This is a genomic window from Rhodohalobacter sp. 614A (assembly GCF_021462415.1).
Taxonomy (GTDB): Bacteria; Bacteroidota; Rhodothermia; order Balneolales; family Balneolaceae; genus Rhodohalobacter.
The window spans coordinates 1-115,343 of the sequence record NZ_JAKEDS010000003.1 but is presented as its reverse complement, the minus strand read 5'-3'; the positions used below and the strand labels follow the sequence as shown (position 1 = coordinate 115,343).

Below are 115,343 nucleotides of genomic sequence, written 5' to 3'. Positions count from 1 at the left end.
ACGGCAGAGAAGACGCAGTTGCCTCTTTTGAAGTTGATGATCATCAGGGCCTGATGGGTAGCGGAAACATGTCTTTTCAATTGATGAATGGTGACTTTTTAAAAGCGTCCAGTCATCTGCCTTATAAGAAAAGCTATGGCGAAGCCGTGTATTCGATATTCATCAAATTGCATTTTGGGTCCTTTGGTGGAGTATTATTAAGGATCATCTATTTTCTGTTAGCGTTGCTTACATGTTTCATGATTATCAGTGGAATTCTTATCTGGCAGGTAGCGCGTGACAAGAATAGCTACACAGAAAAGGAGAAGAGGTTTCACCACCGGATTACAAAATTAAACTTAACGGTTTGCCTCAGCTTGTTTCCTGCTATTGCCATCCTGTTTATCGCTAACAAAGTCATTCCTTTGGATGTTGACGGAAGAGGGATAATGGTTGAGATGATTTTCTTTGTATCGTGGCTGGTTTTATCAACCGTCGGCTGGTTCTGGGATCAATATTCTGAAATGACCCGGAATTATTTTTTGCTTGGCGGAGCACTCTCTTTTTTGATTCCCATCCTGAATGGAGTTATAACCAGCGATTGGATATGGAACAGCTGGAGAGAAGTGCCGGCTGTGGCCGGAATTGACCTTCTCTGGCTGATTTCGGGTATCGCTGCGATTTGGGGAGCCCGTGAAATTAAAACTCAGAATCAAACAGAACCCGAACCTGCACTTGTCAGATAAACACTCTTTTCATAGAGACAACAGGATTTCAAGAATGAAAATTTTGAAAGAGAAAAATCAACTGGTCTTACTTGTTTTTATTCTGTTGGTGATACGGCCAGTCACTGTTCAGGCTCAATCTGTACAAACGGTTCAGGGAAAAATAACGGATGAAACCGGTACTCCGCTTGAGAATGTAAATGTTGGAATTGAAGGCACAAGAAAGGGAAATATCACCGATCAAAACGGAGAATATTCAATCACAGGTTTGGAAACCGGTGATTATACGATTGTAGCCTCATCCGTGGGATATCAAACCCAAAAGAAAAGTGTAACGGTGAGGAGGAATGAAGAAACGGTTGTCAATTTTACGCTGATTGAAGAGATCTCAGCGTTAGGAGATATCACCGTTTCGGCAGAATCGGATGCCACGCGACGATCCAGGGAACCGATAACCATCACCGCGATTGACGCTGCCTCGCTGAATACGCAAGCCATCGGAGCGGAAGATATTTTGAAAAGGGCCACGGGAGTGTTGGTGCGGCAAGAGGGTGGTTTGGGAAGCCGGTCATCCATTAACCTAAATGGACTGACCGGAAACGCCGTGAGAGTCTATTATGACGGAATTCCTATTGATTTATACGGGGAGGGAATTCAACTGAATAATTTGCCGGTGAATAGTATCGAAAGGGTGGAGGTGTACAAAGGAGTGATGCCTATTACGGTAGGAACGGACGCACTCGGAGGCGGAATCAACATTATCCCGAAAACATTTGGATATAATTTTTTACAGGCTTCTTACGAATATGGTTCTTTTAACACACACCGGGCCACAATAGCCGGACGGAAAGAAGTGGGTGAGAACATATCTCTTTCTGGAAATATGTTTCTTAATCACTCAGACAATACATATGGTATGGAGAATATCCCAAATCAGACGATCAGGATTTTTGAGAATGATTTCGGGCGAATGGATACCACTGTTGTGGAAAATCGGACGGATGTAAAACGGTTTAACAGCCAGCATACATCAGCATATTTTGAAGGAGGTTTTTCGGTTTCCAATCAATCATGGGCAGATGAATTAACACTCAGTACGGCATATTCAACACGGTATGATGAATTTCAGCATGGGCAGCGAGTAACGAAACGGCCTGCAGGCGAGGCACATAAGGATGTGCAATCTTTCATAGAAAGAATACGCTATCGGAAAGCCTTTGGTTCACAAATTCAGGTTGAGTATTTCGGAATGGTGTCACTTACAAAAAGCATGGTAGATGATTCGACCTCTAACCTGTATGACTGGAATGGCGATATCATGCCAATTACAAATAACCGCGGTGCCGAAATCCTATCAAGGCCATCCCTTCGGGACGGAGATCAAACAGGAACCGCACACAGGCTTACCTTTCAAATCGACCTTCATCCCCGCCATTCTGTTGCACTAAGTAATTTCTTTGGGTATTCGCGGATTGAAGGAAAAGACCCTGTGGGAAATCGGCTGAATCTCGCTGGAGAAATGTTAGATCCAAATACCATTCCATCTCATTATAAACGGAATATTTCGGGTGCCGAACTCCAATCACTATGGTTGAAAAATGATCGATTGACCACAACAGTTTTTTATAAAAATTACTATTACAACGCCCGGTCAATAGACATCAATCAGGTTTCATCCACCATTATCCCAATTAGAGAAAACAATTCTCTCGATCACGGGTATGGGATGGCGGTAAAGATGGACATTCATTCGAATTTATTTGTACGGAGCAGTTTTGAACGAACCATTCGCATGCCGGATGAAACTGAAATTTATGGGGATTTTCTAAGCATTGTTCCCAATTACACCATTTTACCAGAACGAAGTCAAAACCTGAACATAGGTTTGTTCTATCAAAAAGAGTACTCGGGCGGACGTTTTTATTCGGTTGATGTTAATGGCTTTTTGCGGCGTCAGGAAAACCTGGTTCGTTTACGGCCACGAGGATTTGGGGAAGAGTCTCAGTATATGAATGAAGATGAGGTTTCGGCACGTGGACTCGAACTGGCTGTGAAATCAAATCCGGTTCAAAACCTGTCGGTACAAGCAAATGTAACCTATCAAAAAATAGAGCTGACGTCCGCAAACACCGTCCAGGAGGAAAGTTTCGTCGGTGTTCAGGTACCGAATATCCCTGATTTCTTTTTTAATACATCATGGGCGTATCGGTTTACAGAGCTGTTCAGAAATCAGGGTTTTCTTGAATTGTTTTGGAATTACTATTTCGTTGATCAATTCAGCATCACATATGTGCCGGATAAATCGAATGCCAATCGTGAGAATCTTGTGCCGACCCAACATCAGCATAATTTCGGAATCACGTACGCTCCCCGGCAATCTCTGTCTTTTTCTTTCCAGGCAAATAATGTCTTCGATAACACGGTTTATGATAATTATCGTGTTCCTAAACCCGGTTTAAACGCCTCTTTAAAAATCAACTATTCTATAAATTAAAATCAATAAACAAATACTATGAACCTCTTACATAGATACAGCACAAAAGCAAGTATGTTTATAATCCTGTTAGTTACACTGACAGTGGTTTTGTCTTCATGCAGTGATAACAGCACCGGTGGAGAAGACGAGTCTGAAAATAAAAAGACTGGTTTCCTTATAACCGGAATGACTCCTTCAAATACATATTTGGTGAAATATGAAGAAGAAATGCCAACCGGCACAGTAGACCTTAGTACCGGAACCGATTTCCAATACTTTTATCCGGTTGATGCTATAGGCGGAGCATTTTTTATGGTTCGTCCTGATGAATCAGGCGGTTTTGCGAAAATCGTGGTTAACAGTGAAGGAGAGATTATTGAAGAAGGTGTACTGCCTACGGTAGACGGTTCTTCTTTTGCAATTAAAATTAAGGACGAAAACACAGGTGTATATCATGACCGAAATAATCCTGATGAAATTACGGTTTTTGATCCGTCTGATCTTAGTATAAAAGGAACCATTGATATGAGTGCAGCCACAACTCCGGCTCCATCAAGGTACGAATCGTTCGCGTTCAGAGACGATTTGGTATTTGCTCCTGTACGGCCCAATGCAGGTGGCTCTTTTGATTCTACCATCGTGCATATTGCGGATGTATCAACGGGGACCTACGTAGGAACCACTTCAATGGCCAGTGGACAATCCATTCCTGTATTTGGATTTGGCCAAAACAATATTGACGAGCAGGGAAATATTTATGTAGCTGATACCGGAAATCCTACCGGAACCAATCCAATTTCTACAGTTTTGAGAATCCCGGCAGGTTCCAACGAATTTGATGACAGTTACGATTTTCCTCCGGCATTTACAGCAAATCCTTCAAATCAGTTGCTTTCCGTTACCAATGGCCTCTATTACCATCAAAATAACAAAGCATATGCGGCCGTTGCCACAGATATACCACAGGAGCTTTTGGAACTTGTTGCTTCAGTCGGTGGCGATCCGTCCAATCTCTCGGATGAGCAAATTGTACAGGCGTTTGATATTTTATACAATGCTCAAAATGGACGATGGAGTGAGCTTGATTTACAGGCACAAACCGTAACGCCGCTCCCTGACTTTCCGAATGTTTCTCCTTTTTCAGTAAATATAATTACGGAAATAAATGGGAAACTCTACATTCCGGTTGTTACACCGTCCGAAAATGCCTATTACGAATATGATCCATCCACAGGCCAATCTCAAAAAGCATTTGATGTTACCGGTGGCGAATTGATTGGATTATATGATCTTTCGTATAGTCATTAATTACAGAAAATTTGAGGAGAGCCCATCCACAGGAATGATTGAATTCAAGTGGATTCAGGGCTCTTTCTTTTAAAAGTTTTGCTAAAAAACAATTCTTCTAAAAAATCATAAACAAAAAAAGTATGGCAGATGCCTGGCTTAAGAAATGGGATGACAAATATCGTCAAAACGAATATGCTTTTGGAGAAAAACCCAACTAACCCCTGTATCTGGTATTAAAGCAGATAGTTATCAAGTTTTTAAATCACTTGGCACTACTCCAAACTTCTTTTTAAACGCTGTTGTAAAATGCTGCGGATATTTATAGCCCACCTGTTCAGAAACTTCATACACAGCCAGTCCTTCTTCCAAAAGCATTTTCCTGGCTTGCTGCATTTTAATGTCATGCCAGAAATCAAAAACTGTAGTACCAAAGATCTCTTTAAAACCCTTTTTCAGGGTGAAGGCATTGGTGCCTGCTTTAAGTGCAAGATCATCCAACGTGTATGACTGATCAAGGTTATTTAGAAGAATCTCTTTAACGGCATGCATCTTGTTGATGTCCGTTTTTTTAATTGAATACGGCGTTTGGGAATGGCGTTCATTGATCTGTTCCAGTTGAAGTAAAAGTAATTCAATAACTTTGGCTTTCAGGAATATCTTTTTAAAAATCCCCTCTCTTTTGCATGATGTGATTTCCCGGATGATCATCAACATTTGTGGGGAGATCGGAAAATTTTGGGAGCCCAAACTGGATGTGTTATTCCGGTCGATATTTTTCTTGAAAGACTCAAAAATTTCAGTTCCTTCAGGAAGATATTTTTCAAAAATATGCGGTAACAGGTTGATTTCTAAAAACGCCATGTTATTGTTCAGGCCAGACCATTCTATAATGCCGTTAAAGCCGTCTACATATACAATGTTATGCTGATTAGAACCAAAAATAATCTCTTCTTTAAAATTTGGTGAACGGCTTAAACTCTGGCCCGACAAAGCAAAATGCATTTCTACGGTTTTGATCTCACTTTCAAATCGGAGGCAAGTTTTATGGATGAGGTGAAGGTCGCCATAAGCAATGTGTATACCCTCAAAATAAATTTCATGAACAGTTCCGGTTCCAAAGAAAAAGTCATCTCCATAGGTCTGTTCTACAATATCTGACTGGTCATCCTGAAAGGAGCGGGGATATCGGTTTTTGATGAGTATTTCTGAGAGATCTTGTCCATGTATGTGCAGTTTCATTTTCTACTTGTAGCGTAGGTTTTATTCCGTTTGGCGTAACACTCAAAAGAAAAGAGTGCTGTATATTTGGCTCTTATTTAGACTAAATCTAAACAAATAGCTAAAATGTTCAAACATCTATTAATATTTACTTTTTTAATTATATCTACATCTGTTGGTTTTGCTCAAACATCGATTACCGGAGAGGTGACAGATTCTTCAGGTAAACCACTTCCCGGCGTTAGTATTCAGGTATTAAATTCGACGATTGGAGCCGTCACAAATAGCCAGGGGAGCTATGAATTGTTGCATGTTCCTGCGGGCAACCAAAAAATTCGGGCAAGTTTTATTGGCTTTGCAGCTCAAACAAAAGAGATTGATATCGACGCGGATTCCCGGAAAGTAAACTTTCGTCTCAGCGAAAATGTGCTGGAGTTACAGGAACTGGTTGTTACGGCTCAAAAAAGGGAAGAAGAATTACAGAAAGTACCGATCGCAGTTGCTTCCATCGGTGAGCAGCGAGCTGAAGATCTTCAAATATCAAATCTGAATGAAATCGGCAGAATTTCTCCCAACTTTATGACGTATGACGATGGCGTCGGGATTTTTTCGATGGTGGCCAGCAGAGGGATTTTTACAATCGATGAAAAACCGACAGTGGGTGTGTATGTGGATGATGTCCCGCTATTTAGCACCTATTCGTTTCCGGCAGCTTTGACGAATATTGAACGAATTGAAGTATTAAGAGGTCCGCAGGGAACACTATACGGCAGAAATACATTGGCCGGCGTGATCAATATTGTAACTAAAAAACCGACGAATACTGCCGGAGGATATATAAAGGCAGGATATGGAAGTTTGAATCAGTTTAATGTAAATGCCGGTACACACCTTCCGTTAGTTGATGATAAACTCTTTGCATTAATTGGCGGTGGATTCACCACGAGAGACGGCTATGTTGAGAATGCGGCCATTCCAGATAGTGAGGATCTTTTATCTCATGAGAGAATAAACGGGAATATGAAACTTTCCTGGCTTCCTTCCAATAAGTGGAATGTTACACTTTCATCGGGTTTGGAGTTTCGGGATATGAAAGGATTTGCATTAGCCGGGACGCCGGGTGCCACCAATGCACAACTGGATTCAATAAAAACAAATCACCCGTATGAAGTAAATTATAGCCACGTCGGGAATCATAAGGTTCTGTTATCGAATAATTCGTTGAAAGTTGGATATTACGGAAACAAGGTTTCATTAACATCTATCACATCGTTCCAGCGAACCAAGGATACGGATGAAGAGGAGGAATATGACTTCACTCCTTTAAATATCTCCTACGCAGATGTAGATTCTAAAAAGTACACGCTTTCTGAAGAACTTCGGCTGCGTCCCTCTCAAAGCAATCCTGCGTTCGATTGGCTTGCCGGGGTTTTTGTCTATCATTTTAATGAAGATCTCTACCAGGTATATACGTCGGGACCCGATAATGCCATGTATTATGAAGATCCCGAAACCCAGGCCCAGTTTCCATACAACAGTATTGAAGACAACCTGACGACCGACAACGGCGTTTCATTTTTCGGTAACGTGGATTACAATCTTACGGAGAAGTTAAGCCTCATCGCCGGTCTTCGGTATGAGATATCCAAACAGGAGAGTGAGGTTCAAAATTATTATCGAAAAGACGGAGCCCCCTATACCTATCCGCCATTAGGTGTTATGCCCGGGGAGTTTGAGAAATCAGCTTCTTATGATGCGCTCTCGCCAAAGTTTGGATTATCGTATGAAGCAAATGATCAGCTGTTGATCTATGGAAATGTAGCAAAAGGCTACAGACCTGGCGGGATTAATACGTGGACCTCGGATGAAGATAAAGCCGTATTTGATGAAGAAGTAAGTTGGAATTATGAAGCGGGATTGAAATCAACTCTTTTAAGCAACAGGTTAAAATTGAATCTGACGGGTTTCTACATCGATTATCAGGATCAGCAGCTTTTTACCATTATTGATATGACCACTTTTAATTATGGTCGGGAAAATATAGGAACCAGTATCAGTTATGGATTGGAAATGGAATCTGAGTGGATTCTGTCGAAGTCATTGAATGCTCTTGTGAATCTCGGTTATCTGGATACAGATGTGACGGAGTATACGGTCATAAACAGCCTGGGAGAGACGGTGGATTACAGCGGAAATGAACAAGGCTACTCACCACACTGGAATGGGGGACTGGGACTCATTTTTAATAAAAATTTGAATGATGTGCATTTCAATGCATCCCTGGATTATCAATTCCAGACAGAAATGTATTTTAGTGCAGAAAACAATTATTCACAAGATGGCTACGGCATTTTAAATGGACAAATTTCTGCACAGTTGGAAAATTATAAACTCTCACTTTGGGGTAAAAATCTGACGGATGAAGTGTACTTCAGTTACGCCTATGCTATATCAGGATATGGAGGTTTAGGAAACTACGGCCTTCCTGCTACATTCGGCGCTACATTAACAGCAGAATTTTAAATACCAGTCAGATATATGAAGGTGGTTATCTATATCATTCGATTTCTGTTGGCATTGTTATTTATCTACTCGGGGATAGAAAAATTATTTTTACCCTATCATTCGGAGGTGTTTCAAGCCAATATGCCCCACTCTGGTGAAGCTTTTTTTGAATTCTATGATTTACTTCAGAAAACGGGATATCTCAGTTTTGTTGGGGTTTGCCAACTTCTTTGCGGGGGACTCCTGGTCTTTAAAAAAACATATCTGCTGGGGGCGGTGATGCTGTTTCCGCTCATGTTGTGCCTGGTAATGACACATGTATTCTTTTCAAAAAATGTAGGATACATGGTTTTTGACAGCACCTTGTTAAGCCTGAATTTGGTGATTATTCTTCACCATTTTCGGCTTCTTCAGGCTACTTTTTTGAGGCCGGCCAAAACAGTGTTATAAGCTTCTCTATATATCATCAAACCATTTATTGATTACATCCGGGAAAAATTTTTATTCAAAAATCAGACATTTATGCAACTTACTATAAGTAACCTTTCTAAAACCTATCCCAATGGGGTACAGGCATTAAAGAATGTATCTCTTACAATTGGGAAAGGTATGTTTGGCCTTTTGGGACAGAATGGGGCAGGCAAATCCACACTGATGCGTACCATTGCAACTCTGCAGGAAGCAGATACTGGGCATATATCATTTGGTGATATTGATGTTTTTAATCAACCGGGAGAGCTTCGAAAAATGCTGGGATACCTTCCGCAGGAATTTGGGGTTTATCCCAGTGTTACCGCTGAAGAATTACTGACTCATATTGCGGATATGAAAGGGATTGTGGCAAAAGGAGAACGCAGGGACATGGTAGATTCTCTTCTCGAAAAAGTAAATCTCTGGGATGTTCGAAAGAAAAAACTCAAAGGATATTCTGGTGGTATGAAACAGCGGTTTGGAATTGCTCAGGCTCTGCTGGGTGATCCCAAACTGATTATTGTAGACGAACCTACTGCCGGTTTGGATCCGCTGGAAAGAAACCGTTTTTACAATCTTCTTTCAGAAATTGGAGAGAACACTGTGGTTATTCTTTCAACTCATATTGTTGAAGATGTTTCAACTCTTTGTAATTACATGGCTATCATCGGGAAAGGAGAAGTTTTACTTACCGGTCAGCCTGAAGAGATTCAGAATTCACTCCGTGGAAAACTTTGGGAGAAACAGATCAAAAAAGAAAATCTGGAAATCCACGAACAAGAATATGCTGTTATTTCCTCTCACTTTCATCTTGGAAGATTAATCATCACGGTAATTTCTGATGAGGAACCAGGCAATGGTTTCCGGCAGAAAACACCTTCACTGGAAGATGCTTATTTCAATATTCTGTTCACTCAAAATCAGCCTGTATTATCATGATCAGAACGATCCTTCCCTTTGAATTTACGTACAGATTTTCGAAACCTATCACCTATATTTTTCTATTGATGTTGGTTTTTCAGGGCGTCTGGTACACCATTGGTACCTACAATTTTTACATCAATGACGCCACGTTGATGAATGCTTCGGGCATCTTTTATCAGAACCTGTCAGGTACAGGGATGTTATTATGTATCGTTATTGCAATTATCACCGGAACGGCACTCTTCAAAGATATTGAATACAAATCCGCTGGAATTATTTATACCCTTCCTATCCATGAGAAAAAATATTTTCTGGCAAAATTCAACGCTGCTTTTCTTATCAATGTTGTGATATGTATGGGCTATCCGCTTGGGATGATTCTTTTGCCTTATCTTGGTGTGGCGCCGGCCGAACAGTTTGGGCCTACACCCTGGGGACCGTTAGTTCATGGATTTTTGATATTCACCATTCCCAATATTTTACTGCTAACCACAATCTGTATTGCGGGAGTTGTGTTCTTCAGAAATATGACGGCCGGTTATGTAGGTGTTTTTATGATCATGGTTTGCTTTTTGATTGCTGAAAGCACAAGAGAAAATACAACCTACAAAACGCTGATCTATTTATTGGATCCTATGGGATATACAATTACGAGTGATACGGTTCAGAGCATGTCACTTTCTGCAAAGAATTACAGCTATTTCCCCTTACTTCCACTTATGATTGCGAACCGGTTGTTATGGATAGGAATAAGCGCCCTTCTTGGATATCTCTCATACAGAAAATTCCGGTTCAAAAGCTTTATAACGGCAGCGTCTGAAAAAGTAAAAAAAGATAAGTCCGTCAAAACGTCGATACAAAATCAAGATGGTAAGATTCAGCACAGGATAAGTACGATCCCTATACCTCAGATTAATTTCAGCGGAGTAGAAAATATAAAAAAACTATTTCGTCTGGCATGGCTTGAATTAAAAAACGTGATTCGCCCGGCAGGGTTTAAATTGATTATTGGAATTACAGCTCTCATGTTCTTCCTCTACAATTTGATCTGGAATGCAGAATATTACATCAGTTCCAATACGCTTCCTATTACATCTTTGATGACATTTACCCGGCTCCCAAATGGTGTTTTTATTTTAATTTTGTTGACAATTTGGGCGGGAGAATTACTCTTTAAAGAGAAAACGGTAAGTATCTGGCAGATCACAGATTCATTACCTGTCCCGACTTGGGTGACCTATTTTTCGAAATTTTTTGCGATGGCCGGCGTCGCATTTTTAATGGCTACAACTTTGTTTGTGTGTGGCGTTCTTGCTCAGGCTGTTCAGGGTTTTTTTGATATCGATTGGCTTCTTTATATAGAAGATATATACGGCTTTAAAATGGGCTGGATGACCTACATTTTTATGATTGCACTCGCTTTCTTTTTAGCGGGACTTACCGGCAGTCGTTTTGCGACCCATATTTTGGGAGTCGCTATTCTCCTGTTTCTTCTTATTTCAGAAGATTTGGGACTCATTGAACAGATTCGGTACTATTTTCCATTTGTGCCGGGTTCAGCCGATTATTCAGAAATGAACGGATACGGCATTTTTGGGGTGGCAGCAAACTATTATGCTTTGATGTGGGGCTTGTTGGTTTCAGCGATGCTACTGACCGGTGCCTGGTGGTGGAGCCGCGGTGCCGAAAAAAGTTTCCTGAAACGAATGGACATTCGTAATCCCCAGCTTTCCATTTCTGGAAAAGTAGCAATCCCCATTTTGCTGATTGGCTTTGTGTTTTTGCAGAGTTTTATTGTGGAGAACGTGAATGAAACAGGCAACTTTCAAATCGAGGACCAGGAAGAGATGGAATCTGCTGAGTATGAAAAGCGGTATAAATATCTGGAATCGGCACCGCAGCCAACCATCACCGGACTGGATGTATCGGTTGATATTTTTCCACAGGAGAGAAAGGCCAATTATCGTTTTACGATGCGTCTTCTAAATCCGACGCAAACTTCGATTGATACATTGCATATAAGCCTAAAAGATTTTGTATCTATATATTCATTTTCTTCACAAGGAGAAGCATTACAAAACATTTCTTCTGATGAACGTCATCAGCAGTACGCATATCTGCTTCCGTCTTCTCTGGCACCAAATGAAGAGATGGAAATAGAAGGGGAGTTGAGCCTCCATTATGTTGGTTTCAGCCAAGGTGATCCGCAGTCTGCTTTAACGTTTAACGGTTCTCTGATGGGCAGAGATATCCTTCCGGTGATTGGATACAATTCAGAAAAAGAGCTGACTGAAAATAGAACGAGAAAAGAATATCAACTTTCTGAGTTGTCGTCCCGCATGGCTTCGATTGAAGATTCGTTATCTCTTCGGCAAGATGTTTATTCGGCAGATGCCAATTGGCATAAAGCAACGATTCAAGTAAGTACATCATCTGCTCAAACCGCATTTGCTCCCGGAATTCTTCAGGAGCAGTGGAATGAGAACGGGCGAAATTACTATCGGTTTGAGATGAATCAGCCATCGCCTATGCAATGGTATATCGGCTCGGCAACGTATCAAAAATATGAAGCAGATATTTCAAATACTGATCTGACGATATTGCACGATCCTCGGCATACTTACAATGTAGAATCGATTGAAGACGCTGTTCAACAAGGAATTACATTTATTGAAGATCATTTGGATTCATACCCATATTCTACACTGACGGTTGTGGAAGTTCCTTTTTATGAGGAAGATGATTTTTATGCCTATTCCAATATCATCACAATTTCAGAAAAACAGGGATGGACAGCTGATGGCAGTAAACAGGAAGATCTGGCTGATATCTACTACAATATTGTTCGAGAACTTGCAAAGCAATGGGTGTTCCAAAACATAAAAATTGCTGATGTCCGTGGGGCGGATATGCTGCGTGTGGCTCTGCCCGAGGCCGTTGCTCTTCAATTTATAAAAGAAACATTTGGCGAGCAGGTATTGGGCGATTATATCCGGCGTAAGGAAGATCGCTACAAAAAAGACCGAGGTGGTGAACCCAATTTTGAACCTGCTTTAGTTGATGCTGATGGGACTGATTATCTGGAAGAAAATAAGGGAGCACTGGCCATGTACAACCTTATTAAACAAATCGGTGAAGAAGAATTCTATACAATGCTGACGGACTGGACAGGTTCGGTTAATTCCGAGCAACAAAATGCAGTGTTCAAGGATTTTTATGTAGGGTTAAAATCAGTGTTAAGCTCTGAAGAGCAGGAAAGGGTAACAGCTATATTTGAAACGGTAGAGTGAATTCAAATATGTGCCATTGGAACATGTTTAACAATAAGAATCCAGAATATATACAATAGATCATGCCCAGAATGCCCAAATGGATGGCGGATGCCTCTGAAAAGTTTTTTGGCAAATATGTTCATCCTGTCAAAGTAACGGGTATAACATTTTTGCATAAAGATCTAAAGAAAGTTCGTTTTGAAGGAGATCTGTCTGATACGGACTTTACACCCGGAAATGTCATTGAATTCAGAGTTAATGATAGAGATTTCAGGCATTATACCCCTTCCTTCTATCATTCTGAAGAAGGAGTCTGTGAGGTTGTTTTTTTCCTTCATGGAAAGGGACCGGGAAGCTTGTGGGCAGAAAATCTTAAAGAAGGAGATACGGTTAAGTTGCTGGGACCGGGCGGAAAACTAAATTATAATAAATCCAGTTCAACACATTTTCTGTTTGGCGATGAAGCCTCTTTGGGGATGGCCATGTGTTTACAAAAAACTGCCGAATTATACGGTCAACAATTAAGGATTCTTCTTGAGATGGAATCCCATCATGAAATCTGGATTAATTTGATAGGCGGTAAACATGTGTATGTAGAGCAATCTGTTCAATATCCTGCACAATATGCTATTGAATCCCTTAAGAAAACTGATTTTGAATTATGGAGCTCAGATCATCCCACGGCTATTTACTTAACCGGAAGAGCAAAATCGATACAACAGCTACGTCGGTTTTTATTATCAAAAGGAGTAAGTAAAAAACAAATTCAAACCGAACCTTATTGGGCAGACGGGAAAAGAGGGCTTTGACGATATTCTTTTCTTGATTTTTTGAGCCCAGGCTATCTGAACTCCTAAATCCTAAAAAATCTTTTTTGAGATATTTTAATCTACATTCTCCGGCGAAAGTTCAATGGTTTCTGCGTTTGGCACCGCATCATACAATACGTAGGTTCCGGTATCATCTTTCATCACTTCTGCTTCATTCATAGCATCCCCTTGTCTTACGGAGATTGAACTCCACTCTGTAGGAATATAGGTTTTGAGGGTGAGGGGGTGATTGTATAAGTGCGGGTCAAGGGAATGAGTCAGATTAACCGAAATGCGGTCATTATCATAGTTGGTTTCAACATCTGCGTTCATTCGTTCGCGGATATATTGAGTGACATCTTTAAACGTGGCGACCCAAAGGTCATCAGTTTTATCGGCCATATATCCAAAATATTCTGTTAGTTCTGATTCTGTAAGCGGCTCCCATCCAATGCCTTCCACACCGTGGATTACAAGAACAAGCCAGATATTATCTTTTTCAAGAGAGGTATCCACCCATGATTTCATTGTCTCCATGGGCGTATCAGAAAGTGTACCTCTTTGCCACTGAACGTATTCATTTTGTGATTGAGTTGGATCTTCATCGCTCGAGCGGTTCAACTCATCCAGCCATGAATGCGGCATTCGGTTCCTCAAAGCAGGATACAATTCATAAGCGTATTCCATCACACGTTCATTTTCAGTGCCAAAAGGGCCCTCGGCAGAAAACGTATGCTCCGGACCAAGATGGTTCAAAATATCTTCCCGGCTTTTCACCAGTTCATGATGGATATTGGCCGAATCCAATACGGCAAGGTAGGGATGCAAAATCGTGTGGCTGCCAATTTCATGTCCTTGGTTTGCGACTTCCTGAAGCTCATCCCACGTGATGAGATCCACATTCATATCCTCAATGGCCAGGACGTCATATAATTCCTCATCGTATGTTGTATCCGGGACAAACTCGCCATTTCTAACCCGTTGGTAGCCCTCATCAATAGCACTGATGGCCTCTTCGAGATTGCCTGATTCCATAGCTTGTCCGGCCCGGTTGTGATATTGATAGGTGCCGTCTAATCCTAAAAAGCGAATCGCCGAGGCGCGTTCAAACAGGTTCTCTTTATTTGTTGGAATGTCGGCTGTTTCGGCAATAATTTCATCTACCGGTCGCCCTACAAATGTTGGTTCATATTGCGATCCGGGAATAGCTCCCGTAATCACATAAAATGTGCCAGGCAGATTCAGTTGGTTCATGATGGGAAGAGCAACACGGAATTGGTTGATGGTACTGTCATCATAAGTGAGGGAAGCAGCCGCCCGCTTTCCGTCTTTCCATTTCATGATTTCAGTTTCGCTGACTTGTTCCCGGTCACAGGAAAAGTTGACACAAAGAAATAGAACAAGACATATAGCAGAAATGATTTTCGTGAGCATAGCAAGAAGGAACGTGAATGTTTATTTGAGAGAGTATGACGAATTAGACTTTAAAAAACAAAGAGTAACAAAAATACGATGGTCTGTAATCAAAAAGGTAAGATCAAAATGAATGTCTGAAAATCATGTTTTCATAGAAAATGACTATGAGTCAAAAAAATCAAAACCAAAACAATGAAATCTACGTAAATTGGCAGGGCTAAAAATTCTAACTACTTATTAAACAATAAAAAAGGGGTAACTTTGAAAGCGATCGTATGCACGAAATATGGAGGCCCGGAGGTCTTACAATTAAAGGAAGTAGAGAAACCCATTCCCAAAGAGAACGAGCTTCTTGTCAGGGTTCACTCAGCAAGTGTTACCAGGGCAGACGGGATGATGAGAAAGGGCGAACCATTATACGGACGAATTTTTCTGGGATTCACCAAACCTAAGCATCCAATTCCGGGAACGGGGTTTGCAGGAGTCGTTGAAGCCGTTGGATCTGAAGTCAAACATTTCAAAACAGGGGAGAAGGTTTTTGGAGAATTGGGGGTAAACTTTGGAGGGAATGCCGAGTATGTTTGTATCGCGGAAGACGATTTGGTGATGAATATTCCACCGGATATGGGGTTTGAGGAAGCCGCCCCGATCTGCGACGGAGCTCTTACCGGAATGAACTTTTTGAAGAACATCGGCAAGATTAAAAAAGGACAGCGGGTTCTCGTTAATGGAGCATCCGGTGGATTGGGCACTTCAGGTATACAGCTCGCAAAAGTATTTGGTGCGGAGGTAACGGGAGTCTGCAGTACATCAAATGTGGAGTTTGTAAAAGAGCTCGGTGCCGATCATGTGATTGATTATAAAAAGGAAGATTTTACTAAATACGGTGAGGAGTGGGACATTATTTACGATACCATCGGTAAAAGTTCATTCTCAAGCTGTAAAGGTGTTCTTTCTGAGAATGGAGCCTATATTTGCCCCGTGCTTGGAATGCCATTATTATTCCAGATGATGAGGACATCTTTGGCTGGCAAGAAGAAAGCCAAATTTTCAGCTACCGGTTTGATGCCTGTTCCCGAATTGAAAAAAATGCTGAAAGAACTGATCGTGCTTTTTAAAGAGGGGAAAGTAAAAACAATGATTGACCGCCGATACTCCCTGGAAGAGACAGCCGATGCTCATCGATATATCGACAAAGGGCACAAAAAAGGCAATGCGGTTATCAACATCCATTCATAAACCGGGGAAAGAATATGAATTCATTTAAAAAGAAAGCGAGAATTGCAGGCGCTTTATATCTGGTGATTATTGTGTGTGCCGGTTTTGCTGAAGGTTTCGTCCGCGGAGGATTGATTGTTCCCGGCGATGCTGTCACTACAGCTCAAAACATTTTGGCCTCAGAAGGATTATTCCGGGCCGGATTGGCCGCTGATTTGATTGCTTTTTTGTGTGATGCCGTCGTTGCAATTCTGCTTTATGTGTTATTGAAACCGGTTAGCAAAACCCTCTCATTGATTGCGGCGGCATTTCGGTTAATCGCACATCCTGCAATTGGCAGTTTAAACCTGTTGAATCATTACGGTGCACTCTATGTGTTGAAAGAATCGGTTTTCTCAGGAACTTTCGAAACGATCCAGTTACAATCAACCGCGCTTTTGTTCATGGATTTTCATAACTACGGATACTTAATTGCCGGCGCTTTTTTTGGAATCCATTTATTGATTCTCGGCTATCTTCTCTACCAATCCGAACTGTTTCCAAAAGTGTTGGGTATTTTGATTGTAATTGCCTCATTCGGATACCTCATTGAAAGTTTTGGGTTTACTTTTTATCCGGAATATGAAACTGTTTTTGCCACTTTGGTTGGATTTACGGCCGCTATTGGGGAGGTGGCGCTTTGCTTATGGCTGTTAATTAAGGGAGTTCGTGAGAAGCAATAGTTTTGTCCGGAAATAGTTCGTGTTATTGATGCGCTTTTTTGAGGCCAAGAAGAAGAAGTATTTCTAAAAGAATCAATCTACAGATTCCAATGTATACCACCCATTGTCCAGCGTCCGGGCATTTGAGCTCCCAAAATTTCCTGGTAATCCGTATCAAAAAGGTTGTGAATTTTCATGTAAAGACTGAGCCTGTTATTTGTAAAAGGCATCACTTCCAATTTCAGATGACTTAGAAAATAGTCGGATTTAACACGTCCGTTAATGGCGGATATTGTTTCAGCATTTCGCTTAATCAGATGAGATGCCGAGGTGATTCCAAAGTAGTTGCCCTGATACGAAAGAGTAAAACTCAGGTCATGTTTGGGATGATTGGCGATGTACTTCGAAACCTCACCGGCGGCATTTGTTGTATGCAAGTAGGTGTAATTTATTTCAGGATGGAAAAAACGATTTCCAGAGAGCGCAAAATATTTCCCGATCAGAGATTCAATTCCAAATGTTTGGCTGTCCGATACATTTGTGGCATAATAATAATCGGCATCGGGTTGGAGATTATCGTTATTGGGAATAGAATTTGAGTTGGTTACCGTGTAATCAATCAGGTTATCAGATGTTCGGTAAAAAACTGTGTTGCTTACGGTTAGACCGGAAATAGGATAGATATCTACCCCAAAATCGAGTGTGTAAGACGTTTCGGCTTTCAGATCCGGGTTACCCAAGTTTCTGCCCGGCGAGACGCTTTCGCCTTGTGTGGAAACATATTTTTCTGTGAAATCACCGGCACGGATTGCTTTGCCAAAAGAACTTCGGAAGGTGATATTCTCCAGAGGATAAGCCAGGCTGATTTGGGGAAGAAATTCGGTTCCAAATTTTTCATCGTGTTCTAAACGAACGCTTGCCGTTCCAATAAGATTTTCTGTGAGCTGTTTGGAAATAATACTGTAGAAACCAATAGAGCTGGTTTTGTGGTCTCCACGATCCGTACTTTCGATCGACCGGTGCAATGCCTGCGTTCCGAATGAAAGTTGGAGGCCGGGATTCAAATTCATTTGGTGATTCAAAGAAAAGGCAAACTGACCGCTTGAATGCTCATTCGCAGGTGAATCAGGATTGAACACATAATAGTCGCTTCCGGTTTTATAGCCAAGATTCAGGTTTGTTTGGTGCTTGTCAGAGGTTCGATCCAGCGCCAATTGTGTCCACCAGCTATCGGTTTTTTCGTAAGATTCATCAAAAGTACTTGCTGTGTAAAAATATTTCGAACTGAAATCACGGTTATCATATCCCACCCTCGAATAGAGTCTCCATTTTTGATTGAATTGATAAGCCGCAGAGAGGGTATAGGTTTGCAGGTCAAAATAGTTACGGTATAAACTGTCGGCAGATTCTACCTGGCCAAAATTGGGATTTTGGAAAGTTTCTCCATCAGAAATACTGGTTTTAATTCCTCCTGAAATCTGAAGTTTATCCACTTGGGAATAAAAACCGGCATCCGCAAGAAATAGTGCATTTTCACCATATCCTATTTCACCGGACGTATCCAATTGCCGGCCTGTGCCAGAGTTGTTAACGTATGTTTTTGTTTTGATATGGATGATTCCGCCTACAGCATCAGCTCCAAAGGAAGTGGCTGCGGGTCCCCGAACGATTTCAATTCGCTCAATTTCCGACATTGAAACCGGGATATTATTATTGAAATGAGCCGTTAACGGATCGTTAATCCGAATTCCATCAACCATCACCAACACTTGTGCAAATGTACTGCCCCGCATTCCTATGTCGGCCTGCACGCCAAAAGCATTTCGGCTATTCAGATTCACACCGGGAAGAGATTGCAGCAGTTCATCAACAGAAGAAACCGGCATCACCTGGAGGTCATCCTGGGTAAGGATCGAAACACTTTTACCGCTTTTCTTTATGGATGTAGGAATTCGGGTGGTGGTGACTTCAATAGAGTCTAACTCGGCAGTGATTTGAGCGAAAGTAGGTGAAGTTGTAAGAGCCAGAACAAAAAGCAGTAGTAGTGGGAAAATGCGCCACACGGGAAATATCATTGTATACATTTTTAAAAATCAAAAGACTAAAATACCATATTATCTGAATAATTATAGCAATTGCATGCAGTTGAACGAACTATGCATTAAAAGTCACTTTTTGGGAAATTCGGTTGAAAGATGGAGATGATCAGACTCGTAGGCAGACTTTGTTTTAATCTTTGATAAGGTTTTTTACATCTGAAAAATAAATGTCATCGCAAAGGACAAGCGGCTTTTTTAAACGCCAGTGCTGTTTGGGTTCGCCATAGAAAAAATCATCTTTAGTGAAGTATTCTTTGACTTCTCCGGATATCAAGTCACGTGGATATAAATCCTGGGTTTTTGCGATGGCAAGGGCAGCTGCGATATCCCACAAATGAGCAAGCGTTAATGTAGCTGTAGCCTTTCCGAGGCTCACAAAAAGCATATCTGCGGCAGTACTTCCAAGCAGGCGGATATTGCTTGCAAAAGGATTTTTTCGGTCTACATTTTTCCCAATCACATAATGATTCGGGACAAGCAGAGACGAAATAGATTTTTCCGGATTCCTTTGGATTTTGGTCTCCTTTCCTGAGTGGATATTCCTTAGCCAGGTTGATCCTTCATGCGTAAAATAAACCTCAGAAAATGCAGGAAAACTGATACTGCCCGAAACCGGTTCGTAGCCTTTCTCGGTTCGTTTAAACAAACCTACAGATACCGCAAATAACGGAAGACCGGCAGCAAAGTTCATGGTACCGTCAATGGGATCAACCGACCATAGATATTCGCTTTGGAAACATTTTTCTATTTCTTCGGGATCCTTTGGAGCCGATTCTTCGCCTATGATTGTAGACTCCGGAAGTAATTCCTTTAATCTGGGAATTAAAATATTTTCTACTTCACGATCGGTTTTTGTTACAATACTTTCATCCGGTTTGATGCTGATTTCATGCGCGGAATGGAAATTTTCCACGATCATCTCATTTACATCTTCAAGTATGGCAGCAACCTCTTTTCCAAACATGCGTTTTCTCAGTTCATTTGTTAAGTAAAACTACTGTTGAAAATAGTAAATACTGATCCCCAATGTATTGATTTGGCTGAGGTTTTTTGAGTAAAATGAATAGATAGCGATCATCCCCAAAGCTCAGGAGAGGGTGGATGGACTCCGGCTTCATCAAATTTCAGAGGATTTGTACGGTCTTCAGCTAAAAGCAATGGCCCATCGAGGTCCGTAAAAGCCGATCCCTGGGCCAGTAAAACGGCCGGCGCCATTGCTAATGACGTTCCAACCATACAGCCGGTCATAATTTCATAGCCTTCAGAAAGGGCTTGTTTTTTGAGCGCCAATGCTTCGGTCAGTCCACCGGTTTTATCCAGTTTGATATTGATCATATCATATCTCCCTTTTAAGGTTGGCAGGCTATTACGATCGTGGCAGGATTCATCCGCACAAACGGGTAACGGCCGCTCAATTTCTTCAAGAAGTTCATCCTGACCGGCGGGTAGTGGCTGCTCGACCATCGAAACGCCAAGATCAAGAAGGTGAGGGGCAAGGTCTTTATAAACCTCAGCGGTCCATCCCTCATTGGCATCCACAATAATATGCGAATCGGGCGCGCCAGCTCTCACGGCTTCCAATCGCGGCATGTCATCCGGAGTACCCAGTTTAATTTTTAACAACGGGCGAAATGCATTTTTGGAAGCTGCCGCTTTCATTCGTTCGGGAGTATCCAGCGAAAGAGTGTAGGCAGTAATTTCCGGCCCGGGATCGGGGAGCCCGGCCAGTTCCCAAACTCGTTTATTCTGAGTTTTTGCTTCCACATCCCAAAGAGCACAATCTACTGCATTTCGTGCCGCACCCGCCGGCAGAAGTTCCTGAAGTGTGGTACGGTCAAACTCGTTCGGCAGCGATTGAATTTGGGATGTTACACTTTCCATACTTTCGCCATACCGGGCATAGGGAACACATTCGCCCCGCCCGGTAATTCCGTTTTTGGTGATCTGAACGGTCAGAACCTTCGCTTCCGTACGCGAACCCCGCGATATCGTAAAAACTTCTGCAAGAGGAAAGGATTCCGGTTGAATAGCGATCTCCATCACATTCATGAATTACGTGATTTTTTCAAGTTCATCCACGAGACGGGCAGCTCCCTGGCGGTATGGGTCAACAGTTGGGAGGCCCATTCGGTTCTCTACTTCAGCAAGATATTTCTTTGCTTCTTCTTGATTGAGAGATGCGGTGTTCACTGAAATTCCAACAACTTTGCAGTCGGCATTTACAACCTGTGCAATCTTGAGTGAAAGATCACGCACTTCTTCCAGGGAGGGGAGACCAAAAGTTGGAATCCCGCGCATGTGCGTTCGTGTGGGTTCGTGGCACAGTATAAGTGCATCCGGTTGTCCACCATGAATTAAAGCCATAGTTACACCGGAAAAAGAAACATGAAACAGAGAACCCTGTCCTTCAATCAGATCCCAGTGATCCGGGTCATTATCCGGGGTAAGCCATTCTACAGCACCGGCCATAAAGTCGGCAATAACAGCATCCAGGGGAACGCCGTCACCTGTAATTAAAATTCCGGACTGACCGGTGGCCCGAAAATCTACATTCATGCTGCGCTCTTTCATCTCCTTTTCCAGGGCGAGTGTTGTATACATTTTACCGACAGAGCAATCTGTACCAACTGTGAGACAGCGTTTCCCGGATCGTTTTTCTCCCGTTGCAATTGGGTAGGTCTGATTGGGTATGCGAACATCAAAGAGTTCCTGGCCGTATTTTGCCGCAGTGGCCGCCAGGTGAGGATTGTCACGCAGGCGGTTATGGAGGCCGGAAGCGAGATCAAAACCATTTTCAAGAGCTTCTACCATCACATCTTTCCAGGATTCGGAGATGACTCCGCCGCGGTTGGCTACACCAATAACCATCGTTTGTGCACCGGCTTCGCGGGCTTCATCAAGTGTCATGTCCGGCAATCCCAAATCGGCATTGCATCCAGGCAGGCGTAATTGACCAACGGCATATTCAGGACGCCAATCACAAATTCCTTTGGCTACTTTAGCTGCGAGCTGATCGTGAGCATCCCCTAAAAATAATAAATAAGGTGTTTTGAGCATTGAGCAAATATTACTTTCATTGAATTTAAGAAACGACAATGATAGCAATAAAAGACTGAATCTTCCATTTTCCTTACATGATGGATGCAGTTTTTTGAAGAATGTAAGCAAACATGCATCAACTCTCTGACTGTGCGCTCTTTTGATTTACCCGAAAGCTCTGTTGAGAATTCATGACTCTGCATTTTCTGTGACAGGGAAGTTTCTAAACTTTGGATGTAGAAATAGAGCAAAACCCATACTTATAAAGGCAATATTTCTGAATGTACTCCCCACAATCTGAAAGATTTCAGCAGTTCCAAGTACTCCCACCAACAGGTTAATGCAAAGGCCAAATAAAAGAATAAATCCCGTCATTTGTGGAAATATACGAGCGCGAATAACACTGATACTGAACATCAATCCCCCAACGATCATCAGGATACCATGAGCCGTATATATTAAACCTAATTCTTCCCAAAGCCGGCTGTAATCAGAAGTAGATTGAAACAGGGCAAACAATGTTGTTCCGGTAAAAAAGATAAATGAGAAACCGTATAAGACAGCACCCCAAAAACTGATCCATCCACCTCTTTTTCTCTGGATGGAGTGAAGGCCGAGAATCATATATGGAATGATCAGAAATGCCACGTAATTGATAGACAATTGTGCATCTGAAAACTTCCCACTCCAGACCTCCATGATATCAGAAAGCAGGTGGAGACCCGGCCCGATGATAGCTGCAAATCCGATCAGTTTTCTCATTTTGTGATCAGACATTTTTTTAAATGTTATTCTTTCATGTTAAATGCATCATGAAATACCACTTGTCCCTCCGGTGTTTTGTCCGTAAAAGGTAAGACAAGGAAGGCCTCCTGTGGAACTCCCTCGTATATAAGCTCTGGAATATTTCGGAACCCAAATTGAGGGTAATATTCCGGGTGCCCGACAAGAACACAGCCTTCGGCTCCAATTTCTCTCAGCATTGACAAACCCTGATGAATAAGATTTTTCCCGATTCCCTGGTTTTGATAATCTGGCAAAACAGAAACGGGCCCCAGGCCATACCAGTGCTCGGTGCCATCAGAAATTGTCACGGGTGAAAAAGCGATATGGCCAACAATCCTGCCATCAATTTCTGCAACGAGTGAGATTGTTAAAGCACCTGCATGGCGCAAGGCATTGATGATAAGGTGTTCCGTTTGGTCACTGATTTCGAGATTCTTGAATGCCTCTCTGGTAACCGTTGAAATAGATTTAAAATCTGACTCTCTTTCCTTTCTGATTGTCCATGCTTTCTTCATATTGCTTTGTTCTGTTCGCATTATGATTTGTCTCAGCCCATTTCATCTGGAACACAATATGTAGAACAGTAAACCAGATGAATGTCTACAAATGAAATTTAGCATTTTGTCTTATCGCCACAAAGAATGAGTGGACAAGACCAGATATTATGGGAACCGGATTTGGTTTTTGTTATTACAATAGCTGAGTAGATATACTTTTTCAAAAAGTACTATTCAGTATATAAATTGGTATTTTTTGAAGTGATATAAAAAAAATAGTACCCGAAAAATGGTTAAATGGATCAAATTATTCATCATCCCTATTGCAAGTGTTTTACTTGTAGGTTGTGAAAGTACTCCAAAGGAAAAGGAGACTGATAACACGACTGCATCCAACGATTCAACCGCATATAGAGGCTGTAATAGCATCGTAACAGAAAATCCCTATGATATTCCAGCTCAACGGTTTGATGAAACCGCTCAACAATTAGCACATGCCTCGGGTTGTTTCATAGAGACAGATCTTTCAAAAACGGGAGCCATTTGGGTGAATGCGGTGAAAGGCGAAATGAGTATCCGCGATGCCGTTTTAATGGCTATCAGGAATACTGAACTCGAGATGAAAGAAGAGATTTCTGAAATACTTGTGATTGGATTATTAGACTCCCTGAATACCGATTCTGATTAGTCTTATTACTACGAACATAAATCCGGAATATCATTTATGCTTTTCTAAGAAGCGTGATGCCGCTGACAAAAGCCAGGCCAATCAATCCCATTGCTACGGCTATAGCTAAACCAATATTCCCGCTATAATCCATAACTATTCCTTTGATCAGGTATAATTGTGATATTATTCTGCGTCCTTAAGCTGAGCATAATTCCTGGAACAGATCATTTCTAAGGAATGTGTATCGATGTTATCCGTATCATTAATAGCAAACAGTAAAGTTGGATGATCCTTTCCCCGTAATTTTATTTCCCCAATTTTTTCCAGAGTAAATGGATGTTCGTCTGTCAGAAGTTGTTCAACGTTTTGAGAAATAATCAACGGACGATCCAGTTCATTGCAAAGGCTTTGAATTCTGGAAGCCGTATTAATAGTATCTCCATGATAGGCGATGTCTCGTTTAATATCCCCAACTTCAACGGCAGTAACCAATCCACAGTCCATTCCGGATTTAAATGTTGGGATGATACCAAAGGTTTTCAGGTAAAAATTTCGTCTTTTATAAACCTGGCGGGTACAAGCATAATAAAAATGGATGGCTTGTAAGGTATGGAAAGAGGTTGTATCCCAAATGACCACTACTTCATCACCCACATATTGATAAACTTCTGCATTGAACGAGTCGAGGCATCGATTGATATCAAGAATAAACTCCTGTACGAATTTACTATACTTCTTGTGCCCGAAGATTTCAGCAAGCATGGTGGATGATTTAAGGTCAATAACCATGAATATTTTGTTTGCCAGCCGAGGTTTTCTATAAACTCCCGTAAGCATGGGCAAAACTACATTTATCCCAAATTTCCGCACAACCTGATTGGCAAAAGCAATTAAGATTGATCCTATTGTGTAATGAACCAAGGCCAGGTTAAAAATATACGACCACATGGTGCCATCAAATGAAGCGTCAGGGAGTAGAATCTGGTCTAACAAAAATCTGACGATTGCGAACGTTAGTACAAAAATTAAAAGAGAAAGTAATGATTGAACCGTTAAAGCCTTCCGAACGGATTTTGTGACGAAAAAAAGTTTATTTGTAGCATAATTTGTAATCCCCAGCAGGGTCCCATGAAAGAAAGCCATTCCAAAAGCATACAGAACCAATTCTGTATAGTTCATTTCCACAGAAATCTTGTAGGCTGTAATTATTATCGCATAATTGAGAAATACAAGATTGGCTAAAGAAAAATTATAAATACTCCAGAAGAATATTTGTAATCTCAGATGCTTAAGTAAAGGGGATTTTATAGCGCGTCCTAACAATATGATCTCGTTTATAGAAAATGGACAGTCTCTGTTTATACGGCAGAAACCGTTGCTTTCTGAAAATTGTCAAGCTCTATAAGTTTTGATAAAAATGATCAGGAATCAAATGGAATAAATAACTTTTCTGTTACCCGGATTAATATTCAAAGGGCTTTGTCGAAACATCATCACGGGTGGCCAGTTTGTTATAAAAGGATTTGAATTCCGTCTTATTTTTCAGGTAGGTATCAAAAAACCGAAGTGTAGTTTCAGAAAGAGTTTGATATAAGTTTACCGTCGTCTCCGACACTTTCAAAAGGGAGGGAATACTCAAAAAATCTTCGTGTTTGCTTTCTGAAAAACGGAGATAAAATCTTTCTGAACGGCTCTTTTTGAAATAATTATACTCTCCAGAGGGAATAAACCCATCCAATTTGTTTCCGCTCTCGATATATAAATATGGTGCGGTCATCTTGCCCGGATGAATTAAATCTGAGTTATAGATTTCATTCAAATATGCATTCTCATCTTCACTCTCGCCAAAGTAAAATGTTTCTGTTCCATCGAGAGATACCAATGCATCAATAGTAGGATTTCTGTCCAGGAGCACTGCTGAACTCATGCCGCCCCAACTGGTGCCTAGGACACCGATTTTATCAAAATCAATAGGAAGATCGGTTTGATTCTGTAGTGCTTTTACAGCAAACTCAGCATCATAAACTTGTTCAAGCATGTCCAGTTTATCGTTCGTCATATCTCCAGGATATCGTCCCACTGACCAGATTGATACGACGATATATCCATGCTGAGCAAGATTTTCCAAACTAATATTATTCTCAAATCCCATCCCGTTAAATCCGGCCAAATAGAGAATAAGAGGAAATTTTCCGTCAGCGATTTCAGCATTTGGGTAGCTGTTTGTTTCATAATTCAGCAGAGAATCAGCTTTATCAGGTTCAAGGCCAAGTCCAACGGCAAAAGATTGAGCCAGATTCAATGCCATTCCGGTATAATCATTCTCGTCCTGAAATCGATTTGCCCTGTCTTCAAACGATTCAAGAAAGTCACGAAAGTACATTTTCCCAGTGGAGGAGTTTTCATTTTGAGCCGGGTACCAAACATCTAATTCCAGAGATCGATAATGCAAACGATCGGTAGGTGAAGTATTTGGTTTATAAATGCGGCTTGAATCTGTTAAAGAAATAATTTTAAAACCGGCTTGATAGGAAGGGGCGTCAAGTTCCTGACCATAACCGTTCAATGAAAAAGTAAAAAATACAAGGGCGGGGATTATTGATTTAAGCATTCCACAAAAGTTAAGAAGGGACAGATACTAATAGGAAACATATTCCGGATTATCTTGCGTAATGATTCTTCCAAAAAATTATCGTACCCCGATTCAAGTTTAAAACCAAACATTTCGAAAGAACGGTTTCAACTGGATAATAGTATTAACTTAAATGCTCTCAATTGTTTATAGAGATTTGCTGTAATATGAAAGTCATAAAATTTCCTGACAACTCGTTTTAATTAAAACCGTTAGAACCTCACCTCCGTAACGACTTCAAACCTCGTAAAACCATCTGAATTTAAAAGGGCATTTACATTTTCCCGGCTTACATCAAGCAGTATTTTCGACCGATTTTTAAAAATATACGCCAAGCCGGCAACCCATTGTTGTACAGACAAATGGTTAAGATCTCTATTGTAAAGTTCATCATATCTTAAAGTGACGTGAACGGGAGAATTGAATAGCTTAACATCAGAAAATGCACTCCAACCTTTAAGGCGATAGGGAGAGCCTGAATCAGGATGTACAAATCGGCCTGAACTATCACCTGTACTTTGAAAACCCTGAAATACAAAATTCACTTTTTCCGATTCATACGTAAGTGCTGAACCTATCAACTGAAAGTCCGGACTTTCAGGAATATTTCCTTTTCCAAAAGCTCCCAGGAATGATGTTTGAAAACCGGGAATAGTGCGTGGAAAGAAACGTAAACTCAATCGGGCTTCAAACAATTTATTATTATTCATTTCTAGGCTTGAATAGCCACCGCCATTATATAAACCAACACTAAAACTTCCATACTTAGCGGGGTTTGACTTTAAACCTTTTTGCTGATCAGTTCTTAGTTCATTGCCGATACCGGCCTCAAACTGTAATCCAAAATCGGCCGATGCAAGAATCTCGTTCTGATCGAGCATCATTGGTTTTTGGACACGGAAATCATTCGTGTTTTGTTCAAAATCAATCCACGGACGATGGACTACACCCATTTCAATATTTGGTGAAGTTAAAATTCCAATATCATCCATAGCGTAGTTGAGAAGCGCATATTTTAGACGAAGTTCGATATCACCGGAACCATCTCCCTCTTGGTCAATGGTAATATCCTGGGTAAATCGAATCCCCAGTTTGTCACTCAAATCATTCTCAAAAGTGATGTATCCTCGTTTAACCGTAAATTCATTGGTTTCATAATCTTCATAGAAATCATATTCATAAGAGAGGAAAAATTGTCCGCTCACGCCAATATCCTGAAGCGTTTTTTGGGCCAGAACACGTTCGGAGAATGCAAGAACAAGAAAAAGTTGAGTGATAAAGATGCTGTTTAAAAATGTTTTCATTTTATGTCTGTAAAATCATTTCAGAATTAAAAAAGCCCGCAATGTTTTTGCAGGCTTAGACGATTTCAGAGGATTCTTAAATAGGGCTTAGATGAGGTTGCGGAAATTAATCATCATAAATTTGGCTGATAATTTCTCCGTCTTCACCGATTAAAACATCAATGTCATCCATGCCTTTTGCTTCAAGAGAGAGCAAATATCGGGTTTGTTCTCCTTCTATGATTTTATCAGCATCGTCAATTTTATATCCTTCAAATTCTGTATTAATACGATTGGTAATTTCATCAGGAATTTCCCGGTTTGGAATTTCCTCTTTGTGATAAAGGAGATTTCCATCGCTGTCATATCGTGCCTCATGATCTCTTCCCCAGCGGGTTTCGAATTCAACTTCATAAAAGGAGGGATTTTTCTCCCATTCGATATCACGCGCATTGGAAAAGTCTGAAGAGAATGCGGCCGTCACAGCTTCCGGAACCTGATTTGCAGGCACATCCTGTCCCTTTACTGTTCCGAGCGAAAGAGTAAATAGTGCGAGTAAAAGAATTAAATGTCTCATTGTTCTGTACGTTTATTTGGTTTACTGCCCTGGTTCGTCTGTTTTAGATCTGCCAAATAGAAACTTAAAACAGCATTCCAGGGCTTTATCTTTTGATTACGTACAGAATATATGAGCCAAATTTAGAAACAATTTGGAATCGGAGGGAGCAAAGAAAATTATTTATAAGAAGACCTGGAAACAATGCAATTCATTATAGGAATATTCGATATCGAACTCGTATAAATTGCAGATTGCATGAACAATGGCTAATCCCAAACCCGTACTATTTTTTGTCTCTCTATTTTTTGAAAATCGCTTGAACAATTGCTTTTCATCCAAAGCTTTTGTGTTTGATGTATTACAAATTTTGAATTCTTTTTCTGAGATTTCGATGTCAACTTTTCCTCCTTTTTTATTGTGATGGATAGCATTCACCAGCAAATTTTGGAAAAGAATTTTGGCTAAATACGGATCTGCATACATCGTTGCAGATGAATTTTCTGTGATATTTATAGAAATGTTCTTGTATGATGAAATCTCATCAAGTTCATGTACAATTTGATGAACCATTTCATTGACGGAAGTATATTTATCTTCGGCAAATTGCTTGTTATCAATTCTGCTTAAAAGCAAAAGCGATTTATTTAATTGCGTCAATCGGGATGTGATGTCTAAAACCTCGCCAACCGTTTTTGCATCCTCATCAGCGAGAGTTCCTTTTTCGATTAACAATTCAAGTTTGCTTCTGATGATAGCAATGGGTGTTTGCAGTTCATGAGAAGCATTTTCCGTAAATTGTTTCTGATTGATAAACGTTTGTGTGGTCCGCTCGATTAACTCTTCCGCAACCTTTTTCAACTCCTGGAATTCCCTGGTTCTTGATGAAACATTTGCGAGGTTTGTCTTCTTTTCCAGCCGAAATTGCTTCAGCTCCGTCAATATTTGATAGAAAGGAGACCACAGGCCTCTAAGTACCCAGTTATTCACCACTATGATGGTAAGAATTAGGGCCATGTAAAGCCACACGATAAACCAAAACAGGCTTTCGATCAGATCGTCTTCTTCAACAGTTGAAGAAATGACCTGGTATTTGTAATACTTTCCGTCAACCAGGTAAGCTTCAGAGAGCATTCGAACCTGTTCAAGATCATTGTCATAGGGCAGCGGCATAAGCTCGTCGCTGAAAACTTCTTCCTGATAAACCAAAGCTTCTTGTTCTGTGATAGGAGAGATAGAAAAAACACCGTTCTCAAATGTGGTTGTTTCCAACAGGGAAGGATTTTCTCTGACCCGGGCATTGAGAAGTTCCAATTGGTCTTCCAGGCTGTCATCTACAATATCATAAACTTCATCTCTGAAGTCGAGGTAAAAAATCACAGACCAGATGCCAACAACAACCAGAATGGTAACCGAAAGATATTGTAAAGAACGGTTGAGTAACTTCATTGCAACTCTAATTTATAACCTACTCCGTAAACAGCCTTGATTTCAACATCGGCATCAGCTTTTTCCAGTTTCTTTCGCAGATTTGTAATCTGATAGTAGATGAAATCAAAATTATCAGCCTGATCAATATGATCGCCCCAAACGTGTTCCGCAAGGCCAGTTCGAGTTACGAGTCTTTTCTTATTGGTCAGGAAATATTTAAGTATATCGAATTCTTTTCGGTTGAGATTGATCTCCTGTTCATGAACACGAACTTCCCGGGTGTCTGGGTTGAGACTTACATTGCCAAAATCTATGGTTGATTGTCCATCCAAAGTATTTCGTCTGAGAACAGCTTTTACTCTTGCATTCAACTCCGCCAGGTGAAATGGTTTTGTCAGATAATCGTCGGCTCCTAACTCCAGGCCTTTTAACTTGTCATCCAGCGAATCTTTTGCTGATATGATGATAACGTTTTCACTTTTGCCCTCTCTCTTTAGCTTTTCAAGTAATTGTAGCCCGTTTCCGTTTGACAGCATGATATCGAGCAAAATGCAGTTGTAATCATACACAAAGACTTTCTCGACTGCTGAAGGATAATCATCCGCCGTTTCTACTACATAGTGCTCCTTTTCAAGAGATTCTACAATACTCTTTTGAAGCTGTTTTTCATCTTCAATGACTAAAATTTTCATCGTTTCATAATAAAAGAAGAATCTGGAAAGAATTTGGAATTTGGTGAGTTAAATTAGCTGCCAACGTTGATGCTCATTTAATTCAAAATCCCTGTTGATTTGCACTCCATCAGGATAACAAATATCTAACTGACAATAATGCTAATCGGGCTTATTGTTCGCTGAGTATTCGAACAATGCGGTTGTAAACAATGTTCGACATCATTATTGATTCTCCACCGGTTGTATTCACAAATTGAACAACAACGGTATCCATATCCTTGTGATAACGTGCGATACTCTGGTATCCCGGCAGCCAGCCCGTATGTTCATATTCATAAATTGAAGAGTAAATAGCCTGCTCATCGTCATTCAGTAACGAACCATTATTCAAAGCTCTCAAAAAGATACCCACGTCCTGAGCAGTTGCAATCATCGAGCCGCCGGGAATTAAATAATCAAGACTCCAAAGATCATCTTCATATTGATACCAGTACCCGCTGACAATATTTTCGTTTTCTACATCTTCAGGCAAACTATATGTATTCGTCAGGCCGAGAGGGGCCAGTATTTCTGTCTCGATATATTGATGGTGACTATATCCTAAAATGTTGTCAAGAATACGGCCTATCAACAGATAGTTTGTATTGGAATAACTGTGGCGGGAGTCAGGCGTAAAATCTGCCGGTTTATCTAAGATGATTTCCAGATTTTTGTTTAGGTCTGTCTGGGGAATGAACCAGTCGAATTCTTCCTGGTCAGTGAAATTAGGAATGCCGCTGCGATGCTGTAGTAACATTCTCAAAGTAATCTGATCCGCATATTCAATTCTTCCAACAAGTTCTGGCAAATGATCGGCGAGAGTATCATCCAGCGCCAAGCTTTGGTTATGGGCCAATTTGGTGGCTGCAGCGGCAATATATAATTTGCTGATACTGGCAATTTTGAACAATGCATGTGGATCAGCCAGCGTTCGAGTTCCTTTATTTTTCCAGCCGGCTGAATAAAAAGCCGGCTTTTTACCGGATTGATCTACATAAACAATGATGCCATCCAGACCATGATCAATGGCATCATCAACCTGTTCCTGAACGGTGTCGGGTAATGGCGGTAACCATGCCCATATTCCATCCCAAGGCGGGAATATCACAATAGAGATTATTGCCAGGATTGGCATGATGATTCGAAGAAGCCGGACGATGAGTTTCTTTTTTTCCATGTGCAGTGATTTTTTACAGCCGCTTAATTCCCAAAGTTGAAGCGGTTAGCCTGGTAGTTATTTTAAATTTCTGAACCCGTATTTGCGCCGCCTTAAAAGGTGGATATGTTGATTATTCTGCTGATTATTTGGATATAAAATTATGTAAGGTACTTTTTTAGATCGAAAGCATCCATCTTTGCATTTCATTTTGACGTGAGCCATAATTGAGAAGATGATATAAATAAAATTTTACCTCAATTCTATTTTATATCGGAGTCAGATTTTTAGTATTCTTGGCATGAATTTTAGCAAGAACCAGAACTGCATTTTTATGCTACACATCCATATTCTGTGATCCGATTTTTTTCTGCACTTCTTTTGCTGGTTATTATTTTTGTGGCTTATTTGGCCTTTAACGATATCAAATCGGAGCCAATCGTTGTAGAACCGGAACCCAAAGAAGAATGGGTGATGGATGAATCTTTAGCCATGTACCTGGAAGAATTTGAACAGGGTTTTAAAGATGGCCTGACTGATGAGCAAATACCGGGTGCCGCGGTTGTCTTCGTAAAAGATGGACGGGTTATTTTTCAAAAAGGATTCGGTGTAACAGAGAAAGGAAAGCCTCAAAAAGTTGACGAACACACCGTATTCAGGTTGGGAAGTGTTTCGAAAGGTTTTGCTTCGGTCCTGACGGGAATAATGGTAGAAGAAGGAGTTGTGAACTGGAATGACCCTGTATTCCGTTATTTGGAGGATTTCAAACTGAATGATCCGGAACAAACCAAGCGGATTCAGATCAAGCATCTATTGTCTCATACCACAGGATTGCCACGCCATTCGTATACGAATTTGGTAGAAGACGGACTTTCTTTAGACAGCATCATTCCCCGGCTGCAATACGTGCCTTTAATTTCAAAAGAAGGCAGGCAGGTTTCCTACCAGAATGCAACCTATTCAGCAATTGAAAAAGTGCTGGAATCCCAAACGAATACCAGCTTTCACACACTTCTGGAAGAGAAACTGTTTAAGCCGTTAGCAATGAATCATTCATCGGCAAGTTTTGAGAGCATTCAATCTTCCACGAATAAAGCGTTGCCCCATGTCTATCATTCCAGTTCGAGGGGACGTGTACCCATGTCTATTTCTGAAAAATATTACAATGCAATTTCTTCCGGAGGAATCAATGCTTCGGCCTCAGATATGGGGAAATGGTTGCTATTGTTAACCGGTCATCATCCTGAAATAATTTCCGGGAAAAGGCTGGAAGAAATTTTTGATCCGTTGGCTACCATCCACAACCGACGCTATAGCCGGTATTGGGAAGGAGTGAATGAATCGTATTATGGAATGGGGTGGAGAGTGCTTGATAATCATGGGCAAAGAATCGTATACCACGGAGGATATGTAAACGGCTATCGAAGCGAAATCGCTTTTGCACCAGAAGATGGAGTAGGAATCTGCATTCTTATCAACACTCACTCAAGCTATCCGTTAACTGTTATGCCCGACTTTTTTGATCACTTCAAATCTAATTCTGTGGAAGTTGTTTTAGAGTGAGGTGTAGCAACTTGGCTTTTATATTTGATTCATAAAAGTAGCTGAACTTTTATGGTTAAATTTAAACACGGCATCGTCTCCGGTCATCCCGAAACGTTTGTTAGACGACATCTTTTGGTTTATATTTTGAATACTTAACTACAAACAATCTACTTGCTTTGCTGTCCAAAAAAGCCAAATATGCTATTCATGCAATGTTACGTTTAGCGAAAGAACGTAACCGCGGCCCCATGTCTATTGGAGAGATTGCAGAGAAAGAGAACATCCCACACAAGTTTTTGGAAGCTATATTACTTGAGCTTAAAAGTTCGGGATACATTAGCAGTAAAAAAGGACGAAGCGGAGGATATTATCTGCGTCAACACCCGGATGAAATTAACCTCGCAGATATTCATCGTACGATAGATGGTGCGATTGCTCTGCTTCCCTGTGTTACTTATAACTATTACGAACGGTGTGAAGAGTGCAAGGACGAGAAAACATGTACGATTCGCAAAGCAATAAAAGAAGTGAGAGATGAAACAGTGCATATTTTAAAAAGATATACACTGACCCGTTTGGTAGAACAGGAAGGGTTTTTAGAAGAGTTGTAGTTTTTTTAAAATTAATTCCTATAAACTTGGTAGGTAATTAGGTATTTTGTAGATTCATCCCATTCTTAAAATCCTAACCAATATTTATTCCATGAAATACAAATATGATACAAAAGCTATACTGACATTAACATTGTTTTCAGTCTTTCTAACATTATTCACTTCAACCAGATTGGCAGCGCAAAGCAAGAACATCGATCACGAGACTTTCTACTGGTTGCGCTATAGTCCCTCGTTTGATCTTGGCAGCAGTTGGTCGCTAAAAGGTGAATTAGAGATCCGGAGGTGGGCTTTCCCCGACCGTCAACATCAACTGCTGGTTCCCCGTGTAACATTTGTGAAAAGCCTTTCTAACGGCTGGGAGATAGGAGCAGGCGGTGTATATTTTTTCCAGTCATTGCCCCAGGATGGCGAGGCTGACATTGACTTGACGCGTCCCGAAATAAGGCCTCACCAGGATTTGACGATGAGAGATAAGGTGGGTAACGTGGGGATTACACATCGATATCGGCTGGAGGAACGGTTCATCAGAAAAACGGAAGGAACTGAACTTGCTGATGGATATGATTTCAACTTGCGGTTTCGCTACCGTGTTCAATTCAGGATTCCACTCAATGATAAAAGTGGGGCCGGAGCTCTTGACTTCAAAATTGGTGATGAAATTATGATCAATGCAGGTAAAGATATTGTCCGAAATACCTTTGACCAGAATCGATTGTATGTCGGAATCAGAAGCAAATTCAGTTCTAAAAGCAATCTTGAGGCCGATCTCATCAATTGGTTTCAACAACGAAGTAACGGCGATGATTTCAGAAGCCGATATATTTTACGTGTAACATTCAATCAATCTTTTTAAATTTAAATCCTATTAAATCTATAGATATTATGAATATTAAAACCTTTTTCTTACCTGTCATTATCCTCTCAATCTTAATATTAGGTATTCTGGGTGGTTGCGGCTCTTCCGATAAAAAAGGTCAGCAAACAGAAGGTGAAAATGCAAGGATAGCCATATCCGGTGCCTTTGCTCTCTATCCATTGGTGACCACCTGGGCGGAGGAGTTTAACAAAACTCATCCCAACATTCAGTTCGATATTCAGGCTGGCGGAGCCGGCAAGGGCATGGCCGATGTGATGGCCGGTGCTACCGATTTGGGTATGTTCTCGAGAAATTTCACACAGGCAGAAATAGATCGCGGAGTGTGGTGGGTAGCTGTGACCAAAGATGCGGTAATTCCAACTATAAGCACTGAAAATCCCTACCTGGAAGAGCTGCATAAGCAGGGAGTAACTCAAGAAGATTTAGCCACGATTTGGTTGAATAATGAGTACCCTCATTGGGGAGATGTTATAGATCTGGAAGAAGGCAGGGGAGAGCAAATCACGGTGTTTGCCCGTTCTGATGCAGCCGGCGCCGCCGAAACATTTGCATCCTATTTTGGTGCTCATCAGGAGGATATGAATGGGGTAGGAATAATGGGAGATCCGGGACTTGCTGATGCAGTGCGGAGAGATCCTTTGAGTGTTGGTTTTAACAATACCATTTATGTTTATGATGTGGAATCGGGCCAAAAAAATGAGGGTATTGAGATTATTCCGTTTGATCTGAATACAAATGGCGTGCTTGATGAAGATGAAGATTTTTATGACAACTTCAGTGCCATTTTAAAAGCAGTTGGTTCTGGAAAATATCCATCGCCACCGGCCCGTGAATTATACTTGATAACGAATGGCGAACCTGAACAACAGGCCGTTATTGCATTTCTCGAGTGGGTTTTGACAGAAGGACAGCAATTCGTTCGGCCAAGTGGTTACGTTCCTTTGAATGAGGCTTATATCCGGGATCAGCTTTCGAAACTTCAAAACTGAATATGTTATGATCTCAGCTTTAAAAATCAAACAGGCAGGCAGGCGTTTTTGGGTGGATCGGGTATCTACAATCTGGATGTTTGCCGGACTCTCTTTCATTTTAGTGATTCCACTTGCCATATTCCTCGGCTTGCTGATCAAATCGTTGCCACTGCTCTATGATCAGAGTATTTGGACTATTCTCAGCGGTACCCAGTGGTCGCCGATGAAAGGTAATTTCGGATTTCTTCCATTTATTGTGGGTTCTGTTTTAGTAACCATATTGGCGGTTTGCATAACAGCGCCAACCAGTTTAATGACCTCTATTTACATCACACAATTTGCTCCAAAACGGTTTTTAAAAATGGTGCATCCGGTCATCGATATTCTGGCCGGAATTCCATCAGTGATTTACGGAGTTTGGGGAATTTTGACGATTGTTCCGTTGGTCGCCGGGCTGGCATCGTGGTTTGGCATCCGGTCCACGGGTTACAGTATCCTGGCCGGCGGAATTGTTCTGGCTGTTATGTCCACTCCTTATGTGCTCAATATGTTGATTGAGGTATTTCGAAGCATGCCTGTCGGCCTGAAAGAAGCTTCCCTGTCTCTGGGATCGACCTATTGGGAGTGTATTAAACATGTTCTTTTAAGAAAAGGATTGTCCGGCATTCTGGCAGCTTTCGCACTCGGGGTATCCAATGCTTTGGGGAATACGATTGCTGTATTGATGGTAGTCGGAAACCGGGTACAATTTCCATCCAATGTGTTTGAGGCCGGGTATCCCATTCCTGCTTTAATTGCTAACAATTACGGGGAAATGATGTCAATTCCACTCTATGATTCGGCGTTGATGCTGGCCGCATTGCTGTTATTTGTGATGGTGACGTCCTTCAATTTTGCATCCCGGTACGTTATTCAAAAATCGGAGGTAGGATGAATAAGAAGCTATTTGAAGAAAAGTTTTTCAAATATTTAACAAGGCTTACCACATGGTTACTCTTTGTGGTTTTGGGATGGATTATCGCGACGATTTTATATCGTGGAATTCCGGCTATGTCATGGGATATGATTACCAAAGTACCGCAAGGCGGATTTTATTTTGGGAAGGAGGGCGGGGTACTGAACGCCATTATTGGATCCTTTTATCTGGCAGGTGGCGCCACTTTATGTGCAATTGTTGTCAGCTTGCCTGTGGCGTTGTTTATGAACATTCATATGATTAAACATCGAAAAACACTCATCCGAATCCGGCTTTTGCTGGATATTTTGTGGGGTGTGCCGGCTATCGTGTACGGTGCATTCGGGTTTACTTTGATGTTATTTATAGGTCTTCGTGCCTCATTGCTTGCCGGAATTATCACCGTCGCCATTATGATTTGCCCGATCATGATTCGGGCTATGGATGAAGTCTTGCGAACCATTCCGCGAGGCTTAATGGAGGCTTCGTATTCTCTTGGTTCTACCCAAACGGAAACGGCATTCAAGATTTATGCAAGAAAAGCATTGCCGGGCCTCACCACAGCGATTCTTTTGGCTTTGGGAAAGGGAGTCGGTGATGCCGCCGCTGTTCTATTTACGGCCGGTTTTACCGATTACATTCCAGAAAATTTATTGCAGCCAACGGCTACACTTCCATTATCCATATTCTTTCAGCTTAGCTCACCCATCGAAGCGGTCAGGGAACGGGCGTACGCAGCTGCTATCATTTTAACAATATTAATTCTGTTGTTCAGCCTGACCGGACGCGGAATTTCAACGCTTTACAAAAAATATACTGCAAATGGTACTGACTGAAACACCAATCATTCGAATCCGGGACCTTAATGTTCATGCCCCGGATCATCATATTCTCAAAAATATTCATCTGGATATTCCCAAAAATAAAATTACCGTATTGCTTGGCCCTTCCGGATGTGGGAAAACTACACTTCTGAAAAGCCTGAATCGGTTAACCGATTTATATTCCGAGCTGAAAGTAAAAGGGAATATTTTTATTGATGGCGACGATATTCTTCACCCTGATCGGGACGTAACCCAAATCCGCCAAAAAATGGGATTGCTTTCTCAGCGTCCATATCCACTGCCCATGTCCATTTTTAAAAATGTGGCGTATGGATTAAAACTCAAAGGCATTAAAAATAAAGAGGAGATTCAAAATCGCGTTCAGGAATATCTGGAAAAAGCAGCTTTGTGGGATGAAGTGAAAGATCGCCTGCACAGTTCCGCTGAACAATTATCAATTGGGCAGCAGCAACGATTATGCCTGGCACGTGGACTGGCCGTAAATCCGGAAGTAATTCTTGCCGATGAACCAACGTCCGCCCTTGATCCGGTTTCAACTCAAATGATTGAACAGCAATTTCAGCAGTTGAAGGAAGAATATACCATCGTGCTGGTCACACACATGCTTCGGCAGGCGCGGCGGTTAGCGGATTATGTGGTGTTCATTTACTATGGAGAAATCATCGAACATGGCCCTGTAGAACAGGTGCTAGATCATCCCAAAGAAGAGTTAACAAAAAAATATGTAACAGCAGGAGTGTAGAATTGAGGTTGCCATTGAATGCATGCAAAAGGCTTTCTGCTTAAGTGTCCATGAGTCGGCATTTGCGGTCTGTCTTGAAGGGGGGGTATTTATACCACCGATTTCAATGCTTAAAATGTGATATAAATACTACCCCTCCGGCAACTGAAGTGCAGATAAGCCCGGTATAGGATAGGGTGAACGGTGAACGTGACTAATAGAGTGAGAATCGCTTCCGTTAAAAAAAGATGGTGTACTTTGAACTTAACTGATGAGGTTTAATATGGAAACCTTATCCTGCGGAAATGTTTTCTTCTCGTTTATACAAAATTTTTAAACAGACAGGCATTTATGTCTCCTCTGCAAGCTTTTTGATGGATTCCAGAGAAGACGAATCCAATTTTTCCTCAATATGAGACATCTTGTCTGTTGTTGTCATCGGAAAAGCTACAGATGGATATTGCATTGCCTTGTGAAAAAGCAGAAAGGCTTGTCTATAAAATTTCTTTGATTTTTCTTCATCAATTTCTAATTCTGCTCTTTCATACAAAATATCCCCAACAGCATATGCAAGTTCTACATTGAATAAGCCATCTTTTTTTAAAACTTCGAGCGTTTCTGACAGCGTTAGTGATTGAAAGCTCTTAGAATCATCATCTAAAAAATCATCAAGAGTTTCATCAATCATTATTTGCGCTTCTTGATGCAGACCTTGGCTTTTTTTGAATAAAATTTTCTGCAAGACCTGAACAAGCTGCTGGATTTGCCTCATAATAAAATCTTGCTCAAATATTCCTGACATAGTTCTTATTAATTTTGAGGTATAGCGTTCTTGCGCTTAAGCACTAGATAATTGACTGTTTGTGATTGGAGTTTACTATTTGATACCTGGAAAACAAAACGGGCTGAAAAGACAAATGAATTTGAGTTACAGTACAGGTTATGATAGGAGAGAGAATCGTTCAGATATCATATTAGCAGTAAATTTTTTACACCCTATAACAGATAAAATTGTATGAAATCTCTTATCTTTATGATAAGAGATTTTTTATACCCTTTAACAACAGAGAGAATAGACTCATGGAAAAATTAAAAACCAACTTTCAAAAGAGTATTTCGAGACGGGATTTTGTAAAAGCAGCTTCAGCATTTACGGCCGGAGGCATTATGCTGGGTTCATTGCCTTTAGGAGCAAGTGCATATGCAGGTGCAAGTGACGAATTGAAACTGGCTATTATTGGCTGTGGAAACCGGGGGACCGGAGCCGTTGCCAATGCACTGGATGCAGCCGAAGGCATTAAATTGGTGGCTATGGCAGATATCTACGAAGACCGCCTGAATAGCAGTTACAATATTTTAAGCCAAAGAAACGGCGATAAAGTGGATGTGCCTGATGAAAACAAATTTATTGGCTTCGAAGGCTACAAAGATGCAATGGCGTTAGCTGATGTTGTAATTTTGACAACACCTACATTTTGGCGTCCGTTGCATTACGAGGAAGCCGTTCGCCAGGGCAAACACATTTTCATGGAAAAACCTGTGGCCGTAGATCCGGGAGGAGTACGAAGAGTTCTGGAAGCCGCAAAAGTTGCCAGGCAAAAAAATCTGAATGTGGTTGTAGGCTTGCAGCGCCGTTACTCAAACAAATACCGTGAAATTTACAATCGAATTCAGGACGGACAAATTGGTGATGTGGTCTCAGGAAATATCTACTGGATGGAAGGCGCATTCGGAAACTTACGGCGCGATCCTTCATGGAGCGAACTCGATATGCAGATCCGTAACCAGTTCCAGTTCTTCTGGACATCCGGCGGGCAGGTTCTCGATCAGCTTATTCACAATATCGACGTAGCCAACTGGTATGTGGGAGGTCACCCGGTTTCAGCACAGGCAATGGGCGGCCGGCTTGAAGCAATCACCGGTAAAGACACCGGCCAGGTATACGATCACAATTTCATCGAATATACCTATCCCGGCGGCGTGATTGTTTCTGCACAGGCCCGGCGGCAAAGAGATACAATGACCCGGGTAGCTGAACGCATTGTGGGATCAAAAGGTGTGGCTTATACCCAGGGGTTTGCCGATGACGGCACAATCACAGATTCATCCGGCAACGTGATTTATGATTATCGTGGAAATACGGAGCCAAATCCATATGTACATGAGCATACAGAGCTGTTTGATGCCATCCGCAATGGAAAAGTTCTTGATAATACAGAACGTGCTGCTCAAACAACCATGACAGCGATTTTGGGATATATGGCTGCCTACTCAGGCCAGCTTTTAACTTATGATGAAGCACTCAATTCAAACCTGCGGTTCTATCCGCATCACGAATTGAACCCTGAAGATGTGAACTATGATACACCTGCGCCAATTACGGTTGGCGAAAATGGATATTATTCGGTACCCATGCCGGGTATGACTCCTGTGGTTTAGTCAAGTTGGATCCCGGGTAAACTTTATCCGGGATCTTTTTTATAGCATCAGAGATTTACGGATGAAGTGAAATCTCTTTTTCCATCCCAAAAAATAATCATTCCAATAAGAGCCTTGTGAGCAAGTGCTTTCGGGAAGTAGCGGCAATGTTAACTTCCAGGATTAAAGCTGGCTCATAACCGCTTTATCGAACATCCGGTCGCTTAGGATTCTTCTCATTAAGATCAGCGGTTTTGCCAGTTTTCCTTTGGCATACCTAGTTTTGGGTTTGTTGGATGAAACGGCTTCTGAAATAATTTCAGCTATAACCGAAGGGGGAGAACCTCCACCTTTTTCATAAGAATCTGCAGAAGATTTGCTCACTGCCTTGGCCAGTTTTGCATAAGCTGTATCGCCCGAACGTTCCATCATAGGACCCGACATTACATCTCCAAATTCGGTTTGAATGATTCCGGGTTCAATAATCACAACATCAATTCCAAATTGTTCGAGCTCAAGCCGAAGACAGTCGCTCCATCCCTCCAATGCATGTTTGGTAGCATGATACCATGCACCAAGTGGCGTATAGATTTTTCCACCCATGGATGAAATGTTGATGATTTTTCCGGATTGTTGTTCCCGCATGTATGGCAGAAGAAGCTGGGTTAATCGTGCGAGTCCAAAAATATTGACTTCAAATTGTCGGCGGGCATCATCAATCGTGGTATCTTCTACAGCACCGTAGATAGCATACCCAGCGTTATTAACCAAAATATCTACTCCGCCGTGGTTTTTCTGGATGGTGGAAACTACATGCTGGATATCTTCCTCAACCGTGATATCCATTTTGATGGCTTTCGCTCCGAGATCTTCAAGATCCTGCATTTTCTCGATTCGTCGAGCTGCAACGTAGACGGTATGGTTGTCTTTTAATAACTGTTTGGCCGTCGCTTTTCCAATTCCGGATGAGGCTCCGGTTACGAGTACCACTTTTTTGTTCTTCATTTATTGAGTTTTTAATTTTGATTAGATTGAATGTTCATTCGGTTTTACTAAAAAAAATTTAGCGGCTTGAAAAACTGATCCAGGTCGTATGGATGGCTTCTTCAAGTATTTCGTTCGTTACGGTTCCTTTTTTACTCAATTCCATTTGAATAAGGGTCCTGATATTTCCATAGCAAAGCTGACTGAGCAAATTCAATGGAATTTGTCTGAAGGTGCCATCAGCAATCAATTCCTCCAAAAAGTGAATCATTGATTGATAGAACACCTGGGATTTCTTTTTTACTTCTTCCGAAATGATAGGAGTGAAATCTACCTGCTCAGTAAAAATAAACTTCAGAGGATTGCCGGAATAGAAGTGATAAACGGTTTTAAATGTTTCTGTGAATGTCTGTTCAGGCGACATATTTTTATCCAAAACAGTATCCAGACGTTCTCCGAACTCCTTTTTAATCTCCAGGTAGAGTTCATTCAAAATCTCTTCCTTGCTGCTAAAATGATGATAAATCGTACCGACTGCCACACCCGAATCTTTTGCAATTTTAGACATTGGTGTGTTGTGTACTCCCAATTCAGAGATCAGTTTTAGCGTGCTCTGTAAAACAGCTTCTTTTTTCATTGAAAAACCGAATGAATGTTCGGTTGATAATATAGCCAAGTTTCCCTACCTGTCCAATCGTTTTTTTGATCAATGATGGTGTCAGATTTTGTGATCCTGAAATGATGACATTTGCCTTTTGGAATCTATTTCAACCAATCCTGTTATTTTGGATAATCTCTTTTACTTCCGCTTCATTTAAATCTTTGTTGTAGAGAGGTTGGTCAACATCCATCAGATGACTTTCGGAAAGCTTGCCAACATAAACCGGAGCAAATCCAATTTGCCTGATAAGATCTTCAACCAGTTCAAGCACAACTTTGTCATCGCCAGCATAAGGAATGGTTCTTACGTTATCTGACCGATTCGCCTGGTTCTTTAAATGTTCGTAATAGATTGTGTTAAAGGCTTTTACAACATGCGCTTTTTGGAAATGATCAGCCACAAATGTGGATGCCGCTTTGCTGCTTTCCCTGGCTTTTGTTGCTATTTCACCATCTCGTCCGGGGTAGGGGTTTGTCGTTTCAATGATAATTTTTCCTTCTAATGGACCTGTTTTCTCAGCGACTTCTTCAATGGCCCAAAACGGAATGGACAACACCAACACATCTCCAAAATCAGCGGCTTCTTTAATCGTACAAACGCTCGCATTTTCTCCGGCGTCTTCTGCAAGCTCTTTCAACTGGTCGGGATGTCGGGAGCTGAATTTGACTGAATGTCCTGCATTCGCAAGGTGAATTCCAAGATTTCCGCCGATATGTCCTGATCCAATGATTCCAATCTTCATGATATTAGTCCTTTTTGTTTAACTACCTAAACATGCACTTTTACACAGTCGTTCAACAAAGGACTTTTATCTATCAATAATTGTGCTGACAAGATTATTACTGAAAACGAGATTAAATAGACAAGTAAATCTCAGAGATATCGAAGATAGAATTTGTAAGAAACGACTTTTTGATCTGTTGAATTGATATTTCAATCGTTGAAGAGAAAAAAGCCGAGTCCACCCGGGTCTTTGATAATGATATTATCTACTTCATTATTCGGGTTGAAATAAGTGATTTCTTCCGCAATAGGTATGTTTTGTTGCCGAATATAGTCGATCACTTTCAAATTTTCGGGGCCGTTGAAGTACGTTAATGAAGGGTTAAAAAAGAGATGGGGACAGCTATTTGGTTCATAAAGTGTAATTGTAACCTGGTCGATATTCGTAAACGACGGCCATTTCGGATCATTCCTTTCAAACCCAAGAATGGACCATATTTCTTTTGATTTTTCTACCTCCGGGGTTTCCAGTCCAATACCCATATAATTTCCAAGAACTGAATCAGAGGTTTCTGATATTTGCAGATCAAAAGAGGTATCCGTTTCGATTAAATAGATCCACATACCACTGGTATCAGTAAGCAGAAATCCGTCATTGGTTTTGACCACTTTTGCCAATTTGGAAAGTTCGTTTACCGCTTCCTTCCATTCTGAACGGAACAGCTTGATTCCTGCACGGGCATATCTGTCCGGATTGATTTGTATAAAGGCTTTCCCATCGGATACGAGAACAGGATCCTTATCAGAAATAATATTGAACTTCAATTTTGAATAAAATTCAATACTGTTCTTTAAATCGTTGGTTGGTGTCTGTATGAGGGTTTTCATCAGGATATCCGGTCGTTAATTTTTTGAATGGTGAAGATTGAAGATGATCAATCCGATTTCTGTTTTGTGAATATCGAAAATCAGACCTTAAGAAAACCACGGAATCCACGGGCGCCATAATAAGATTCTGCTCCGTTGTGGTACGTGAAAACTTGATCGTATCGCCGGTCACAAAATATTGCCCCGCCAAGTTCTCGGATTTCTGCAGGAGTTTTCACCCAGCTTGAAGTTTTTGTATCGAAATTGCCAAGACTTTGCAGTTCCCGATATTGTTCTTCAGTCAGCATTTCAATTCCCATTTCGGCAGCCAAATCCATTGCGCTGTTTTTGGGCTTGTGCTTCTTTCGGGATTCAAGAGCTTCACCATCATAACAAACACTTCTTCGGCCTTTGGGACTTTCGGCTGAGCAATCAAAGAAAATGTATTCTCCGGTGGTTTCATCGAACCCAACAACATCGGGCTCACCACCTGTTTGCTCCATTTCGTTAAGCGACCAGAGTTTCTCCGGATGACTCTCCAACTTTGACTGAACATCTGGCCAGTGTAAATCTTTATGTCGGTTCACATTCTTCTCAAATCGGGTCTTCAAGATTTGGAGAAGTTTATCATTTTGCTGTTGAGACAGCTCTTTTTTCGGGTTGCTCATTTTTAAACTGTTTGGAGTTTCTAAGGAATTTTTCTGGAAAAGTTCTGATGTAAATACCTGAATCTAACGGTCATGCAATCCTTTTCCATCAAGAATTTTCGGGATATATTTTTCAACTCTTCGTTTTCTCGTCCGGGATTGCTTGGCATCTGAAAAATAGAGAGTGTAACCCCGCTGGCGACCCGGAGTTAATGCCTCAAAAGCTGTTTTAAGTTGAGGATTTTCATCCAGTTTTTCTTGTAATTCTTCCGGTAGATCGGGTTCTTCATTTTCTCTTTCAGGTACTTTTAAACCCTTTTTTTCTATTTCAACAGCTTCCTGAATGTAGGATTTGATAACGGATTCAACCTCAACAATATCTTCCAGCCTTTTGAAGGAGAGCCTGCGCGCTACCCGTGAATTCTCACCGGGTTTCTCCAGAATATTATTGTTGTCTTTCATCAACACTCCTTTAAAAAACATCAGCGCACAGGAGTCTTTAAAAGGTTGGATGATAGCAATATTATTACCCTGAGATGTGTAGCATGGTTTTCTCCATTTCAACTCTTCAGTGAGTCCACATTCGAGACAGATTTGTCGTAACCGTTCCATCTCTTCTCGCCATTTGTCGGCTTTGCTTAAAAATTTATCAACGTTGGAATTCATGAACTAATCCAAGGGGTTCGCTTCTACGCCATCGAATGTCATCTCAATCGGTTGGATGAAACCATTTTCGTCAAAGTACATTCGGTCAATGCTGACCACCCGGTGGTGAGGATCATCCGTATCAAGAGGCCGGCGATGGTACACCATATAGTAATCTTTATCCGGGGTGATGATGACGGAGTGATGGCCGGCACCTCTTGCAACGGTGGAATCCTGTTCCAGGACTTTTCCGATTCGCTCAAATGGACCGGTTGGGGAGTCCCCGATGGCATAAGCAACGCTGTAATCCGGCCCCATCCAGCCGCCTTCTGACCACATGAAATAATATTTGCCGTTTTTTTTGAATACAAAAGGGCCTTCTACATAACTATCCGGAGTGATTTCCTTGTAGTATTCTCCGTCTTCAAACGGTTCCAGGCTGAGCAGGTCATCACTCAGTTTTACCACATTGCAATGGCGCCAGCCGCCATAAAACATATAAAACTGACCGTCATCATCTTTAAAAACAAACTGATCAATAGGTTGGGCTCCATTATGAAATTCATTGATCAAAGGCTCGCCCAGAGCATCTTTGTACGGGCCTTCCGGCTGATCGGCTACGGCTATCCCGATACCTCCGTATTCTTCATTACTCTGAATATCATTGGCTGAAAAGAACAGATAATACTGATCGTTTGCTTGGATTATAGATGGTGCCCACATCGAGTAAGACGCCCATTTCACATCTTTTATGTCCAGCACGTGCGAATGCTTTTCCCAATTGACCAGGTCTTTGGATGAGAAAGCATCAAAGAAAGTTTGGATCAGGTATTGCTCGTTGATGGCTTTCGAACGGGCCTCAAGCTGTCTTTCTGTAAATACGGAAGAAGTATCCGGTTTTCCGTAATGATCGGAATAGGTGGGGAAAATCCAGTATTCGTTATCAAAAATGATACCTTCGGGATCGGCATACCAGCCTTCAATCACAGGGTTTCCCGCTTGGATTTTTTGTGATTCGGGCTCAACTTGTGAACAGGAAATAAAGAGTACAAAGACGATGCTGAAGAGAGGAAGTTTTCTCAAAATCACTGTATTTTTTTTGGATGAAAGTTAGGTCTTCCGATAAAATATAATTTTGTAATGAATTTTGTTGAGCAGAAGAAATAAGGTCTTCTTCAATCAAATACAGAGTAAATGGATTCACCCGGAGGATAGCATGAAAAGATGAGCAATTTAAAAGACATCAAACACCATTCGTCTGATTCTCCAGCTCCTTCAGATCAGAAGCATCTTTCGCAGGGGATGCACCAAAAAACCTGGAATATTCCCGATTAAATTGAGATGGACTGTTGTATCCCACTTCATACGCTGCATTCCCAACGGTATACCCTTGATATACTAAAAGCTTTCTTGCCTCCAATAATCTTAATTCTTTTTGAAATTGAATGGGGCTCAAGCCTGTCATTTGTTTGAATTTTCGGTGAAATGTAGTTACACCCATTCCGGCTTTGTCTGCCATTTGTTTTACTTCGATGGGTTCTGTATAACTTTCCCGTAGCCATTTTACAGATTGATGAACATTCGGGATGTCACCATCAGTATGGCAGAGCTGTTTGAGACGCCAACCTTGGGGACCAAGAAGTACCCGATAGAGGATTTCCCTTTCATACGCAGGAGCGAGTGCAGGAATATCCTCCGGGTTTTTCAGAAGGCGCAGTAACCGGAGCCATGCATCAATAAACTCTGGTGTAGCATCACAAGCCATAAATTTGTCAGAGCTATTTGATTCAGGAAGGCCATCAGAAATGTCATTCAGTAAATCCATTAATCTGTATAGATTCAAAGAAAGGCCTACTGATAAATATGGTAGTCCCTCAGATCCCTGATGTACTCGCCCCGTTACCGGAATTTCGAGGGGCACAACAAAATAGGAGGGAGCTTTCGCGTAAATCACCTGATCACCAATGGTAATTGTTTTGCTTCCCTGAACTACAAATCCAATCATCGGTTCATAGATTGCCGCAAGTTGATGTTGAGGAACTTCACCCTTTATTATCCATACTCCCGGCAACTCGGTTTTTGTAGGATCCGTGCCGGCGTTACTTGTCAACTGAGCGATTTCACTAATTGCTTCCTTTATCATACAGAATACCTCATGCTATTTTTAGGTTTATTCTGATTGAGTAGTGTAAGGAAAAGGTGCATTGTGTTTTTAGACAGGTAGGATTAGGCAATAAATCGGTATGATCAGATCTTTCCGTGCGGACAGAAATATCCTATACTTTTTTTATTTAAATCACAATAGGAGAAACCAATGAAAATAGCAATCATAACAGGCGGAAGTAACGGAATCGGAAAAAGCACAGCCCTTGAACTGGGAAAACGCGGGGTTAGTGTCATCCTAACCTATCATTCCCATAAAGAAAGTGCAGATGATGTGGTTCGGCAAATTGAACAAAACAATGGAGTCAGGGCCATAGGACTAAAATTAGATCTGAGTCAAAAATCAACCTTTGACGATTTTACACAGCAAATAAGGGAGAGTCTCCATGAGGTTTTTCAGAGAAACAGTTTTGATTATTTAGTGAATAATGGAGGCATTGGCGGTGGAATGATGTTTCCGGAGATGACTGAAGACTATTTCGATTTGATACTCAATACAAACTTTAAAGGACCCGTTTTTTTAACTCAACAGCTTATCCAACTAATGGAAGATGGCGGACGGATTGTAAATACATCAAGCAATTCAGCGTCGCTCACTCCTCCGGGCTATTCAGTTTATGGTTCTTTAAAGGCAGCTCTGTCAACCTGGACACGTTATTTGGCGAAGGAGTTGGCGCCGCGACAAATCCGTGTGAATGCCGTTTCTCCGGGCCCGGTTCACAGTAATTTCGGCGATGGAGTATTTGACAAACACCCCGAATACATCAAACCTTTGGCAGATCAAACGGCACTTGGAAGAATTGCCAACCCGGATGATATTGGCAAGGTAATTGTAAACTTATTGTCTGATGATTTTAGCTGGGTTACTGCACAGGACATTGAAGTTTCAGGTGGCTTTATGTTGTAAATGTTAAAAAAGGTGAAGCATAGTTGTGACAGAAACCAATGAAAAATGTGTTTAATTAATAACCTCTCCGTTATTATTAGCCAATTTTTCGCGCCATTTTTGGATTTGCTCCGGTGTTTGTTTCATCCACTCGGTTACTTCACCGACAATTTTTAGAGGTGACCGGGAGCGATAGGAACGTGTCGGATTTCCAGGGAATTTTTTATCCGTAACATTTGGGTCATTTTCAAAACTCCCGGTTGGTTCAACAATATAAACCCGTTCAGAGCCCTCACCTTTAGCCAATGCTGCTGCAAGTCCCGCTCCATTGACAAGGGCGGTGAAATAGATGTGATTCATTTTGAGTTCAGATTTGTAATTTGATTGGTTACCAGCAATCAGCAAATCCCCGACCTGTAAATCTGCTTTCGTCCCGTGATAGAAGGGACCTTTGTCAGAAGGTTTATTCTTGTACGAAGTTGCCAATTCATGATTCTTTTTTGCCTTGGCAGGTCCACCTAAATCTTCATAGCATTTGGCAATCTTTAAGTAGAGAGAAGGGAAAGCACTCGCAACAGTATCATCATTTAGCTTTAATGCATGCATCAGAGTTGTTTCCAGCCATTTTAATTTATCATGAACATTGGTTTGATGCCGTGACACACAATGAGCTGCAATAAACTTTTCAAAATCGTTCAATGTTTCGTTCCAGGCCTGGAGAAAACATTTGACCGCTTCTTTGGGTTCGCCCTTATCTTCCAGTTCCATCCCCTTAAGACAGAGCTTGACAATATTGTTGTTTGGATTGAATTCCATTTGCTGATTATTCTAACCTGAATATTTTATCCTTTTTCATAATGAAGGATGATAATCCCGCTTTTGCAGGTGATTGATCGAATCAACTTTAGCGGCTGCCATTGTTCCAACATCGAGAAAGCAGATTCACCTTTTCCAATGTAATTTTAATCTTCTCATGAACTGGGTACTATTTATTAGAAAAAATCAGAGTTAATTGATCCAAACAAGCGCTAAAGCCTTCTTTAAAGCCCATTTCTATGATTTTTTCGAGGTCTTCAAGGGATTTATGCTTGATCTCGACATACACCGTAGTAATTCCATCAGATTCGCTGAAATTAACGATCCAATCAGAGTCAGGAAGGGATTCCGTTCTGTTTCCATTACTGTCACAAAAGCCATCACTGTAGGAGAAATTATCTTTTGGGTTGATGGATGTATAATCAGAAAAAGCCCAATGTTCTTCTCCGTTTGGCCCAACCATTGCGTATAAACGTCTTCCGCCTTCACTGAAATCCATGGATTTGGTCACGGATTTCCATGGTTTTGGAGCCCACCATTGGTCCAGAAGTTCGGGGTCGGTCCATGCAGCCCAAACATCCGATTGCGGAGCGTCAAATTCTCTTTTTACGGTGATCGTGTTTGTTTCCTTGTTTACAAGGAAGTCGAATTGTGGATTCATGTTCATTTTTCCTTCTTTTTTATTGTTGATAATACATTGTCAAGTTGATTGAAACGGTCTTCCCAAAGCTGTCTGAATTGTTCCAGCCATTTGTCTACCTCTTTTATTTTCTGTGGACGAATATGACAAAACCGTTGTCTTCCTTTTTTTCGGATGATGATAAGTCCGCTTTCATCCAATATTTTGATATGCTGCGAAATTGCCGGTCGGCTCATTTCAAAATTTTCAGCAATCGAATTCAGGTTTAGCGGTTCTTCAGCAATAAGGCACAGAATATCCCGCCGGGTTGGATCTGCTATAGCCTGAAATACATCTCTGCGTTTTTCCATACAATCTTTTGTGTAAGTAAATGCTTACGTAAATATATAGGTAAGTAAATACTTACGCAATTACTTTTTGAAATTATTTTGGTCTGATAGATTAACTAAGAGAGTCAGGAAAGGAGAGGAGGCTCTCAGAATGAGTTATTTGAAAAGTCACATAACAATCTCTCGTGTGAATTGACTTTCAGGCACTTTTTCTTGAAGTGTAAAAATCAACTTAGCAGGTCATTGTTGTATCGGTTTATAATAGATCAGTACGGCACCGCCACGAAACGTTTTTGTCTTGATGAATGTAAGAATCGTTCTGGCTTCGATATTTTCAAACAATGGCAACCCGCTCCCTGCAACAACCGGGTGAATACAAAGTTGATATTCATCAATCAAATTAAGTTTCATTAGCTGTATAATTAAACTCCGGCTGCCAACAAGAATGTCTCTACCTGATTGTTGCTTAAGTTCTAAAATCTCTTCCTCTAAGGAACGCTTTGCAACGGTTGCACTATTCCATTCAACATGATTCAATGTATGAGAAAAAACGATTTTTGGAATTTTGTCTATGGCTATAGCAAAGTCATTCATCGATTTTTCTTCTGAAGGATTTTCTAACAGTGTCCGCCAAAACTCCATAAGTTGATACGTTATTCTGCCATATAAAATCGCATCTGCCTCGCCTAAAAGTTCTTCATAGTGTTGGTGTATTTCTTCATCTGGCAGTCCTGCCGTATGGTCACAAACTCCGTCAAGTGTCATATTGATTGCTGCAATCAGTTTTCTCATTGAAGTCTATTCTTTAATGTTGTCGATAGTTGTTACTGTCATTTTAAAATGATCGTGAAGTGGTGGTTAGGTGACAAGTTAGTATTCGAGTTCATCCGGGTACACATCGGTATAGTCAGGTTCAGGATTTTTCTTGAATTGTACGGCATCTATAGTATCCCATCCCAGGATATAAGCCTTGCCAACTCTATGCATTCCATCCATCACACGGCCATCTTCGGCGAGTATGATCGGATAATTTAAATCAGCTTCCCGGATTAGAATAGCATGTTTATATATTGATCGGCAAGTGGGCTCGTTACCATGATGAAACCAGTGATTCTCATCAATTTCTCGAATTAAATCCAAACGAATCTGTTTAACTTCTGAGTTTTTTGTCAAGTTTATGAGTCGATCTACATCCCAAGCATAGAATCCATTTTGAGATGGACGAAAATAGTATTGTTTTCTCATAACAAATTAATCAGTTAGAGCAATTGCCACATAACGACATTGCGCATAAGTTACACTCAAATGTATGTGGATTTGTTAAATAAGGAATCGAGAGTTAAAAGCCAGAAAGCCGGGCCCGAGTATTGCGGGCGAAGTATGTTTGCATAATCATACAGATATCAAAATTCGACGATGAGAAGATGTTCCGAATCACGGACCGCTTATTTTTTTAATGGATGGTTTTACTCACTGTTTTAGACCACTCGATTTATTCTTTATTCTACTTAATAACCGTAAGCTTGCGTGTGAGTATCTGCCCGCCGGCCCGCAGTCGATACATATACACTCCGCTCGACAGCTCACTCGCATCGAAGCTCACCGTATGGATGCCCGCACTCATCTGATCGCTCACCAGCTCGGCTACCTGCCGGCCCGCTATATTGTACACCGCCAGACTTACGTGATTCGCCTGCGGAAGGTTGTAGCTAATCTGCGTGGTCGGGTTAAATGGATTCGGGTAGTTCTGCTGCAGCGCCAGGTTGCCCGGCAGCTCTCCATTTGCAATATCATCCTTAATTTGTCCGCTGCTGATCACCAGTTCAAAGCGCGACGGTTGTTCTCCGGTTGCTTTTTGTACCGGGTTCTGTGGGCGTAGATCCTCTTTAGCAGTTTTAGCCGCTACCGTGGCCAGGCTCTCAAAGTGGTACTCCCCGCCGGGGTTTAGCTCTACAATCTCGCCGGTTTTACTGTCGCGCAAGTAATAATTGTAGCCATTCTCCGGCAGGGTCCATGAAAACGTGTATGCTCCGCTCTCGGTGGTGGCAAACCCCACCGGAATCACTCTCTGCTCTCCGGGGTGTTCCGGAAGTGATAGCAGCGCATGCGGACGCCCATGCCTGTCATATGCTGCCAGTTCGGTATAGCGGCTCGCAAGGCCCGTCGAACTCAGCTTCGGTGCATCCAGATCATCCAGCTTCTCGTCAGCATCCTGATGGAACAGCACCCGGGTTCTGCCGCTATAGCCAGGCGTTCTGTCATACTCTACCTGCAGGCTCAGCAATTCAGGCATCGCTTCAGCAGGTGTATTATTGACTTTTGGGGCTGTGCCAAACAAGTCGTCATAGCTTACATAGCTCTCTGTACTGATTCCAAGCTGTGGGGAGGCATCGGTCGTACGTACCCAGAAACCAGCAAACGGGGTCACATACACCGGCGCATCAACGGCACAGCTACGGCTTATATACCCGCCGTTATTATCATTCTCGGTTTGATCCCACACAGTAATGCTGCCGGCCAGGTTGGTGGCTTCATCGATCATCTGGCATACGTCAATAGCTACAGGATGCGGGTTGGCAATCAAATAATAGCTGTTACCCAGCTCGTCTTGGTTTATATCATAATCCAGCTGTCCGTCAAAGCTGAAACTCCCGTCCAGTGGATTCCACGGGCCCTCATCACTCAACGATTTTGGGAAGCTGGTACTGCCTTTCTGGTCGTCAGTGTAAATATACACCAGCACCGTCTGGCCCTGGCTGATCGACTGTCCAGCCGAGGTAGGCACTACCCATTCGAAGGCTTCCTGGTTAAAAAAATACACGTTTGAGTTGCTGTCCGTCGGCCAATCACTACCCGGGAAACCCTGTGTCCACACCGGCGAAAGGAACGCGCCAACGGTCTGCTCGCCGGGGCTGGTTAAAAAGTGCCAGCCTTCCTGTTCAATATCTAATTGTTTGGCTGGCAAATCAATGTTCACCGTCCGCTGATTAATACCGGCGCGGTAGGTAAAGCTATCGTAATTATAGCCATATTTGGTGGGATCGGTTTCTAATGGGGAGTAGGTAAGCCCGTCCTGTTCCACCTGTACGTCATTGACCACCTGCCCTTGGGTAACCGGGTTATCGCCCAAGGTGAGAGTGCCGAATTCCGGAAGGGACACCAGGGTCAATTCATTATCGTCGTCAAATTCAAGGGATGAAGTGGCAAGTACAGTTTCACCTGTTCGGCGGTCCGGATCAAACCCGCCAATTTTAATAAGCCCCGGCACGGGGTTTTCCGCCAGCGAGGCATCAAAGGCGTCGTAGGTAAATGCAGTCAGGTAGGGATAGGAAATGTAGTCGTTATCCTGCTGGTCGGCCAGCTGCCAGACATCCTCACTTCCGTTGTCGGTTTCCCCGGTAAGATCCCAGCCGGCATCGCTAAAGGTACTCAACGTTTTTAGTTCAGTAGAGTTTTTTCCTGTTCCGCCTGCACTTATTGGCTGCCCGGAGGTCTCAGTATCCCAGAATGAGTTCGTGACAGTGGCATCGTTATCTCCAATCAACCCTCCAGCGGAGCTGCTTCCATCAACAAATCCATAAGCGTATGAATGGCTTACCGTTCCGGCACTGTTATATCCAATAAGACCACCAACATTCGAACCTCCATTTACTGAGGCTCCCGAAAATGAACAGCTCACGGTATCACCCGAATGACGGCCGATCAGTCCGCCAACAAACGAATCACCTGTTACAGACCCTGTAACGTAAACCTCCTGAATCAATCCTGAATTTATCCCAACGAGCCCGCCTACACCGGTGTTCCCTTCAACGGAAATATCAATCAAGGCAACCTTTTGGATAGATGCATTTTCGGTATATGAAAACAGGCCGACTTCCGATTCATCGCGATTTATTTCCAGGCCGGAAATAGTATGTCCTGCTCCATCAAAAGACCCCGTAAATTTGTCGGTAGAATTTCCGATCGGCTCCCAGCCTTTTCCGTCATTGGCCAGGGGCCCGCCGTCTTTTACGTACGTGGCATATCCGGCTGTATTCTCATCCAGATTGTTGTTCATTATATAATAAGCCGAAAGTTCGTTGCGTACGTTATTTAAATCCTCCCAGGTGCTTATTTGATGAGGTGATCCTTCTGTTCCGGTCGTAAGGATCTCTGCTGAGAAATTATCAAACGTAGCCGTTGCGCCTTGCAGGTCAGACGTATTACTATCTCCAACAAATAAGCCAACCCCGCCACTCTGGTAAGAGTTATCCGTAAAAGTCACGGTTCCGAGTGGAGTATTCAAATCATCCAGCGAATAGATACTGCCTGTCAATTGGTTGCCAATCCCGGTAAAAACCATCCGGTATCCCGCTTCAGGGTCGAGATCTTCTGCCAAAAAAACGCGGTCATCATTTGGTACAGACGACTCATTTTCCACTTTCTCGATAGCAAGTGCCGTATTGCTGCGGCTTGCCTTGGGGCTGTAACTAAAAAGATAACCATCGGTTGTACCCAGGCCGATATTATTCACCCTGGCTATGATGCCAAACGTCTGCGGCAAATCCGCATCCCAATCAACCAGGTCTACGCTGATACGAAAGTTTGATGCTGTAATCCCCGAAAGTGTACTGCCCACACGTGCGGGCCCGTAATCTGCAACCGGCGGGGCTGTTGTTGAGAGTTCATAAGCCCCACTTGGAAATGCAAAATTTCCGTTTCCCAGCGGATCATATTGATCCCAGCCGGCATCATTCCCGTCATCAAAGTTATCACTCTGAACAGATTCGGGAGGGAAATAGGTAACCGATGATTCAGCATAAACCTGGAGGCTTTGGGCTGCTTTTGTATAACTAGTTGGGATTATCAATAAAAGTAAAATGACCAGGAGCTGTTCTTTCTTCCAATGATAAGGGGAGGCTGACTTTGTTGAGTTCATATGGTATAGTAGATAATTAATGTATCCCGAGAGGAAGTTGTACCGCTGCAAAGATTACCCCTTACATATCCCCGTTCAGACCTGTTTATAAATGCCGTGTTCACGTAGTTAATGGTACACGGCGGTGTATGAGAGTTTTTTAATACGGAGTAAGGTAATCAAATTTTCGAAAGGTGCGAAAAAGGGGGAGTTTACTTTTCTTGCAAAACAATTGGCCGCAATTCATTAGCTCGAATACGTAACAAAAAAACTAAGTACATCCCTGGTTATTCAATATCCTTTGACAGGATTTCACAAAAGCTTGGATTACTTTATCAGTTAAAATAACTACCAGAACCCCATTTGATTTTAATGGCGGATTATTTAATATCCGAAAGTTATATGAGTAGATATTTGTCGATATATATTTTTGTCATTCTGACAATTGCTTCCCTTAGCCAGACTTGCCATGCACAGGAAAGTGCAGGTCGATTTCTGTACTGGCTGAAAGACGATCCGGTTTCCATGTTTTCGGCTATTGGCCACCAGGAGGTTTATACAATGGCATCTGTAGGGGTGGGGCTCACCGCCATTTCCCTCGGCGATGACCTTTCAAGCCTTCATTTCCAACAGAAGTATAGCAAATCTGATGTGCTCCACTTTACAAATGTATGGGGCGATTGGAGAATAGCAGGTGCAGTTTCCGCAGGTCTTTTTTCATCCTCACTGTTTACCAAAAATCAAAAATTCCAAGATGCCGCATTTACTTCCCTGCAGTCGTTAATCATGACCAATCTTACGGTGAATACAGCGAAATTTCTTTTTGCGAGAGAACGGCCTGAAGAGATGGAAGGCCCTTATGATTTTGAATTTGTAGAAACGGGTTCGTCTTCATTTCCTTCCGGTCACACAGCCACTGCATTTGCTGTTTTAACACCGTGGGTCATTTACTACCCCGGGCCGGTAACCTACGCACTGATGACCATTCCTGTAGGCACGGCTATTGCACGAGTGGCTAAAGGCAGGCACTGGCTTAGCGATGTAACCGCCGGTGCAGCAATTGGATTTTCGATGGGGCAATATTTGGCGAAGAAACACCTCAATGTACAAATGGATCGTATTCAATTTATGCCTTCTGTCGGTTCGGACAACCTTTCATTAGCGGTAAATTTTAAATTTTAAAGAATTCGTGACTCAACCAGAGGGTTACTTTTTCCGCATCGATTTTTTAAGATTCTTAAACATTTTTCCAAATTTCTTATCCTTTTGCCGTTTATCCACATATGTCATGTTGTAATAGGCGGCTTCCTTCTGGATTTTTAGATAGTTTTGATATCTGCTTTCTTCGATCAATCCATTCTTAACCGCTTCAATCACGGCACAACCCGGTTCATGAATATGCGTGCAATCCTTAAAACGGCATTGATGGCTTAAAGAATTGATTTCATCGAAGGTCTCTTCCAGCCCGGTATCTACGGAAAAATTACCCAGTTCCCTCATTCCGGGCGTATCAATAAAGATGGGGCCGGAATCAAGCCGGATGAGTTGTCTCCGAACAGTTGTATGGCGACCTTTACTATCTTTCTCCCTCACTTCATGCACATCCAACAAATTTTCACCAAGCAATGTATTAAGCAGCGTGGTTTTACCCACGCCTGAAGATCCAAGTAAACAGTAGGTTTGGGCAATTTGAAGTTCTTGCTTTAAAGCATCAATCCCGTCTTCTGATACACTGCTGATTGCAAAGAACGTGTATTTTTGGATAAGTGGCTGTAGCTGTTCATAAATATCAGTACGTTCTTTTTCTGTCAATAAATCCGTTTTGCTGAGAATAATTATTGGCTGGATGTTACTGTCATTGGCCATAACCAGGTATCGTTCCAGCCGGTTCAGGTTGAAATTTGAATCAGCTGATTGTACGATCAACGCATAATCAATATTGGCTGCTATCAGCTGAAATTCCACTTTTTTACCGGGATCCTTTCGCTTCAGAACCGATTTTCTGGGAAGTAATTGATGAATGATTGCATGTGAATTTTGATCGAAATATTGTACCACTACCCAATCACCCACAGTCGGATAATCAAGGCTGCTCTCTATACTGAAGAGGAATTTTCCTGAAAGTTCAGCCTGGATTTCATTTTTTCCACTGCTGACTTTGTAATTATTCTTATTCACTTCAACAACCCTTGCCACTGCGAATTCATCATTTAACAAATCAAACTCTTTTTGGGTAAACCATTCATCATAGCCCAATTGTTCTACTGATAAATCCGGAAATTCTTGTTTAGGAATGTTTTGCTGGTGTGAGGACATATCTCTTGGAGCTTTAATAAAAATGTATAACAGTATGATACATGTTTATGGTCTATGGAACCTGTTTTTTTAACTGATATTTCTTTAATTAAGTGCTCGTCATCAACTGTATCAAAAAGAGTTATTCAATGTCAGACCAAAACATATCGCGAAGAAAGATGATCCGGAACAGCAGTCTTGCTTTTTTGGGAGCTGCCACCGGGTTTGGATTTTTGAAAAGTAAATCATCAGAAAGAGGATCAAAAAAATCTCATGATTTACCGTTTCGAATCAGTATGAATACATCCACATTGCAAGCCTATGAGTTGCCCGCAGATGAACAAATCAGGATGGTGGCCGATGCCGGGTTTGACGGCATCGAAATGTGGGTTCGTGATATTCGGAGCTATATCGATGCCGGTGGAACCGCCAAAGAACTTGGGGATCTACTTTCTTCAAATAATCTTCTGCTCGAAAATATGATTGGTTTTTCACAATGGATCAGTGATGATGCGGATATACGGAAAGAGGCTATCGAGATACTGAAAAGCGACATGGAAATGATCGCCGCAATGGGAGGGAAGTACATTGCCGCCCCCGTACAGGGAATTGACTCAATCGACCCAACTAAATTTCATGATTATGCGAAGCGATACCGGGCTATCCTGGAACTGGGTGATGAAACTGGTGTAATTCCCATCCTTGAAGTTTGGGGAACCGGTACGCTTCACAAGGTATCAGACTGTACACATATTGCAATTGAATCCGGCCATCCCGATGCTACGGTTTTGTTTGATTTTTACCATGTGTATCGCGGAGGTAATTCCTGGGAGACTATCAATCTGGTTAATGCTGCAAAATTACCCGTGATGCATATGAACGATTATCCTGCAAATCCACCGCGTGAGAAGCTGACCGATGCCGACCGCGTATTTCCTGGCGAGGGAATTTGTCCCTATCGTGAAGTAATCCCAAAACTATATCATGCGGGATTCAGAGGTGGTTTTTCCGTTGAACTCTTCAATCGCGGATATTGGGAGTCGATGGATGCAGAGACCATTTTGAAGGAGAGTTATGATCGAACGCATTCGGTTTTAACCAAAGCGATGGCAGCAGTGGAATGAGGATATTTTCAATCTTACGTTAAGAACGAAAGCCGGAAGGAGACATCCCCACACGTTTTCTGAAAAAATTTGAAAAGTGAGCGACTTCCTCATATCCAAGGCTGAAGGCCACCTCAGAAATGGTCCAGTCGGTTTGTTGTAATAGAATTTTTGCCTCTTTCACAATCCGGTTGGTGATAATGTCCGTTGTGGTTTTTCCCGTATTCTCTTTAAGGACTTTGTTCAGATGGTTTACATGAACGGCTAAGCGTTCGGCATATTCCTTGGCTGATTTAAGATGTAATCGCTGATTGGGAGATTCGATAGGAAATTGCCGTTCCAGTAATTCTACAAAAAGAGTCATAATCCGTTCTGCGGCATTATGTTCGGAATGAAGAGTAGTGGCCGGTTGAAGTTTTTGTCCGTAGTGAATGAGTTCCAATACATAGTTCCGCAGCAAATCATATTTAAACTCATAATCCGATGCTATTTCTTTTTCCATCTTTTGGAAAATGATTGCGAGTTCTTCGGCTTGCTTGTCGGTAATCTCAAACACCGGATATCCGCCTGATCTGAAAATTGGTAATTTATCCAAAACTACGCCGCTTTTGTTTTTATCGAGAAATGAATCTGTAAACACACAAAACGAACCTGCCTGGTTTTCGTCCAGTGGAATCCAGTGGTAAGGTACTTTTGGGGTGGCAAACAATAAGGCATTCTTTTCAACCTGGATCACTTTGTCGGCATATTCAGCACGATTTTTCCCTCTGATGAGACTGATTTTATAATACGCCCTTCGGTTGTAAGGCATTTCACCGTGGCGTTCCATTTTCTTCATAGTTTCAGAAATATCAAAAACATTAAAATGCCCAACCTCTTTATTGATTCCGGGAGGAAGAAGTGTTTCAATATCCCGTCCGGTAAAATCGGCGGCTTCTTTATAAAACTCCTCCAGGGATGTGCTTTTTATCTTTTTCATTGAGGGTAAATGGTTTGTAAAATTCAAAGGTAGGAAAAGGACATGGCAATTGCTTATGTAATAAAAAAGGTATCGCTTTTTGAAGGCGATACCCATGATTTGTTCATCAGAGGTTCATTCCGCCAGAAACCTCAATACGCTGTCCATTAATCCAACGTGCTTCCTCAGTACATAAAAAAGCAACCACGCCGCCAATATCTTCCGGCAAACCGGCCCGGCCTAAGGCAGTCATGTTAGCAACTCTCTCATTCATTTCCTTATTATCGCGAATATGTCCATTGCCAAAGTCAGTTTCAATAGCTCCGGGCGCAACAACATTTGCTGCGATACCACGAGATCCAAGCTCTTGTCCAAGGTATTTTGTAAGCACTTCAATTGCTCCCTTCATTGATGCATAAGCGGAAGATCCCGGTATCGAAAACCTGGCTAATCCCGATGAAATATTGATGATTCGTCCTCCGTCATTTATAAAGGGAAGTGTTTTTTGAGTGAGAAAAAACACGCCTTTAAAATGGATATTCATCGCCTGGTCAAACTGTTCTTCGGTGGTTTCTGCAAATGGAGAATACAGAGCTGTCCCTGCATTATTGATTAAGAAATCAAATGTTTTGGAACCATTTTGTTCTTCCAGATACTCCGTCAATTCTTCTATAAAAGTATCAAAGGAGTTAACATCCGATGTATCTAATTGAAAGGCTGCCGATTGCTGACCGAGAGATTGAATTTCATTCACTACCTCTTCGGCTTTTTCTTTATTGTTGCGATAGGTCAGAATCACATCTATGCCTTTTTGGGCAAGGCTAATGGCCATATTTCTACCAAGGCCGCGACTTCCCCCGGTGACTAAAGCGATTTTACTGTCTGTCGTTTTCATTATTAATTGTTTTTGAATGATTTTTGATTGGATTGAATATCATAAGAAGTGGAGGAAAGCTGTTTGCAATCATCAATCCATCATTTGCAAAAATCAAATAAACAAAGGAGAGTTTGTGAGAAAGGGAAGTAGCTTGATTGAATATGTATAACTAAACGTTTTGTAACGTCCCTTGAAAGGATCAATCACATAACTATAAAATGGAATGGTTCGTCTCGAAAATTTATTACAGTGAAAGTGGGTATTAAGACTTATTTCATAATTCGGTCGCGGTGGTTCTGCCCCCATTTGCTTAATTCCGAGATTACCCCGTCAAGCGTTTTTCCATAATCGGTTATGGAATATTCAACCGTAATTGGTTTCGTGTCCCGGACTTCCCGCTTTACCAATTCATTTATTTCTAATTCGCTCAACTCTTTGGAGAGCATTTTTGCAGAGATGCCGTCAATTTCATCTTTCAGTTCATTAAATCGTCGGGAACCGGTATGGAGAACTACAAGAATCGGGATTTTCCACTTGCCGTTTAATAAATCCATGACATCCCGAACAGGGCGCAGATGAGTGCAGCATTGTTCTTTAGTAACAGACTCAAAAGTTATTTCAGACATAGACAGTTACTTTTCGTTATCGGGTTAATTACGGTCAATTGATAACTTATTTTCAGTAGTAGTAACTTTAAGTAACAATAAATTGAAATACAATAAATATGTTTTCAAAAAAATGAAAAAAACTAAAATACTTTACTGGGTAGCCACCGGAATAGTAAGCTTGATGATGCTTTACAGTGGCTATTTGTATTTGGTCAGTCCGGATATTGCTGAAGGATTTGTGCATCTTGGATTTCCCAATTACTTCAGGGTGGAACTGGGTCTTGCTAAAATCGGCGGGGGTATTCTGTTGCTGGCTCCAATAAAAGGGCGGTTCAACGAATGGCTCTACGCAGGATTTACAATTACCTTCATTTCGGCTTTTGTCGCTCATATTTCAGCGGGAGATCCATTGTCTAAAGCCATTGCACCAATTGTGTTTCTGGCGATATTAGCCGGTTCATATATGGCGTATCATAAGCTTGAAGAACAAAAAATGGCAGAAAATTAAGGCGAGAAAGTTTACTGAGAAGAGTGCTGTATGCAAGCATTCTTCTCAGGTTCTAATAAACTTTGAGCAGAGGTTAAGTGCTATTTTTGATACTGACGAGAATGGAAATTCTTATTCTTTAAGAGCCGACACAATTCCGCTTCTTTCGTCAATTTTAAACGTGAACCTGAAGGTGGTTCCATGATCATTATTCATCACTAAATCTGCTTCCAGTTGTTTAATTAAGGTACTGACCAGTGTAAAACCAAGATTACCAACATCTTCTAACCTGGAAGAACCAAGATTTAGTCCTTTTCCGTTATCTTTTAATTCAATATTGATATGTTCACTACTAGGTTGGCTAACTTTTATCTGGATGGTCCCGCTTTTATTTTCATCAAATGCATGCTTGATTGAGTTTGTGACCAGTTCGTTAATAATGAGGCCAACTGGCAAAGCCTGATTCGCATTCATCTCTATTTTCGGTATCTGGAGATCAAACGTCACTTCACGTCCCCACAGCCGGCTATATTGCTTAAAGTTTTCTACAATACTGGCTATAAATTCTTTGATGTCGATATATTTGAAACTATGAGAAGAATATAAGAGCTCATGGATTTTGGCTATCGTTATAATCCTGGACTCGGTATTGGAGAGGATATTTTTAATTTTTTCATCATGCTCATTACGAAGTCTTTCAAGCAACAAAAAACTGTTTATAATCGCCAGGTTGTTTTTCACCCGGTGGTGGACCTCCTGTAGTAATATCCGGTTTTCTTCGTGGGCCTTATAGAGTTGCTCAATATTTTTTTCCCGATCCGTGATATCGTGAAAAATGCCGACAACAATATTCCGATCGAAGAAGGTGCCCTCAGAAAGTGTAATTTCGAGCGGGAATCTTGAGCTGTTTTTTTTGTGTCCCCAACGGTCTAAAGTAATCACTTCACCTTTCATTGTTTCTTCTAACAATTTTGAAAGAGGCATAATTTTTTGTGATTCAACAGCAATGATATCTTTGGGTTTTTTGCCAATCAGTTCCTCTTCAGTGTAACCAAACATTTCAGTTGCCGCCTTATTCACCTGGATGAATGATCCATTCGGTTCCATCAGAATAATTCCATCCTGAATACTGTTCAGCAAATCACGATATGTTTTTTCACTTTTATTAATTTTTTCAAGATGGTTAACATATTCAGTTACATCCTTAATGACGATGCAGAGCAGTTCCTGATTATCCTCGTCTTTAACGGTAGATGTTGAAAATGCAGCAATAAAATGGGTTCCATCTTTTAGATGAACCGGCAGCGCTTCATTTAAATATTCGTGGTTTCTTGCACGATTTATAAAATCTTCGACGTCTGATTGATCGGACGCGAAAATATCGCCAATTATCTTCCGTTGTAGATTTTGAGTACTTAGCAGTTTATTGGCAGATGGATTGCACTTTAGAATTTTTCCTTTTTCATCGAGAAGCAAAATACCATCCTGACTGCTGGAAAAAATAAGCATCAATTCATTATATCTTCTGAATAACTCATTTTTCCAATGCGACATATTTCTTACGTAGCGTATGGATGCTGTTCCGCCAACTACAATGAGAACAAGGCCGATAGCAACCAAATTATACAGCAGAAAAAGCTTTAATGAGTTAGAAAGGCTATTAATGTTATAAGTGAATTGTTTTGTAAGTGGAATTATCTGATTGGTCAGATCATTTAACTCATTGAAATATATATTTTGTTGATCCTCAGGTATCGGACCATTTTCAAAATCTGCTCTAATTTGTTGTCCAAGTAAATGAAGATTATCCAAATAGTCGAAAATTTCCCCTTTCAAGGAAATAGACTGATTAAATAGTTGAGAATTTGGAAAAAAGAAGGAGTAAAAGTTGGAGGTATAAACTGAATAGACGAGTTCGATATTCTCATAGTTGTTTGAAAAACTATTCTCTAATAAAGGATCTAAGAACTGATTGATGTCAGCCTGGGAATCTTGTGCGAGTTGTTCCCAACCCTTCTTCTCTTCCAACAGTTTGTGCATCTCATTTTCAAAATTTTCAAAATTTTGATCGTTACCCGAATGCACATATACCATCAAATTGATCACGGCATTTTTTTGGGTACGTGACCATACTCCCTGTTCGGTAAGTAAGTCGCGAAGCCCGTCTTCTAAATCTTCGGAAAAGAAATTGAATGCGATTAAGCAGATGGTGAGTGCGGTTATAATAATCGCTGTTAAGGCTAGTTTTCTCTCATTTTTGAAAGAGTGAGAATAATAATTTTGGTCCTCTTTCATCATTTTGAGATACCTTTTAAATAATTATTCCCCATTCTCGTCTGTATTTACACTGTAGACCTGGCAAAGCTACTGTTAGGATAATTTAATGAAAATTATTGTAATAACTGTAAGTAGAAGATTATAGTTCAGATATGCCAAAAGCCGTGTTTTGGCAATAAAAATGAAATCAAAAAAAAGAAAATCTCTTCAACAAGTTCTCTTTTCATCAAACGTCATTTTCGGTAAATAAAACGGATGATTTTAAAATTGTCTCTGACTGCGTTTTATGTAAATGTGGAATTGAATTTGAATCGTTCGTTACGATGATTTTTTCAGCTCCACAAAACGCACAATAACGTATGCAATTAATGCAAAAATAAAGAAACCGAATAACAGCCAGGCAATGCCCTGAAGTGTACTGATAACCGTACGATATACTTCCAATATCCAGCGATCTGAATTCAGGATCACAATTTGAGCTCCGTCGGGATGCAGCGGGGTAATATATTTTTCAAGTTCCCAAATCCGAACACCGGAGGAAATTCCAACCACATAAATCGCAAATTGTAAATAGCGAAGCCAGGCCCGGCTAATTGATTCTTCAATTAATCGATTTAAAATACTCTCAAGTGATTTTTTAAAAACCCTGACGATAATGTAGCATACAATTACAGAAATCAGGAATGTGATAACCAATAGTGTAACAAACATAATTTCCTCCCTTTCTTAGCTTTTGTGTTTACAGAATTTTTTGGTGACAAACGAATGCTTTTCCTTTTGAGAAAGGTAGCAAAAAAAGAATATCAACTACCAGATATCTGTTTTTGTTTCCTTCATGTGATCCATTGAGATTTTTCGAAACTTGAAATCAAGTATAAGGAATCGTTTTTAGGATATGCTTGATTGCCTCAAGCCGGGCGTGGGTTTTTTTGTTGGCATCGACAATAACCCAAGGTGCATGTTCTGTATTTGTTACTTCAAACATCTTTTCCTTGTACCGGGTGTACGAATCCCATAATTCCTGAGCGCGTTCATCCACGGACGTCATTTTCCAGCGTTTGAGTGGACTTTTTTTGATATCGCGAAATCGTCTGGCCTGCTCTTTTTTTGTGATGGAAAAGTAAAATTTAACCAAATACGTGTTGGACTGGATGAGCATTTTCTCAAACTCATTGACTTGAGACATAAAGATGTTGTACTCTTCTTCTGTACAAAAACCGTTGACAGGTTCCACGACAGCCCGGTTGTACCAGCTTCGGTCAAACAAAACGATCTCACCGGGATTTGGCAACTGGTTTATATATCTTTGGAAAAACCATTGCTTTCTTTCGTCATCTGAAGGAATGTTTAATGCAACACTCCGGAAGTGCCGTGGATTAATCCGTTCGGTCAGCCGACGGATTGCACCGCCTTTTCCTGCAGCGTCCCTTCCTTCAAATATTACAACTATTTTCTTGTCATTTTGGATGACCCAATTTTGCAGTTTAATGAGCTCTTCCTGCTTTTTGTTCATCTCATGGGCGTACACGGTCTCTTCGAGGGCTTTTCCCAGGTTTACCTTTCTGCTTTTCAAAAGAGCATACAAACCGTCTTTTGAGTTCAGAAGTTCTAAATCTTTTTCAGTTAAATTCATTCTTTGAGGATCTGCTTTTCAGTAATGGATGCTTGTTGAAATTGGAGCGTTACCCCAGGTAAAGTAACAACCGTTAGGTTTCGCCTCTGCTTTTCGGCGCTCAATCCGATGTGAATAACAATATTCATATCCATTCACACTAAATATCAATTTGGGTTGAACTTCGGTGGTATCTCATTACAATATTTGGGTCGGGCAGAAGAGTTGTTTTCGATTCTCCCTTTCCATCATAATTTAATCGGGACAAGATGTAACGCATACTTTCAATCCTGGCGAGTTCCTTGCTGTTCGCTTTTACAAGAATCCACGGGCAGTAATCGGTGTGGGTTTTGTTGAGCATCTGTTCTTTGTAATAAGTATATCGATCCCATAACTCCTGGCCTCTCATATCCACGGGGCTGTATTTCCAGCGTTTTAGAGGATTTTTTAATCGGGACTCAAACCTTTTTTTCTGCTCATCTTTCGAAATCGAAAACCAAAATTTGATAATGATCAACTCATCTTCATACAGCAGATGTTCAAATTCGGGGACCTGCACCATGAATTGTTCATATTCATCATCTGTACAAAAGCCCATGACCGGTTCAACAACGGCCCGGTTATACCAACTTCGGTCAAAGAAAACGATTTCGCCCGGATTTGGAAGTACTTTAATATATCGGCGGAAATACCATTGCCCTCTTTCAACTTCTGTAGGTTTGGTGAGTGCCACCACCCTTGACGATCGCGGGTTCAGATGCTGTTTAAGTCGTTTAATCGTTCCTCCTTTACCGGCGGCATCGCGTCCTTCAAAAATAATTGCGAGCCTTTTTTTGTGTTTCTCCACCCACTTTTGAAGGTTCATCATCTCAACTTGTAGCTGTTTTAACTCGGCTTCATACCGCAGCTTTTCCAATGTTTTGTCAATAGAAATGCCGTGCTTCTTAGCCATTTTAACGAGGTCGCTTCTGGTCCTGGCATTTTGCAGTTGCTTTGCTGTAAAATTCATGATTTAAAAATGATTAGCCTTCAGTTGAAGAAATATATTTCCGGGGTTCTGTTGATGCTTTTAAAATGGAGAAATCTTACTTGGCATGATTCATTCGACAATAATTTCTAAATATTTAACCCGTCTGTTCCGGGAACGGCTTTTAAATTTCAGTGAATAGAATAAGATCTGCAAAAAAAGTCAAATATTAGTCTGAACTATTCATGATTGATTTCAAACGAAAAACTTTATTCAGTGGGAACATTGCAGTTTGTTTGATTTACAAATTAAAAATGAAGGAAGTTGGGCTTTGATGAACCCAAAGATTTTTATTAGCCATATAAAATGGTTAAAATCGATATTAGAGTCTTACAAATGATCTATTCCCAAAAATAAATGATGACTAAAATGCTTGCCAACTATACCCGTATTGTCACTGTTCTCGTTGTCGTCTTTGGGTTGATTTTATTCGTCGGTTGTTCTTCAAAAACCACCTGGGAAGAAGCCGAAGTGGCCGGTACCTATGAGATGTATCAAAACTACATTGAGAGCAATCCTGACGGACAATACCTTGAGGAAGCACAAATGAAAGCAGATTCGCTGTATTGGGAATCCATTGCCGCCGATACAATTGCGGAGTCCTTTGAAACATACATGGAAAAATTTCCCGAAGGCAGATATCAATCCGAAGCACAGTCTAAAATTGCGCAGATTAATCAGGGACCGCCTGAACCATTAAGTACCACCGCCCGGGTTACGGGATCGGGTGTGATTATCAGAAGCGATCATACAACGGCGTCATCCTCAGCCGGTGTTGTGGCCCGGGAAGGAACGGTTGTTGAAATCCTGGACCGGTACATTGCCGGGAACAGCGTGGAAGCCATTTTAAAAAATGATGTAACCGCTGAGGTACGTGGTCAGCGCATCCGACTTTCTGCGGGAAAAGCAATTCGTATTTTGTCTGATCAGAATGAGTCTGTACGCGCTTCCTTTTCAACACAGCAATTCGGCAGGGTGGAGGCTTCCATTCAAAAATCAGATATTGAAGCAATTGAAGGACAAACATGGTATCAAATCCGAACCAAAGATGGAATTACCGGCTGGATTTTCGGAAAGTTTATTGAAGAATTGTAAAAGATGTATGTGGTTTGTTGTCAGTTGTCTCTTATCCCTTATTTTCAGTACTTAATCAGCAATCCCCAAACCACCAACAACTAACAACTAACAACAAACTAAAACATGCGATTTTTCCTCGTTTTTCTTTGCATTCTGATGTTAAACTGCCAGGCTGAACCTGAGAATTCAGCAGAAATGAATTCGCAGTCGAAAACGGCAAGTCAGGCTCAAGCCGACACCACCCGCCAATACTCCATGCCGGAAAATACCTCGGTTGAGCTTGTGACTGGCCACTTTGAATTTGAGGATCACGAAGATTTTGTACGCGTGGCCGACAGCCTTTCAGACAAGGAAATTTACCTGCAGAAACCAACATATGATTCTTTTCTTGAAATGGCTGAACGTGCTAAGCAAAATGGGGTAGAGCTGATTATCGTTTCCGGAACAAGGAATTTCTGGTATCAGAAATCGATTTGGGATCGCAAATGGCAGAACTCTGGGGAAGCAACGGATTTAGACAAGGCGAAAGAAATTTTACTCTACAGTTCCATGCCGATGACTTCGCGTCATCATTGGGGGACTGATTTAGATCTCAATAATCTGAATAACGAGTGGTTTGAAGAGGGAGAAGGAAAAGAGATTTACGACTGGCTGACAACCCATGCCAACGATTTTGGTTTTTACCAGGTGTATACCGAAAAATCACTGAACAACCGTACCGGTTATGAAGAAGAAAAATGGCATTGGTCTTATATGCCACTTGCCGGACCATACCTGGATTTCTACAATGAACACGTCACAAACGAAGACATTACCGGTTTTGAAGGTTCCGATCTTGCTCCGGAAATTGATATGGTCGGAAATTTTGTGAACGGGGTTTCGGTAAAGATTAAGAATTATTGACGTTTGGCTATAGAGACAATCGCAAACGAAAATCCCCGGCAAAACTATCCACTAAACTAGATAGCGGGCTTGCGGATCCACATCACATTGTTTCTTTTCCCACATCAAAAATTGATCCCGGCGAATAAGCCAAATACAAAGTTTTTTGCATCGAAATCGTCATCATCGGCTAACTTTGTAACGGCTTGAGACAGACGGAGTCCGACTTCAAACTGGTCAATCTGAACCCCGGCTCTTAGAATAACTCCCATCTCAATATCATTCACTCCTTCCACATCGCGTTTGCTGCCATCTTCTCTCTCCAGTTTTGAAGACGTATTAAAGCCGAGATACGGCCCGGCTTTAGCAAATGGAGTGAGAGATTTTTCGGAGGAAAAATAGTACGACACCAAAGCGGCTGCTGCGATATAATCGAATTTATAAGTCCTTTCTCCGCTTGCGCCTTCATACCCTTTTTGAGTATAAAAAAGTTCTGGCTGAAGATATAGGGGGCCGTCGGTCAACTGAAATTTATAATAACCACCCAGCATAAACCCGATGCGGGAAGAAGTGTCAAAGTCGGGATCTCCATTAATATTGGCAAAATTAACGCCGGCTTCAGCGCCCCAGCTTCCCCGGCTTTGAGCCTGGACATGACTGGCGATCAGAGTTACTGCTACGAGAAGGAAAGAAATTGAGAGTTGTTTTTTCATGTTATTCAATTATTTGATTCGCTGTTTTATGCTTTTTTGAAGTTCATTTTGTCATTGCTTTATCCATTCCACTTCACCCGAGAAAGTGAGTTGCAGGTTGCCCGTTATAAGGACGTATTCGAAAGTGAAAAGTACATTTCCGTCTACGAACTCTCCTTCTCCGGTCAGTTCTCCCAAAATCGTATCACCGCTGCCAAATATTGAGATATCGGTATCCTCAAGCTCAAATTCACTTCCCGATACTTCGGCAATGGCATCATCCTCTACAGTAAAAGAAATGACATTTGGGTTATTGACAGCGCCAAAGAAAAAATTCAATCCATCTTCTAAGAAATCTTCGATATCCAGCTCTATTTCATCCATGCTTCCGTTAACAAGCTCGATCTCAATTTCTGAGGTTGTGGGAATGGTAATTGTAGTATCAGCGGTATTTCCATTGGAAATCTGCACTAACATCATGTCATATTCTTCATTCTCAAATTCCCCGGTAAAATTCAGCCGGTTATCTACCGAAAAGACGGGCCCCGTAGCCGATTGGCCATTCACGGAAACCTCAATGGGACCCGAGGTGGCGCCTTCAGGAACGGTTGTTTGCAATTCTTCGGAATCAGCGGAAGTGACCATCGCGGATGTACCATTGAATTCAACCATATTTTCGGAAGACATGGAACTAAACCCCGTACCAGTAATGGTTACTGATGTACCGATACCTCCGGACTCTGGGCTGACAGAGGTGATTTGGGGCGGTGAATCGGAGTTACTGCTGTTACATCCGGCGATTCCAAATAGAACGGCCGCCAGGAGATAAAAGGGATTTGCGATGTATTTTGATCTTTTCATAGTTGGGGTATTTTTTGATGTTTAGTGCTGTGTGATATTTTTGATTGGGATTCGCATCCTTTTTTGCAATGAGATTTTTCAGGATGAACAGACGGTTAATGCTATTCAGAAGGCGTGGATGAAAATGATGATTGGTTTGTTTTTTATTGTTTGCATAGATTTATGATTGTTTCGTTGAACTCATCCACTGGCAATATTTTTACAGAAAGACATCGGCCAGTCAGTGATTCATAAGTAGAGGGATGCCTTTACTCCATAAATCGTAAACCGGCTTCCATACCGGCCATTTGAAAGTCATTTTTCTTTTAAACCTCATGCAATGAATACCTCAATCGATATAACCGGCTATCTTGAGGAAGCCCGGAAAGGGGATGCAGAAGCATTTAACCGGGTATATAGTTTGGTTTATGATGAGCTTCGTTCCATTGCACACCGGCATTTATTTCAACACCAACGGGGAGAGACTTTAAACACAACAGCACTGGTTCATGAGGCATATGAGAGGCTCATCGGGAATTCTAAAATAGAATGGCAGGACCGGAATCACTTTTTTTCGTTAACCTCTCGTGCTATGCGTTTTATTTTGGTTGATTATGCCCGTGCAAGGACAGCGGAAAAAAGAGGAGGGAAATCGGAAGATCTGCCTTTGGATGCGATTCAGCTTGCAGCCGATGAACGTTCCGAGGAACTGGAAGCTCTTGATGAAGCTTTAAAACTTCTCTCAAAACACGATGAGCGACTGGAACAGCTTGTTGAGCTCAAGTTTTTCGGAGGACTGAATTATGAAGAAATTGCAGCGATTATGAATCTCTCAAAAAGAACGGTTCGGAGAGATTGGCAACGCGCACGTACATGGATTTACTCGGCCATGCGTTAGCGAGATAGGATATTTACTTTGGTGGATTCCAACTTCCATTCACGCTTTTTAATCATTTTGTGATCATCCAATCCGCACCCTCATGAAAAATCTGACCCATGATCGCTGGCTGCAAATTGATACTCTTTTTAAAGAGGTTTTAGAATTGCCGTCACACAGCAGGAAAACCTTTCTCCGGGATACATGCGGAGCCGATACTGAACTTATGAATCATGTTGAAAAGCTCCTTCAAATGCATGATGAAGCTGAAGATCTTCTGGGTGAATCTGCCGGTACATTTGCCGCTCCGATCATTCCGGACCTTTTGACCAAAATGGGAGGATACACTGAAGAATCAGAAGCTCCCGGATCAACAGTCGGTCCCTACGAAATACTTGAAAAGATTGGCCGGGGCGGAATGGGAAGTGTATATGTTGCTAAAAAAGCAGATGCTCCATACGACAAAAAAGTGGCTTTGAAACTTGTCCGGCGGGGGATGGACACCCAAGATATACTTCGCCGTTTCCATCACGAAGGTAAAATTCTTGCTTCGTTGGAGCATGCAAACATCGCACAGCTTTATGACGGCGGAGTGCATACGGACGGCCGACCATTTTTTGTGATGGAATACATACAAGGCGAGCCGATTGATAAATATTGTAACAAGCACAAGCTTTCAATCAGGGAGAGATTGGAATTGTTTAAAACCGTTTGCGAAGCCGTTCACTATGCCCATCAAAACCTGGTTGTCCATCGTGACATTAAACCGGCCAATGTCCTCGTGACGGATGACGGGACCATCAAACTTGTGGATTTTGGTATTGCGAAACTGCTGCAGCCGGATGAAATATCGGTGACCCATTATCACACGCAAACAGGAATGAGACTGATGACCCCGGAGTTTGCCGCTCCCGAACAGATCCAGGGTAAACAGATTACCACGGCTTCTGATATTTATGCGCTTGGAGTGCTGCTATATTTGCTGGTGACCGGTCAGAAGCCGTATCGCATAGAGAAGAATTCTATGTTGGAAATGGAGCGTGTTATTTGTGAAACGGAGCCGATTCGTCCCAGTGAGGCTGTGGCTGGAGAAATTCGATCTGTATCTCAGGTTATCACTGAAGAAACAACGGATTCTGAACTCAATGCGCGATTTGGGAAGAAAGATGCCGAAGATCTCAAAAAAGAACTTGCCGGAGATATTGATCGCATTGTATTAATGGCTCTCCGGAAAGAGCCTGATCGTCGATATCGTTCGGCTCTTGGATTTGCAGAAGATATCGAAAACTATTTGCAGGGAAGGCCCGTGTATGCGCGTCCCTCCACGATTCAATATCGAATCCAAAAATTTATCCACAGAAACCGGTGGGCTGTTTTGGCTTCGGCAATAGCAATATTTGCCGTGATTTCCGGACTTGCCATTGCTCTTTGGCAGGCAGATGTCGCAAGAACAGAACGGGATGTTGCACAAAATGAAGCGGCAAAAGCCCAGGCTGCCCAGGATTATCTCATTCAGCTATTTGAAGCGGCCGATCCGGCGGAAAACAGGGGAGAGCAAATGACGGCACAAGAAATCGTCAGAAATGGAATTGCCCGTATTGAGGCTGATCTTGCCGGTCAACCCGAAGTTCAAACAGAAATGTATAGCGTTTTGGGGCGGGTTGAGCAGGCTTTGGGTGATTTTGATCAATCCGAAGAACTTCTTCAAAAAGCACTCGATAACACCCGGAAATTGCGCGGAGAAAATCATCCGGATGTAGCTGCAATCTCGTATCTGCTCGGCGATGTTTTGCGCTGGAAAGGTGATTATGACAGATCAGAAACACTGTTGCGGGAAGCTTTGGAAATGCGCCGTCATTTTATCCAGGGAGATGATCCGGATATCGCCATGAATATGGACCGCCTGGCAAGAACACTGGAGATGAAAGGTGATTTTGAAGAGGCTGAATCTTTATACAGACAAGCTTTGACCATGCGCCAAAAACTCTTTGGGGAAAACTCCGATGCAGTTGCTGCCAATTTGAATAATCTTGGTTGGCTGTTGTTTCAAATGGGAGAAATCGAGTCATCAGAAGAAGCCCTTCGGCGTTCATTGGATATCAGGGAAAAACTTGTTCTCGCTCCACATCCTGACCTGGCATCGACCATGTCGAATTTGTCGGTTGTGTTGCGAACAAAAGGTGATTTTAAGGACGCCGAATATTTTTCAGTGCAGGCTTTGGAGCAGGAACGAAAGCTTTATGGCGAGGATCATCCAAGAGTTACAACGGCTCTTAATAATCGTACGCTCATTTTATTAGAGCTTGGACATTATGAGGAGGCGGCCAAAAACTATCAGCAAATTCTTGAAAACAACCGCAGGCAACTGGGGCCCGATCATTTGTATGTTGGGTTTGCTCTTTCCGGTTTGTCCGATGCGCTAATTGAATCCGGTCGAAACGATGAAGCCATCTCTTTTTTGGATGAAGCCATTGATGTGTTCAGGGTTTCTGTGGGAGAGAACCACCGTTACTACGCCATGGGATTAGCGTTTAAGGGAAAAGCTCTGTCTGAAAAAGCCCCCGACAAAGCAATACCGTTTTTGGAACAATCCATGGATATCTATGAACAAACCGTTGGAGAAAATCATCCGGATTTGGCCAGAACCCTGACCATTTATGGCAAAGCTTTGCAAGCTGATGGGAAAAAAGATGAAGCAGAATCTGCTTTCAAAGAAGCCCTGGAAATCCAGAGACATACGATTTCAGTGAATCATAAAAATACCATTTGGACGCTGACGAATCTCGGTCAACTGCTGACAGAACAAGATCGTACGGATGAAGCGGAACCATTTCTCCGGGAAGCGGTGGAAGCTTCTGAAATCACACTGCCACAGGAGCACTGGCAACGATTATCTGCTCACCTGGTATTGGGCGAATGTCTCGCCGCGGGAGGGCAAACAAAAGCCGCACAAGAGGAGATCAATCACGTGCTGGATATCGTACGTGACCGGACAGACTATCACGGAATCCGGCTTCAAAATCAGGCAAAAGAATTGCAAAAGTCGATGGCTGTTTTGTCGAGTGCTAATTGACAGGAGATGGAGTAAATCCTGATTTGACTTAGCAAACAAATGTATGACCACCATCGAAGGCTCTGAACTTGCATCACAAATTGAAAGGGTTGGGAATTATGTGAACGGGGTTTCGGTGGGGTGAATGGGTATTAACGGTTCGGCATTTCTGCTGCGTTGCAATCAATTTTGAAATAAAGCTAAAAATACTTGCACGTCAGCAGGAAATGCTTGTTATGTTTCTTGACGGCTTAATTTGTTGTAATCAATTTCACTATTCAATTCAAGTATTAAGACAATTAAGCTTTTCTTAATATTTGAAATTCGACCTGTAAGGTGTGAATTGAAATTAATATTCTCTGACATAAAAATATCCGACTCTATTTTAAATGATCGAATAAATTCAATAGTCGTAAATAATGTTCTTTTAAGATCTAAAAGTGGATTTAAGATTTTAGGGTCAAATCGAGACCCAAAAGTATTTAGAATTGAATTGTATTCCTGTAATATTATCTGAAAATTCGATTCTATTTTTAGTATTGATGTATCCGCTGCTGAATTCACTTTGTCCAAAATGAGCTCATCTGTCATTTTTTCGGCCAAAAAAGTTACTAATTCATTATTGCGAACGTTACAATCCGAACTCTTTAGTTTTTTTGTGTCAAACAGTTCTTTGGGAATTTTGAGCGAGTCGTTGATTCTGCCAATTAATCCCATATTTATTAATAAAATATCTTCGAGTACCTTAGAATCAACTTTTTCCCATATTCTTTTTTCGTGTAACCAGATTATTCCTTCAACACCAGCTAATGTGATTACAATGGCAATAATATTTGTTGATAGACTTGTAAAAAACTCTTGAGTATTTCCAGACCCTAAATAAAAAAAAGATATTGCTGAAAGTGAGATCAATGAGATAATTATTAAAGCGTAAATAAAAATTCTCATGCGAAGTAATTTTTTTTAATGATTAGAGATCCAAGAACTAACAAATAAAACATTTCCTAAAGCAATAAGTGAAATCCTAAAACCAACATACTTCTCTCCATTATTGCAGTCTTTATCACCTGATACTAAAAATTGTGATCCATAATATACCATGCCCAACCAGTTGGCGCATGAATATTTCCTCTAATAAAATCTAAAAATTCATTTCCTCCATCTTCCATTGCTTTATAATAGACTTGGTCTGGATTTTCGAGTAAATCAAAAACTTTAAGTATTAATCGTTTTCCTTCACTATTGCCGAATAAAGAATTCAAGGTAAAGGACAAAACCTCTATAAATTTTTCTAAATTTTTTTGGGCAAGATTATGAAGTGAAGCATCCAGCATACCAGCTATGTAACCAAGTGAATAAGAATCTTTAGCTTTTGCAGGCAGAGAATCTTTACCTCCTTGCATTTGTATATGGCTATCAATTATCGAGATAACCGCTTGTGCCCCCGAATAATAAATATTATCTATTCCATGCGAAGAGGAAGTTGAATTATTATTGCTTTTAAAAAGCCACCAAGCAATTATTATGATCCCGATTATTATTAAAATTTCCATACGCAAGTATTTGTTAAAATTTCATTTAATAAAATGGTTTATATATATCTTACTCGATTTTTAATAGTAGACTGAAAAGAAACATAACATATGTCTTACCAATTAAGAACAATGAGTGATAATCCCCAAATTGTTTGGAAATTCTAATTTCAAAGTATTCGATAATCCCATTCAATAACCGTTATTATCGAATATTTTATAAGTAAAATATTCACAAAGGATAGAAGTCTAACTACATAGTCGTGTGGTTCTCAGAAGAAGGAAGGATATTGAAGAATCGAATAATGATGAATCGATTTTTGTTTATGGAAAGCTAAAATCAATCATTCTCTCTCTGCCCCAAAAATGCACGAATCCCAAGCCCGAAAAGTAATCCGCCTAAAAGTCCGTACACCAGTTCTCCGGTGAGGACGCCAGCTATCAGGCCCAAAATTAAACCGATTGCAAAACCCCGATCTTTAGATATGATTTTTTCGTCCATTCTTTTTCTTTTTGATGAGAGAGTATACATCAATCGTGTCAACTCTCCAATCTGAAATCCAACATTCGCCTGTTTCAACAACGCGGTTTATTGGCTAACTTTAGCAGTGAATAAAATAAACGGAGTTGATCGTGTCAGAACGAAATGTGAACGTTGGGATCGTACAAATGAGTTGTACAAAAAATTCCGAAGAAAATCTGATTAAAGCCATCGAAAAAGTGAGAGAAGCTGCCGGGAAAGGCGCTCAAATTGTGTGTCTGCAAGAGCTGTTTCGGTCGCTCTATTTTTGCGATGTGGAAGACTATGACAATTTTAAACTGGCAGAACCAATTCCCGGTCCCAGTACGGAGGCCCTTGGGAAACTGGCCGGTGAACTGGGTGTGGTCATTGTCGCATCGCTGTTTGAAAAACGGGCGGAAGGGCTCTATCACAATACCACCGCGGTGCTGGATGCTGACGGTTCGTATCTCGGCAAATATCGCAAAATGCATATTCCGGATGATCCCGGTTATTACGAGAAATTCTACTTCACACCCGGCGATACCGGCTACCGGATTTTCGATACGAAATTTGCAAAGATTGGCGTGCTGATCTGCTGGGATCAGTGGTATCCCGAAGCCGCCAGGATTACGACGTTAAAAGGGGCTGAGATGTTGTTCTATCCCACGGCAATCGGATGGCATCGTTCGCAGGATGATCCAACCAATAACGAACAATACCAGGCGTGGCAAACCATTCAGCGGTCGCATTCTGTGGCCAACGGAATCCCCGTGATTTCTGTGAATCGTGTGGGTGCCGAAGGCGAGATGAATTTCTGGGGCGGTTCGTTTGTCACCAACTCATTCGGGCGGATTTTATACCAGGCTTCTCATACAGACGAAGAAGTGCACGTGGAATCTCTCTCCATGACCAAATCCAACGAATACCGAACTCACTGGCCGTTTTTAAGAGATCGTCGAATCGACTCATATGATCCCATCACCAAGAGGTTTTTAGATGAAGATGAATCTCGTTGAAGCTCCTGAGAATCCCGATCCAAAGCCAACGTTTGAAGGGATTCCTGCCGAAAAAGGCTACTATTTTCCCGCGGAGTTTGCCGAACACGAAGCGACCTGGCTGAGCTGGCCTCACAATCCTGATACATGGCCGGGCAAGATCGAAAGTATTTTTCCAGCCTATACTCAGTTCATAAAGTTGGTGGCGGAAGGGGAGAAGGTGAATATCAACGTCGGCAATAAAAAAATGGCTGAAGAAGCATATTCGGTAATTGAAAAAGCCGGGGCTGATATGAACCGGATTTTTTTCTATTTGAATCCAACGAATGATGCCTGGTGCCGCGATCATGGCCCGGCGTTTTTGGTGAATCCGGAAGCTGATCACAACAAAATAATTGTGGACTGGGGATACAATGCCTGGGGCGAAAAATATCCGCCGTATGATCTGGATGATGCGATTCCGAGAAGAATAGCGCTGCAAAAAAAACTGCCGTTTACCATTGTCGATATTGTGATGGAAGGCGGATCGGTGGATTTCAACGGAAAGGGAACCGTGCTCACCACGACGTCTTGTTTGCTGAATGAAAACCGCAATCCACATCTCACAAAAGAGCAAATTGAAGAATACCTTCGGGGATTTTATGGCGTGACAAATATTCTCTGGCTGGGGGACGGAATTGTGGGCGATGACACCGACGGACACATCGACGACCTGACCCGATTTGTAAATGAGGGCACCGTGGTTACGGTTGTTGAAGAAGACTCTTCCGATGAAAATTATCAACCGCTGAGGGAAAACCTGGAGCGATTGCAAATCCTGAAAACCGAAGAGGGAAAACCACTGAATGTTGTGGAACTACCGATGCCATCAGCTCGGTATTACCAGGGACAGCGTCTTCCATGTTCCTATGCTAATTTCTATATCTGCAACAACTATGTGATTGTCCCGGTTTTTGACGATCCGAATGATGAAAAGGCGTTGGACATCCTGCAGAATTACTTTCCGAATCGTAAAGTAGTCGGCATTAATTCGATTGATATTATCTGGGGATTGGGATCTTTTCATTGTTTGAGTCAGCAGGAACCGAAGGTTTAGCTTTATAAAAAACTGTCAGTTTGAGCGCAAAGAAAGAGCGGTAGCGAAAGAATGAAGTCGAAAACTTCTTTTACTCTTTTACTCGTTCCGAACGTCCCGTTCGGAACGGAATGTTAAGCTCCGCTTCTTTTTGAAGGGAAGCAGAGCTTGGGAACAAGGAACAAGACAAGATTCTGAGCTTCTGATTTATCAAATCATATCGCAATATCCTGCTCTGATTCTATGGCATCTTCATCGGTCACGGTCATAAGAGCCACACCAATGGAAAGTGGGCCAATCCTGCCAAGAAACATCAGGATAATAATAATCACTTTGCCGAGCGGTGATAAACTTCCTGTGATACCGGTACTCAACCCGACGGTTCCCAAAGCAGACGTTGCTTCGAAAATGGTATCAAAGACGGGATGTGATTCGGTCAGCAAAAGAAGAAAAATTCCGCAGGTCAGGATGAAGGTATAGAAGAAGAAGTTACTGGATGCCATTTTAATCCTGTGACTGGGGATGATTCTGCCGAGGTAGGTAACTTTTTTCTTTCCTCTCAGTGTTGAAATAACTTCTGCATACAAAGCTGTCATTGTAGTGGACTTGATACCTCCACCCGTTCCCGAAGGTGAAGCGCCCATGAGCATTAGCATAATTATCAGAAATATGGAAGCCCCAAGCAGATCCTGGATGGGAAACGTGTTGAATCCCACGGTAGTTAGTGCTGTCATGCTCTGAAATGCGGCAACCATGAGCCGTTCCCAGGCAGGATATTGCAGCAGGTTTGAGTCCGAAACAAAAAGAATCACCGTTCCAAATGCGATCATGATGATTGTGAAGCGGAGAATGATTCGGCTGGTGTATGTGATCTGCTTTTTGCGTCCGGCAAGCCTTTCGTAAACATCTGAGAATACGATAAACCCGATAGCACCAGAAAAAGAAAGAGCGGAGATCACCAGGTTTAGCCAGAAATGATCCTTAAATGCTTCAAAGCTGGTATTGAATAGACTAAATCCCGCTGTGCAGAAGGCTGAGATACTGTGAAAAATAGCATTCCAAATCGGGTTCGAGACATCCTGGTTTAGAAAAATGAAGTATAGAAAAATTGCACCTGCCAATTCAATTAGCAAACTGAACCAGATGACATTTTTTACGAAGTGAAGGATGCTGAATCCTTTGGGAAGGCTGAAATCAAATTCGAGTAATTTGACACCGGTTTTTGATATTCGTCTCTTGGATCCTAAAATAATAAAAGATCCGAGGGACATATAACCGATTCCGCCCAACTGAATAAGCAGCAAAATGACCAGTTCTCCAAAAAACGAGTAATTTTCGCTTATGCCAACAGAAACCAATCCTGTAGTGGACAGGGCCGATGTGGCGATGAAAAAATGGTCGAGTGAGGTGACTGTTGTACTGACGCTAAAGGGAAGAGATAACAGGATAAAACCGGCGAGCAGAATGAGCAAATATCCAAGGAGAATGAGCTTCCCGGCAGAGGCATTCTCGATGAATTTATTTGATGCAATTTTCATAAAATGACAAATAAGTCAAAAACTCTCTAATGTTATGGCTTTTTCCACAGATTTGTCAATGGAAAAATTGTAGTCATTTTGGAGGGATTGATTCATCCCGAATGTTTCGTTTAGAACGGGATATGAGAGCTGTCCTCCTTTTTTTTGAAGGGAAGCAGGGCTTCAAATGTGTGTTCCCAAGCAGAGCTTGGGAACAAGGAAAATGTAAAATCAGAGAAATGTTTCAATATGAAATCAAAGGATTAACAGTATCAAATATATCCAAACAACGGCGGGAAAATAATGACCACAATCGTTGCCCAAATTGCATAAACCGGAATATAATCGGTCTGCCATTTTTCAAGAGATGAAAACAATGCCCGGCCGCGCATAAACCGAATATAGAGTACGACAGACCAGACCAGATTGATCAGTAGAATCACATTCATTCCCAGTGCTACCACTCGGTTCGGGGTTAAGCCAAATTCGGTGATTCGGCCGAATATTGCCCCGAGCGCGATGGCATCCGCAAACAGTGCACTCACTAGTAGCACAATTAGAATGATATCAAATAAACCGGGAGGTGATTCATGCTTTCGGGCAGAGATGGAGTAAAGTAAAAGTCCCAACACTACGACGAGTAATAAATCAAAAGCGATAAGTACGTTTCGTTCGATCTCAAGCGGTTGGCCGGTATAAAGAAGAGTTCCGAGAAAAGTGATAAGTACAATTGCAAACATAGGCGTAAAGAGCCGCGCCAATATAGGAGCCAGGTTTTCAGCAATACCTTGTTTTATTTCTACCAGCCAGGAAGCAACGACTACAGCTCCGACGGCTCCGCATGGCAAAACCCAGGATTCGAAAAACGGTTCAATGTCAATATCAATTGTTTGGAAAATCATGGCCATAAATCCCATAAGGACGGCTCCGCCGAGAGCAATCAGAACGTAATAGATAAAGAGTTCTCCCGAGAAACGAATGAAATTCATTCGTTCCGCAGCTTTATTCCATTGTCCGCCGGTATAAGCGATGCCCACGATCAACCAGAGGGCAATGGGGAGATGCATTGCGAAAAGAGCTTCGGTATGTCCCTCAGGCTCAAATGGATAACTGTTGGCAAAAACCAAAGCAACAGCAAAAGACAAAGCAAGCCAGGGGAGAATTCGGGTATCTGGCCTTCGTTTCCAAACAAAATAACCTGATAAAATTGGAAGTACGAACAGGCTTAAATTGCGGATGTAAAATCCATCATTCTGATCGAGGTCGATCCCAAAGAAAGATGGAAGTTTGATGAGTAAAGCGGCTGCAAAGGCCAGTCCGAAGACAAGAATCCCTTCCTGATAATTACTTTCAGCGATATTTGGTTTTACTGGTTCTGTCATGGTTTGATCTCCCTTTAAATGTTTAGGCGGCAGCTTTCAAGTCCGGCTCACCGTTTCCCTCAGCCACATGGCGGAACATCATGGCTGAGCTAATCCACAAGAGGATAAAGAAACCGTTGATTCCCAGAATTTCCACAACCGGGCTTGTAGGAGCCTGATAATATCCGCCGCCGATTGCAATAGCAGCCACCAATGCCTGGCCGACAGCCGTAACAAATAAAGTAAGCGTCATTCCTTTGGGTTGAAAGCGACTTAAGAACGCACCGATCAATCCAATTGCAAGGACACCATAAAACCACAGGTTGATAGGATTGGATTCAGCTCCGATAATGCCGACGGCACCATTTGCCCAGACAAGTAAAAAGCCGGTAGCGCAGGCCATGGCGAATGCAATTTTGTATGCAAGTTTTTCCGATTTTCTGGTGACAAGTTTATATGTAAGTCCTGTTCCAAAAATGAGGATTCCGGCAAACACAAAATCGCCAAGAGTCCAGACAACTTCTTCGGTGAATTGCATGGCAATCAATGGGATAAGTAAGAGTCCCGCGGTAATAAGAGAAAGAAAGAGAACGGATTGGAAAAGGTTTTTTTCTGTTTTCATATTTATTGTTGGTATTTAATTATGTGTTATTGAATGAAAGTACTTTGAAATTCAAAGTAAAGGGTTAAATTTTTTTGATTCATGCAGGTTCAGTCCGCATCTGATTGCGTGTGACGAAATACCATGCAGTACCCAGTACAATCAGTAAAAGAGGAATGGCTCCCGGCTCACTGTCTGTTACTATTTTTATCAGCATCAAGGCGATTCCCAGTACGATGATCAGTATTGACAGAAGGATCTGTATTCTTAGTTTCGTTGAGTTATTTGTCTTCATAGGCGTTTTTATTATTTGCGGGATTGGATGATCTGTTCAAGTACTTTCAGGTGTTCATCGAAGGCTTTTTTCCCTTCTTTTGTCATGTAATATTTCGTATTGGGTTTGCGGTCGATGAAGGATTTTTCCACGCCAATAAAATTTTCATCTTCAAGTTTCTTGAGATGAGTGGCAAGATTTCCATCCGTTACGTCCAGGTATTCTTTCAGTGAGGTAAAATCAAGGCTTTCATTTACAGCGAGTGCAGACATGATGCCCAGCCTCACACGGCTTTCAAATGCTTTATGTAAATCATCAATGGCTATTTTCACAATGGATCACCGTTCGTACCTGAAATGCATGTAAATTCCGTAGGCGATGTGGATGACACCAAACCCGACAGCCCAGTAAATCAATCCGTACTCAATGTACAGTGCGCTTATCAAACCAAGAGCGATCTGGACATAGCCCATCAAGCGAACTTCAAAAATGGTGGTGTTTCCGGCATTATATAATGCAAGTCCATAGAACAGGAGTGACAGCGGGGCAATAAGTCCGATCAATCCTTTGGAGATTAAAACCAGGATCAGTATTCCGCCCGCAGCCAATGGCACCATCATCTGGGTTAATAACCGCCGTGAAGTAGCATTCCATATTTTTTCGCCTTCATGATTCGCCTTTTTCCAAGAAAAAAACATGGCTGATAAAAGTGCCATAACCAGGATCACTATGGCCAGAAGCATCACATTTGGCAGGGAGGGGGAGCTGTAAAAAATTTCGTCGGGGTTAAAATCAAAGAAACTGTAAGCAATGGTAGCTCCCACTAAAGCATAAATGCCCGCCATGATTCCAGCCCAACCGGAGAGGGATAAGAATTTTGAAGATTTCTCCATCATGGAGCGTATCTCGGCAATATCATTAATGTAGTCCTGATTTTCTTTCATGAAAAGTACTTTTTATTTCAAAGTTAAAGTACAGAAATTTTAAATGCAATATCTCTACGTAATTTTATTGTAGTCTCTTTATCAGATGAGAATATCAAACGATCAGAGTAAGACGAATGTGAAATGTTCTGAATAAAGTAGAACCAGAATTCTCAGGGATCGATATCAGGAATCTGTAACTCCAAAGGAAAGGGTTGATCTCTGTCAACAACGATGGAATCGCCTTCAATTCTAAGTAGCGCCACCTGGATCACAGACCTTCGCTGCGTGAAGCCAATGGTATCCCAGGAGGTAGTGGGGCCAAAACTTTCCTGGGGATTTACATGATAGAAGACATATGCAAATTCTCCGGCCGGAACAACATCTGCATGGTGGCCTTTTGCGGTATCATCTTTTCGTTGTCCCACCTCACTCAAGATCATTCCTTCTTTTACCCAGTTTACAGCATTATCAGAACTGAGCAATTCAATGCCCTCCCAGGGATCGGTTATCATCCAAAATTTTTCCTGCCATCGGAAAACATTGGCGCCTTCGGTATTTGTTCTTTCTTCGGCCTGGCCTTTGGGAGTCCAATTCAACAGATCGTTACTGTCGGCGTAATGTGTAGTATATCCTGCATTTTCATTTTTGAACCACATCCGGTATTTGTTCTCGGAAAGCTTAATAACAGACGGATCAATCACTCTGGCTGATTGCAGATCTATTACTTTTTTGAAAGAGAGATCCCACATAGAACTGGCGGTAAACAGGATGATTTTATGCTCGTCATCAAAGTTTTTTGTTGGAATGCCCCGAACGAAGCTCACATACATGTAATAGGTTCCATTCTCGTAGTACAGATCCGGAGCCCAGTAAGTATTGTGGCCCGGTTCATAATCTAAATCGAGCGTTCCACGATAAGTCCAGTTTATTCCTCCGTCATCGGATGATGCCACGCCAATTGCCGTTCCATGAACCCAGGCTAAATCCGGAGTATTTGAGTTTGCTCTTCTTTGAGTGTAAATCATCCACCAGTTTTCTTCTTCATAATTCCAGAACACAGTGGGATCAGCCGGACCGGCAAAAATCGGGTCTTCAAAAAGCGGGGCTGAAGGGATATTAGGATTTGAAGTTTGTGCAAACAGCGAAGGGCTTGAAGCGAATGAGAAGAAAATCACCAGTAATAAATAAGGCAGTTTATAGTGGTTTTTCGGGCTGAAGGAAAAACAGGAATAATTTTTCATTCGAATCTTTTTGATTTCAATCAGTTATCGATCAATCTTTGTACATAGAAAGATAGTGATTTGAAAAAAACCGCACTAAGATATTCCGTGGTAAGTCCATCTCACAGATTCCCCATAGTCAATTAAGCCGTTTTCAATCCGGAGATTGCATCTTGCATAATCATATAAAGACAAGGAACAATCACCAGGATGATGGAAGTCGCGAACACGATACCGAACCCGAGAGAGATTGCCATTGGAATTAATTGAATGGCTTGTCGCGATTGTTCAAGAATAATAGGAGTCAGGCCTCCAAACGTTGTAAAGGTTGTCAACATAATCGGACGAAAACGGCGAAGTCCTGCTTCGTGAATAGCTTCAAAAGCAGAATGACCTTTATCTCTCTGTTTGTTTGCGTAGTCAATCATAATCAATGAATCGTTCAGAACCACTCCTGAAAGAGCGATAACACCCATCAGGCTAACCAGTGAAAGATCATATCCCAATAAAATATGGCCGATAACCGCCCCGACAATTCCGAATGGAATGGCACCCATTACAATCAATGGTTGAATATAGCTTCCAAATGCGATAGCCAGAAGTGCATAAATCACAAACATAGCCAGCATAAAGCCGCCCCAAAGTGCGGATGTAGATTCACGCATTTCCGCCTGGCTGCCTTCAAAACTCCAGGTAATTCCGGGGAAGTCTGCCCGGAGTTGCGGCAAGGTTTCGGTCTGAATAGATTCCAGAATCCTGGTAACGGCACTTGCCGGTTCAGCGTCCATTCCGACGCTCACAACACGACGTCCATCCCGCCGGTTAATGTTTGTGAATGCCTCGCCTTCCTCAATACTTACTACATCTAATAAAGGAACTTCAACGCCGCTCGGCGTTTGAATGACGAAATCTTCGAGATGGTAGATATCCTGCCGCTGATATCGCGGAAGTTTTACACGGACTTCAATCTCGTTTGTACCACGAAGTTGCCGCATTGCCAAAGCTCCGTAGAAAGCATCACGCAACTGTCGCCCAACATCTTCGGGGGTGAGGCCAAGTTTTCGCCCCTCGGGAAGAAGCCGGAAATCGAACTGGGTTTTGCCGCGATTGTAATTATCGTTTACATCACGAGTTTCGTTGTATTGTTCTACCCGTTCAACAAATGCCTCGCTGGCCGCTTCGAGTACTTTGATATCCGAATGGCTCAGGTCAACACTGATGTCAGGAAGAAAACCGCCCGGCCCGCGTTCTGCTTCAAATGTAATTTGATCTACACCGGGAATGTCTCCAATCTGATCGCGCCAGAGTTCAATCACTTCCTGGGCGGTCATTTCCCGTTCGTCTGGCGGTTTCATGACGACTTCCACATCAATAAAACTCTGGCCACGGACATTGGTTTTAATCCCTTCGGCTACTTCATATAAATTGTGTTCTTCGAACATCCGGTGGGTAGCTTCTGTAATATCAATGGCTACAGCTTCCGCCTGAGTAGGGGTGGTTCCAACCGGCAGACTGACTCCCGCTTCAATTTCATCGGCTGCATCTTCGGGCATCATGACCATTCCCATGTGATCGCTGTAACCATATCCTCCCACAATAATGAGCAAAGTAATTGCAATACTTAAAGTTATATACCGGTTTTGAAGGCAGGTATCGAGGAAGCGGCGATATTTTGTATCAACAAAATGATTGAAACGTTTTGCAAAAGCCTGCTGATATTTGTGGATGGTATCGCCGATTTTAAATCGCTCTTTTTTGGTACTATGCGCCAGGTGGGCCGGAAGAATAAAAAGTGCTTCGAAAAGTGAGACGGCCAGTACAATAATCACAACAGCAGGAAGGGGCCACCAGTATTTGCCGGTGACACCAGGCATGAAGAGCAGGGGAACAAATGCGATAATATTGGTAAGGATCGCAAAAGTAACCGGGCGTCCCATGTCTTTTGTTCCCTCAATGGCTGCATCCAGGAAACTGTAGCCTCGTTCGCGATATTCGTACACATTTTCACCCACCACAATGGCATCATCCACTACAATTCCAAGAACTACCAGAAAGCCAAACATCGAAATCATATTGATGCTGAGATTGGCAAGCGGCAGAAATAAAACTGCACCTACAAAAGAGATGGTCATTCCCATCATCACCCAAAAAGCCAGCCTGTATTCAAGGAAGAGTGCAAGTATGACCATTACGATGATGATTGCAAGCACGCCGTTTTCCATTAGCAGGGAAAGACGTTCTTGGAAATCGTCTGCAGCGCTGCTGTCGATACGGTATTGAACACCGGGAGGAAAAGTTAACTGAGCCTGATCCAGGATATCCACAACAGCTTCCGAGATGGTGAGAGGCGATTGACTTCCGATTCGGTAGATCTCGAGATCTACCGTTGGCACCCTGTTAAATTCTCCGTGGAATCCGGTTTCTTCAAATCCATCGGTAATGTCGGCGATGACGGCGAGAGTTACGCTTCCTCCGTTTTCAGAGGCAATTAATTCAATATTTCCATATTCGTCCGCCCACTGTTTGCGTTCCTGCATTCGGAGGAGAATTTCTCCGGCACTGGTTTCCACAGCTCCGGCGGGGATGTCTTCACTGGATTGTGCAATGAGATTGGCAACATCACCGAGAGTTAACCCATATTCCCGCAGGCGATCTCTTGGAATTTCAACATGCGTGACATAATCGGGTACGTTTCCAATTTCAACCTGGGTAATTTCTTCGTGGCTCATCAGTTGATCACGAACGCTTTCAGCCAGTTTTCGCAATGTCCAGATATCGGCATCCCCGTAAATGCCAATGGTCATAACTTCCTGCTGATTTGATTGCAGCTGAACTTCCGGTTCTTCAATATTATCAGGAAATGTGCGAATACGATTTACTGCCTGATCGATATCCTGGTACGTTTTCATCCGATCAGTACCAACCACCAGTTCGATGGAGATTTGTCCGGATCCTTCCTGGGCTTCAGAAGTAACTTCTTTGATGCCCTGAACGCCTCGAATGGCTTCTTCAACCGGGCGAAGTATTCCCTGCTCTACTTCTGCAGGCGAAGCCCCGGGATAAACAACGCTCACTTCCACAATATCGAGCTGGTATTGCGGAAATACCTCTTTCTGCATGTTGAATGCCGTCCAGACTCCGCCCACAATCAGAATAATCATCAACAGATTGGCAGCAATCGGATTTTTCGCCATAAAGGCGATGGGTCCTGAGTATTTGTTATTTGAGTCGTTTATGCTCATTCAAAAATATATTTGAGATAGATGGATATCAATTGGGACACAGGCTGAACTTTTTACATATCAGAATTTGAAAGCGTATCTGCTGAGGCGGTCTCAGTTGCGCTATCGGCACTTTCCAATCTTAAGGGAGATCCATCCACAACGGTTGATAAATTCGTTGTTACAATTTTCTCGCCATCATTAAGACCTTCGGTGATGTACGCATATGTTGCATCCCGAAAGATGATTTCAACATCCCGGATATCAAGCGAATCGTTTTGCATCACCCAGATTGTATCATCCTGGCGGATGTAATCACGGTTAATACGAATAACATTTTCAAGCCTTTCAGCTTCGATATTCGTTTCCACAAACGACCCGATCATTAATCGGGGTTGGGTTGTATCTCCGGACAAGTATCCGTGCGGATCAGGTACAGAAACCAACACCCGGGCCATTCGGGTTTCATTTTCGAGCGCACCCACCAGCCTGAAAAGCGTTCCTTCCCGAGATTCATCCGGTTCCCATGCGGTTCGATTTCGAATGGTTACCGGCGATCCTGTCCCTCCATTTCGAGGGACTGTAATCCATCGGAGGCTGGTTTGTGGAACGGCTGCCTCAATCCAATATTCATCAATGCCGACAAGCCGGGCGAGCTCATCTCCGGAGGCAACCTGAGAACCAATATTTACATTTCTTGTGAGAATATAGGCGTCGAATGGAGCTCGAATTGTTGTTCGCTGAAGATTCAATTCGGCTTGTTCCACAGCAGCCCGGGCCGATTCAACTTGCGATCGTGCCGCATTAAGTTGTGGTTCCCGCAAAATGAGATTTCGATTGGCTCCGGTTAGTGAATCGTTCAGGAGTTCATAATCCTGTTTGGCAACTTCCTGCCGACCCATTTCAATATTCAGATCGGCTTCGGCTTGCATGAGTTCACTTTTTCTTTGTTGAAGGATATTTCTGTAGTCGGCCGGATCAATCTGTAAAAGTACTTCTCCTTTTTCCACATATCCGCCGGGTGTAAAATTCTCCGAAAGGCTGGTAATCTCTCCACTTACCCGCGGGCTTAAAACAATATCCTGGGAGGGCTGAACCGTCCCCATCGCACTAATTGTAGGAGTGAAGGTATCTCGTTCTGTTTCCACAACATCAACAAGCATTGCGGTTTCTTTCATGGCACCAGAACGTGTAGCTTCAGGCTCAGTCGAAAAAATCAGCAGGGTTATTGCCGCCCCCGCAATCAAAATACCCAGGCAAATAAAGAGTGTCTTTTTCCAGTCCATAAATATGTGATCGAAATTATTTCTTAAACCAATTATTCATCTATTCCCGGGCCATCATTTCCGTTTCAAATGATCCGGCGAGTGCACGATAGAGTGCAATACGATATTCAACCAGCGTTAACCGGGCTGATAGCAGATCCCGGCGCAATTGCTGAATTCCGTCAAGAGCCGTTAATACATCTAAATAATTTCCCCCTCCATTCAGATATTGTACCCGTAATTGTTCGTATGCTTTTGTAGCCAGCTCTACCTGGCGTTCAATACTTTGAATACTTTGCACCTGGTTCTTTTCCTGAACAAGTGCATCTTCAACTTCCCGAAATGAAGTTAGAATGGTTTGTCCGTATTCATAGAGCCGCTGCTGTTTTACAGCTTCATTTCGGTTGACTTCAGCCCGGAGTTCTCCTCCGTAAAAAATGGGAGCCAACAGGTTTCCGGCAAAAGAAAGAGCCCAGTCTTCAAACAAACTTCCGGCATTGTCCGCAGAAGTGGTTGCAGAAGCCGAGATCGTCAATCTTGGAAACTGGTTACTGATGGCTGAAGCAAGATCACGATCGGCAGCCAATAATGCTGAATAAGCACTTTGAACATCAGGGCGTCTTCGAACCAAATCTGTTGGAACCCCGGCTTCGGGCAAGGGAGCCAATTCGGGGAGATCAACAGGGCGATATTCGGTACCATGTTGCGGAGTTTCTCCCAGAAGTACTGCAAGTTGATGTTCCAGTAATTGTACTCTCGCTTCCGCATACGTTTTCTGTTCGCGTGATGCTTCCAAAAGTTGCTGCTGCCGAAGTACATCCACACTTTGTATTTGTCCGATTTCAAACCGGTTTTGAATCAGTTCCAGAACGGTGGCATTTGTTTCGATCTGCTCTTCAATGAGTTGTAGTTGGTTTTGTCCATCAGCCAGCTGGTACCAGGTTCGTGTAATTTCTGCTGCAAGAGAGAGGGCAACAGTCTGATAATCCAGGAGTGTGGCTTGAGCACGATATCGCTCCGCATCAACGCTGGATTGAATTCGTCCCCAGAGATCAATTTCATAAACCGATGAAAGGCCGAGCTGGATTTGTTCGGAATCCTGAGAACTGTCTGAGAACCGGTTTAATTCTCCTGTTCCTGATGCCTCCAGAGAAGGGAAGAGGGAAGAGGATTCACGATCCACAACAGCTTTCGCCGCTCTCAAACGCTCCCAGGCCGTTAGAAGATCGAAGTTCGATTGCATGGCTGTGTCGATAGCAGCGTTCAGTTGTTCATCCTCAAAGGTTGTCCACCATTTGTCAGGTACTACCTCGCTGCCTGATGCTGAAAATGCTTCGGGTATTTCTACGGGCGCATCAATTTCTTTTTGTGTACCACAACCGGCCAGGATGAATACAGCCATTCCCCAAAATGTTGTTAACCAAATATGTGCTCGTCTTCGGGGCATGATGCAGAGATTAACTCAGATTTTAGTGAATAGAATGATTCACTTTTCTTTACCGGTCGGAAAAATAAAAGACAAATCTATAGGAACTTTGAAGAGACGAAAAGCACGGATTAAATCTCCAAAGTTCGATGTTTCAGGGATCTGAATGTTGTAACAAACTCCTGTCAAAGAAAGTTTAGGAAAAGCTAAAAACCTATAAATCCAGGAAGGGAAATTGGATTTTAGGGACAGTTTTTGGAGTTACAACTTGTTTTGGAATGGAATAGTAAAGACAAACTCGGAACCTTTACCTTCTGTGCTGTTTACCTCAATTGTACCTCCGTGCAGATCCACAAATTCCTTGCATAACAGCAGCCCCAAACCGGTTCCTCTTTCACTATCTGTACCCTGACGTTTAGGCCGGTTTGCCGGGTCAAACAAAGATTGTCTCACCTTTTCGGGCATGCCGATACCAGAATCTTTGACACTTACCGTAATATTACTTTCTGTTGGAAATGCAGAAACTTGAATGGATGAATTGAAAGGCGAAAATTTCACGGCATTTGAAATAAGATTTCTCATACAGGTTTTGATCATTTCAGGATCACAAGAAACAGGTGGACATTCACTTAAACTGGTCTCAATTGATATGTTTTTGTTTTGAGCTACAACTACCTGAACGTCGATACTTTCCTGAATGAGTTCGGCAATGTTTGCTTCTCTCGGAATAAATGAGACATTATGTTGCTGCATTTTTATCCATTCAAGCAGGTTTTCTAAAAGTTGATACGCTTGTTTTGTTGAGGTTTGAAGCAGGTCAAAATGTTCGATTAGTTCGTCAAAAGATTGCTCGTTTGTTTCCGTATTCTCTTTCATCATACTGATCAAACCAAACAGGCCGAAGAAGGTGTTTTTTAAATCATGTCCAATAATGGAATATAATTTATCACGGGTTTCGGTGACCTCTTTCAACCGGGTATTTTGGTCTTTGATTTTCTGTTCGTACTCCTTGTACTTCGTGATATCCTGGAAAGTCCCTCTCAATTTGTAGGGTTTTTTCTCAAGGAAAAGTGCCTGGCCAATAGCACGTACCCATTTATGATTTCCTTTTGCCGTTACAAACGGGAGAGCAACATCATATTTTTTTCCCGTTTCCATGGTGTATTCAATTGCTTCCTCTATTTTTGTCCTGGCATCGCTAGGGTAATAGCTCAGTCCTTCTTCAACAAAAACTTTTTCTCCAACGGGTTTTTCATGAATTCTGTAAACTTCATCCGTCCAGGTCAGCTTTCCACTTTTTATATCAAATTCCCATCCACCAACATTAGCCATTTGCTGTGCTTCAGAGAATAATATTTCCAGCTTTTTACGAGCAGTAATATCTCTTGAAGTCGTCTGTAAATTTATGACTTCTCCTTTGTCATTCTTGATAGGTTGAGTGGCAGTATCGAGCCAGATGTACTCCCCGTTTTTCTTTTTAAATCTGTATTGAATGCTCGTTATAAGATTATTCTCTAATGCCTGATTATGAGATTGTTCTTTTACTCTTTCTATATCCTCCGGATGATGAAATTCGTATGGATTTTTCCCCAGTAACTCTGCAGGTTTATAGCCTAAAAGATATTCAGAAGAGGGGGAAACAAAACGAAATTTTCCATCGGGATCATGCAAACAAATAAGGTCGGCCGAGTTGGTAGATATGAGCTTGTATAACTTTTCACTTTCCTTATAGCTTTCTTCGATCGATTTTCTTCGGATAACGGAAGCCGTCCATTCTGCAAGTAGCTTAACCAAAGTTTTATCTGCTTCTAAAAAGCCCGGTTTTTTTGGGTCTGGACTTGAAAAGTTTATCGTACCGTAAAGTTGATCATCAATATAAATAGGGATGCCAATATACGATTCGAGTTTAAAAACCTCGTAACAGGGATGCTTGCGATGCTCGCTTAACTGCATTTCATTAATAGCTACAACTTTGTTCTTTTCAATCGTGATGCTGCAGTAGGTTTCACCAAGATTGAATGTCTGACCGTTTTCGAGCCCGCTATTTTTTGAATAATGATTAATTACCGTATAAGTATCTCCTGATATTGAACTTAGAATACCGACTTCCATTCCAAGCAATTGGGTAGTCATTTTCAGAGCTCTGAAAAGGTGATCATCGAGATTGTGACTTTTTTGAGAGACAATTTTATGGAGTAGTCTCAGTCTTTTTTCAATCTCTTCCGGTTTGGATACTACTATTTCGTCGAAAGAGTGCATACAGAACTCATTAAAACTTAAATGATGATTTGCATAAAGTTAAAAAATTCTAATACAAATCCGGCAGGGAATTCATAATTCGAAAACGATGGTTAATCAGCTTTCCAAAGCGAAAAATTGTGTTGCCTGAGGACAGACAGTTTATCAAAAGTACTAAAAATCTAATGGTTTGGTGGAATCATTGTAAATCGGGCCCATTTGCCAGACTGATCCGTGCAGCGACCGGAAAATCCCTGTTCCGCGCTTTCATGTTGAGCGAGAGCACAATCCAGCGTTACCCGTTCTTCAGGTTCAATGAATTGAAAAAAGAGTGTATCATTTTCGATGCGAGTATTATCGGTTGGTATAAGAGAGGAATCGGGACCGACAATATGAATGGTAAGAGCTCTGTCAATGTAAGATACTTCATATCCCATCGGATTGGACATTTCGGGATGATTCATTGGTGTGAGTGAGCCCGTCCAAAAGCCTTCTTGCAACTGAGGCGCGGATTGACACGCGGAAAGAAGTATGAAAAAGAAAACAACCAGGAAGCGAAATTTCATGGATATTTTTTTATTACTTATGGTTAAAGCAAATCTGCAAATTTCTCCATCAAATCCACAATAATTTATCCCAAATTCTTGCTAAATAAATAGAATTGGTTTGAAGAATGCTCCAAAAAGATCTGGAAACATTTCCTTCCGGATCATTGTTGAATGAATAGTAACGAGAGCGGAAAGGATAACTAAACATCAGAGAATTATGCCACTTATAGACAGAAGTGACCTAAAATACGATTACTCATGGCAACCGAAAGGAGCTGAAAAACCGCGTAGCTCAGCCACAACAAAGGGCGAGACGGATAGTCAGATTTTTCGAAGTGAAGATGGAGATCAGGTATTGTCATTCATTAATGATTATACCGATCGGGAAGGAATAACCGACAAAAAGCATGCTTTAAAAATTGAGAAGCTGCTACAAGATGAGCTAAAGAACAGGAATATGTCCCGAAAGGAAGCTCGTCTCTGGTTAAATGAAAATCTAACCAAAGAGCGAGTCTGATCTTTCAGAAATTTCTTTAAAAAGGTGAAATCCTTACAGGGGTTTCACCTTTATATTTTTGAAATAGACTTTACTGTCAGGATCATGTCCTTGTAAGGCAAACGTGCCGCTGGACAGAACATTCGTCCCCCGATCCACATCTTCCGGTTCAGTGTAATCTGTTATCACTTCATCATTTACCATAATAGTGATGTGTTGGCCTTCCACCTGAATGGTCATGGTAAACCATTCATCATCAGGAAAGATAACTTCAGTGTTATCATCAACATTATATAAACTTGCCGTTCTTCGGGGATCTGCATCAAAAGAGTTATTTACCTGGGCTTCATACCCGTGTGCCGGCCATCCTTCTTCTTGATATTGGGTGTGGAAGAAGATACCTGAATTGGAACCGGGTGTTGTCATAACATCAGCTTTGAAAACGAAATCATCAAAATCATGATTTTCTGCCGCCCCCATATAAAACAGGTGGGCCCGCGGTCCGTGAACTGCAATTTTCCCATCTTCAATGGAGAACGTTTCAGGATTCTCGGCTGCTTCCCAGCCATCAAAAGATTCGCCATCAAAGAGAGAAATCCAATCTTCATTTGCAGATTGTGCAAACGTGGAAAATGTAAACAGGATGAAAGGGAAAAGTAGAAGTGCAATTTTCTTCATAGGTAAACAGTCTGTGCATTAGTTGCGATTTGCTACAGACAAAATATAATTAATCAATAAAAAACCCTCCCGATATTTTCAGGAGGGTTTTAAACGAATCGCTTATTTAAGCATTCAAAGCATTTTTGCAATATTCGAAACATCGTTTTACTTCCGCTACGGCATTCGACCCTTCCGGAACCTGGTATTCGAGTTCAACTGTGGCAGGGAAAGAGTAACTTTCTTCACTCATTAAGTTGAGTACTTCGGCGATAGGTGTATCACCCTCACCCCACACAAGGTTACCAGCTCCGTTGTCGGGAATTTGACGATCTTTCACGTGAATACTTGTAATCCGGTCGTGTTTTTCACGGATGAAATCCAAAATGCTTGGATTGCCGGCCGCCACCCAGTGACCAATGTCTAAGTTCATGGAATTGTATTGAGACTGTTGAAGTGCTGTATCCCAAAGGGTGGGCGTGGCTTGCGTGTGATTATGATAGCCCATGTAGATTTCATGTTTTGAAGCAATCTCTCCCAACCGGTCAGAAAGCGATGCCTCTTCAGGCAGTTCTCGTGTACAGGATTTTGCGCCCAGAGCCCTTGCCGCTTCAAATGCATAATTGATTTCTTCGTCAGTGCTATTTGCATTAAACGCATCTGGTTTCCATGCATAGATACTTACACCCGCATCGTTAAACATGTTTTTAAGTTCCACAAATTTATCCATGGAAGCACGGGATCTCCACTCGGCCACGTGTTGATTGTATTCTTCCATTTGAGCCTGCATCTGTTCCATTTGTTGTTGTTCTTCGTTCGTCAGGGCTTCATCTCTGGATTTTCTCATCAGGGAGAAGTACGCCCAGCGATCCACAGGATTTTCAGGACGGCCTGCGTATAGTTCGGCAGGATCACCCATGAGTTCGACGGCACTGATTCCGGTGTCAACAACAGCTTTTAGAATGGCTTCTGCACTCTGGTCCTGCATGCTTCGAAACGAATATGTGATTGTCCCAATTTGTACACCCTTTATTTTGGAATCAGGTTTGGCGAGGTTTTTAATAAACGCAGGGGCGCCAAAAGCTGAACCGGCTCCAACAAACATTCCCGTAGCCAAAGACAATGAAGTCCCGATGAATTGGCGACGCGATACTGAATTTTTATTCTTCTTATTGTTATTCATAAAGCACATTTTTGGTTGAGGTTTTCAAGCTCCGATTGCTGATTCGCAAGAAGTTTGATAGACATTGTTTCATTATGTAAAAAAAGGATTTTTAAAGTACAAATCTGCAATAAGATGTAAATTGGATTTGAAATGGGGAGAGTTTTTTAGCGGGATTTTGTTTGATCAGGGAAATGGTTTTAAATCTTCCCATTGCACTACCCAGCTTCCATCCTGCGGAAATCCAGGTGTATCAATATCAGGCGCGTCGTCCCATCCGGCAGCCATCATAGCTACGGCTGTTAACAGTCCTCCGTTTCCCGGCAGGTAAAGAGTTAGATTGGAATCCTGGTAATTATGTCCGTTTGGTAAATAGGTATTTTTTTGAACGTCCATCATTAGAGCTTCAATGGCCAGTTCCGGTTCTCCAACGCGAGCGGCAGTCATTGCAACCAGGGGATAGTCCCAACCCCAGGTGTGGTTCCAGTTCCAGCTTTCCATTACTTTATGAAGTGTTTGTCGCATTTTTTCTCTGTCGGCATGAACGCAGGGAAGAAATCCGCACGACGCGAGAAGGGTGGGGTGATCTCTTCGCTGTTCAGGATCCAAAAATGTGTTTGGTGCTGATTCAGCATTTACATAGAGTCCGTTTTTTTCAGGAATTGGCGGAAGATTATCCAGAATGTGTTGCCATGTGGAATCTCTTTCCATGCCAAGTCGTTTTTTCCACTTTTGAGCCGTCTCAAGACCAAGCTTCCAGTATGCGAGTTCGAACCCGGAGTTGAAAGTTTCTTCAGGTGGAAAAATTTCCTGGGCAGGAATAAGAGGTGGACCTAATTGATACTCGCTTTTTTCCTTGATCCAACTTGGATATGAAGCCATGAAATCGGCTGTTTCAAATACTATATCCTTGTATTTTTCTAGAGTCTCGGGCGTTGATTTTTCTCGGTAAATCAGTTCCGAATAATAGATTGGATGAGGTTGCTGCCAGATCAGAAAAACACCAATAGTTGAGGGAGAGTCCCGTCCATCCGGACTTACCATTTTTGGCCATCGAACACCTTCATATCCTTGTGATTCAGTTGCTTGTTTAGCTTTGTCTATAATTTTTGAATACCATTCAAGGCTTTTCTCAAACAGTGGCAGCCGGTCCCAAAGTGCAAAGTGAACACCATGCCACCAGTGCATTTCCAGGTGAAATTTTCCGTACCAGCTATTGTACGTTAATCCAGTTTCTTGGGGTGGTTGAGTACCGGTGCTTTGAATTGCAGTTAGATATTGCGATAGTACAATTCTTCGTTCCAGTTCATGGGCTCTGGGATCGCTGCTTTTAGAGAGATCAATTGCCCCGCCATCTGTCCAAAACTTTTGCCAGTAGTTTTCATTCGCAACTTTGGCGTGGTTGGGTTTGGGTACTTCATTTGAAAAGGGTTCATCAGAAAAAGCCACAGAGAATGAAAGAGGTTCTGCCACATCTGAGAAAGACAGTTGATATTGATGTTTCTCAGTATTCGAAACCCGAGCGCTTGCATTCCAGGACAAATCGACAAAATATTCATCCTCATCAAGAATGCGTTGCCAAACGATATGTTGCGAACCCGATTCAATTTGCTGTGTTAGATGTCGATCAGGTCTTGACCAATCAGAGGGATCGCCGACATGAACTCCACGGCCATACGGAAATTCAATGTTCACCTTCACCTGTTCATTAGTGAGAGACGAAGCATCAACCCAAACTGAAAGTTGATCATATTCAGGATGAACTCTTGTTTGGACAATAACCGGTTTACCCTCAATTTCAAACTGGCTGTTCAGCGTGCCGGACCACATATCCAGTTCCTGGCGAATGTTCGAAAGTTCGTTTAACTGAACAGCAGTTCCATCCTCTTTTTTAAGTTCAAAACCAATCCGGGCCAGGTTTAACCGGTGTGGATTTTGCCGAAGCCAGTCTCCCGAAGGAGTGTGCTGCCTGCTTGCATAAGGCACAATTTTACCATTTGCATCATAAGATGCTTTTGCATCACTCATCTTAAATTCCTCCGGATTTGGAAAGGAGTGCCATCCCCATTGAGATTGGGTAACAAGTGGGGTAGAACCTTCCAGTTCCGAATTAGACTGAAATCCGTCGGGTCCTGGAGCGGGTGCCGCCGATTCTTCCCGGGTGTAAAATTCAGGAAACGTTTGAAGTCCGGTAATATCCGCTGTAAAAGCGAATTCTCCATTTCCTACTGAGAGAGGAGAGAGTTTGTTGGGCTGAGTTAAGACCGGATTATGTCGAGTAACAAGAGCTTTGCGATCTATTTTTCCAGGCTTACTTTCGTCGGATGACTGTGGGTTATGATCGGTTAACAGAAGAAATACAATGGCAGCTAAAAAAAAGCCAATATAGATATACAGGTTTCTGTTTCCCCACAGTTTCATGGTATTTAGATTTCAATCTTTTCCGTTAGGTGCCGTGCGCGCTCATAAGTTGATTCCAGATCATCCCCTAAAAGGGTATAGTGCGCCATTTTTCGTCCCGGTTTACTTTGCAGTTTTCCATAAGAATGAAGATGACCGTTTGGCTCAGAAACCGCTTCTTGTGTATTTTCAACAACTGCATTTCGCTGATGATTTCCAAGCAGGTTAATCATGGCAACGGCCGGCTTAATCAAACCTGTATCTCCCAAAGGCAAACCACAAACGGCCCGTACATGGTTTTCAAACTGGGAAGTGATGCATCCTTCAATAGTATAATGGCCGGAGTTATGAGGACGAGGTGCAGATTCATTCAATAGAACATCGCCTTCCGGTGTAAGAAAGAATTCGTAGGCGAAGATCCCTTTTCCTTCAATCGCTTCAGTGGCTTTTATGGCAAGTTCCTGCGCTCGTTCCCGGATAGATTTTTCAACCGGAGCGGGAGATTTCACTGCCACACAGATATGATTTTCCTGAACTGTTTCACAGCATGGGTAAACGACATAGCCATTTTCATTTCGCGCTACCTGAACGGCCAGTTCGTGTGTAAAGTCCACAAATGCCTCGGCGAGGATGTCATATCCTTTGGAGCCACCCAGCTTTTGGAACGCGTCTTTTGCCTCATCCATATTCTTTACCGTTTCATTGCCATAGCCGTCATAGCCGCCTTTAGATGATTTTAGTAAATAGGGCCATCCATGGTTTTTCCCGAATTGATTTAAATCTTCTTCTGTTTTTACCAGTGAATAAGGCGTAACCGGAATCCCGGCATTTTCAAATGTCTGTTTTTCAATCAGTTTATTTTCAATAAGAGAAAAACTTTTTGGTGAGGGATAAATGGGCGTACCGGATTTATCCTGTAAATTCTGGAGTATGGATGAATCGATAAACTCATTTTCAAGAGTAATGACATCGCAGGCTTGGGCAAATTCTACCATTGAATCCACCTCTTCAAATGATCCGCTGAAGGAGTGAGGCGTCATAAATTGAACAGGTTCATCTTCCGGCCTGTCAGAAAAAACAGCAACCTGCATTCCATATCGAAAAGCCTGCAGGGATGACATTCGGGCAAGCTGGCCGGCTCCTAAAAATCCAATGACAAAGTTTGATGAAAGCGGGTTTTTCATAAATAATCTGATTTCAATTTTTGTTTGAAGGTATTGATTCTGCTTGTCAAAAAATAGGGATGGCGGACTGAGGATGTAAATAGACTCGTCATCACAAACGGAGTGAAGTGATCTCATGATAATTATGTTGGGAGATTCGTTCGCTTTGCTCGTAATGCCGAATTCAGTTCTTTAATGATTTAAAATCGATTCCAAAGATCATCAGTAAATTCTCTATCTTTAGGCAAAATTAGCAGCAAACAGGAAATGGATTTAGAAGGAAAGTTACAACAGATAAAAGAACGTTACGAAGAGATTAACCAGGCAATGGCCGATCCGGCAATTTATGACAGGCCAAAAGAGTATGCCGAACTCACCAAAGAGCACACACAGTTAAAGGAACTTGTTGACGATTTTGATGAATGGCGCTCACTCTCCCACCAAATTGAAGGGAATAGCGAACTCATTGAGATGAATGAAGATCCTGAGCTAACCGATATGGCCAGGGAAGAGAACAAGGAAATGAAGACAAGGCTTGAAGAACTTGAGGAGGAGATTAAGTACAAGCTCATCCCAAAAGATCCCGATGACTCCAAGAACTGTATTATTGAAATTCGTGCCGGTACCGGTGGTGATGAAGCCGCACTTTTTGCCGGTGACCTGTTTGATATGTACCGGCGTTATGCCGATTCACAGAAATGGTCGCAGAGTATTTTGTCTGTCGCGGAAAGTGAAAAAGGTGGTTTTAAGGAAATTGTATTCGAACTTTCCGGCAATGAAGTTTATGGGAAGATGAAATACGAGAGTGGTGTGCATCGGGTTCAGCGGGTTCCAGAAACAGAATCCCAGGGACGTGTACACACATCTGCAGCTACGGTTGCTGTTCTCCCCGAAGTAAATGATGATGTGGAGATCAATATTGATATGAATGAAGTGCGCGTGGATACATTCCGGGCGAGTGGTGCTGGTGGTCAGCACGTAAACAAAACAGATTCGGCTATTCGTTTGACTCACGAACCGACCGGTGTGGTTGTCGAGTGTCAGCAGGAGAGATCACAACATCAAAATAAAGAGAAAGCGTTATTGATGTTGAAAACCAAGCTTTATGATATGGAGATGGAAAAAATTCGATCCGAACGTGCGGCTGATCGAAAAAGCCAGGTATCTACCGGTGACCGAAGTGCTAAAATCCGGACATACAATTTCCCGCAGGGCCGGTTTACAGATCATCGCATAAATCTCACTCTTTACAATCTTGATGATATTTTGAAAGGAAATATTGGCGAAGTGATTAAAGCCTTACGGGTAGAGGAGAATCTTGAGAAGCTGAATGCAATAATGGATTAAGCAGCAACTGGATACTGAAAGGATTCTTCAACAGGCTGAACTCGAACTTCTCATATCAGAAAAATTAAATCAAAAACTTCTAACTATAATCAACAAACAGATAATCTTGTGAATTTTCCCAATCCTTTTTTTCGATGGCGACCGCATCCATGGCACGGTTTGGAGATCGGTGAAGCAGCCCCATCCATCGTTAATGCTTTTATAGAAGTAACATCTTTTGATGCCATAAAATATGAAGTCGATAAAATGACAGGGTACATGCGCGTGGATCGGCCTCAGCGTAGTTCATCCATGCCACCGTCTTTATATGGATTTATCCCCAGAACTTATTGTGGAGACCGAATCGGTTCTCTCTCCAAACACACTGAAAAAGGAGATGGAGATCCTCTGGATATCTGTGTTCTCAGCGAACGCCCCATTGACAGAGCGGAGGTTATTTTAAGTGCCCGTGTAGTGGGTGGGCTTCACATGATCGATCATGGAGAGGCAGATGATAAAATTATCTCAGTTCTGAATAATGATACATATTATTCTAACGTGGAGGATATCAATGATCTTCCCGATGTATTGATTGAGAGATTACGGCACTATTTCAGTACCTATAAACTGATTCCGGGGAAAAAAGAGACGGATGTTTTCGTAGACAGAGTTTACGGCCGTGATGAAGCCAAAGACGTAATTGAAGCCTCTATGGCAGATTATGTGGATATGTTTGGTGAGTAGATTCGAAATATCCAGGGAAGTGATGTTCAAAGGGTTGATGTGATTCATAACCTGCACAGGTCTTTAAAATTCCTTATTTTTCTAAGCTGTCTAATTGAAGAATTATTGAATAGTTTTAGAAATGCCAACCTGGACATTACATACAGAGTTTAAATTTGATGCCGCTCATTTTATCGATGGATACGATGGGAAGTGTGGAAGAATGCACGGCCATTCCTACAAGGTGTATATTGCTGCAAAATCCCACAAACTCAATCCGTCGAAATATCTAAAATCAGCGGATATGGTTTGCGATTTTAAAGAGTTGAAATGGGCCGCCTCAGTGGCTGAAAAAGGAGGGTTGGATCATACTGTACTGAATGAGGAGATACAGGGATCTACTACAGCAGAACGAATTGCAGAATATATCCATAAAGAGACAAAAGCACGGATTCCAGATGGAATTGACTTAACAGTCACCGTTTGGGAGACAGATACAAGCTGGGTTGAATACACCGACAAAGATGTTTAGCACAAAGGAACATACAAAGAAAAAGGGTGAAGTAACTTCCGGGTTGGATGCGGTTCTGTATCCACTGATGGAAGATTTTTATACGATTCAGGGAGAAGGAGCTCATACGGGCCGGGCATCATATTTCATCCGCCTGGCTGGTTGCGATGTGCAATGCTGGTGGTGTGATGTAAAAGACAGCTGGGATGAGACAAAACATCCAAAAGTAAAAACGGGAGATCTTGTACAGCGAGCAGTGGATAGTGGCGCGCCTTTCGCCGTGATTACCGGTGGTGAACCACTGCTTCATAATTTGGAACCCTTGACGGTAAGATTGAAAGATCATGGACTTAAAGTTCATATTGAGACAAGTGGTTCATCTCCGTTATCCGGTCATTTAGATTGGATTACTCTATCTCCCAAAAGATTCAAAAAACCTCTTGACGAGGTTTTTCCTTATGTGGATGAATTAAAGGTAGTTGTACTAACGAACAAGGATCTTCAATGGGCTGAAGTGAATGCTCAAAAATGTCCTGAACACACGAAACTTCTTCTGCAGCCCGAGTGGGATACACCCAAGTCCATAGATCTGATTGTCGATTATGTTAAAGATAATCCCGAATGGGGAATCAGTCTCCAGACGCATAAATTTCTGAATGTTCCATAAATAAGATGGAATGTTCAGTTGATCTCAATTTATATGACTACGTTTTCTAAATGAGCTATAAAGAATCATCCGTTCTTATTACAGGGGCCAGCCAGGGAATCGGCCGAAGCATTGCTATTACCTTTGCCGCCTCAACAAGAAGACCTTTATTGCTGCTTGCACGAAATCAAAAAAATCTTGAGGAAACCAAACGTCTATGCGAGCAAACAGGGGCGGAAAGGGTAGAAATACTGGTTTGTGATGCCACCCGTATGGAAGATGTTTTAAACGTAATAATTCCGGATGGTTTTCCTGATCCGGGAATTCTCATCAATAATGCCGGAAGTTATCTGTACAAATCACTTTCTGAAACGACTGATGAAGAATTTCGCCATCAAATGGAAACGAACCTTTTTGCAGCCGTTCATATCGTGAAGCGTTTTCTTCCGTCTCTTCGAAAGCTTGACCGCGCGCTGATTATCAATATCTGTTCAGTAGGAGCATTAAAAGGCCTTTCAGATAGCGGTGCCTATTCCTCGTCTAAGCATGCACTTTTAGGATATACCCGGTCGTTGCGAGAGGAATTAAAAATAACAGACATTGGAGTAACGGCAGTTAATCTTGGACAAACACATTCAACTTCCTGGGAGGCTTCCGATATGAGTCCCGAGCGATTAATAAACCCGACGGATGTTGCAAATTTATTGGTTGCAATCTCAGAACTTTCACCCAGAAGTGTTGTTGAAGAAATCATCATTCAACCTCAACATGGAAAAGTACCACCCATGTAAATTTAAAATACTTCGATTAGGTAGTAATAAAGTGTGTTTTTGCGAAGTGAGAAAAGGTGAAAAGCAATTATGTACAAAGAGAGCTTGAGATGAAAAAATCTTATTTTTTTATAAGAATCGCTCTTTTTTAAGATATTAAAATTTTTTAATATAAAATAACTTTCGGGGCGGGGAACAAAATTTTTTAGTCCTTGTATATAACTAAGTAATATCGACCCAGATATTACTTGTTGTACCCCGAAAAAGCCAACGTAGTAGAAAAGCCCGGTTGATAGCCGGGTTTTTCAGTTTGAATTATACTTCAAATTATTTACTTCAACAAAAATCAGCCCTCAAGAACACGTTCGAAGTATAACCCAACCGATTCTTTTATAATATATGCAGCCGATCGGTTTTTTTGAGTTAGATGTTTTTAATATTTAATTCTCCTTGAAAATTGGATTGTGTTACCGAATGTAGTCGAAATTTTTTATGATTCATTCGATATACATGTCGGCTAACTTACTAAGAAACTGAAATAACTACGATTCATGCCACTTCGACAAATAGAAGTTGTTATTCCCAAAGAAGGCAAAGAGGATTTCGAACATCTTTTAAACGATGATAGTGTTGAGCACTATTGGAATGAACATTCTGAAAGCTCCGGATATCTGCTAAAAGCATTGGTTGATGCTAATCAAACTGAATCCTTTTTAGATAAAGCTGAGCACCTGATGGGAGAGAAAAAAGGGTACAGGCTTATCATGCAGGAAGTGGAGGCTACGTTGCCAAGGGTAAAATCCCAGGAAGAGGATGAGCCTTCCGATCAAGAAGGAAAGGAAGAACCGTGGGAGGCACCGCTACAGGGAATTCGCGTGAGCAGAGAGGAGCTATACAATGATATTACCGATGGTGTGAATCTTTCAGGAGTTTACCTCGCTATGGTTTCATTTTCCACGATTGTGGCAGCATTGGGTATGCTCCGGGATAGTGCAGCCATTGTTATTGGTGCAATGGTAATCGCTCCGCTCTTAGGGCCTAATGTTGCACTGGCACTTTCAACCACTCTTGGGGATTCTTCATTATTCAGAAAGGCACTCAAAACGAATATTAGCGGCATCGGAATTGCATTGTTGATTTCAATTGTGCTTGGATTCATTTTATCGGTAGATGCTTCCGCTTATCAGCTTGAAAGCAGAACCCAGGTGCATTTATCGGATATTGCACTCGCTCTTGCCTCCGGTGCGGCTGGTGTGTTAGCCTACACAATTGGTATGTCTGCGGCGGTAATCGGTGTGATGGTTGCGGTTGCTTTACTGCCCCCGCTGGTAACGGCCGGACTGCTGATTGGTGACTTACAGTGGGGCTTGGCTTATTATGCCATTTTGCTCTTAACAACCAACATTATCTGCGTGAATCTTGCTGCCGTTGCTACATTTACAATCCAGGGAATAAAACCACGGACGTGGTATAAAGCAGAAAAAGCGAAGAGAGTTAACAAGATTGCTTTCTCAATTTGGATTGTACTTCTTGTGATTCTTGCATTACTAATCTTTGCAACGTGATCATTATTCAGCTATTCGGTGGAGTTTGAAGACGTTCTCTTTTTGATATTCAATTCAGCGAGCTTTGCATTATGGCGGAATAAATCATATCCGGCCCGCCTGACAGCACTTCCTTCAAAAATATCATCAAATTCATCTTCTTTTAGTTCACTCCATAATGATCCGGGAGGGGATAAAACTCTCTCTCGTGGTTTTAAATCGTGGATATGTCCTTCTTCTGCTTTTCGGTTCCAGGGGCAAACATCCTGACAAATATCACAACCGAACGCCCAATCTCCGATTTGTTCTTCATACTCTTCAGGCATTTGTTCTTTAAGCTCAATTGTCAGGTAAGAGATACAGCGATTGCCGTCTATTTTATATGGCTCATGAATAGCATTGGTGGGGCAGGCGTCAATACATTTCGTACAGGTTCCGCAGTGATCCGTTTGCGGGCCATCATATACAAACGGCACATCTAAAATCATTTCACCAATCAAAAAGAACGAACCGTGTGTTTTGTTGAGCAGATTGCTGTTCTTGCCAATCCATCCAAGTCCGGCTCTTTGGGCCCATGCTTTATCCATTACGGGAGCCGAATCTACAAAAAAGCGTCCGTTTATATCACCAACCAATTCTTTTGTGTATTGGAAAAGTTTTTTTAGCCGTTTTTTTAAAACTTTGTGATAATCTCGTCCCCGCGCGTATTTGGCAATTTTAGGTTGATCTGTTTGTTCATCATGGTTCACATTTTCAGGAAAATGATAGCTTGCCAATACACTAACCACACTTTTTGCTCCTGGCACAAGCCTGGTTGGATCAACCCTCTTATCAAAATAGTTTTCCATCCACCCCATGGAACCATGTAAATTTTGATTTAACCACTGCTCCAGCCGGAATGCCTCGGGATCAAGCGGTCCGGCTTTAGCGAAGCCGCACTGGTCGAATCCTAATTCATAGGCTTTCAGGCGTACTTTATTTGTTAGGGCATGTATATCCATGACATGTCAACATAAAAAAATCGCGCAGCCAAATAAATGACTGCGCGATTTTAAATTTCTGAATAGCGTAAATAATTACTGTTGTTGAGGATCCGGGTTAACTTCAAGTAACTCAACATCAAATATAAGAACTGCTCCCGGAGGAATCGGGCTTCCTTGTGGAGGACTGTTTCTGTAAGCAAGATCAGATGGAATAAAGAACTGATATTTTGCACCCTCTTGCATAAGCTGAAGTCCTTCGGTCCAACCTTCAATAACCCGGTTAAGCGGGAATGTGGCTGGTTGACCCCGTTCGTATGAACTGTCAAAAACTTCGTCAGAAAGTAACCGACCTTCGTAGTGAACTCTTACCACATCGGTTGCGACCGGACTTTCTCCATCACCTTCTTCAAGAACTCTGTACTGAAGACCAGATTCCGTTTCGAAAACATCAGGATTTTGTGCATTCTCTTCAAGAAATGCTTGTCCGCGTTCAATATGTTCGGCAGCATCTTCCTCTTGCTGCTGGATTCTTCTCATCTCCATTTCCTGCAAGTAGGTTTGGATGAGTGTCTGCATCGCCATATTGTTTATAATAGAAGTATCGCTGGTATCGAGGCCGGCTTGCAAGCCTGCAACGTAGTTTTGCATGTCGATATCCGTAATGCCTTCATTCGATAAACTCGATCCCTGCAGGTACCCAAAGCTGTAACTTAGAGAATCGGTTTTACTGGAGAGATCGGCTGAAGCTTTTTGATCGTAGCTATTGCAACCGGAAAAAAGGATTGTTGCCGTAAACACGACAGCTGCCGTTAAAAGTAGATGTTTCATACAATATTTTTGTAATTTTTTAAATTAATTAAGTTAGAAAGGTAACCTTTTTTCACTCTATTGAAAAGGGCAGGCTTTTAAGGATAAATGATAAAATGTTCGTAGTAACTTATGTATATTACAGGGCTGTAGAATTTAACCAATCATAAATAAAGAAAATACACACATTTGAAGTTTACTGATTTTAATTTAACCGAATCTATACAGGCAGGATTGAGAGATATAAGATTCGAAGAACCAACCCCCATTCAGGAAAAATCGATTCCGCTTATTGTTGAGGGGAAAGACGTAATTGGACTTGCCCAAACGGGGACGGGCAAAACCGGGGCTTTTGTAATACCCATCATGCAACGAGTATTGCAAAGTGAGAGAAAGGGGGTAAAGGCTTTAATTCTAAGCCCGACTCGCGAACTGGCCAAACAAATTGACGAGCAGATTTTTGCGATTGGATACCATGCCGGTATTACATCCGCAACCGTGATTGGCGGAAGTGATTTTTCGGAGCAGGCCAAAGCCCTTAAAGCCGGTGTAGATATTATTGTTGCCACACCCGGGCGGCTAATCGATCAGAACAAAGTTGTAAATATCGATTTTAGCAATCTTGAGTATTTTGTTCTTGATGAAGCTGACCGAATGTTGGATATGGGTTTTCTGCCCGATATGAAAAAGATCATTTCGTGGTTGCCACAGAACCGCCAGACACTGCTTTTTTCTGCAACTATGCCCAAAGAGATTGAGGGGCTTGCATCCTCAATAATGAAAAATCCGCAAACGATTGAAACGGAAAGGGCAAAACCATCTCAGAAAGTAGAGCAGCGGGCATATTTTTTGAAAAGCCATCAAAAAATACCCCTTGTAAAAGGAATTTTTGATCAGCTTGAATGGGATTCATGCATCATTTTTACATCCACTAAAAAAGGAACGGATGAACTGCAGCGCTTATTGAAAAAAGAAGGGCTAAAAGCAGCCAGTATTCATGGAGACCGATCGCAGGAAGAACGAAATAAAGCTCTTGCCGCATTTAAAAATAAGCAAGTACCCATAATTGTGGCAACTGACGTTCTTGCCCGTGGGATTGATATCAAAGAGGTATCGATCATTATCAACTATGATGTACCGAACAATACAGATGATTACGTTCATCGGATTGGCCGGACTGCGCGGTATGATAAATCCGGCATTGCCGTGACCTTTATTACTCAAAGAGATCGCAGAACATTTAATGATATTGACAACATTAAAGATAATTCGATCAAGAAAGTAAATGTACCGGGCTTTTTTAAAGATCCGGGTCATTTCTCTTGGGAAAAGCACTTTGAAAAACCCAAAAAACAAGAGAAGAAAGATTCCTCAGATTCGTCTTCTGATGAATCAAACCGTGATACTCTTCCTCCAAGACCTAAACGATTAGGAGGTCCGGGCAAAGAATCATCCGATGATAAATCTTCGGATCAGAAAAATAAATCTCAAGAGACTCAACAAAAGCAAACTCAGGAGTCTCAGGAGAAAAAAACACAAGAGCCGAAGCAAAAGAGTTCTCAGCAATCCCGGCAGAAAAAACAGGAAAAATCAAAGGGTCAGCAAAAACGGGGTTCTGATCAGAAACCAACGGAGAAAAAGCAGGAACCGAGATCCAAGCAAAAGAGACAAGACGAAGGAAACAAGCAGGAGTCAAAGGCTAAACCGAAACAGGAACAGCCGGAAAAAGAAAAGAAAAAACCTATCAATCTGCCTCCTGTTCTTGAAAAAGCGGTTGACAGGAACAAACGTGTTCGCAAACCTGCAAAAGGTGTTTGGGGAATTATTAAGAGCTTTATCCCAAAAATCAGAAATAATTAGCCATGATGCAGCGGCTGGGTTCTGTGTTTATATGGATTGCAGTTGTGATACTGATTTTAGGATGGCTGCCGTTGCTGGCTATAATCCGATTATTTGATCGCGATCTTGGTTTATATCAAACAGGGAGAATGTTTCGACGTCTCGGACTTGCCATTTCCAGGGTCAATCCGTCATGGAAGATTTCAATTGAAGGAAATGTAAAAGTCGACGACCGAAATCCATATGTGATTGTGAGCAATCATATGTCGAATGCGGATATTCCGGTGATCTCAAATTTGCCTTGGGAGATGAAATGGGTGGCGAAGAAAGAGCTGTTTGATCTTCCGATTGTAGGCTGGATGATGAAACTGGCCGGAGATATTCCGGTAGCCCGCGGATCCATGCGCGAAGCGGTAAAAGTTTTCCAACGTTGTAAATATTATCTAGATAATAATACTTCAGTCATTTTTTTTCCTGAAGGAACCCGTTCCAGAAGTGGGCAACTGACACGTTTTGCCAGTGGCGCTTTTGATTTAGCCATCAGAGAAAATGTACCGATTTTGCCTGTTGTACTCGATGGAACTCAGGGATGCCTTCCAAAACAATCGTGGGTATTCGAGCAGGATGTACACGTAAAACTCAAGGTTTTGGACCCGATTCCAACGGTCGGTTATAAAAAAGGGGATTCCTCACTTCTCATGGATAAAGTAAGAACCCAAATGGCCGAACAGCTGGCAGAATGGAGAGGCGTGGATATTACTGAGGTTGACTATGCTGGTCACCGCTCCCGGTAGGGTGGTGATGATGTTTTTGTGAATTTTGTGTTATTACTTCTCCATTCTCTTCTGGAAATGCTTCAGTTTTCGGCTTTTTGGGGCGAACCAGTCGCCAGGCAAGAAAGACCGTGATCAGTGTTAAAACAAGAGAAAAAACAGGGAGGAGTAAACCCTCGGTATCTTTTAGCAAAAGAATTTGGCCATACCTGTATAAACCGGTGAAAATAATAAACAAAACAAGAGTTAAAATCTGTTTGGTCCGGCCGTAAGTCAGTGCAAACATAGCTCCGAAAAATGAACTGAATGCCGATATAGCCACCAATAATACAGGCCAAAAACCTGTGTACTCGCTATATGAAAACATAAGGATATCCTGGTTGTTGTAAAGAGAGATGATTACTCTTGAAAGAGAATCGATGCTCAAAATGATACTTATTCCAATAAGACTCCCCAGAAAACTCTTCTTCATTTTTGTATGATATGATTGAACGTTTGTGTTCTGAATGATAGGGTTATTTATCAGGAATTGAAATAAACAGATTTTGATGAGTACAATGAATTTTCAGAAACCAAGTTTTCAACTTAGCCAACACTTGTATTTTTTGATAAGATGTGTCAGGTAGATAGAATGACCATTTTTCTCAACTGATTTTCCAAATTTTAAATTGAAAAGCCGAAGGGATTCAGTGAGATGTTTTGTATCTTTTTTCCTTCTTCAAAAACAAAAAATTTCAAATCAATTTACAGAAGTAATTTATGCCTCAGAACGACTATTTGGATCCATCAGATGATATTAAATTGAGCGGAAAACAATTGATGGAAGCACCGGAAATGGAAAAGCTCGCATCCGAAGTGCTTGAAACTCATAAAATTGAAATTGGTCCGGCACAAATTGGTTTTTTGCTGGTTTATCCGAATATCTCAAAACAGAGAGCAGCAAAATGTGTAAAAGCAAGCCGGGAAGTTAAACACTATTCAGGCAATGATTATTTGATTGAAGTTTCTGGAGAGCTTTGGGATATGCTTGATAAAGATACCAAGAAGATGCTCCTCTATCACGAGTTGTTGCATGTTGATCCGGTTTTCAAGGCTAAAAACCAGGAGTGGAAAATGAAAATCCGCAGACCTGATTTTGCCGATTACTATGAAATTAATGATAAGCACGGCAACGAATGGTACAAAACCATTCAGGCAACGGTTTCATCTTTGTATGATTTGGATCCGCGGCAGGAGAGCAAGGTAACCGTTTAACGAAGTCTTATGCTTTTTGGGGCCGTTCATTTGCAAATGTATGGCCGTGAACATGGATTTGTTTAAGCTTCCAGAAAAATCTACCAACGGTTGATCCCGGCTTATCAAAAATGATAGCTTTTTGAGCCGTGCGTTCAAGTGTTTTGTCGATGTTTTCGGGTTCTTCCATATCGATAAGTACAAGTTTTCCGCTGCTTTTGATTTTTTTCAGCAGATACTTTTCCTGCGGAGTAGCATAGCGCGTACTTGAATATGTGAACCCGGTATATTCGCCGGCAAGAGCATCACCGTGTTTTAAAAGAAGATTTTTCTCTGTTTCGCCAATATATTTGAAGGTATCATCAATGTTTTTGAAAGATTCCTCTTCATTTAGCTTGATGATATCTCTCAGGTCAATCTCATGAAATCCACCCACGGTTTTTTCAATTTTTGAAAAAAGATCTTTTTTTCCTGCTTTGTATGGGCCTACCATTATCAGGAGGTAGTAGGATGAATCCGGATTTGTGGAATTTAGTTCTTCAATGATTGCGGAGATCTTCTTGTCCCTGTGAGAGATTTTTTCAAGTCGCGACGATTGATCCATATCTTTTTTAGAGTGAATTCACTTTTCAATTGATAAGAATGTAAGCTCAGAAATCACAGTAAGGTAACAGTACTCGTGAAGGAATCGTTTTATAACAAAAGATTGTGTGAGCACAAAAAAAATCCCCCAAAAGCGAATCTGCTCAAGGGGGATTTACAGTCGGATTTATTAATCTTCGTTATAGAATTTTAAACCGCTCATAAGCAGCTTTTTCAAGTTCTTCTCTGGCATCAGGATGTGCGATTTCAATCAGAGCTTTTGCTCGTTCTCTCAACGCTTTTCCATAAAGATCCGCCACGCCGTATTCCGTAACTACGTAGTGTACGTGGGCGCGGGTCGTTACAACTCCGGCACCTTCTTTAAGGAATGGCACAATTCTGGAAGTACCTCTGCTTGTTGCGGATGGAAGTGCTATGATCGGTTTACCGCCGGGAGAAAGTGAAGCCCCCCGGATAAAGTCCATTTGGCCGCCGACCCCGGAGTACTGTCTCGTTCCAATTGAATCGGCACATACCTGGCCGGTCAAATCTACCTCAATAGCACTGTTTATTGCCACCACATTTGGGTTTCTTCGAATCACAGCAGTATCGTTCACGTACGCGCAATCCAGCATAGCTACGTTGGGATTGTCATCCACAAAATCATATAACCGGCGGCTGCCAAAAAGGAAGGACGCAACGGTTCGGTTGGGATGAATCCTTTTCTTTGAATTATTGACGATTCCACTTTCTAGGAGGTCTATCAATCCATCAGAAAACATTTCTGTATGAACTCCCAGGTCTTTATGATTGGTGAGAGATGCAAGCACCGCATCCGGAATGGAACCAATACCCATTTGCATGGTCGCGCCGTCATCGATTAAACTGGCACAATGTTTTCCGATCGATAATTCTGCTTCCCGTAAAACAGGAGGGGAGGTTTCGGGAAGTGGGTCATCTACTTCTACGGCGAAATCGATGGTACTTTTGTGAATAATTCCATCACCATGTGTTCTTGGCATGTTGGGATTTATTTGAGCGATTACGGTATCAGCATTGATGACCGCCGCACGCGATGCATCTACTGACACACCCAGCGAGCAATATCCATGTTTATCCGGAGGACTGACATTTACAAGGGCTACGTTCAATTTTATGATTCCCCTGTTGAAGAAATGAGGAATCTCACTCAAAAAAACAGGTATATAGTCAGCTTCGCCTGTTTCCAGTGCGGGCCGAACATTTTTGCCCACAAAAAAAGCTTTGGTTTTAAAGACATCTCTGTACTCAGGGTTTACATAAGGGGCAACTCCTTCAGTATGAAGATGATAAATGGTGATATCACTTAATTCTGAATGCCTGTTCGCGAGGGCCTTAACCAGTGTTTGAGGAGCGGCCGCTGCAGTTTGAACAAAAATATTATCCCCTTGATTAACCTGCTTCAGAGCTTCGTCAGCAGATAGATATTTCATAACTCTCTATATCTTTATTTTGAAGGTTATCATTACTAAAAGATAACTGGTTTGGAAAGAAAAAAGAAGAGAAAAAGGTCTTTTATAATTTTTTATGTCTGGCCTTCAATAAAAAAAGTGATTACGGAGGAGGATAAGACTCAACCATAATCACTTTCAGAAACCAGAGAAACTTGCTTAATTAATAGCTTTCGCTTTGGTACCGGTAAAGGTTCTGGTAGCCCTGTAGCCTCCCGGTGTTTCAACCTCAATAAGAATGCTGACTTCCTGCGAGTCGCTGCTTTCATCGTCAGAATCTTGTGCGGTAAATGTAAATTGTGTGACTCCGGGACCTGGTGATAGCGTATTAGGTACTGAAATATTTGTTTCGCCGTCTAATGTCATGCCATCAGAAGGAGTAACTGTAATTTGGGTATCAAAAGGCAGCGGATTATCATTGATATCGGTAACCGTCATTGTAAATGTCTGGCTGCCGCCTGGTCCGATATTGAAAGTAGACGGATTCAGCTTAATTTTATTACTACTGGGGGGACCAGAAAACAGGACTGGAATTTGGCGGACAATTTCGTTGTCATTTTCATCAAATGTATACGCACGAATTGTAGCATTAGCATTACCTGCGGGTGGGCGCGGATCGCCAGAAATAAGGTCTACGGTTACTTGTCCATCTGCATCCGTAACTCCCGATCCCTGAATAACACCGTGGGTTGTATTAAAGTAAACCGGCGTACCTTCTTTTACAGGATTACTGTACTTATCTCCAACAATGACAGTTATTTCATTTCTGTTTCCATTGATGGTATACGCCTCAAAGTTGAAAATATTTGCCGCAATACTAAAATGTCCAAGGTCGGGAAATCCGCCGTGAATGGTTAAAAGAATTGGTTTTGATCGAATGGTTAATCCTATATCTGTTCGTTCAATGACAGCTTCAATTTTTAAATTTCCAGCCACGGTTCCCGCAAAAATGTTTGAGGTAACTTCACCATTCGCGTTGGATTGGACAACTGCCGGAGTAATGGTTTCGCCCCCATCAGGCCCTTCCGTAATTCGGAATCGAACATCCACAGCATTATTTGCATTGATAGCTCGTCCGGTTGAATCGAGTACTACAAATGTAAACGCGCTGTTACCGGCTCCCCCGGTTTCATCAATTCGAATAGATTGCGATTCCAAATTAATCAGTTCAATATTTGCTGCACCGCCTGTTTCACCGTCAACTTCTCCATCAGTTTGATTTTGATTAAGAATCTTAAGATTGGGAACCGTCAATTCTCTTTCGGGAGCGGCAACGATTGTAATAGATTCTGATGTATATCCTTCTTTTTCTGCCCGAATAGTCAGATCGATCACACTGTCAACGGCAACTTCCTGGAATGCGTAATCACCATTTGCATCACTAATCGTTTCCATAGAAAGATCTTCTGGCGATATAATAGAAACGGTAGCATTGGCAACCGGACTCAGCGAGTTCGAATCCACAACCTTTCCTGTAACAGTGATCGGTTCATAGATTTCTTCGCAACCAATGAATGATGTAAGACCGATGACAGAGAAAGCAAGTAAAAATAGTGCTAATTTGTTTTTCATCCCATCCAACGTTTGTTAGAAAATAAATCCAAAGTGTTAAAATATTTTCATATTAATGATACGCAATCTTTAAACCAAAAGAGAGTTTTGGAACTTCTGAAATCTGACTGAACAGTTTTTAAATGACATCTGGAAAATAATAATATTGCGGTTTATAAAAAGCAGCATTATCAGGTAAATAATCCTTTCTCAAACGCACAAAAGTGAATAGACAAACTGAAAGGTTTTGTGCAGACCGGTTTCTCAAATGAAAACCATCATAAAATGATCCATCTTTTAAAGAATCAATAATCGAAGACTCTGTCAGTGGAGAGTTCTTTTAGAATTCATATGATTGAACAGGATTGATCGCTGAGATCCTATAAAATAATTCTTACCTTCTTTAGAAGAACGATTGGCATCCGGGAAACGACTATTCATGAATCATGTTTTATGTCTGCAATTCCTAACTATTTCCATTTTACGCTTGGGTTGGAAATGCAAAATGCCACCCTTGGGCGACCACTGGAAAATCATCAAGCCTTGTCTGGTTCTTATAGATTGAAACGGAAACTGAACATCTCATAAAAAATTGATAGTCAGAAAGAACCTGCTATTCATTACTCCGGTCATTCCGTCAATTACTGGACGGGGCAGGAATCTCCGGGCTTTTCAGTGGGTGAGCTATCTCAGCAGAAAATATGATGTATCTGTGCTTTATACCGGTAAAGCAGATGAGAATCTTTCTCTTGGAGGAGGGAATGATAATCAGCTGAAATGCAGAATTTATAAACTGAACATTAAACATACTCCATTTCAACGTTTAAAAAAATTAGTATTCCCCAGGCCGGCAAAGCAGGCTGCAAATGGAAAATATTTTGGTGAGGATTTTCATCAACTCAGAATCCCCCGTCCTGATGTCATCTTAAGTTTCCGTTTATTCAATGCTTCACTTGCGCTGCAAATCCGCACGCTTTGGAATGTTAAAGAAACGTGGCTTGATCTTGATGAGCTCGATTCCCGAACAAAAATAAATATTATAAAGCTGAAATTATCAGCGAGGTATTTTAAGGATCTTCCTAAATCTGTCTTGGTGGCTTTACGCTATGTATATAAAGAGGCTGTGCTGATTCCCCAGTTTGATAAAGTCTTTACATCCACAGAAAAAGAGAGAGCATGGATAACGAAGAAATTCAACCTGAAGCTTACGGATGTATTTGAAAACAGGCTTCCTTTCCAAAAGAGTACAGTTCCATCCACCGTTGATAATGAAGCATTTACATTTCTGTTCGTAGGTAATTCCGGCTATTTCCCCAACCGGGATGCCATAGATATAATTTTATTTAAGATTATTCCGGAATTGAAAAAATTAGCAAAGCAGCCGTTTAAGTTTGTCATTATCGGGGGAGAAGTCGGTAACAGACAATCCATGCAGATTAAGAATGAGAGATTTATCCATTTCTATCGGGATGTGGATGACCTTGAATTGATTTACAATCGGGTTAATGCAGTAATTGTACCTTTGAGAGCTGGTGGTGGGAGCAGCCTCAAATTCCTGGAGGCTCTTCGGCATCGGAAACCGGTGGTAGCATCAGCAGTGGGTATTCGGGGATTTGACATCAAAGATGGGGAACAGGCATTAATCGGATGTAATGAAAAGGAGCTCGCCCAAAAATGCAATGCGTTGATGGAAAATCGAAATCTTTACGAAAAACTGTCAGAGACTGGCTATCAATGGTTTATCGAAAATAATTCATATTCAATTGAAGGGGTAGAAGAGCAATCAGTGTCGTAAAAAAGGGGAGAGAATATTTCAGGTCTAAGGATCTAAAAGACTGAAAATGTACCCGGGGCGGGACTCGAACCCGCACGATATCGCTACCACCGGATTTTGAGTCCGGCGCGTCTACCAATTCCGCCACCCGGGCAAGAAGATTACAAATATAAGGCTTTGGATAGCATTTCTTCAAAGTAGTTTTACTCTTTTTTTGAAATGTTCAAAAAGGAGTATTGCTACAATAAAAATTAACCAAGGACTAAGGCAAACTTAAATGCTGTTAAAAATAGATGATAAATATAGGTTGAAACTACAGGTCGGTAGATTTGCTCCAGATAACCTACACTGAATCCCTATTCCTATATAGACCTCACAAATATTAATCTTTCCTTTGCTTTAATTTTTTGATGGCATAGGCACCGCCGGCGGCGGCCAGCAGGGCGAGTCCGCCGTCAATGGGGGTTTGGCTGGGTTT

At 41.8% G+C, this 115,343-nt stretch carries 106 protein-coding genes and 1 tRNA gene (1 of these 107 running past the window's edge); 40 read left to right on the top strand and 67 right to left on the bottom strand.

All coding sequences use genetic code 11. The features are described 5' to 3' along the window. The 3 genes in view from L0B18_RS14265 to L0B18_RS14255 are tightly spaced (at most 34 nt apart) and all read left to right on the top strand, a layout consistent with a single transcriptional unit that may run on beyond the window. Window positions 1-725, top strand: partial view of a PepSY-associated TM helix domain-containing protein gene (locus L0B18_RS14265; protein ID WP_234572469.1) — the 3' end only. 829 nt of this gene lie to the left of the window's left edge; the window shows 725 of its 1,554 coding nt (coding positions 830-1,554); the start codon falls outside the window, past its left edge; its stop codon occupies window positions 723-725. Between the two features lie 34 nt (window positions 726-759). Continuing rightward, complete coding sequence (locus L0B18_RS14260; protein ID WP_234572468.1) at window positions 760-3,198, top strand: TonB-dependent receptor; 2,439 nt, start codon at window positions 760-762, stop codon at window positions 3,196-3,198. A gap of 18 nt (window positions 3,199-3,216) precedes the next feature. Next, window positions 3,217-4,488, top strand: coding sequence for a hypothetical protein (locus L0B18_RS14255; protein WP_234572467.1), 1,272 nt, complete (start codon window positions 3,217-3,219; stop codon window positions 4,486-4,488). Between the two features lie 231 nt (window positions 4,489-4,719). On the opposite strand, the gene L0B18_RS14250 is transcribed toward L0B18_RS14255, so the two are convergent. Continuing rightward, window positions 4,720-5,709, bottom strand: coding sequence for a helix-turn-helix transcriptional regulator (locus L0B18_RS14250; RefSeq protein WP_234572466.1), 990 nt, complete (start codon window positions 5,707-5,709; stop codon window positions 4,720-4,722). Window positions 5,710-5,814: 105 nt separating this feature from the next. Here L0B18_RS14250 and L0B18_RS14245 point away from each other — a divergent pair, with 105 nt between their 5' ends. The 5 genes from L0B18_RS14245 to L0B18_RS14225 all read left to right on the top strand — a co-directional run bounded on the left by L0B18_RS14245 (window position 5,815) and on the right by L0B18_RS14225 (window position 13,669). Continuing rightward, window positions 5,815-8,211: a TonB-dependent receptor gene (locus L0B18_RS14245; protein WP_234572465.1), complete on the top strand. Its 2,397-nt coding sequence runs from the start codon at window positions 5,815-5,817 to the stop codon at window positions 8,209-8,211. Between the two features lie 15 nt (window positions 8,212-8,226). Beyond that, window positions 8,227-8,643: a MauE/DoxX family redox-associated membrane protein gene (locus L0B18_RS14240; protein WP_234572464.1), complete on the top strand. Its 417-nt coding sequence runs from the start codon at window positions 8,227-8,229 to the stop codon at window positions 8,641-8,643. Window positions 8,644-8,715: 72 nt separating this feature from the next. Continuing rightward, window positions 8,716-9,603, top strand: a complete 888-nt coding sequence (locus tag L0B18_RS14235; RefSeq protein ID WP_234572463.1) for an ABC transporter ATP-binding protein — start codon at window positions 8,716-8,718, stop codon at window positions 9,601-9,603. After that, entirely contained in the window at window positions 9,600-12,878 is a 3,279-nt protein-coding gene (locus tag L0B18_RS14230; protein WP_234572462.1) for an ABC transporter permease/M1 family aminopeptidase, read from the top strand. Before L0B18_RS14235 ends, L0B18_RS14230 begins: the two co-directional genes overlap by 4 nt. Before the next feature lie 62 nt (window positions 12,879-12,940). Next, complete coding sequence (locus L0B18_RS14225) at window positions 12,941-13,669, top strand: siderophore-interacting protein (protein WP_234572461.1); 729 nt, start codon at window positions 12,941-12,943, stop codon at window positions 13,667-13,669. A gap of 75 nt (window positions 13,670-13,744) precedes the next feature. Here L0B18_RS14225 and L0B18_RS14220 read toward each other — a convergent pair whose 3' ends face one another. Beyond that, window positions 13,745-15,010 (bottom strand): polysaccharide deacetylase family protein, encoded by a 1,266-nt coding sequence (locus L0B18_RS14220; RefSeq protein ID WP_234572460.1) that lies wholly within the window; start codon window positions 15,008-15,010, stop codon window positions 13,745-13,747. A 336-nt stretch (window positions 15,011-15,346) separates the two neighbouring features. Here L0B18_RS14220 and L0B18_RS14215 point away from each other — a divergent pair, with 336 nt between their 5' ends. Both L0B18_RS14215 and L0B18_RS14210 read left to right on the top strand, forming a co-directional pair. Further along, complete coding sequence (locus L0B18_RS14215; RefSeq protein ID WP_234572459.1) at window positions 15,347-16,324, top strand: NAD(P)-dependent alcohol dehydrogenase; 978 nt, start codon at window positions 15,347-15,349, stop codon at window positions 16,322-16,324. A gap of 14 nt (window positions 16,325-16,338) precedes the next feature. Further along, window positions 16,339-17,025 carry a DUF4386 domain-containing protein gene (locus L0B18_RS14210; RefSeq protein ID WP_234572458.1) on the top strand — a complete coding sequence of 229 codons (687 nt, stop codon included), beginning with the start codon at window positions 16,339-16,341 and terminating at the stop codon, window positions 17,023-17,025. Window positions 17,026-17,102: 77 nt separating this feature from the next. Here the strand turns inward: L0B18_RS14210 and L0B18_RS14205 are convergent, their stop codons facing one another. From L0B18_RS14205 to L0B18_RS14180, 6 genes are all read right to left on the bottom strand, one after another. Further along, the gene (locus L0B18_RS14205; protein ID WP_234572457.1) at window positions 17,103-19,088 is read right to left on the bottom strand and encodes a TonB-dependent receptor plug domain-containing protein; all 1,986 of its coding nucleotides are present in this window, start codon (window positions 19,086-19,088) and stop codon (window positions 17,103-17,105) included. A 145-nt stretch (window positions 19,089-19,233) separates the two neighbouring features. Continuing rightward, complete coding sequence (locus L0B18_RS14200; RefSeq protein ID WP_234572456.1) at window positions 19,234-20,067, bottom strand: inositol monophosphatase family protein; 834 nt, start codon at window positions 20,065-20,067, stop codon at window positions 19,234-19,236. Window positions 20,068-20,177: 110 nt separating this feature from the next. Then, a complete protein-coding gene (gene dgcA, locus L0B18_RS14195) occupies window positions 20,178-21,143 on the bottom strand; it encodes an N-acetyl-D-Glu racemase DgcA (protein WP_370647596.1) in 966 nt (321 codons plus the stop codon). A 12-nt stretch (window positions 21,144-21,155) separates the two neighbouring features. Beyond that, window positions 21,156-22,160 carry an N-acetyltransferase DgcN gene (dgcN, locus tag L0B18_RS14190; RefSeq protein WP_234572454.1) on the bottom strand — a complete coding sequence of 335 codons (1,005 nt, stop codon included), beginning with the start codon at window positions 22,158-22,160 and terminating at the stop codon, window positions 21,156-21,158. A gap of 171 nt (window positions 22,161-22,331) precedes the next feature. Next, complete coding sequence (locus L0B18_RS14185) at window positions 22,332-22,919, bottom strand: hypothetical protein (RefSeq protein WP_234572453.1); 588 nt, start codon at window positions 22,917-22,919, stop codon at window positions 22,332-22,334. An 11-nt stretch (window positions 22,920-22,930) separates the two neighbouring features. Further along, window positions 22,931-23,443: a GNAT family N-acetyltransferase gene (locus tag L0B18_RS14180; RefSeq protein WP_234572452.1), complete on the bottom strand. Its 513-nt coding sequence runs from the start codon at window positions 23,441-23,443 to the stop codon at window positions 22,931-22,933. A gap of 271 nt (window positions 23,444-23,714) precedes the next feature. Here L0B18_RS14180 and L0B18_RS14175 point away from each other — a divergent pair, with 271 nt between their 5' ends. Beyond that, complete coding sequence (locus L0B18_RS14175; protein ID WP_234572451.1) at window positions 23,715-24,113, top strand: hypothetical protein; 399 nt, start codon at window positions 23,715-23,717, stop codon at window positions 24,111-24,113. A gap of 165 nt (window positions 24,114-24,278) precedes the next feature. On the opposite strand, the gene L0B18_RS14170 is transcribed toward L0B18_RS14175, so the two are convergent. From L0B18_RS14170 to L0B18_RS14140, 7 genes are all read right to left on the bottom strand, one after another. Then, window positions 24,279-25,274: an adenylate/guanylate cyclase domain-containing protein gene (locus L0B18_RS14170; protein ID WP_234572450.1), complete on the bottom strand. Its 996-nt coding sequence runs from the start codon at window positions 25,272-25,274 to the stop codon at window positions 24,279-24,281. 283 nt (window positions 25,275-25,557) lie between these two features. Then, window positions 25,558-26,706: an alpha/beta hydrolase family protein gene (locus tag L0B18_RS14165; RefSeq protein ID WP_234572449.1), complete on the bottom strand. Its 1,149-nt coding sequence runs from the start codon at window positions 26,704-26,706 to the stop codon at window positions 25,558-25,560. Window positions 26,707-26,939: 233 nt separating this feature from the next. Then, on the bottom strand, window positions 26,940-28,031 hold the full coding sequence (locus tag L0B18_RS14160; protein ID WP_234572448.1) for a hypothetical protein: 1,092 nt from the start codon (window positions 28,029-28,031) through the stop codon (window positions 26,940-26,942). A 106-nt stretch (window positions 28,032-28,137) separates the two neighbouring features. Beyond that, the gene (locus L0B18_RS14155) at window positions 28,138-28,587 is read right to left on the bottom strand and encodes a PepSY-like domain-containing protein (RefSeq protein WP_234572447.1); all 450 of its coding nucleotides are present in this window, start codon (window positions 28,585-28,587) and stop codon (window positions 28,138-28,140) included. Window positions 28,588-28,749: 162 nt separating this feature from the next. Then, on the bottom strand, window positions 28,750-30,015 hold the full coding sequence (locus tag L0B18_RS14150) for a type IX secretion system histidine kinase PorY (RefSeq protein ID WP_234572446.1): 1,266 nt from the start codon (window positions 30,013-30,015) through the stop codon (window positions 28,750-28,752). Beyond that, on the bottom strand, window positions 30,012-30,689 hold the full coding sequence (locus L0B18_RS14145; RefSeq protein ID WP_234572445.1) for a response regulator transcription factor: 678 nt from the start codon (window positions 30,687-30,689) through the stop codon (window positions 30,012-30,014). The genes L0B18_RS14150 and L0B18_RS14145 overlap by 4 nt, the downstream gene beginning before the upstream one ends. A gap of 151 nt (window positions 30,690-30,840) precedes the next feature. Then, window positions 30,841-31,887: a serine hydrolase domain-containing protein gene (locus L0B18_RS14140; protein WP_234572444.1), complete on the bottom strand. Its 1,047-nt coding sequence runs from the start codon at window positions 31,885-31,887 to the stop codon at window positions 30,841-30,843. A gap of 333 nt (window positions 31,888-32,220) precedes the next feature. Between L0B18_RS14140 and L0B18_RS14135 the strand changes: the two genes are divergently transcribed. From L0B18_RS14135 to L0B18_RS14105, 7 genes are all read left to right on the top strand, one after another. Then, window positions 32,221-33,429, top strand: coding sequence for a serine hydrolase domain-containing protein (locus tag L0B18_RS14135; protein ID WP_234572443.1), 1,209 nt, complete (start codon window positions 32,221-32,223; stop codon window positions 33,427-33,429). Window positions 33,430-33,587: 158 nt separating this feature from the next. Further along, entirely contained in the window at window positions 33,588-34,022 is a 435-nt protein-coding gene (locus L0B18_RS14130; RefSeq protein ID WP_234572442.1) for an RrF2 family transcriptional regulator, read from the top strand. 91 nt (window positions 34,023-34,113) lie between these two features. After that, complete coding sequence (locus L0B18_RS14125; protein WP_234572441.1) at window positions 34,114-34,878, top strand: DUF2490 domain-containing protein; 765 nt, start codon at window positions 34,114-34,116, stop codon at window positions 34,876-34,878. A 29-nt stretch (window positions 34,879-34,907) separates the two neighbouring features. Beyond that, window positions 34,908-35,891 carry a PstS family phosphate ABC transporter substrate-binding protein gene (locus L0B18_RS14120; protein WP_234572440.1) on the top strand — a complete coding sequence of 328 codons (984 nt, stop codon included), beginning with the start codon at window positions 34,908-34,910 and terminating at the stop codon, window positions 35,889-35,891. 7 nt (window positions 35,892-35,898) lie between these two features. Further along, window positions 35,899-36,807 (top strand): phosphate ABC transporter permease subunit PstC, encoded by a 909-nt coding sequence (pstC, locus tag L0B18_RS14115; RefSeq protein WP_234572439.1) that lies wholly within the window; start codon window positions 35,899-35,901, stop codon window positions 36,805-36,807. Further along, complete coding sequence (locus tag L0B18_RS14110) at window positions 36,804-37,664, top strand: PstA family ABC transporter permease (RefSeq protein WP_234572438.1); 861 nt, start codon at window positions 36,804-36,806, stop codon at window positions 37,662-37,664. The genes pstC and L0B18_RS14110 overlap by 4 nt, the downstream gene beginning before the upstream one ends. Continuing rightward, window positions 37,651-38,415 (top strand): phosphate ABC transporter ATP-binding protein, encoded by a 765-nt coding sequence (locus L0B18_RS14105; RefSeq protein ID WP_234572437.1) that lies wholly within the window; start codon window positions 37,651-37,653, stop codon window positions 38,413-38,415. The genes L0B18_RS14110 and L0B18_RS14105 overlap by 14 nt, the downstream gene beginning before the upstream one ends. Window positions 38,416-38,743: 328 nt before the next feature. Here the strand turns inward: L0B18_RS14105 and L0B18_RS14100 are convergent, their stop codons facing one another. Next, window positions 38,744-39,196: a hypothetical protein gene (locus tag L0B18_RS14100; protein WP_234572436.1), complete on the bottom strand. Its 453-nt coding sequence runs from the start codon at window positions 39,194-39,196 to the stop codon at window positions 38,744-38,746. A gap of 278 nt (window positions 39,197-39,474) precedes the next feature. Here L0B18_RS14100 and L0B18_RS14095 point away from each other — a divergent pair, with 278 nt between their 5' ends. Then, window positions 39,475-40,833: a Gfo/Idh/MocA family protein gene (locus L0B18_RS14095; RefSeq protein ID WP_234572435.1), complete on the top strand. Its 1,359-nt coding sequence runs from the start codon at window positions 39,475-39,477 to the stop codon at window positions 40,831-40,833. Between the two features lie 162 nt (window positions 40,834-40,995). On the opposite strand, the gene L0B18_RS14090 is transcribed toward L0B18_RS14095, so the two are convergent. From L0B18_RS14090 to L0B18_RS14055, 8 genes are all read right to left on the bottom strand, one after another. Next, window positions 40,996-41,817 (bottom strand): oxidoreductase, encoded by an 822-nt coding sequence (locus L0B18_RS14090; RefSeq protein ID WP_234572434.1) that lies wholly within the window; start codon window positions 41,815-41,817, stop codon window positions 40,996-40,998. Window positions 41,818-41,875: 58 nt separating this feature from the next. Then, window positions 41,876-42,433, bottom strand: a complete 558-nt coding sequence (locus L0B18_RS14085) for a TetR/AcrR family transcriptional regulator (protein ID WP_234572433.1) — start codon at window positions 42,431-42,433, stop codon at window positions 41,876-41,878. A 130-nt stretch (window positions 42,434-42,563) separates the two neighbouring features. After that, window positions 42,564-43,199 (bottom strand): NADPH-dependent F420 reductase, encoded by a 636-nt coding sequence (locus L0B18_RS14080; RefSeq protein WP_234572432.1) that lies wholly within the window; start codon window positions 43,197-43,199, stop codon window positions 42,564-42,566. Window positions 43,200-43,390: 191 nt separating this feature from the next. Beyond that, entirely contained in the window at window positions 43,391-44,068 is a 678-nt protein-coding gene (locus L0B18_RS14075; protein ID WP_234572431.1) for a hypothetical protein, read from the bottom strand. A gap of 80 nt (window positions 44,069-44,148) precedes the next feature. Then, complete coding sequence (locus tag L0B18_RS14070; RefSeq protein WP_234572430.1) at window positions 44,149-44,715, bottom strand: DUF4256 domain-containing protein; 567 nt, start codon at window positions 44,713-44,715, stop codon at window positions 44,149-44,151. A 63-nt stretch (window positions 44,716-44,778) separates the two neighbouring features. Beyond that, window positions 44,779-45,360 (bottom strand): YdeI/OmpD-associated family protein, encoded by a 582-nt coding sequence (locus L0B18_RS14065; RefSeq protein WP_234572429.1) that lies wholly within the window; start codon window positions 45,358-45,360, stop codon window positions 44,779-44,781. A gap of 3 nt (window positions 45,361-45,363) precedes the next feature. After that, window positions 45,364-46,422 (bottom strand): glycoside hydrolase family 43 protein, encoded by a 1,059-nt coding sequence (locus L0B18_RS14060; protein WP_234572428.1) that lies wholly within the window; start codon window positions 46,420-46,422, stop codon window positions 45,364-45,366. A gap of 160 nt (window positions 46,423-46,582) precedes the next feature. After that, window positions 46,583-47,479: an AraC family transcriptional regulator gene (locus L0B18_RS14055; RefSeq protein WP_370647595.1), complete on the bottom strand. Its 897-nt coding sequence runs from the start codon at window positions 47,477-47,479 to the stop codon at window positions 46,583-46,585. 174 nt (window positions 47,480-47,653) lie between these two features. Between L0B18_RS14055 and L0B18_RS14050 the strand changes: the two genes are divergently transcribed. Next, complete coding sequence (locus L0B18_RS14050) at window positions 47,654-48,409, top strand: SDR family NAD(P)-dependent oxidoreductase (protein ID WP_234572426.1); 756 nt, start codon at window positions 47,654-47,656, stop codon at window positions 48,407-48,409. A gap of 51 nt (window positions 48,410-48,460) precedes the next feature. On the opposite strand, the gene arr is transcribed toward L0B18_RS14050, so the two are convergent. From arr to L0B18_RS14020, 6 genes are all read right to left on the bottom strand, one after another. Next, a complete protein-coding gene (gene arr, locus L0B18_RS19895; RefSeq protein ID WP_370647594.1) occupies window positions 48,461-48,874 on the bottom strand; it encodes an NAD(+)--rifampin ADP-ribosyltransferase in 414 nt (137 codons plus the stop codon). A 499-nt stretch (window positions 48,875-49,373) separates the two neighbouring features. Next, complete coding sequence (locus tag L0B18_RS14040) at window positions 49,374-49,865, bottom strand: SRPBCC family protein (protein ID WP_234572424.1); 492 nt, start codon at window positions 49,863-49,865, stop codon at window positions 49,374-49,376. Window positions 49,866-49,867: 2 nt separating this feature from the next. After that, window positions 49,868-50,194 carry an ArsR/SmtB family transcription factor gene (locus tag L0B18_RS14035; RefSeq protein WP_234572423.1) on the bottom strand — a complete coding sequence of 109 codons (327 nt, stop codon included), beginning with the start codon at window positions 50,192-50,194 and terminating at the stop codon, window positions 49,868-49,870. Window positions 50,195-50,413: 219 nt separating this feature from the next. Next, the gene (locus L0B18_RS14030; protein WP_234572422.1) at window positions 50,414-50,965 is read right to left on the bottom strand and encodes a dihydrofolate reductase family protein; all 552 of its coding nucleotides are present in this window, start codon (window positions 50,963-50,965) and stop codon (window positions 50,414-50,416) included. Window positions 50,966-51,043: 78 nt separating this feature from the next. After that, window positions 51,044-51,418, bottom strand: coding sequence for a hypothetical protein (locus L0B18_RS14025; protein WP_234572421.1), 375 nt, complete (start codon window positions 51,416-51,418; stop codon window positions 51,044-51,046). 259 nt (window positions 51,419-51,677) lie between these two features. Next, window positions 51,678-55,091 carry a T9SS type A sorting domain-containing protein gene (locus L0B18_RS14020; protein ID WP_234572420.1) on the bottom strand — a complete coding sequence of 1,138 codons (3,414 nt, stop codon included), beginning with the start codon at window positions 55,089-55,091 and terminating at the stop codon, window positions 51,678-51,680. Between the two features lie 381 nt (window positions 55,092-55,472). On the opposite strand from L0B18_RS14020, the gene L0B18_RS14015 reads away from it, so the two are divergent. After that, entirely contained in the window at window positions 55,473-56,252 is a 780-nt protein-coding gene (locus tag L0B18_RS14015) for a phosphatase PAP2 family protein (protein WP_234572419.1), read from the top strand. A gap of 24 nt (window positions 56,253-56,276) precedes the next feature. Here L0B18_RS14015 and rsgA read toward each other — a convergent pair whose 3' ends face one another. Beyond that, entirely contained in the window at window positions 56,277-57,386 is a 1,110-nt protein-coding gene (gene rsgA / locus L0B18_RS14010; protein ID WP_234572418.1) for a ribosome small subunit-dependent GTPase A, read from the bottom strand. A 128-nt stretch (window positions 57,387-57,514) separates the two neighbouring features. Between rsgA and L0B18_RS14005 the strand changes: the two genes are divergently transcribed. Next, window positions 57,515-58,489, top strand: a complete 975-nt coding sequence (locus L0B18_RS14005; protein WP_234572417.1) for a sugar phosphate isomerase/epimerase family protein — start codon at window positions 57,515-57,517, stop codon at window positions 58,487-58,489. Window positions 58,490-58,508: 19 nt separating this feature from the next. Here the strand turns inward: L0B18_RS14005 and L0B18_RS14000 are convergent, their stop codons facing one another. The 3 genes from L0B18_RS14000 to L0B18_RS13990 form a co-directional block, all read right to left on the bottom strand. Continuing rightward, entirely contained in the window at window positions 58,509-59,447 is a 939-nt protein-coding gene (locus L0B18_RS14000) for a helix-turn-helix domain-containing protein (RefSeq protein WP_234572416.1), read from the bottom strand. A 106-nt stretch (window positions 59,448-59,553) separates the two neighbouring features. Continuing rightward, on the bottom strand, window positions 59,554-60,321 hold the full coding sequence (locus L0B18_RS13995; protein ID WP_234572415.1) for an SDR family NAD(P)-dependent oxidoreductase: 768 nt from the start codon (window positions 60,319-60,321) through the stop codon (window positions 59,554-59,556). A gap of 251 nt (window positions 60,322-60,572) precedes the next feature. Further along, complete coding sequence (locus tag L0B18_RS13990) at window positions 60,573-60,929, bottom strand: winged helix-turn-helix transcriptional regulator (protein WP_234572414.1); 357 nt, start codon at window positions 60,927-60,929, stop codon at window positions 60,573-60,575. A gap of 112 nt (window positions 60,930-61,041) precedes the next feature. Between L0B18_RS13990 and L0B18_RS13985 the strand changes: the two genes are divergently transcribed. Next, entirely contained in the window at window positions 61,042-61,419 is a 378-nt protein-coding gene (locus L0B18_RS13985) for a DoxX family protein (RefSeq protein ID WP_234572413.1), read from the top strand. A gap of 111 nt (window positions 61,420-61,530) precedes the next feature. On the opposite strand, the gene L0B18_RS13980 is transcribed toward L0B18_RS13985, so the two are convergent. The 4 genes from L0B18_RS13980 to ppk2 (L0B18_RS13965) form a co-directional block, all read right to left on the bottom strand. After that, window positions 61,531-63,696, bottom strand: coding sequence for a PAS domain S-box protein (locus L0B18_RS13980; protein WP_234572412.1), 2,166 nt, complete (start codon window positions 63,694-63,696; stop codon window positions 61,531-61,533). Window positions 63,697-63,993: 297 nt separating this feature from the next. Beyond that, window positions 63,994-64,386, bottom strand: coding sequence for a hypothetical protein (locus L0B18_RS13975; RefSeq protein ID WP_234572411.1), 393 nt, complete (start codon window positions 64,384-64,386; stop codon window positions 63,994-63,996). A gap of 157 nt (window positions 64,387-64,543) precedes the next feature. Continuing rightward, window positions 64,544-65,308: a polyphosphate kinase 2 gene (gene ppk2, locus L0B18_RS13970; RefSeq protein WP_234572410.1), complete on the bottom strand. Its 765-nt coding sequence runs from the start codon at window positions 65,306-65,308 to the stop codon at window positions 64,544-64,546. A gap of 139 nt (window positions 65,309-65,447) precedes the next feature. Then, complete coding sequence (gene ppk2 / locus L0B18_RS13965) at window positions 65,448-66,296, bottom strand: polyphosphate kinase 2 (protein WP_234572409.1); 849 nt, start codon at window positions 66,294-66,296, stop codon at window positions 65,448-65,450. Between the two features lie 375 nt (window positions 66,297-66,671). Between ppk2 (L0B18_RS13965) and L0B18_RS13960 the strand changes: the two genes are divergently transcribed. Further along, window positions 66,672-67,409 carry an SH3 domain-containing protein gene (locus tag L0B18_RS13960; RefSeq protein WP_234572408.1) on the top strand — a complete coding sequence of 246 codons (738 nt, stop codon included), beginning with the start codon at window positions 66,672-66,674 and terminating at the stop codon, window positions 67,407-67,409. A 105-nt stretch (window positions 67,410-67,514) separates the two neighbouring features. Continuing rightward, window positions 67,515-68,294 carry a M15 family metallopeptidase gene (locus L0B18_RS13955; RefSeq protein ID WP_234572407.1) on the top strand — a complete coding sequence of 260 codons (780 nt, stop codon included), beginning with the start codon at window positions 67,515-67,517 and terminating at the stop codon, window positions 68,292-68,294. A gap of 104 nt (window positions 68,295-68,398) precedes the next feature. On the opposite strand, the gene L0B18_RS13950 is transcribed toward L0B18_RS13955, so the two are convergent. After that, a complete protein-coding gene (locus tag L0B18_RS13950) occupies window positions 68,399-68,986 on the bottom strand; it encodes a porin family protein (RefSeq protein ID WP_234572406.1) in 588 nt (195 codons plus the stop codon). 51 nt (window positions 68,987-69,037) lie between these two features. Then, the gene (locus tag L0B18_RS13945; RefSeq protein WP_234572405.1) at window positions 69,038-69,826 is read right to left on the bottom strand and encodes an IPT/TIG domain-containing protein; all 789 of its coding nucleotides are present in this window, start codon (window positions 69,824-69,826) and stop codon (window positions 69,038-69,040) included. Between the two features lie 319 nt (window positions 69,827-70,145). Here L0B18_RS13945 and L0B18_RS13940 point away from each other — a divergent pair, with 319 nt between their 5' ends. Together L0B18_RS13940 and L0B18_RS13935 are read left to right on the top strand one after the other, a co-directional pair. Beyond that, window positions 70,146-70,703: an ECF-type sigma factor gene (locus L0B18_RS13940; protein WP_234572404.1), complete on the top strand. Its 558-nt coding sequence runs from the start codon at window positions 70,146-70,148 to the stop codon at window positions 70,701-70,703. An 82-nt stretch (window positions 70,704-70,785) separates the two neighbouring features. Beyond that, complete coding sequence (locus tag L0B18_RS13935; RefSeq protein WP_234572403.1) at window positions 70,786-73,755, top strand: serine/threonine-protein kinase; 2,970 nt, start codon at window positions 70,786-70,788, stop codon at window positions 73,753-73,755. A gap of 213 nt (window positions 73,756-73,968) precedes the next feature. Here the strand turns inward: L0B18_RS13935 and L0B18_RS13930 are convergent, their stop codons facing one another. The 3 genes from L0B18_RS13930 to L0B18_RS13920 form a co-directional block, all read right to left on the bottom strand. Further along, entirely contained in the window at window positions 73,969-74,682 is a 714-nt protein-coding gene (locus tag L0B18_RS13930; RefSeq protein ID WP_234572402.1) for a hypothetical protein, read from the bottom strand. 125 nt (window positions 74,683-74,807) lie between these two features. Then, window positions 74,808-75,287, bottom strand: coding sequence for a hypothetical protein (locus L0B18_RS13925; protein WP_234572401.1), 480 nt, complete (start codon window positions 75,285-75,287; stop codon window positions 74,808-74,810). A gap of 319 nt (window positions 75,288-75,606) precedes the next feature. Next, window positions 75,607-75,846 carry a hypothetical protein gene (locus L0B18_RS13920; protein ID WP_234572400.1) on the bottom strand — a complete coding sequence of 80 codons (240 nt, stop codon included), beginning with the start codon at window positions 75,844-75,846 and terminating at the stop codon, window positions 75,607-75,609. Between the two features lie 53 nt (window positions 75,847-75,899). Here L0B18_RS13920 and L0B18_RS13915 point away from each other — a divergent pair, with 53 nt between their 5' ends. Both L0B18_RS13915 and L0B18_RS13910 read left to right on the top strand, forming a co-directional pair. Continuing rightward, entirely contained in the window at window positions 75,900-76,784 is an 885-nt protein-coding gene (locus tag L0B18_RS13915; protein ID WP_234572399.1) for a carbon-nitrogen hydrolase, read from the top strand. Next, window positions 76,771-77,859 (top strand): agmatine deiminase family protein, encoded by a 1,089-nt coding sequence (locus L0B18_RS13910; RefSeq protein ID WP_370647593.1) that lies wholly within the window; start codon window positions 76,771-76,773, stop codon window positions 77,857-77,859. The genes L0B18_RS13915 and L0B18_RS13910 overlap by 14 nt, the downstream gene beginning before the upstream one ends. 194 nt (window positions 77,860-78,053) lie before the next feature. On the opposite strand, the gene L0B18_RS13905 is transcribed toward L0B18_RS13910, so the two are convergent. The 12 genes from L0B18_RS13905 to L0B18_RS13850 all read right to left on the bottom strand — a co-directional run bounded on the left by L0B18_RS13905 (window position 78,054) and on the right by L0B18_RS13850 (window position 92,453). Beyond that, window positions 78,054-79,376 (bottom strand): TrkH family potassium uptake protein, encoded by a 1,323-nt coding sequence (locus tag L0B18_RS13905; protein ID WP_234572397.1) that lies wholly within the window; start codon window positions 79,374-79,376, stop codon window positions 78,054-78,056. A 251-nt stretch (window positions 79,377-79,627) separates the two neighbouring features. Further along, window positions 79,628-80,737 (bottom strand): hypothetical protein, encoded by a 1,110-nt coding sequence (locus L0B18_RS13900; protein WP_234572396.1) that lies wholly within the window; start codon window positions 80,735-80,737, stop codon window positions 79,628-79,630. Between the two features lie 22 nt (window positions 80,738-80,759). Continuing rightward, window positions 80,760-81,338: a hypothetical protein gene (locus L0B18_RS13895; protein ID WP_234572395.1), complete on the bottom strand. Its 579-nt coding sequence runs from the start codon at window positions 81,336-81,338 to the stop codon at window positions 80,760-80,762. A gap of 79 nt (window positions 81,339-81,417) precedes the next feature. After that, window positions 81,418-81,612, bottom strand: a complete 195-nt coding sequence (locus L0B18_RS13890; RefSeq protein WP_234572394.1) for a hypothetical protein — start codon at window positions 81,610-81,612, stop codon at window positions 81,418-81,420. 11 nt (window positions 81,613-81,623) lie between these two features. Beyond that, on the bottom strand, window positions 81,624-81,923 hold the full coding sequence (locus L0B18_RS13885) for a winged helix-turn-helix domain-containing protein (protein WP_234572393.1): 300 nt from the start codon (window positions 81,921-81,923) through the stop codon (window positions 81,624-81,626). Window positions 81,924-81,929: 6 nt separating this feature from the next. Further along, window positions 81,930-82,535 (bottom strand): hypothetical protein, encoded by a 606-nt coding sequence (locus L0B18_RS13880; protein ID WP_234572392.1) that lies wholly within the window; start codon window positions 82,533-82,535, stop codon window positions 81,930-81,932. 152 nt (window positions 82,536-82,687) lie between these two features. Beyond that, window positions 82,688-83,758 carry a family 43 glycosylhydrolase gene (locus L0B18_RS13875; RefSeq protein WP_234572391.1) on the bottom strand — a complete coding sequence of 357 codons (1,071 nt, stop codon included), beginning with the start codon at window positions 83,756-83,758 and terminating at the stop codon, window positions 82,688-82,690. Between the two features lie 122 nt (window positions 83,759-83,880). Beyond that, the gene (locus L0B18_RS13870; protein ID WP_234572390.1) at window positions 83,881-86,979 is read right to left on the bottom strand and encodes an efflux RND transporter permease subunit; all 3,099 of its coding nucleotides are present in this window, start codon (window positions 86,977-86,979) and stop codon (window positions 83,881-83,883) included. A gap of 53 nt (window positions 86,980-87,032) precedes the next feature. Further along, complete coding sequence (locus L0B18_RS13865; protein WP_234572389.1) at window positions 87,033-88,244, bottom strand: efflux RND transporter periplasmic adaptor subunit; 1,212 nt, start codon at window positions 88,242-88,244, stop codon at window positions 87,033-87,035. A 40-nt stretch (window positions 88,245-88,284) separates the two neighbouring features. Continuing rightward, window positions 88,285-89,670 (bottom strand): efflux transporter outer membrane subunit, encoded by a 1,386-nt coding sequence (locus tag L0B18_RS13860; protein WP_234572388.1) that lies wholly within the window; start codon window positions 89,668-89,670, stop codon window positions 88,285-88,287. A gap of 240 nt (window positions 89,671-89,910) precedes the next feature. Next, on the bottom strand, window positions 89,911-91,908 hold the full coding sequence (locus L0B18_RS13855; RefSeq protein ID WP_234572387.1) for a sensor histidine kinase: 1,998 nt from the start codon (window positions 91,906-91,908) through the stop codon (window positions 89,911-89,913). 161 nt (window positions 91,909-92,069) lie between these two features. After that, window positions 92,070-92,453 (bottom strand): hypothetical protein, encoded by a 384-nt coding sequence (locus tag L0B18_RS13850; protein WP_234572386.1) that lies wholly within the window; start codon window positions 92,451-92,453, stop codon window positions 92,070-92,072. A 199-nt stretch (window positions 92,454-92,652) separates the two neighbouring features. On the opposite strand from L0B18_RS13850, the gene L0B18_RS13845 reads away from it, so the two are divergent. Next, window positions 92,653-92,952, top strand: a complete 300-nt coding sequence (locus L0B18_RS13845) for a hypothetical protein (RefSeq protein WP_234572385.1) — start codon at window positions 92,653-92,655, stop codon at window positions 92,950-92,952. 33 nt (window positions 92,953-92,985) lie between these two features. Here L0B18_RS13845 and L0B18_RS13840 read toward each other — a convergent pair whose 3' ends face one another. From L0B18_RS13840 to L0B18_RS13825, 4 genes are all read right to left on the bottom strand, one after another. Then, window positions 92,986-93,609: a 3-keto-disaccharide hydrolase gene (locus tag L0B18_RS13840; RefSeq protein ID WP_234572384.1), complete on the bottom strand. Its 624-nt coding sequence runs from the start codon at window positions 93,607-93,609 to the stop codon at window positions 92,986-92,988. Between the two features lie 106 nt (window positions 93,610-93,715). Beyond that, window positions 93,716-94,771, bottom strand: a complete 1,056-nt coding sequence (locus tag L0B18_RS13835) for a sugar phosphate isomerase/epimerase family protein (RefSeq protein ID WP_234572383.1) — start codon at window positions 94,769-94,771, stop codon at window positions 93,716-93,718. A 165-nt stretch (window positions 94,772-94,936) separates the two neighbouring features. After that, window positions 94,937-97,171: a hypothetical protein gene (locus tag L0B18_RS13830; protein ID WP_234572382.1), complete on the bottom strand. Its 2,235-nt coding sequence runs from the start codon at window positions 97,169-97,171 to the stop codon at window positions 94,937-94,939. A 5-nt stretch (window positions 97,172-97,176) separates the two neighbouring features. Further along, window positions 97,177-98,451 carry a 5-(carboxyamino)imidazole ribonucleotide synthase gene (locus tag L0B18_RS13825; protein ID WP_234572381.1) on the bottom strand — a complete coding sequence of 425 codons (1,275 nt, stop codon included), beginning with the start codon at window positions 98,449-98,451 and terminating at the stop codon, window positions 97,177-97,179. Between the two features lie 129 nt (window positions 98,452-98,580). On the opposite strand from L0B18_RS13825, the gene prfA reads away from it, so the two are divergent. The 6 genes from prfA (at window position 98,581) to L0B18_RS13795 (ending at window position 103,854) form a co-directional block, all read left to right on the top strand. Next, complete coding sequence (prfA, locus tag L0B18_RS13820) at window positions 98,581-99,660, top strand: peptide chain release factor 1 (RefSeq protein WP_234572380.1); 1,080 nt, start codon at window positions 98,581-98,583, stop codon at window positions 99,658-99,660. A gap of 108 nt (window positions 99,661-99,768) precedes the next feature. Beyond that, window positions 99,769-100,383 carry an inorganic pyrophosphatase gene (locus L0B18_RS13815; protein ID WP_234572379.1) on the top strand — a complete coding sequence of 205 codons (615 nt, stop codon included), beginning with the start codon at window positions 99,769-99,771 and terminating at the stop codon, window positions 100,381-100,383. A gap of 121 nt (window positions 100,384-100,504) precedes the next feature. Continuing rightward, the gene (locus L0B18_RS13810) at window positions 100,505-100,894 is read left to right on the top strand and encodes a 6-pyruvoyl trahydropterin synthase family protein (protein ID WP_234572378.1); all 390 of its coding nucleotides are present in this window, start codon (window positions 100,505-100,507) and stop codon (window positions 100,892-100,894) included. Continuing rightward, window positions 100,887-101,540 carry a 7-carboxy-7-deazaguanine synthase QueE gene (locus L0B18_RS13805; protein WP_234572377.1) on the top strand — a complete coding sequence of 218 codons (654 nt, stop codon included), beginning with the start codon at window positions 100,887-100,889 and terminating at the stop codon, window positions 101,538-101,540. The genes L0B18_RS13810 and L0B18_RS13805 overlap by 8 nt, the downstream gene beginning before the upstream one ends. Before the next feature lie 50 nt (window positions 101,541-101,590). Continuing rightward, complete coding sequence (locus L0B18_RS13800; protein WP_234572376.1) at window positions 101,591-102,310, top strand: SDR family NAD(P)-dependent oxidoreductase; 720 nt, start codon at window positions 101,591-101,593, stop codon at window positions 102,308-102,310. 530 nt (window positions 102,311-102,840) lie between these two features. Continuing rightward, window positions 102,841-103,854, top strand: a complete 1,014-nt coding sequence (locus L0B18_RS13795; RefSeq protein ID WP_234572375.1) for a TIGR00341 family protein — start codon at window positions 102,841-102,843, stop codon at window positions 103,852-103,854. An 11-nt stretch (window positions 103,855-103,865) separates the two neighbouring features. Here the strand turns inward: L0B18_RS13795 and queG are convergent, their stop codons facing one another. Continuing rightward, complete coding sequence (gene queG, locus L0B18_RS13790; RefSeq protein WP_234572374.1) at window positions 103,866-104,834, bottom strand: tRNA epoxyqueuosine(34) reductase QueG; 969 nt, start codon at window positions 104,832-104,834, stop codon at window positions 103,866-103,868. Window positions 104,835-104,909: 75 nt separating this feature from the next. Then, on the bottom strand, window positions 104,910-105,644 hold the full coding sequence (locus L0B18_RS13785; RefSeq protein ID WP_234572373.1) for an FKBP-type peptidyl-prolyl cis-trans isomerase: 735 nt from the start codon (window positions 105,642-105,644) through the stop codon (window positions 104,910-104,912). A gap of 168 nt (window positions 105,645-105,812) precedes the next feature. Here L0B18_RS13785 and L0B18_RS13780 point away from each other — a divergent pair, with 168 nt between their 5' ends. Beyond that, window positions 105,813-107,483, top strand: coding sequence for a DEAD/DEAH box helicase (locus tag L0B18_RS13780; protein ID WP_234572372.1), 1,671 nt, complete (start codon window positions 105,813-105,815; stop codon window positions 107,481-107,483). A 2-nt stretch (window positions 107,484-107,485) separates the two neighbouring features. Beyond that, window positions 107,486-108,256 carry a lysophospholipid acyltransferase family protein gene (locus L0B18_RS13775; protein ID WP_234572371.1) on the top strand — a complete coding sequence of 257 codons (771 nt, stop codon included), beginning with the start codon at window positions 107,486-107,488 and terminating at the stop codon, window positions 108,254-108,256. Here L0B18_RS13775 and L0B18_RS13770 read toward each other — a convergent pair. Beyond that, entirely contained in the window at window positions 108,219-108,707 is a 489-nt protein-coding gene (locus tag L0B18_RS13770; protein ID WP_234572370.1) for a hypothetical protein, read from the bottom strand. The genes L0B18_RS13775 and L0B18_RS13770 overlap by 38 nt on opposite strands. A gap of 287 nt (window positions 108,708-108,994) precedes the next feature. Here L0B18_RS13770 and L0B18_RS13765 point away from each other — a divergent pair, with 287 nt between their 5' ends. Next, entirely contained in the window at window positions 108,995-109,489 is a 495-nt protein-coding gene (locus L0B18_RS13765) for a putative metallopeptidase (protein ID WP_234572369.1), read from the top strand. 7 nt (window positions 109,490-109,496) lie between these two features. Here the strand turns inward: L0B18_RS13765 and L0B18_RS13760 are convergent, their stop codons facing one another. The 3 genes from L0B18_RS13760 to L0B18_RS13750 all read right to left on the bottom strand — a co-directional run bounded on the left by L0B18_RS13760 (window position 109,497) and on the right by L0B18_RS13750 (window position 113,112). Further along, complete coding sequence (locus L0B18_RS13760; protein WP_234572368.1) at window positions 109,497-110,072, bottom strand: hypothetical protein; 576 nt, start codon at window positions 110,070-110,072, stop codon at window positions 109,497-109,499. Window positions 110,073-110,250: 178 nt separating this feature from the next. Continuing rightward, window positions 110,251-111,522 carry an acetyl-CoA hydrolase/transferase family protein gene (locus tag L0B18_RS13755; RefSeq protein WP_234572367.1) on the bottom strand — a complete coding sequence of 424 codons (1,272 nt, stop codon included), beginning with the start codon at window positions 111,520-111,522 and terminating at the stop codon, window positions 110,251-110,253. 177 nt (window positions 111,523-111,699) lie between these two features. Next, complete coding sequence (locus L0B18_RS13750; protein ID WP_234572366.1) at window positions 111,700-113,112, bottom strand: carboxypeptidase regulatory-like domain-containing protein; 1,413 nt, start codon at window positions 113,110-113,112, stop codon at window positions 111,700-111,702. Between the two features lie 571 nt (window positions 113,113-113,683). On the opposite strand from L0B18_RS13750, the gene L0B18_RS13745 reads away from it, so the two are divergent. After that, a complete protein-coding gene (locus L0B18_RS13745; RefSeq protein ID WP_234572365.1) occupies window positions 113,684-114,886 on the top strand; it encodes a glycosyltransferase family 4 protein in 1,203 nt (400 codons plus the stop codon). Between the two features lie 49 nt (window positions 114,887-114,935). Here L0B18_RS13745 and L0B18_RS13740 read toward each other — a convergent pair. Together L0B18_RS13740 and L0B18_RS19890 are read right to left on the bottom strand one after the other, a co-directional pair. Further along, window positions 114,936-115,019, bottom strand: a tRNA-Leu gene (locus L0B18_RS13740). 228 nt (window positions 115,020-115,247) lie between these two features. Continuing rightward, on the bottom strand, window positions 115,248-115,343 hold a 96-nt coding region (locus L0B18_RS19890), incomplete at its 5' end, for a PID-CTERM protein-sorting domain-containing protein (RefSeq protein WP_370647592.1).

What these genes read in the sequence shown, in the direction of transcription:
- L0B18_RS13910 (WP_370647593.1), top strand. Translation starts at nt 76,771, where the DNA reads ATGAATCTCGTTGAAGCTCCTGAGAATCCCGATCCAAAGCCAACGTTT.
- L0B18_RS14005 (WP_234572417.1), top strand. Translation starts at nt 57,515, where the DNA reads ATGTCAGACCAAAACATATCGCGAAGAAAGATGATCCGGAACAGCAGT.
- L0B18_RS14235 (WP_234572463.1), top strand. Translation starts at nt 8,716, where the DNA reads ATGCAACTTACTATAAGTAACCTTTCTAAAACCTATCCCAATGGGGTA.
- L0B18_RS14200 (WP_234572456.1), bottom strand. Translation starts at nt 20,067, where the DNA reads ATGTTTGGAAAAGAGGTTGCTGCCATACTTGAAGATGTAAATGAGATG.
- L0B18_RS13900 (WP_234572396.1), bottom strand. Translation starts at nt 80,737, where the DNA reads ATGACAGAACCAGTAAAACCAAATATCGCTGAAAGTAATTATCAGGAA.
- L0B18_RS14225 (WP_234572461.1), top strand. Translation starts at nt 12,941, where the DNA reads ATGCCCAGAATGCCCAAATGGATGGCGGATGCCTCTGAAAAGTTTTTT.
- L0B18_RS13930 (WP_234572402.1), bottom strand. Translation starts at nt 74,682, where the DNA reads ATGAGAATTTTTATTTACGCTTTAATAATTATCTCATTGATCTCACTT.
- L0B18_RS13985 (WP_234572413.1), top strand. Translation starts at nt 61,042, where the DNA reads ATGAAAAAAACTAAAATACTTTACTGGGTAGCCACCGGAATAGTAAGC.
- L0B18_RS14210 (WP_234572458.1), top strand. Translation starts at nt 16,339, where the DNA reads ATGAATTCATTTAAAAAGAAAGCGAGAATTGCAGGCGCTTTATATCTG.
- L0B18_RS13875 (WP_234572391.1), bottom strand. Translation starts at nt 83,758, where the DNA reads ATGAAAAATTATTCCTGTTTTTCCTTCAGCCCGAAAAACCACTATAAA.
- ppk2 (WP_234572410.1), bottom strand. Translation starts at nt 65,308, where the DNA reads ATGAATTTAACTGAAAAAGATTTAGAACTTCTGAACTCAAAAGACGGT.
- L0B18_RS13830 (WP_234572382.1), bottom strand. Translation starts at nt 97,171, where the DNA reads ATGAAACTGTGGGGAAACAGAAACCTGTATATCTATATTGGCTTTTTT.
- L0B18_RS14105 (WP_234572437.1), top strand. Translation starts at nt 37,651, where the DNA reads ATGGTACTGACTGAAACACCAATCATTCGAATCCGGGACCTTAATGTT.
- L0B18_RS14230 (WP_234572462.1), top strand. Translation starts at nt 9,600, where the DNA reads ATGATCAGAACGATCCTTCCCTTTGAATTTACGTACAGATTTTCGAAA.
- prfA (WP_234572380.1), top strand. Translation starts at nt 98,581, where the DNA reads ATGGATTTAGAAGGAAAGTTACAACAGATAAAAGAACGTTACGAAGAG.
- L0B18_RS13845 (WP_234572385.1), top strand. Translation starts at nt 92,653, where the DNA reads ATGCCACTTATAGACAGAAGTGACCTAAAATACGATTACTCATGGCAA.
- L0B18_RS13995 (WP_234572415.1), bottom strand. Translation starts at nt 60,321, where the DNA reads ATGAAAACGACAGACAGTAAAATCGCTTTAGTCACCGGGGGAAGTCGC.
- L0B18_RS13935 (WP_234572403.1), top strand. Translation starts at nt 70,786, where the DNA reads ATGAAAAATCTGACCCATGATCGCTGGCTGCAAATTGATACTCTTTTT.
- dgcN (WP_234572454.1), bottom strand. Translation starts at nt 22,160, where the DNA reads ATGCTCAAAACACCTTATTTATTATTTTTAGGGGATGCTCACGATCAG.
- L0B18_RS13840 (WP_234572384.1), bottom strand. Translation starts at nt 93,609, where the DNA reads ATGAAGAAAATTGCACTTCTACTTTTCCCTTTCATCCTGTTTACATTT.
- L0B18_RS14260 (WP_234572468.1), top strand. Translation starts at nt 760, where the DNA reads ATGAAAATTTTGAAAGAGAAAAATCAACTGGTCTTACTTGTTTTTATT.
- L0B18_RS13955 (WP_234572407.1), top strand. Translation starts at nt 67,515, where the DNA reads ATGCGATTTTTCCTCGTTTTTCTTTGCATTCTGATGTTAAACTGCCAG.
- L0B18_RS14240 (WP_234572464.1), top strand. Translation starts at nt 8,227, where the DNA reads ATGAAGGTGGTTATCTATATCATTCGATTTCTGTTGGCATTGTTATTT.
- L0B18_RS13800 (WP_234572376.1), top strand. Translation starts at nt 101,591, where the DNA reads ATGAGCTATAAAGAATCATCCGTTCTTATTACAGGGGCCAGCCAGGGA.
- queG (WP_234572374.1), bottom strand. Translation starts at nt 104,834, where the DNA reads ATGGATATACATGCCCTAACAAATAAAGTACGCCTGAAAGCCTATGAA.
- L0B18_RS13755 (WP_234572367.1), bottom strand. Translation starts at nt 111,522, where the DNA reads ATGAAATATCTATCTGCTGACGAAGCTCTGAAGCAGGTTAATCAAGGG.
- L0B18_RS13940 (WP_234572404.1), top strand. Translation starts at nt 70,146, where the DNA reads ATGAATACCTCAATCGATATAACCGGCTATCTTGAGGAAGCCCGGAAA.
- L0B18_RS14025 (WP_234572421.1), bottom strand. Translation starts at nt 51,418, where the DNA reads ATGAGAAAACAATACTATTTTCGTCCATCTCAAAATGGATTCTATGCT.
- L0B18_RS13835 (WP_234572383.1), bottom strand. Translation starts at nt 94,771, where the DNA reads ATGAATAACAATAAGAAGAATAAAAATTCAGTATCGCGTCGCCAATTC.
- L0B18_RS14245 (WP_234572465.1), top strand. Translation starts at nt 5,815, where the DNA reads ATGTTCAAACATCTATTAATATTTACTTTTTTAATTATATCTACATCT.
- L0B18_RS14070 (WP_234572430.1), bottom strand. Translation starts at nt 44,715, where the DNA reads ATGAGCAACCCGAAAAAAGAGCTGTCTCAACAGCAAAATGATAAACTT.
- L0B18_RS14000 (WP_234572416.1), bottom strand. Translation starts at nt 59,447, where the DNA reads ATGAAAAAGATAAAAAGCACATCCCTGGAGGAGTTTTATAAAGAAGCC.
- ppk2 (WP_234572409.1), bottom strand. Translation starts at nt 66,296, where the DNA reads ATGAATTTTACAGCAAAGCAACTGCAAAATGCCAGGACCAGAAGCGAC.
- L0B18_RS14120 (WP_234572440.1), top strand. Translation starts at nt 34,908, where the DNA reads ATGAATATTAAAACCTTTTTCTTACCTGTCATTATCCTCTCAATCTTA.
- L0B18_RS13945 (WP_234572405.1), bottom strand. Translation starts at nt 69,826, where the DNA reads ATGAAAAGATCAAAATACATCGCAAATCCCTTTTATCTCCTGGCGGCC.
- L0B18_RS13980 (WP_234572412.1), bottom strand. Translation starts at nt 63,696, where the DNA reads ATGATGAAAGAGGACCAAAATTATTATTCTCACTCTTTCAAAAATGAG.
- L0B18_RS14175 (WP_234572451.1), top strand. Translation starts at nt 23,715, where the DNA reads ATGGTTAAATGGATCAAATTATTCATCATCCCTATTGCAAGTGTTTTA.
- pstC (WP_234572439.1), top strand. Translation starts at nt 35,899, where the DNA reads ATGATCTCAGCTTTAAAAATCAAACAGGCAGGCAGGCGTTTTTGGGTG.
- L0B18_RS14050 (WP_234572426.1), top strand. Translation starts at nt 47,654, where the DNA reads ATGAAAATAGCAATCATAACAGGCGGAAGTAACGGAATCGGAAAAAGC.
- L0B18_RS14255 (WP_234572467.1), top strand. Translation starts at nt 3,217, where the DNA reads ATGAACCTCTTACATAGATACAGCACAAAAGCAAGTATGTTTATAATC.
- L0B18_RS13855 (WP_234572387.1), bottom strand. Translation starts at nt 91,908, where the DNA reads ATGCACTCTTTCGACGAAATAGTAGTATCCAAACCGGAAGAGATTGAA.
- L0B18_RS14090 (WP_234572434.1), bottom strand. Translation starts at nt 41,817, where the DNA reads ATGAAGAACAAAAAAGTGGTACTCGTAACCGGAGCCTCATCCGGAATT.
- L0B18_RS14095 (WP_234572435.1), top strand. Translation starts at nt 39,475, where the DNA reads ATGGAAAAATTAAAAACCAACTTTCAAAAGAGTATTTCGAGACGGGAT.
- L0B18_RS13805 (WP_234572377.1), top strand. Translation starts at nt 100,887, where the DNA reads ATGTTTAGCACAAAGGAACATACAAAGAAAAAGGGTGAAGTAACTTCC.
- L0B18_RS13825 (WP_234572381.1), bottom strand. Translation starts at nt 98,451, where the DNA reads ATGAGATCACTTCACTCCGTTTGTGATGACGAGTCTATTTACATCCTC.
- L0B18_RS14020 (WP_234572420.1), bottom strand. Translation starts at nt 55,091, where the DNA reads ATGAACTCAACAAAGTCAGCCTCCCCTTATCATTGGAAGAAAGAACAG.
- L0B18_RS13810 (WP_234572378.1), top strand. Translation starts at nt 100,505, where the DNA reads ATGCCAACCTGGACATTACATACAGAGTTTAAATTTGATGCCGCTCAT.
- L0B18_RS13865 (WP_234572389.1), bottom strand. Translation starts at nt 88,244, where the DNA reads ATGGACTGGAAAAAGACACTCTTTATTTGCCTGGGTATTTTGATTGCG.
- L0B18_RS13905 (WP_234572397.1), bottom strand. Translation starts at nt 79,376, where the DNA reads ATGAAAATTGCATCAAATAAATTCATCGAGAATGCCTCTGCCGGGAAG.
- L0B18_RS14035 (WP_234572423.1), bottom strand. Translation starts at nt 50,194, where the DNA reads ATGGAAAAACGCAGAGATGTATTTCAGGCTATAGCAGATCCAACCCGG.
- L0B18_RS14015 (WP_234572419.1), top strand. Translation starts at nt 55,473, where the DNA reads ATGAGTAGATATTTGTCGATATATATTTTTGTCATTCTGACAATTGCT.
- L0B18_RS13785 (WP_234572373.1), bottom strand. Translation starts at nt 105,644, where the DNA reads ATGAAACATCTACTTTTAACGGCAGCTGTCGTGTTTACGGCAACAATC.
- L0B18_RS13795 (WP_234572375.1), top strand. Translation starts at nt 102,841, where the DNA reads ATGCCACTTCGACAAATAGAAGTTGTTATTCCCAAAGAAGGCAAAGAG.
- L0B18_RS14085 (WP_234572433.1), bottom strand. Translation starts at nt 42,433, where the DNA reads ATGAAAAAAGAAGCTGTTTTACAGAGCACGCTAAAACTGATCTCTGAA.
- L0B18_RS14080 (WP_234572432.1), bottom strand. Translation starts at nt 43,199, where the DNA reads ATGAAGATTGGAATCATTGGATCAGGACATATCGGCGGAAATCTTGGA.
- L0B18_RS13750 (WP_234572366.1), bottom strand. Translation starts at nt 113,112, where the DNA reads ATGAAAAACAAATTAGCACTATTTTTACTTGCTTTCTCTGTCATCGGT.
- L0B18_RS13880 (WP_234572392.1), bottom strand. Translation starts at nt 82,535, where the DNA reads ATGAAAGAAAATCAGGACTACATTAATGATATTGCCGAGATACGCTCC.
- L0B18_RS14180 (WP_234572452.1), bottom strand. Translation starts at nt 23,443, where the DNA reads ATGAAGAAAGCATGGACAATCAGAAAGGAAAGAGAGTCAGATTTTAAA.
- L0B18_RS13870 (WP_234572390.1), bottom strand. Translation starts at nt 86,979, where the DNA reads ATGAGCATAAACGACTCAAATAACAAATACTCAGGACCCATCGCCTTT.
- L0B18_RS13960 (WP_234572408.1), top strand. Translation starts at nt 66,672, where the DNA reads ATGATGACTAAAATGCTTGCCAACTATACCCGTATTGTCACTGTTCTC.
- L0B18_RS13775 (WP_234572371.1), top strand. Translation starts at nt 107,486, where the DNA reads ATGATGCAGCGGCTGGGTTCTGTGTTTATATGGATTGCAGTTGTGATA.
- L0B18_RS13765 (WP_234572369.1), top strand. Translation starts at nt 108,995, where the DNA reads ATGCCTCAGAACGACTATTTGGATCCATCAGATGATATTAAATTGAGC.
- L0B18_RS14065 (WP_234572429.1), bottom strand. Translation starts at nt 45,360, where the DNA reads ATGAATTCCAACGTTGATAAATTTTTAAGCAAAGCCGACAAATGGCGA.
- L0B18_RS14040 (WP_234572424.1), bottom strand. Translation starts at nt 49,865, where the DNA reads ATGAATCCACAATTCGACTTCCTTGTAAACAAGGAAACAAACACGATC.
- rsgA (WP_234572418.1), bottom strand. Translation starts at nt 57,386, where the DNA reads ATGTCCTCACACCAGCAAAACATTCCTAAACAAGAATTTCCGGATTTA.
- L0B18_RS14030 (WP_234572422.1), bottom strand. Translation starts at nt 50,965, where the DNA reads ATGAGAAAACTGATTGCAGCAATCAATATGACACTTGACGGAGTTTGT.
- L0B18_RS14205 (WP_234572457.1), bottom strand. Translation starts at nt 19,088, where the DNA reads ATGTATACAATGATATTTCCCGTGTGGCGCATTTTCCCACTACTACTG.
- L0B18_RS13925 (WP_234572401.1), bottom strand. Translation starts at nt 75,287, where the DNA reads ATGGAAATTTTAATAATAATCGGGATCATAATAATTGCTTGGTGGCTT.
- L0B18_RS13770 (WP_234572370.1), bottom strand. Translation starts at nt 108,707, where the DNA reads ATGAAGAAGAGTTTTCTGGGGAGTCTTATTGGAATAAGTATCATTTTG.
- L0B18_RS14220 (WP_234572460.1), bottom strand. Translation starts at nt 15,010, where the DNA reads ATGAAATGGAAAGACGGAAAGCGGGCGGCTGCTTCCCTCACTTATGAT.
- L0B18_RS14155 (WP_234572447.1), bottom strand. Translation starts at nt 28,587, where the DNA reads ATGAGACATTTAATTCTTTTACTCGCACTATTTACTCTTTCGCTCGGA.
- L0B18_RS14100 (WP_234572436.1), bottom strand. Translation starts at nt 39,196, where the DNA reads ATGTCAGGAATATTTGAGCAAGATTTTATTATGAGGCAAATCCAGCAG.
- L0B18_RS14145 (WP_234572445.1), bottom strand. Translation starts at nt 30,689, where the DNA reads ATGAAAATTTTAGTCATTGAAGATGAAAAACAGCTTCAAAAGAGTATT.
- L0B18_RS13860 (WP_234572388.1), bottom strand. Translation starts at nt 89,670, where the DNA reads ATGCCCCGAAGACGAGCACATATTTGGTTAACAACATTTTGGGGAATG.
- L0B18_RS14150 (WP_234572446.1), bottom strand. Translation starts at nt 30,015, where the DNA reads ATGAAGTTACTCAACCGTTCTTTACAATATCTTTCGGTTACCATTCTG.
- L0B18_RS13990 (WP_234572414.1), bottom strand. Translation starts at nt 60,929, where the DNA reads ATGTCTGAAATAACTTTTGAGTCTGTTACTAAAGAACAATGCTGCACT.
- L0B18_RS14075 (WP_234572431.1), bottom strand. Translation starts at nt 44,068, where the DNA reads ATGAAAACCCTCATACAGACACCAACCAACGATTTAAAGAACAGTATT.
- dgcA (WP_370647596.1), bottom strand. Translation starts at nt 21,143, where the DNA reads ATGGAGATCGCTATTCAACCGGAATCCTTTCCTCTTGCAGAAGTTTTT.
- L0B18_RS13850 (WP_234572386.1), bottom strand. Translation starts at nt 92,453, where the DNA reads ATGAAATTTCGCTTCCTGGTTGTTTTCTTTTTCATACTTCTTTCCGCG.
- L0B18_RS13890 (WP_234572394.1), bottom strand. Translation starts at nt 81,612, where the DNA reads ATGAAGACAAATAACTCAACGAAACTAAGAATACAGATCCTTCTGTCA.
- L0B18_RS14110 (WP_234572438.1), top strand. Translation starts at nt 36,804, where the DNA reads ATGAATAAGAAGCTATTTGAAGAAAAGTTTTTCAAATATTTAACAAGG.
- L0B18_RS14170 (WP_234572450.1), bottom strand. Translation starts at nt 25,274, where the DNA reads ATGAACTATACAGAATTGGTTCTGTATGCTTTTGGAATGGCTTTCTTT.
- L0B18_RS14250 (WP_234572466.1), bottom strand. Translation starts at nt 5,709, where the DNA reads ATGAAACTGCACATACATGGACAAGATCTCTCAGAAATACTCATCAAA.
- L0B18_RS14125 (WP_234572441.1), top strand. Translation starts at nt 34,114, where the DNA reads ATGAAATACAAATATGATACAAAAGCTATACTGACATTAACATTGTTT.
- L0B18_RS13895 (WP_234572395.1), bottom strand. Translation starts at nt 81,338, where the DNA reads ATGAAAACAGAAAAAAACCTTTTCCAATCCGTTCTCTTTCTTTCTCTT.
- L0B18_RS13760 (WP_234572368.1), bottom strand. Translation starts at nt 110,072, where the DNA reads ATGGATCAATCGTCGCGACTTGAAAAAATCTCTCACAGGGACAAGAAG.
- L0B18_RS13975 (WP_234572411.1), bottom strand. Translation starts at nt 64,386, where the DNA reads ATGTTTGTTACACTATTGGTTATCACATTCCTGATTTCTGTAATTGTA.
- L0B18_RS14140 (WP_234572444.1), bottom strand. Translation starts at nt 31,887, where the DNA reads ATGGAAAAAAAGAAACTCATCGTCCGGCTTCTTCGAATCATCATGCCA.
- L0B18_RS13950 (WP_234572406.1), bottom strand. Translation starts at nt 68,986, where the DNA reads ATGAAAAAACAACTCTCAATTTCTTTCCTTCTCGTAGCAGTAACTCTG.
- L0B18_RS14160 (WP_234572448.1), bottom strand. Translation starts at nt 28,031, where the DNA reads ATGAAAACATTTTTAAACAGCATCTTTATCACTCAACTTTTTCTTGTT.
- L0B18_RS14165 (WP_234572449.1), bottom strand. Translation starts at nt 26,706, where the DNA reads ATGCTTAAATCAATAATCCCCGCCCTTGTATTTTTTACTTTTTCATTG.
- L0B18_RS14185 (WP_234572453.1), bottom strand. Translation starts at nt 22,919, where the DNA reads ATGTCTGATCACAAAATGAGAAAACTGATCGGATTTGCAGCTATCATC.